General features: G+C 70.2%; 108 protein-coding genes and 1 pseudogene. 45 read left to right on the top strand and 64 right to left on the bottom strand.

The annotated features are described in order from the left end of the window. Positions 1–238: 238 nt before the first annotated feature. Entirely contained in the window at positions 239–721 is a 483-nt protein-coding gene (locus FCG67_RS06720; RefSeq protein WP_136908347.1) for a DUF456 domain-containing protein, read from the bottom strand. 56 nt (positions 722–777) lie between these two features. On the opposite strand from FCG67_RS06720, the gene FCG67_RS06715 reads away from it, so the two are divergent. After that, positions 778–1206: a hypothetical protein gene (locus FCG67_RS06715; protein ID WP_136908345.1), complete on the top strand. Its 429-nt coding sequence runs from the start codon at positions 778–780 to the stop codon at positions 1204–1206. 3 nt (positions 1207–1209) lie between these two features. Here the strand turns inward: FCG67_RS06715 and FCG67_RS06710 are convergent, their stop codons facing one another. After that, positions 1210–1590 carry a VOC family protein gene (locus FCG67_RS06710; protein WP_136908343.1) on the bottom strand — a complete coding sequence of 127 codons (381 nt, stop codon included), beginning with the start codon at positions 1588–1590 and terminating at the stop codon, positions 1210–1212. Positions 1591–1743: 153 nt separating this feature from the next. On the opposite strand from FCG67_RS06710, the gene FCG67_RS06705 reads away from it, so the two are divergent. Then, positions 1744–2841, top strand: coding sequence for a CaiB/BaiF CoA transferase family protein (locus FCG67_RS06705; RefSeq protein WP_136908341.1), 1098 nt, complete (start codon positions 1744–1746; stop codon positions 2839–2841). An 83-nt stretch (positions 2842–2924) separates the two neighbouring features. Here FCG67_RS06705 and FCG67_RS06700 read toward each other — a convergent pair whose 3' ends face one another. Both FCG67_RS06700 and yczR read right to left on the bottom strand, forming a co-directional pair. Next, positions 2925–3803, bottom strand: a complete 879-nt coding sequence (locus tag FCG67_RS06700) for an alpha/beta fold hydrolase (RefSeq protein WP_136908339.1) — start codon at positions 3801–3803, stop codon at positions 2925–2927. A gap of 38 nt (positions 3804–3841) precedes the next feature. Then, complete coding sequence (yczR, locus tag FCG67_RS06695; protein WP_136908337.1) at positions 3842–5347, bottom strand: MocR-like transcription factor YczR; 1506 nt, start codon at positions 5345–5347, stop codon at positions 3842–3844. 61 nt (positions 5348–5408) lie between these two features. Between yczR and FCG67_RS06690 the strand changes: the two genes are divergently transcribed. Together FCG67_RS06690 and FCG67_RS06685 are read left to right on the top strand one after the other, a co-directional pair. Next, positions 5409–5642 carry a hypothetical protein gene (locus FCG67_RS06690; RefSeq protein WP_136908335.1) on the top strand — a complete coding sequence of 78 codons (234 nt, stop codon included), beginning with the start codon at positions 5409–5411 and terminating at the stop codon, positions 5640–5642. A gap of 49 nt (positions 5643–5691) precedes the next feature. Beyond that, the gene (locus tag FCG67_RS06685; protein WP_136908333.1) at positions 5692–6270 is read left to right on the top strand and encodes a methylated-DNA--[protein]-cysteine S-methyltransferase; all 579 of its coding nucleotides are present in this window, start codon (positions 5692–5694) and stop codon (positions 6268–6270) included. 30 nt (positions 6271–6300) lie between these two features. Here FCG67_RS06685 and FCG67_RS06680 read toward each other — a convergent pair whose 3' ends face one another. Beyond that, a complete protein-coding gene (locus tag FCG67_RS06680; protein ID WP_136908331.1) occupies positions 6301–6957 on the bottom strand; it encodes a LysM peptidoglycan-binding domain-containing protein in 657 nt (218 codons plus the stop codon). A gap of 147 nt (positions 6958–7104) precedes the next feature. Here FCG67_RS06680 and FCG67_RS06675 point away from each other — a divergent pair, with 147 nt between their 5' ends. Further along, the gene (locus FCG67_RS06675) at positions 7105–8784 is read left to right on the top strand and encodes a tyrosinase family protein (RefSeq protein WP_136908329.1); all 1680 of its coding nucleotides are present in this window, start codon (positions 7105–7107) and stop codon (positions 8782–8784) included. Between the two features lie 19 nt (positions 8785–8803). Here FCG67_RS06675 and FCG67_RS06670 read toward each other — a convergent pair whose 3' ends face one another. Next, positions 8804–10093, bottom strand: coding sequence for an adenylosuccinate synthase (locus tag FCG67_RS06670; RefSeq protein WP_077040487.1), 1290 nt, complete (start codon positions 10091–10093; stop codon positions 8804–8806). A gap of 204 nt (positions 10094–10297) precedes the next feature. On the opposite strand from FCG67_RS06670, the gene FCG67_RS06665 reads away from it, so the two are divergent. Then, entirely contained in the window at positions 10298–11641 is a 1344-nt protein-coding gene (locus FCG67_RS06665; protein WP_136908327.1) for a TIGR03118 family protein, read from the top strand. An 18-nt stretch (positions 11642–11659) separates the two neighbouring features. Here the strand turns inward: FCG67_RS06665 and FCG67_RS06660 are convergent, their stop codons facing one another. The 8 genes from FCG67_RS06660 to FCG67_RS06625 all read right to left on the bottom strand — a co-directional run bounded on the left by FCG67_RS06660 (position 11660) and on the right by FCG67_RS06625 (position 20901). Continuing rightward, entirely contained in the window at positions 11660–11965 is a 306-nt protein-coding gene (locus FCG67_RS06660; RefSeq protein WP_136908325.1) for a hypothetical protein, read from the bottom strand. A gap of 114 nt (positions 11966–12079) precedes the next feature. Further along, positions 12080–13645 carry a GMC oxidoreductase gene (locus FCG67_RS06655; protein WP_211243137.1) on the bottom strand — a complete coding sequence of 522 codons (1566 nt, stop codon included), beginning with the start codon at positions 13643–13645 and terminating at the stop codon, positions 12080–12082. Then, positions 13642–15528: a metallophosphoesterase family protein gene (locus tag FCG67_RS06650; RefSeq protein WP_136908323.1), complete on the bottom strand. Its 1887-nt coding sequence runs from the start codon at positions 15526–15528 to the stop codon at positions 13642–13644. Before FCG67_RS06650 ends, FCG67_RS06655 begins: the two co-directional genes overlap by 4 nt. Continuing rightward, entirely contained in the window at positions 15525–16139 is a 615-nt protein-coding gene (locus FCG67_RS06645) for a hypothetical protein (protein ID WP_136908321.1), read from the bottom strand. The genes FCG67_RS06650 and FCG67_RS06645 overlap by 4 nt, the downstream gene beginning before the upstream one ends. Continuing rightward, positions 16136–16498 (bottom strand): hypothetical protein, encoded by a 363-nt coding sequence (locus FCG67_RS06640; protein WP_097210077.1) that lies wholly within the window; start codon positions 16496–16498, stop codon positions 16136–16138. Before FCG67_RS06640 ends, FCG67_RS06645 begins: the two co-directional genes overlap by 4 nt. A gap of 2 nt (positions 16499–16500) precedes the next feature. Beyond that, positions 16501–17625: an alpha/beta hydrolase family protein gene (locus FCG67_RS06635; protein ID WP_211243136.1), complete on the bottom strand. Its 1125-nt coding sequence runs from the start codon at positions 17623–17625 to the stop codon at positions 16501–16503. 80 nt (positions 17626–17705) lie between these two features. Then, positions 17706–20306: a helix-turn-helix transcriptional regulator gene (locus FCG67_RS06630; RefSeq protein WP_136908319.1), complete on the bottom strand. Its 2601-nt coding sequence runs from the start codon at positions 20304–20306 to the stop codon at positions 17706–17708. Between the two features lie 55 nt (positions 20307–20361). Then, positions 20362–20901, bottom strand: coding sequence for a hypothetical protein (locus tag FCG67_RS06625; protein WP_136908317.1), 540 nt, complete (start codon positions 20899–20901; stop codon positions 20362–20364). A 184-nt stretch (positions 20902–21085) separates the two neighbouring features. Between FCG67_RS06625 and FCG67_RS06620 the strand changes: the two genes are divergently transcribed. Next, positions 21086–21766, top strand: coding sequence for a hypothetical protein (locus FCG67_RS06620; protein WP_246044909.1), 681 nt, complete (start codon positions 21086–21088; stop codon positions 21764–21766). Here the strand turns inward: FCG67_RS06620 and FCG67_RS06615 are convergent. Further along, entirely contained in the window at positions 21763–22773 is a 1011-nt protein-coding gene (locus tag FCG67_RS06615; RefSeq protein WP_136908316.1) for a glutamate ABC transporter substrate-binding protein, read from the bottom strand. The genes FCG67_RS06620 and FCG67_RS06615 overlap by 4 nt on opposite strands. A gap of 123 nt (positions 22774–22896) precedes the next feature. On the opposite strand from FCG67_RS06615, the gene FCG67_RS06610 reads away from it, so the two are divergent. After that, positions 22897–23676, top strand: a complete 780-nt coding sequence (locus FCG67_RS06610; RefSeq protein ID WP_136908314.1) for a site-2 protease family protein — start codon at positions 22897–22899, stop codon at positions 23674–23676. A 51-nt stretch (positions 23677–23727) separates the two neighbouring features. On the opposite strand, the gene FCG67_RS06605 is transcribed toward FCG67_RS06610, so the two are convergent. Next, entirely contained in the window at positions 23728–24231 is a 504-nt protein-coding gene (locus tag FCG67_RS06605) for a winged helix-turn-helix transcriptional regulator (RefSeq protein ID WP_136908312.1), read from the bottom strand. 57 nt (positions 24232–24288) lie between these two features. Here FCG67_RS06605 and FCG67_RS06600 point away from each other — a divergent pair, with 57 nt between their 5' ends. The 4 genes from FCG67_RS06600 to FCG67_RS06585 are packed head-to-tail and all read left to right on the top strand — an operon-like array spanning position 24289 to position 28569. Then, positions 24289–25719 (top strand): MFS transporter, encoded by a 1431-nt coding sequence (locus tag FCG67_RS06600; protein ID WP_136908310.1) that lies wholly within the window; start codon positions 24289–24291, stop codon positions 25717–25719. Continuing rightward, the gene (locus tag FCG67_RS06595) at positions 25716–26474 is read left to right on the top strand and encodes a thioesterase family protein (protein WP_136908308.1); all 759 of its coding nucleotides are present in this window, start codon (positions 25716–25718) and stop codon (positions 26472–26474) included. Before FCG67_RS06600 ends, FCG67_RS06595 begins: the two co-directional genes overlap by 4 nt. A 2-nt stretch (positions 26475–26476) precedes the next feature. After that, the gene (locus FCG67_RS06590; protein WP_136908306.1) at positions 26477–27646 is read left to right on the top strand and encodes a thiolase family protein; all 1170 of its coding nucleotides are present in this window, start codon (positions 26477–26479) and stop codon (positions 27644–27646) included. Then, entirely contained in the window at positions 27643–28569 is a 927-nt protein-coding gene (locus FCG67_RS06585) for an alpha/beta hydrolase family protein (RefSeq protein WP_211243135.1), read from the top strand. The genes FCG67_RS06590 and FCG67_RS06585 overlap by 4 nt, the downstream gene beginning before the upstream one ends. A 61-nt stretch (positions 28570–28630) precedes the next feature. Here FCG67_RS06585 and acpM read toward each other — a convergent pair whose 3' ends face one another. From acpM to FCG67_RS06560, 5 genes are all read right to left on the bottom strand, one after another. Then, positions 28631–28936 carry a meromycolate extension acyl carrier protein AcpM gene (gene acpM, locus FCG67_RS06580; RefSeq protein ID WP_097210067.1) on the bottom strand — a complete coding sequence of 102 codons (306 nt, stop codon included), beginning with the start codon at positions 28934–28936 and terminating at the stop codon, positions 28631–28633. Between the two features lie 57 nt (positions 28937–28993). After that, positions 28994–29800 (bottom strand): helix-turn-helix domain-containing protein, encoded by an 807-nt coding sequence (locus FCG67_RS06575; RefSeq protein WP_136908304.1) that lies wholly within the window; start codon positions 29798–29800, stop codon positions 28994–28996. Positions 29801–29905: 105 nt separating this feature from the next. Next, positions 29906–30400, bottom strand: coding sequence for an SRPBCC family protein (locus FCG67_RS06570; RefSeq protein ID WP_136908302.1), 495 nt, complete (start codon positions 30398–30400; stop codon positions 29906–29908). Further along, complete coding sequence (locus FCG67_RS06565) at positions 30397–31104, bottom strand: TetR/AcrR family transcriptional regulator (protein WP_136908300.1); 708 nt, start codon at positions 31102–31104, stop codon at positions 30397–30399. The genes FCG67_RS06570 and FCG67_RS06565 overlap by 4 nt, the downstream gene beginning before the upstream one ends. After that, positions 31059–31733, bottom strand: coding sequence for a winged helix-turn-helix transcriptional regulator (locus FCG67_RS06560; protein ID WP_136908298.1), 675 nt, complete (start codon positions 31731–31733; stop codon positions 31059–31061). Before FCG67_RS06560 ends, FCG67_RS06565 begins: the two co-directional genes overlap by 46 nt. Positions 31734–31888: 155 nt before the next feature. On the opposite strand from FCG67_RS06560, the gene FCG67_RS06555 reads away from it, so the two are divergent. Further along, positions 31889–32710: a class I SAM-dependent methyltransferase gene (locus tag FCG67_RS06555; RefSeq protein ID WP_136908296.1), complete on the top strand. Its 822-nt coding sequence runs from the start codon at positions 31889–31891 to the stop codon at positions 32708–32710. Between the two features lie 70 nt (positions 32711–32780). Here the strand turns inward: FCG67_RS06555 and FCG67_RS06550 are convergent, their stop codons facing one another. Next, positions 32781–33692 carry an aminotransferase class IV gene (locus FCG67_RS06550; RefSeq protein WP_136908294.1) on the bottom strand — a complete coding sequence of 304 codons (912 nt, stop codon included), beginning with the start codon at positions 33690–33692 and terminating at the stop codon, positions 32781–32783. Between the two features lie 97 nt (positions 33693–33789). Between FCG67_RS06550 and FCG67_RS06545 the strand changes: the two genes are divergently transcribed. Then, positions 33790–34752 (top strand): DUF389 domain-containing protein, encoded by a 963-nt coding sequence (locus tag FCG67_RS06545; RefSeq protein WP_136908292.1) that lies wholly within the window; start codon positions 33790–33792, stop codon positions 34750–34752. A gap of 4 nt (positions 34753–34756) precedes the next feature. Here FCG67_RS06545 and FCG67_RS06540 read toward each other — a convergent pair whose 3' ends face one another. After that, positions 34757–35713, bottom strand: a complete 957-nt coding sequence (locus FCG67_RS06540) for a helix-turn-helix transcriptional regulator (protein WP_136908290.1) — start codon at positions 35711–35713, stop codon at positions 34757–34759. A gap of 63 nt (positions 35714–35776) precedes the next feature. Here FCG67_RS06540 and FCG67_RS06535 point away from each other — a divergent pair, with 63 nt between their 5' ends. Both FCG67_RS06535 and FCG67_RS06530 read left to right on the top strand, forming a co-directional pair. Beyond that, a complete protein-coding gene (locus FCG67_RS06535) occupies positions 35777–36241 on the top strand; it encodes a pyridoxamine 5'-phosphate oxidase family protein (RefSeq protein WP_136908288.1) in 465 nt (154 codons plus the stop codon). Further along, the gene (locus FCG67_RS06530) at positions 36238–37161 is read left to right on the top strand and encodes an SDR family oxidoreductase (RefSeq protein ID WP_136908286.1); all 924 of its coding nucleotides are present in this window, start codon (positions 36238–36240) and stop codon (positions 37159–37161) included. The genes FCG67_RS06535 and FCG67_RS06530 overlap by 4 nt, the downstream gene beginning before the upstream one ends. Before the next feature lie 7 nt (positions 37162–37168). Here FCG67_RS06530 and FCG67_RS06525 read toward each other — a convergent pair whose 3' ends face one another. The 3 genes from FCG67_RS06525 to FCG67_RS06515 form a co-directional block, all read right to left on the bottom strand. Continuing rightward, positions 37169–38089 carry a cation diffusion facilitator family transporter gene (locus tag FCG67_RS06525; RefSeq protein ID WP_136908284.1) on the bottom strand — a complete coding sequence of 307 codons (921 nt, stop codon included), beginning with the start codon at positions 38087–38089 and terminating at the stop codon, positions 37169–37171. A gap of 69 nt (positions 38090–38158) precedes the next feature. Beyond that, positions 38159–39253 (bottom strand): FUSC family protein, encoded by a 1095-nt coding sequence (locus FCG67_RS06520; protein WP_223263884.1) that lies wholly within the window; start codon positions 39251–39253, stop codon positions 38159–38161. Positions 39254–39290: 37 nt separating this feature from the next. After that, on the bottom strand, positions 39291–39707 hold the full coding sequence (locus FCG67_RS06515) for a DUF3151 domain-containing protein (protein ID WP_077043471.1): 417 nt from the start codon (positions 39705–39707) through the stop codon (positions 39291–39293). Positions 39708–39767: 60 nt separating this feature from the next. On the opposite strand from FCG67_RS06515, the gene FCG67_RS06510 reads away from it, so the two are divergent. After that, entirely contained in the window at positions 39768–41324 is a 1557-nt protein-coding gene (locus FCG67_RS06510) for an Rv0361 family membrane protein (protein ID WP_136908282.1), read from the top strand. Between the two features lie 83 nt (positions 41325–41407). Here FCG67_RS06510 and fbaA read toward each other — a convergent pair whose 3' ends face one another. Next, the gene (fbaA, locus tag FCG67_RS06505; RefSeq protein ID WP_169310461.1) at positions 41408–42445 is read right to left on the bottom strand and encodes a class II fructose-bisphosphate aldolase; all 1038 of its coding nucleotides are present in this window, start codon (positions 42443–42445) and stop codon (positions 41408–41410) included. Between the two features lie 231 nt (positions 42446–42676). Between fbaA and FCG67_RS06500 the strand changes: the two genes are divergently transcribed. From FCG67_RS06500 to FCG67_RS06490, 3 genes are all read left to right on the top strand, one after another. Continuing rightward, positions 42677–43399, top strand: coding sequence for a DedA family protein (locus FCG67_RS06500; protein WP_136908278.1), 723 nt, complete (start codon positions 42677–42679; stop codon positions 43397–43399). Between the two features lie 4 nt (positions 43400–43403). After that, complete coding sequence (locus FCG67_RS06495) at positions 43404–44054, top strand: DedA family protein (protein ID WP_136908276.1); 651 nt, start codon at positions 43404–43406, stop codon at positions 44052–44054. 92 nt (positions 44055–44146) lie between these two features. Continuing rightward, the gene (locus FCG67_RS06490; protein WP_136908274.1) at positions 44147–44866 is read left to right on the top strand and encodes an antibiotic biosynthesis monooxygenase; all 720 of its coding nucleotides are present in this window, start codon (positions 44147–44149) and stop codon (positions 44864–44866) included. Between the two features lie 8 nt (positions 44867–44874). Here the strand turns inward: FCG67_RS06490 and FCG67_RS06485 are convergent, their stop codons facing one another. After that, positions 44875–46020 (bottom strand): GTP-binding protein, encoded by a 1146-nt coding sequence (locus tag FCG67_RS06485; protein ID WP_136908272.1) that lies wholly within the window; start codon positions 46018–46020, stop codon positions 44875–44877. Positions 46021–46166: 146 nt separating this feature from the next. Between FCG67_RS06485 and FCG67_RS06480 the strand changes: the two genes are divergently transcribed. Next, positions 46167–47990, top strand: coding sequence for a glycoside hydrolase family 15 protein (locus FCG67_RS06480; RefSeq protein ID WP_246044907.1), 1824 nt, complete (start codon positions 46167–46169; stop codon positions 47988–47990). A 10-nt stretch (positions 47991–48000) separates the two neighbouring features. Here the strand turns inward: FCG67_RS06480 and FCG67_RS06475 are convergent, their stop codons facing one another. The 4 genes from FCG67_RS06475 to FCG67_RS06460 all read right to left on the bottom strand — a co-directional run bounded on the left by FCG67_RS06475 (position 48001) and on the right by FCG67_RS06460 (position 51332). Beyond that, the gene (locus tag FCG67_RS06475) at positions 48001–49122 is read right to left on the bottom strand and encodes a glycoside hydrolase family 76 protein (RefSeq protein ID WP_136908268.1); all 1122 of its coding nucleotides are present in this window, start codon (positions 49120–49122) and stop codon (positions 48001–48003) included. Positions 49123–49156: 34 nt separating this feature from the next. Further along, positions 49157–49819, bottom strand: a complete 663-nt coding sequence (locus FCG67_RS06470; protein WP_097210051.1) for a TrmH family RNA methyltransferase — start codon at positions 49817–49819, stop codon at positions 49157–49159. Between the two features lie 17 nt (positions 49820–49836). Continuing rightward, entirely contained in the window at positions 49837–50445 is a 609-nt protein-coding gene (locus FCG67_RS06465; protein ID WP_425467801.1) for a hypothetical protein, read from the bottom strand. A gap of 98 nt (positions 50446–50543) precedes the next feature. After that, a complete protein-coding gene (locus FCG67_RS06460; protein ID WP_136908264.1) occupies positions 50544–51332 on the bottom strand; it encodes an SDR family oxidoreductase in 789 nt (262 codons plus the stop codon). Positions 51333–51379: 47 nt separating this feature from the next. Here FCG67_RS06460 and FCG67_RS06455 point away from each other — a divergent pair, with 47 nt between their 5' ends. After that, a complete protein-coding gene (locus FCG67_RS06455; RefSeq protein ID WP_136908262.1) occupies positions 51380–51826 on the top strand; it encodes a DUF4175 domain-containing protein in 447 nt (148 codons plus the stop codon). A gap of 29 nt (positions 51827–51855) precedes the next feature. Here FCG67_RS06455 and FCG67_RS06450 read toward each other — a convergent pair whose 3' ends face one another. Further along, positions 51856–52560 carry a lysoplasmalogenase gene (locus FCG67_RS06450; protein WP_136908260.1) on the bottom strand — a complete coding sequence of 235 codons (705 nt, stop codon included), beginning with the start codon at positions 52558–52560 and terminating at the stop codon, positions 51856–51858. A 223-nt stretch (positions 52561–52783) separates the two neighbouring features. On the opposite strand from FCG67_RS06450, the gene FCG67_RS06445 reads away from it, so the two are divergent. From FCG67_RS06445 to FCG67_RS06430, 4 genes are all read left to right on the top strand, one after another. After that, positions 52784–53698: an esterase/lipase family protein gene (locus FCG67_RS06445; protein ID WP_136908258.1), complete on the top strand. Its 915-nt coding sequence runs from the start codon at positions 52784–52786 to the stop codon at positions 53696–53698. Positions 53699–53774: 76 nt separating this feature from the next. Next, positions 53775–54374, top strand: a complete 600-nt coding sequence (locus FCG67_RS06440; protein WP_136908256.1) for a phosphoribosylanthranilate isomerase — start codon at positions 53775–53777, stop codon at positions 54372–54374. 97 nt (positions 54375–54471) lie between these two features. Further along, positions 54472–55089: an FHA domain-containing protein gene (locus tag FCG67_RS06435; RefSeq protein WP_136908254.1), complete on the top strand. Its 618-nt coding sequence runs from the start codon at positions 54472–54474 to the stop codon at positions 55087–55089. Between the two features lie 159 nt (positions 55090–55248). Next, on the top strand, positions 55249–55767 hold the full coding sequence (locus FCG67_RS06430; RefSeq protein ID WP_136908252.1) for a hypothetical protein: 519 nt from the start codon (positions 55249–55251) through the stop codon (positions 55765–55767). A 79-nt stretch (positions 55768–55846) separates the two neighbouring features. Here the strand turns inward: FCG67_RS06430 and galK are convergent, their stop codons facing one another. Beyond that, entirely contained in the window at positions 55847–57031 is a 1185-nt protein-coding gene (galK, locus tag FCG67_RS06425) for a galactokinase (RefSeq protein ID WP_136908250.1), read from the bottom strand. After that, a complete protein-coding gene (gene galT, locus FCG67_RS06420) occupies positions 57028–58146 on the bottom strand; it encodes a galactose-1-phosphate uridylyltransferase (RefSeq protein WP_136908248.1) in 1119 nt (372 codons plus the stop codon). Before galT ends, galK begins: the two co-directional genes overlap by 4 nt. 122 nt (positions 58147–58268) lie before the next feature. Here galT and FCG67_RS06415 point away from each other — a divergent pair, with 122 nt between their 5' ends. The 3 genes from FCG67_RS06415 (at position 58269) to FCG67_RS06405 (ending at position 60927) form a co-directional block, all read left to right on the top strand. Continuing rightward, complete coding sequence (locus FCG67_RS06415; protein ID WP_136908246.1) at positions 58269–58721, top strand: MarR family winged helix-turn-helix transcriptional regulator; 453 nt, start codon at positions 58269–58271, stop codon at positions 58719–58721. A gap of 28 nt (positions 58722–58749) precedes the next feature. Next, on the top strand, positions 58750–60003 hold the full coding sequence (locus tag FCG67_RS06410; RefSeq protein WP_136908244.1) for an MFS transporter: 1254 nt from the start codon (positions 58750–58752) through the stop codon (positions 60001–60003). Between the two features lie 84 nt (positions 60004–60087). Continuing rightward, positions 60088–60927, top strand: coding sequence for a DUF5602 domain-containing protein (locus FCG67_RS06405; RefSeq protein ID WP_136908242.1), 840 nt, complete (start codon positions 60088–60090; stop codon positions 60925–60927). A gap of 9 nt (positions 60928–60936) precedes the next feature. Here the strand turns inward: FCG67_RS06405 and pyrE are convergent, their stop codons facing one another. The 5 genes from pyrE to FCG67_RS06380 form a co-directional block, all read right to left on the bottom strand. Further along, entirely contained in the window at positions 60937–61467 is a 531-nt protein-coding gene (pyrE, locus tag FCG67_RS06400) for an orotate phosphoribosyltransferase (protein ID WP_072752564.1), read from the bottom strand. Positions 61468–61514: 47 nt separating this feature from the next. Then, positions 61515–62147: a LemA family protein gene (locus tag FCG67_RS06395; RefSeq protein WP_169310460.1), complete on the bottom strand. Its 633-nt coding sequence runs from the start codon at positions 62145–62147 to the stop codon at positions 61515–61517. A gap of 136 nt (positions 62148–62283) precedes the next feature. Then, positions 62284–63090, bottom strand: coding sequence for a type III secretion system chaperone family protein (locus FCG67_RS06390; protein WP_246044906.1), 807 nt, complete (start codon positions 63088–63090; stop codon positions 62284–62286). Positions 63091–63171: 81 nt separating this feature from the next. After that, positions 63172–64128: a DUF5666 domain-containing protein gene (locus tag FCG67_RS06385; protein WP_136908238.1), complete on the bottom strand. Its 957-nt coding sequence runs from the start codon at positions 64126–64128 to the stop codon at positions 63172–63174. Between the two features lie 110 nt (positions 64129–64238). Beyond that, entirely contained in the window at positions 64239–64976 is a 738-nt protein-coding gene (locus FCG67_RS06380) for a FadR/GntR family transcriptional regulator (protein ID WP_169310459.1), read from the bottom strand. A 306-nt stretch (positions 64977–65282) separates the two neighbouring features. Between FCG67_RS06380 and FCG67_RS06375 the strand changes: the two genes are divergently transcribed. Next, entirely contained in the window at positions 65283–65954 is a 672-nt protein-coding gene (locus FCG67_RS06375; protein WP_136908236.1) for an MspA family porin, read from the top strand. 97 nt (positions 65955–66051) lie between these two features. Continuing rightward, complete coding sequence (locus FCG67_RS06370; RefSeq protein WP_136908234.1) at positions 66052–66729, top strand: MspA family porin; 678 nt, start codon at positions 66052–66054, stop codon at positions 66727–66729. Positions 66730–66921: 192 nt separating this feature from the next. Here the strand turns inward: FCG67_RS06370 and clpB are convergent, their stop codons facing one another. The 3 genes from clpB to FCG67_RS06355 all read right to left on the bottom strand — a co-directional run bounded on the left by clpB (position 66922) and on the right by FCG67_RS06355 (position 71943). Further along, complete coding sequence (gene clpB, locus FCG67_RS06365) at positions 66922–69474, bottom strand: ATP-dependent chaperone ClpB (RefSeq protein ID WP_136908232.1); 2553 nt, start codon at positions 69472–69474, stop codon at positions 66922–66924. A gap of 168 nt (positions 69475–69642) precedes the next feature. Next, entirely contained in the window at positions 69643–70338 is a 696-nt protein-coding gene (locus tag FCG67_RS06360) for an alpha/beta fold hydrolase (protein WP_136908231.1), read from the bottom strand. A 27-nt stretch (positions 70339–70365) separates the two neighbouring features. Further along, on the bottom strand, positions 70366–71943 hold the full coding sequence (locus FCG67_RS06355; RefSeq protein WP_136908229.1) for an AMP-binding protein: 1578 nt from the start codon (positions 71941–71943) through the stop codon (positions 70366–70368). A gap of 144 nt (positions 71944–72087) precedes the next feature. Here FCG67_RS06355 and FCG67_RS06350 point away from each other — a divergent pair, with 144 nt between their 5' ends. Then, a complete protein-coding gene (locus tag FCG67_RS06350) occupies positions 72088–72843 on the top strand; it encodes an FAD-binding oxidoreductase (RefSeq protein WP_136908227.1) in 756 nt (251 codons plus the stop codon). Between the two features lie 68 nt (positions 72844–72911). On the opposite strand, the gene FCG67_RS06345 is transcribed toward FCG67_RS06350, so the two are convergent. Continuing rightward, complete coding sequence (locus FCG67_RS06345; RefSeq protein WP_136908225.1) at positions 72912–73766, bottom strand: mycofactocin-coupled SDR family oxidoreductase; 855 nt, start codon at positions 73764–73766, stop codon at positions 72912–72914. A gap of 2 nt (positions 73767–73768) precedes the next feature. Continuing rightward, positions 73769–74569, bottom strand: a complete 801-nt coding sequence (locus tag FCG67_RS06340) for a mycofactocin-coupled SDR family oxidoreductase (protein ID WP_136908223.1) — start codon at positions 74567–74569, stop codon at positions 73769–73771. 151 nt (positions 74570–74720) lie between these two features. On the opposite strand from FCG67_RS06340, the pseudogene FCG67_RS06335 reads away from it, so the two are divergent. Continuing rightward, positions 74721–75111: pseudogene (locus tag FCG67_RS06335) on the top strand (nuclear transport factor 2 family protein); the annotation flags it as partial. An 85-nt stretch (positions 75112–75196) separates the two neighbouring features. Here the strand turns inward: FCG67_RS06335 and FCG67_RS06330 are convergent. From FCG67_RS06330 to FCG67_RS06305, 6 genes are all read right to left on the bottom strand, one after another. Continuing rightward, the gene (locus FCG67_RS06330; protein ID WP_136908221.1) at positions 75197–75937 is read right to left on the bottom strand and encodes an ABC transporter ATP-binding protein; all 741 of its coding nucleotides are present in this window, start codon (positions 75935–75937) and stop codon (positions 75197–75199) included. Then, positions 75934–77793: a branched-chain amino acid ABC transporter ATP-binding protein/permease gene (locus tag FCG67_RS06325; RefSeq protein WP_136908219.1), complete on the bottom strand. Its 1860-nt coding sequence runs from the start codon at positions 77791–77793 to the stop codon at positions 75934–75936. The genes FCG67_RS06330 and FCG67_RS06325 overlap by 4 nt, the downstream gene beginning before the upstream one ends. A 1-nt stretch (position 77794) precedes the next feature. Next, a complete protein-coding gene (locus FCG67_RS06320; protein ID WP_136908217.1) occupies positions 77795–78652 on the bottom strand; it encodes a branched-chain amino acid ABC transporter permease in 858 nt (285 codons plus the stop codon). A gap of 68 nt (positions 78653–78720) precedes the next feature. Then, on the bottom strand, positions 78721–79938 hold the full coding sequence (locus tag FCG67_RS06315) for an ABC transporter substrate-binding protein (RefSeq protein ID WP_136908215.1): 1218 nt from the start codon (positions 79936–79938) through the stop codon (positions 78721–78723). 246 nt (positions 79939–80184) lie between these two features. Beyond that, entirely contained in the window at positions 80185–81771 is a 1587-nt protein-coding gene (locus FCG67_RS06310) for a flavin-containing monooxygenase (RefSeq protein WP_246044905.1), read from the bottom strand. Between the two features lie 178 nt (positions 81772–81949). Next, positions 81950–83113 carry a globin domain-containing protein gene (locus FCG67_RS06305; RefSeq protein WP_169310458.1) on the bottom strand — a complete coding sequence of 388 codons (1164 nt, stop codon included), beginning with the start codon at positions 83111–83113 and terminating at the stop codon, positions 81950–81952. A gap of 263 nt (positions 83114–83376) precedes the next feature. Between FCG67_RS06305 and FCG67_RS06300 the strand changes: the two genes are divergently transcribed. After that, positions 83377–84501, top strand: a complete 1125-nt coding sequence (locus FCG67_RS06300) for a nitric oxide synthase oxygenase (protein ID WP_211243150.1) — start codon at positions 83377–83379, stop codon at positions 84499–84501. Positions 84502–84505: 4 nt separating this feature from the next. Here the strand turns inward: FCG67_RS06300 and FCG67_RS06295 are convergent, their stop codons facing one another. From FCG67_RS06295 to dnaK, 6 genes are all read right to left on the bottom strand, one after another. Then, entirely contained in the window at positions 84506–85690 is a 1185-nt protein-coding gene (locus FCG67_RS06295; protein WP_136908207.1) for a sensor histidine kinase, read from the bottom strand. 1 nt (position 85691) lies between these two features. Then, positions 85692–86330, bottom strand: a complete 639-nt coding sequence (locus tag FCG67_RS06290; RefSeq protein ID WP_077040433.1) for a response regulator — start codon at positions 86328–86330, stop codon at positions 85692–85694. A 141-nt stretch (positions 86331–86471) separates the two neighbouring features. Then, positions 86472–86888: a heat shock protein transcriptional repressor HspR gene (locus FCG67_RS06285; protein ID WP_136908205.1), complete on the bottom strand. Its 417-nt coding sequence runs from the start codon at positions 86886–86888 to the stop codon at positions 86472–86474. Continuing rightward, on the bottom strand, positions 86888–88090 hold the full coding sequence (dnaJ, locus tag FCG67_RS06280) for a molecular chaperone DnaJ (RefSeq protein ID WP_136908203.1): 1203 nt from the start codon (positions 88088–88090) through the stop codon (positions 86888–86890). Before dnaJ ends, FCG67_RS06285 begins: the two co-directional genes overlap by 1 nt. Before the next feature lie 34 nt (positions 88091–88124). After that, positions 88125–88679 (bottom strand): nucleotide exchange factor GrpE, encoded by a 555-nt coding sequence (gene grpE / locus FCG67_RS06275; protein WP_136908201.1) that lies wholly within the window; start codon positions 88677–88679, stop codon positions 88125–88127. Beyond that, entirely contained in the window at positions 88676–90520 is a 1845-nt protein-coding gene (gene dnaK, locus FCG67_RS06270; RefSeq protein ID WP_136908199.1) for a molecular chaperone DnaK, read from the bottom strand. Before dnaK ends, grpE begins: the two co-directional genes overlap by 4 nt. A gap of 329 nt (positions 90521–90849) precedes the next feature. Here dnaK and FCG67_RS06265 point away from each other — a divergent pair, with 329 nt between their 5' ends. Then, the gene (locus FCG67_RS06265) at positions 90850–91227 is read left to right on the top strand and encodes a hypothetical protein (RefSeq protein ID WP_136908197.1); all 378 of its coding nucleotides are present in this window, start codon (positions 90850–90852) and stop codon (positions 91225–91227) included. A 46-nt stretch (positions 91228–91273) separates the two neighbouring features. Then, complete coding sequence (locus FCG67_RS06260) at positions 91274–91858, top strand: hypothetical protein (protein ID WP_136908195.1); 585 nt, start codon at positions 91274–91276, stop codon at positions 91856–91858. A gap of 17 nt (positions 91859–91875) precedes the next feature. Here FCG67_RS06260 and FCG67_RS06255 read toward each other — a convergent pair whose 3' ends face one another. The 3 genes from FCG67_RS06255 to FCG67_RS06245 all read right to left on the bottom strand — a co-directional run bounded on the left by FCG67_RS06255 (position 91876) and on the right by FCG67_RS06245 (position 98091). Continuing rightward, a complete protein-coding gene (locus tag FCG67_RS06255) occupies positions 91876–93348 on the bottom strand; it encodes a dynamin family protein (protein ID WP_136908193.1) in 1473 nt (490 codons plus the stop codon). Then, the gene (locus FCG67_RS06250) at positions 93345–95198 is read right to left on the bottom strand and encodes a dynamin family protein (RefSeq protein WP_136908191.1); all 1854 of its coding nucleotides are present in this window, start codon (positions 95196–95198) and stop codon (positions 93345–93347) included. Before FCG67_RS06250 ends, FCG67_RS06255 begins: the two co-directional genes overlap by 4 nt. Positions 95199–95331: 133 nt before the next feature. Beyond that, positions 95332–98091, bottom strand: a complete 2760-nt coding sequence (locus FCG67_RS06245) for an IniB N-terminal domain-containing protein (protein ID WP_136908189.1) — start codon at positions 98089–98091, stop codon at positions 95332–95334. 370 nt (positions 98092–98461) lie between these two features. Between FCG67_RS06245 and FCG67_RS06240 the strand changes: the two genes are divergently transcribed. The 4 genes from FCG67_RS06240 to FCG67_RS06225 all read left to right on the top strand — a co-directional run bounded on the left by FCG67_RS06240 (position 98462) and on the right by FCG67_RS06225 (position 104167). Next, a complete protein-coding gene (locus FCG67_RS06240; protein ID WP_136908187.1) occupies positions 98462–100309 on the top strand; it encodes an Hsp70 family protein in 1848 nt (615 codons plus the stop codon). A gap of 59 nt (positions 100310–100368) precedes the next feature. Continuing rightward, on the top strand, positions 100369–102822 hold the full coding sequence (locus FCG67_RS06235) for a LuxR C-terminal-related transcriptional regulator (protein ID WP_136909006.1): 2454 nt from the start codon (positions 100369–100371) through the stop codon (positions 102820–102822). A 107-nt stretch (positions 102823–102929) separates the two neighbouring features. After that, positions 102930–103703 (top strand): hypothetical protein, encoded by a 774-nt coding sequence (locus FCG67_RS06230; RefSeq protein ID WP_246044903.1) that lies wholly within the window; start codon positions 102930–102932, stop codon positions 103701–103703. After that, the gene (locus tag FCG67_RS06225) at positions 103700–104167 is read left to right on the top strand and encodes an RDD family protein (protein WP_136908185.1); all 468 of its coding nucleotides are present in this window, start codon (positions 103700–103702) and stop codon (positions 104165–104167) included. Before FCG67_RS06230 ends, FCG67_RS06225 begins: the two co-directional genes overlap by 4 nt. A 25-nt stretch (positions 104168–104192) precedes the next feature. Here the strand turns inward: FCG67_RS06225 and FCG67_RS06220 are convergent, their stop codons facing one another. Genes FCG67_RS06220 through FCG67_RS06210 form a run of 3 tightly spaced genes read right to left on the bottom strand, consistent with a single transcriptional unit; the run spans position 104193 to position 106552 of the window. Further along, positions 104193–104708, bottom strand: coding sequence for a nitroreductase/quinone reductase family protein (locus FCG67_RS06220; RefSeq protein ID WP_136908183.1), 516 nt, complete (start codon positions 104706–104708; stop codon positions 104193–104195). Positions 104709–104711: 3 nt separating this feature from the next. Further along, entirely contained in the window at positions 104712–105515 is an 804-nt protein-coding gene (locus FCG67_RS06215) for a family 1 encapsulin nanocompartment shell protein (protein WP_136908181.1), read from the bottom strand. Beyond that, complete coding sequence (locus FCG67_RS06210) at positions 105512–106552, bottom strand: Dyp-type peroxidase (protein ID WP_136908179.1); 1041 nt, start codon at positions 106550–106552, stop codon at positions 105512–105514. The genes FCG67_RS06215 and FCG67_RS06210 overlap by 4 nt, the downstream gene beginning before the upstream one ends. 172 nt (positions 106553–106724) lie before the next feature. On the opposite strand from FCG67_RS06210, the gene FCG67_RS25535 reads away from it, so the two are divergent. From FCG67_RS25535 to FCG67_RS06190, 4 genes are all read left to right on the top strand, one after another. After that, entirely contained in the window at positions 106725–108470 is a 1746-nt protein-coding gene (locus FCG67_RS25535; RefSeq protein ID WP_169310457.1) for an Hsp70 family protein, read from the top strand. 32 nt (positions 108471–108502) lie between these two features. Continuing rightward, a complete protein-coding gene (locus FCG67_RS06200) occupies positions 108503–109417 on the top strand; it encodes a DMT family transporter (protein WP_136908175.1) in 915 nt (304 codons plus the stop codon). A gap of 100 nt (positions 109418–109517) precedes the next feature. After that, positions 109518–110867, top strand: coding sequence for a S1 family peptidase (locus tag FCG67_RS06195; RefSeq protein WP_136908173.1), 1350 nt, complete (start codon positions 109518–109520; stop codon positions 110865–110867). 141 nt (positions 110868–111008) lie between these two features. Continuing rightward, a complete protein-coding gene (locus FCG67_RS06190; RefSeq protein WP_136908171.1) occupies positions 111009–112307 on the top strand; it encodes a S1 family peptidase in 1299 nt (432 codons plus the stop codon). A 451-nt stretch (positions 112308–112758) separates the two neighbouring features. Here the strand turns inward: FCG67_RS06190 and FCG67_RS06185 are convergent, their stop codons facing one another. Beyond that, positions 112759–113457, bottom strand: coding sequence for a DUF8020 domain-containing protein (locus tag FCG67_RS06185; protein ID WP_136908169.1), 699 nt, complete (start codon positions 113455–113457; stop codon positions 112759–112761). Between the two features lie 328 nt (positions 113458–113785). Here FCG67_RS06185 and FCG67_RS06180 point away from each other — a divergent pair. Next, positions 113786–115343 (top strand): (Fe-S)-binding protein (locus tag FCG67_RS06180; protein WP_136908167.1); only part of this gene is annotated, 1558 nt, incomplete at its 3' end.

The raw sequence follows: 115343 nt of genomic DNA, 5'->3' as shown, positions 1-115343 counted from the left end.
GGGTGGAGCATGCCTACTTCGACGATCCACCCGTCGGGGCGGACGAGCCGTCGAGGATGCCGAAGACGGTGGACAGCGCGCCGAACAGGTCGGACAGATCAGACGAGGACATGGGTGCTCCTTAGCGGTTGCGGGATTGTCGACGCCATGAGACCTAGCGTCCAGACAGTTGTACCCGACACCGCGGCCGCTGTCAGTGCTCGGTGGGTGAACGCGAGTTGAAGCCCTCCCGGTTCCCCTACGCGAAGATCGCTGCGGCCAGCCAGATCCCGGCCGCCAGCAGCGCGCCGAGCAGTTCCACCAGGATCGACAGCCCGACGGCCTTCGTCGCGTGCACGGTCGAGCGCCAGGCGTCCGAGTGGGTGCGGTGGCGGTGCACCTCCGCCAGGTAGGTGCCGAGCAGGAACCCGATCAGCAGGCCGACGACCGGGATCACGAAGAACCCGACGATGCCCAGCAGCGCGCCCGCGACCAGCGACCGCTTGGGCACACCCGCGTCGCGCATCCGGCGGCCAGGCCAGGTGTACTTGACCACACCCGACACGACCAGCAGCACGGCCGCCGCGGCGAACACCGACCAGCCGGTCCCGGTGCCCTCGAGGATCGCCCAGACCGCGATGGCCCCCAGGATCAGCAGTGCACCGGGCAGGATCGGCAGCACGACCCCCACCAGTCCCACCACGATCGCCAACCCGATCAGGACCTCTACACCGACGCTCACGGGCGACACTGTGCCAGACCGCGGCCCGGCGCAGGCGCGCACGCCACAATGGCCGGATGGAACTGGGGATCGACACCACGCTGACCCTGCTCGCCGCCGGGCTGATCTTCCTGCTCGCGCTCGGCCTCGGCGTGTGGAAGTACCGGCAGATGGCCCTGTCGGAGAACCACCTCGCGCACCCGTACGTGGACATCGCCCACCGGGCGGCACTGCTGTATTCCTTTGCGACCCTGCTGATCGCGGTGTTCGTCGAGCTCAGCGCCTGGCCGACCTGGGTGAACCTGGCGGCCGCGGCGGTGACGGTCTTCTTCTTCGTCGCCGCGATCGCGAGCTATGTCGTGCACGGCGCCAAGCGGGACACCACCAACCAGTTCGAGCATCCGGACCTGGGGCTGCGCCTGGCGATGATCGCGCTCATCATCGGCGAGATGGGCGGTTTCGCGGTGCTGCTGGCCGGGTTCGTCGGCGGGCAGCTGCTCGGCTGACCGCTACGCCGGGACCTGGTGTAGCGACAGCACGTTCGCGTGCGGGTCCCGGAACCACGCGATCCGGGTGCCGTCGGGGCCAGTCCAGGCGTCGTACCCATCCTGATCCAGGCCCGGGTACCGGCTGAACTCCACCCCCTTGGACCGCAGTTCCTCGACCGCCGCGTCCAGGTCGTCCATCTGCCAGCCGAGCACCGTGTACCCGGTGTCCGCCTTCGACTGGACCAGGGTGATCCGGAGTTCGACCCCGTTCCCACCGTCGACCACCAGCGCAAACGGGGTCCGTTCGGTGAGGGTGAGCCCCAGCGTGTCCACGTAGAACATCGCCGAGACGTCGAGGTCCGTGCTGGGCGCGAACGCCACGAGTCGACCGGGGAAGGCCATGGCCTCACTCTGCTCGGCCGGTCGCGAACAGGCAAGACCCCCGCCTCGACGGGTCCCTCTGGAAGAGATCCGTGACCCGCGGCACACACCCCCGCGGCCACGGGTTAACGTCTGTTAATTCACGCCATACCGTGCCCAGAACGAGGAGAATCCGTGTCCGCAGAAGACGTAAGGAAAGGCCCGCTCGCGGGCGTCCGCGTGGTCGAACTGGCAGGAATCGGGCCGGGACCGCACGCCGCGCTGCTGCTCGCCGACCTCGGCGCCGATGTCGTCCGGGTGCAGCGCGCCGGGATGATCCCCGGCCCCGACAAGCGTCACGACCAGACCCAGCGCGGCCGCCGGATCGTCGAGGCCAACCTCAAGGACCCGGCCGACATCGAGAAGGTGCTCGGCCTGCTCGAGCGCGCCGACGTGCTGATCGAGGGCTTCCGGCCCGGTGTCACCGAGCGGATGGGGCTCGGGCCCGACGTGGTCCTCGAGCGCAATCCGCGCCTGGTCTACGGCCGGATGACCGGCTGGGGCCAGGAGGGACCGCTCGCGCAGTCCGCCGGCCACGACATCAACTACATCTCCCTGACCGGCGTGCTGCACGCCATCGGCCGCCAGGGCGAGCGCCCGGTTCCGCCACTGAACATGGTCGGAGACTTCGGCGGCGGCTCGATGTTCCTGGTGTTCGGCATCCTCGCCGCCCTCGTCGAGCGACAGAACTCCGGCAAGGGTCAGGTCGTGGACGCCGCGATGGTCGACGGCACCCTTGCGCTCTCGCACATGATCTGGAGCTTCCGCGGCCAGGGCGTGTGGTCGGACGAGCGCGGCGTGAACATGCTCGACACCGGCGCCCCCTACTACGACACCTACGAGACCGCGGACGGCAAGTACATGGCCGTCGGCGCGATCGAGCCGCAGTTCTACGCGGTGCTACTCCAGGGATTGGAGCTCGATCCCACCGAACTGCCCGGCCAGAACGAGGCGAACGCGTGGCCGGAGCTGCGCAAGGTGTTCACCGAGCGCTTCCTGTCCAAGACCCGCGACGAGTGGACCGCGATCTTCGAGGGCACCGACGCCTGCACCACCCCGGTCCTGACCTTCGCCGAGGCCCCCGACAACGCGCACATCGCGGCCCGCGGTTCGCTCGTCGAGATCGACAAGGTCACCCAGCACCGCCCGGCGCCGCGGTTCTCGCGGACCGAGACCGGCCTCCCGACCCCGCCGCCGAGCGCGGCCGTCGACGCGGCCGACGTCTGGACGTAGCGGGTCGCGATTCGCACGCCACGAGGGCGGGCTGGGTCACCCTGTCGGGAACCCCGCCCGCCCTTTTCGGCACCGGAGCCGGATCACACGGGCGCCGAGAGTGATTCGAAGATCTCCCGGTAGTACCGATGCGCCATGAAGTGGCCGCCCGGACGCGTCCGCAGCCGCGCGCCGGGTATCCGCCGGGCCAGCTCCCTCGGCCATGCGCTCGGGACGAGTTCGTCGTCGTCGCCGTACCAGACGTCGACCGGCACCGCGAGGTCCTCGGGACGGAATCCCCACGGCCGCATCCAGGCTCGGTAGTCCTCCACCATCCCCCGCCCGCCGCGCAGCGCCTCACCCGTCATGGCCGCGAAGTTCGAGGCAGGCTCGCTCAGGACCACCTCGGCGTCCGCCCTGCCGAGTCCCCTGGCCGAGACCCTGGTGAACACCGTCGGCGCGGACCGGGCCGTCACACCCATCGCCTGGAACACGACCCGCGCCACCGGCGCGGCGCGCTGGGACAGCCGGGTGAACACGCGATCCATCGTGGGCAACCGGTCGAACACGCCGTCCTCGGTCAGCGGCAGCGCCCCCGCGACGATCGCCACCCTGTTCAGCCGCGGGGGCGACGCGAACCCGAGGGCGGCGGCATACTGTCCGCCCATCGACCACCCCATCGCCGACATCCGGTCGACCTCGAGGTGATCCGCCAGCTCCTCGACGTCACGTGCCCAGTCCAGCGGCGTCCGGCCCGGCAGCGGATCGGAGAGCCCGATGCCGGGACGGTCTGGCGAGACCAACCGGATCCCGGCGTCGCGGGCGACGGGCGACGCGGCCGCAACGTCGAGCCGTCCCGCCAGCCCGCCGTGCGCGTTCACGACGACGAATCCGGCCGGGTCACCGAAGTCCGCAAAACCCAACAGACGGCCGTCGCGCAGACGAATGACGCGATCCTGTGATCCAACGTGATCTCGGCGCACGGGAGCCTCCGTTGAGGTCAACGCTAGATCCGTCGACCTCAGATCACCAGGGCCGGACGTTCCACCTCCACGCCCCCGGCGAGCGCGCGGTAGGCGGCGGCGATACCGGTGACCGCGGCCCTGAGCTCGTCTTCGCCGCGGGCGTAGGGCAGCCGGATGTACCGCTCGAACGCACCCTCGAGCCCGAACCGTGGGCCGGCCGCGAGCAGCACGCCGTGGTAGGGCGAGGTGGCGGCGAGCGCGGTCGACATCGGCGCCGGCAGCTGCATCCACAGCGCCATGCCGCCGCTGCCAGGGGTGCACCGCCAGTCCGGCAGCTCGGTCGCGACCGCATCGAGCAACGCCGCGCGCTGCCTGCGGAGCTGCTTGCGACGCTCCGGCAGCACCTCGTCCTCGACCTCGACCTCGAACATCGACACGGCGGCCAGCTGCTCGACCACCGCGGTGCCCAGGTCGAGGGCGGACCGCGACGCGGCGAGCGCACTGATCAGCGGGGCCTCCGCCCTGATCCAGCCGATCCGCAGCCCGGACCAGAAGGCCTTGGAGGTAGAGCCGATGGTGACGATGTCCGCCCGTCCCGCGCCGCGCGAGAAGGCGGCGACCGGCGTCGGAGTGGGCGCATCGAGCCCGAGGTCGGCCATGGTCTCGTCGATGATGAGCGTCATCCGGGTGTCCCTGGCGATCGCGGCCAGTTCGGCGCGGCCCTCGTCGTCGAGGCAGAAGCCCGTCGGGTTGTGGAAGTCCGGCACCAGGTACGCGAGCTTGGCCGCGGTCTGCCGTGCGGTGCTGCGGATTCCGTCCAGGTCCCAGCCCCTGGTCTCCTGCCGGACCGCGACCGGTACCGGCCGGGCGCCCATCCTCTTGATCGCCTCGATCGCGTTCGTATAGGTCGGGTGGTCGATGAGCACGCGCTCACCCGGTGCGGCGAGCAGGCCCAGCACCAGGACCAACGCGTGTTGCGCGCCCGCGGTGACCATGATCTGCTCGGGGACGGTCGGCAGGCCGCGCCTGCAATACCGTTCGGCGATCGCCTGGCGCAACACCGGCAGCCCGACCGGTTCGATGCCGTGCCCGCCGAGGTACGCGGGCAATGCGTCGAGACCCTCCGCGTATGCCCTCCGCATCGGCTCGACCGGCGCGGACATCGAGGCACACGTCAGGTCGATGGCGGGGTCCGTGCTCGCGCCACCGAGGGCGGACCCGCCGAACATGGTGCCGCGCAGCAGTTTACCGGCGGCTCCTGACTCGGGAAGGGCGACCGTGCTTCGCGACCCCTGCCTGCTGATGAGGTATCCCTCGTCGCGGAGCACCGCGTACGCGGATGTGATGGTGGTCCTGCTCAGCTCGAGCACGCCCGCGAGGTCGCGCTCGCTGGGCAGCGCCACCCCCAGCGGGATCCGGCCGTCGGCCACCAACATCCGCACGTTGTCCGCCAGCGCGCGGTACGCGGGCCGGGCGGCGCGTCGCCTGCCCCCGGACTCGGCGTCCTGCCACTTCCCGAGATCGCGCGCCAACGTGGTCGCTCCGAGCACCCTGATTGCCATGCAGTCCAGTATTCGCAAAGTGGATGTTTATTGCAATACCAGTTGGGCGCACGATGGGGACATGTTCGCAGCACTGATCCTCACCGTCCTGGTCCTCGGCTCCGCGGGCCTGTTCGTCGCGGCCCGCCGGTCGAACGGCGCGCGAATCTTCCACCTCGACCAGTTCCGTCCCGCCGCACCGCTGGCCGGGCTGCTGCCCGAGGGGCGCGACTCGGAGCGCGCCCACCGCGACCTGCAGGCCGTGCAGTCCCGCCACGAGACCGTCCCGGCAGGCAAGGGTGCGCCCCACCACTGACGATGCGCCGATACAGGTCCAGTTGGCCCCAACTGGACTGGTATCCGGGATGGATGTCGGCGCCCTGACTCATACTGAACCCGTGCCCTCACTCGAATTCGCCCTCTTCGACACCCCGGTCGGCCGGTGCGCGGTGGTGTGGGGCGAGCAGGGGGTCGTGGGCTTCCAGTTGCCCGAGGGCTCGGACGAGCTGACCCGCGAGCGGAACGCGCGGCTCTTCCCCGACGCCACCGAGGGGGATCCGGACACGAGCCCCGCCGCCCGACGCGCGATCGACGGGGTCCTCTCACTGCTGGCGGGTGAACCCGATCCCCTCACCGACGTGCAGCTCGACCTGCGCTCGGTGCCGGACTTCGACAGCCGGGTCTACGCGGTGACCAGAGCGATCGAGCCGGGGGCGACGCTCACCTACGGGGAGGTCGCCGCCCGGATCGGCAGCCCCGATGCCGCCCAGGCCGTCGGTCAGGCGTTGGGGCGCAACCCGATTCCCATCCTGGTCCCCTGCCACCGGGTGCTCGCCGCGGGCGGGAAGACCGGCGGCTTCTCCGCGCCAGGCGGCGCGGTCACCAAGCGCGCGCTGCTGACGATCGAGCGCGCCCCGGGTTTCGACGAGCCGACGCTGTTCTGATCGGGGCCCCGATCCCCGACGCGTCACCGCCTACGGCGCGCCGAACATCATCAGGCCGTCCCTGGTGCACTCGGGGAAGTTGTTCTCGCGCGGGTGGCAGTCCCATCCCCTGATGTTCGCGGCCTGCCCGGGCGCGCCCGGCGTCGCGATGAACTCCTCCATGACGGTGAACGCCTCACCGCAGCCCACCCGGCCCGCGGGGGTGCTCACCGCGACGAGGTTGAACGGGGTCGAGCCGATGGCGAACTGCCCGCATGTGACGTCCTCGACGGGGGGCGGCGGAGGCGGGGTGCCGCCCGCACCCGGGAAGTCCGGACCAACGCCCGGCTTGTCCGGCACGATCAGCACCTGACCCGGATAGATCACCGTGTCCACGCTCGGGAAACCGTTGAGCCGCAGGATCTCCCCGACATCGCCGCCGAACCGCAATGCCACATCCGACAGGCCGCCGCCCGGCTCCACGACATAAGTCTTGGTACCGGGCGGGCGGCCGGGATCAGTCCCGGGCGGCGGGCTGGTCAGCGGCGCGGTCGTGGCGATCGGTGTTTCGGGCAGCGAAGTCGACTCCACCGAGGTCGGCACCGCCGCGGGCGACTCCGCGACGCCGGATTCCGCACTGCCAGAGGAACAGCCCGCCACCAGTGCCATCGCCACCCCGAGGGCACCCAACCAGCCGATTCGATTCATCCCGCGACCCTAAGCCACTGCGGACGGGTACTCGGACAGGATGGCCCGCGGAACAGGTAGTGCACTACCCGCGACTGTGAGGACTATCCACCGAAGAATCAGGATCGAAACAGTTTCGATGTCCGAACCGTCCGGGGGGCCCGCTCAATGATCGTTTCCGCACTGTTCCAGGGGGACGGCGTGCTCGCCGCCATCGCCGCGGGCCTCGACACCATGTCGCGGACCAGGAACGACGCAGGCGACGCGGTGGGGAAGGTCCAGACCGCCCTGCTGTCCTGGGACCCGAACAGCCTGCCGGTGCACGGCATCGACAAGGCCTACGGCAACGAGACCGAGGCGGCGGTGCGCCGGTTCCAGATCAGCGAGTTGGGGACCCCCGCCGCGGCGGCGACCGGTGAACTCGGGCCGCGGGCGGTCCTCGGGCTGGACCAGGTGCAGGCCACCGCCGAGAACCCGCCGGCCCGGTCGACGGAACGGGTCCGGCGCAACGTGTGGCGGCTCAGCACCGGGCGTGGTTGGGACCAGACCCTGCTCGCCTACGCGCAGGCGGTGCGCACCATGCAGGCACGGCCGGCCGACGACCCCACCAGCTGGGAGTTCCAGGCGAACCTGTACCGCGCCTACCGCGCCACCTTCGCCGATGCGCGCGACAGCCACGACGGCAACCGTTTCTTCCTCCCGTGGCACCGGATGTACCTGTACTTCTTCGAGCAGATCCTGCGGGCGGCCGTCATCGACAACGGCGGGCCGGCCGATTTCGCGCTGCCCTACTGGAACTACGGCAACCCGGAGCCGCAGAGCACGCTCCCCTACCCGTTCCGCGATACGGGGCTCGCCCTCCCGGACGGCTCACCCAATCCGCTGGCGCTCGCGGCCCCGCTGCGCAATGCCGACCTCATGGCGGGGGATCCGTTGAGCCCCACCATCACGTCCTCGTTCACCGCCATGTGGCAGCCGTCGTTCTCCGGCGCCATGCGCACCGGGTTCTCCGGGCAGCTGGAGAACATCCCGCACGGCGCGGTGCATGCGGCCATCGGCGGCGATCCGGGCGGGGAGCTCGGTGCACTGATGAGCAACGCCGACTCCGCGCCCCGCGACCCGATCTTCTGGCTGCACCACGCGAATCTCGACCGGCTGTGGGTGCAGTGGCTCGAGCGCCACGCGAATCCGACCGATGGGGACTGGCTCGACGCCGAGTTCCGGTTCTTCGACACCGACGGCCGCCCCGTCGACTGCCCGGTCCGCGACGTGCTCGATCACGTCGATCGACTCGGATACAGCTACGACGACCAGGCCCAGCTCCCCGTCCGGCCGCAGCGGGTGGTCCCGGTCGCGCCGAATCCCACGCTGGTCGCGTCGACTCCCGGACCGACCGAGCTGACCGGACGAACCACCGTCGGGCTCGAGGTCTTCCCGAGCAGCCTCCCGGTGGTCGAGCACGCGCCGGACACCGCCGCCGCGGCCGGCTTCGGCGCGGTGCTGCTGACGGTCGACGGCCTTGCGGCACAACGGAACCCGGGGTGCGTATACCACGTCTACATGAACCTGCCCGACGCCGAGGTCGACGGTAAGCCCGAGCATCACCTCGCCGGGACCTTCTCGCTGTTCGGCGTGGACGCCGACGGGCGGCTGGGCTTCACCTTCGACATCACCGCACTGGTGCAGGCGCTCGCGTCCGCCTACCGGTGGGACCCGGCGGCGTTGACGGTGACGGTTCAGCCGGTGCGGCCCACCACGAGGGCACACTCGGGCGCCGTGGAGTCCGGCCTTCCCACGAAAACCACTCTGCCGCTACGGATCGGGCGCATCGGCCTGTTCGTCGGCTGATGCGCCCGGGCCGTGGGTCCTACCTGAGGACCTCGCGGCGGACGATGGTCTCGTCCCGGCCGGGGCCGACACCGATGCAGGAGATGTAGGCGCCCGAGAGCTCCTCGAGCCGCAGCACGTAGTTCTGCGCGTTCACCGGCAGCTCCTCGAAGGTGCGGGCGTGCGAGATGTCCTCCCACCAGCCCGGCATCTCCTCGTAGATCGGCTTGGCGTGGTGAACCTCGGTCTGCGACATCGGCATTTCCTCGTATCGCACGCCGTCGATCTCGTAGGCGACACAGATCGGCACGGTGTCCAGGCTGCTCAGCACGTCCAGCTTGGTGAGGAAGTAGTCGGTGATGCCGTTGACGCGCGTCGCGTAGCGGGCGATCACGGCATCGAACCAGCCGGTGCGCCGCGCGCGACCGGTGGTGACGCCGACCTCGCCGCCCTGCTTGGCCAGGTACTCGCCGTGGTTGTCGAACAGCTCCGTCGGGAACGGGCCCGAGCCGACGCGGGTGGTGTACGCCTTGAGGATGCCGAGGACCGTGGTGATCTTGGTGGGCCCGATACCCGAACCGACCGCCGCGCCACCGGAAGTGGGGTTGGACGAGGTCACGTACGGGTAGGTGCCGTGGTCGACGTCGAGCAGCGTGCCCTGCGACCCCTCGAGCAGGACGGTCTCGCCCGCCTCGAGCGCCTGGTTCAGCTGCAGCCGGGTGTCGGCGATCCGGTGCTTGAAGCCCTCGGCCTGGCCGAGCACCTCGTCGACGACCTGCTGCGCGTCGAGCGCCTTGCGGTTGTAGATCTTGACCAGGACCTGGTTCTTGTACTCCAGGGCCGCCTCGACCTTCTGGGTGAGGATCTTCTCGTCCAGGACGTCGGCGACACGCACACCGACGCGGGCGATCTTGTCCTGGTAGCAGGGCCCGATTCCGCGGCCGGTGGTGCCGATCTTCTTGGCGCCCAAGAAGCGTTCGGTCACCTTGTCGATGGCCACGTGGTACGGCATGATCAGGTGCGCATCGGCCGAGAGCAGCAGCCGGCTGGTGTCGACGTTGCGCTCCTCGAGGCCCGCGAGCTCGGTCAGCAGCACGCCCGGGTCGACCACGACGCCGTTGCCGATCACGTTGGTCACGCCGGGGGTCAGGATGCCCGACGGGATCAGGTGCAGCGCGAACTTGTCGCCGTTCGGCAGGACAACGGTGTGACCCGCGTTGTTACCGCCCTGGTAGCGCACCACCCACTGCAGGCGTCCGCCCAGTAGATCGGTAGCTTTGCCCTTGCCCTCGTCGCCCCACTGGGCTCCGATCAGGACGATTGCCGGCATGACGTTGACTCCTACGGTTGACGGGCATCTGGGCATGTCGCAGCGCAGAGGCCAGCCGTCCCTGGACAGTGGCCGAAAGGACAGTTTAGTCCAGCCGACCGATACAGCTGCCCACCACGTCACCAGAACCGCGATTTCGTTGACAACCGGCCATGGTGAGGCAAGGCTAATCAACGTTGTCGCCCACGCCTGGAAGGGCACCGGATGACTGTGTATCGGATCGGAACCGGCGCGAGGTGGGGCCTCGCCCTCGGGGCGGCCCTGACGCTGACGGCCGGGTGCGCATCGTCTCCCCCACCTGCGACGGACACCCTCGAGGCGCTGCCGGGCAACCGGTACATCCAGACCAACCTCGCCGCCACCGGCGAGAACTACTCGGCGCCGTTCACCCTGCCCGGCATCGTCAACGCGTGGGGCGTGGCCATCCGCCCCAAGGGCGCGGGCGGCCACTTCTGGGTCGGCGCGGGCGGCACCTCCTACGAGTTCGTCGGCGACGTCACCGCCTCCCCCGACCCCGCCCTACGCCAACTGCACCAGGACGCGCTCGAGGAGGTCACCATTCCCGGCGCCGACTCCGACACCTCCGACACCGGCATCGGCAAGACCACCGGCGTCATCTTCAACCCCGCACCCCTGACCTCCGACAGGTTCGTCGTCACCGACCAACCGGTCCAGGTGGACGGACAGCAGCAGCTGCTCACCGGATCCGCCCGCTTCCTGTTCGCCACCGACTCCGGCCACATCTCCGGATGGACCGAACAGGCCGCCGACGGACAGATCGTCCGCCGCAACGGCCCCGCCAAGGACATGTTCGACGGCACCGCCGAGGGCATGAACTTCTTCGGCATCGCCCTCGAACCCGGCGGCGGCGACACCCTCTGGGCCGCCGACTTCGGCGCCGCACCGCAGATCCGGCAGTTCGACAAGAACTGGCAGCCGGTTCCCACCGAGGGGTTCGCGAACCCGTTCGCGACCGGCGACCTCCTCGACCCCGCACACCCCGGCCGCGGAAACAAAGCCCGCCCCGGCGACCCTGCCCCGTTCAACATCACCACCGTCGGCGACCGCGTGTTCGTCACCTACGCCACCACCAAGGCCCCCGACGGCGGCCCTGCCACCCAATTCGATGCCGGCGAGGAAGACTCCCTCGACGCCGAGCAGGAAGCCGCCGCCCAGGACCGGCCGGACCGCGGGAAGGTCGCCGAATTCGACGCCACGGGCACCGTCGTCCGGGTGCTCGACGACCAGGGCCGCCTCAACGCCCCCTGGGGCGTCGCCCTCGCCCCCGCCGGGTTCGGTGCGCTCGCCGGGAAACTGCTCGTCGGCAACTTCGCGGGCGCCGGACGCATCCTCGCCTTCGACGATTCCAGCGGAGAATTCGTCGACTACCTCCGCGACGGCGAGGGTGAGCCGCTGGCGGTGGAGGGACTGTGGGGCCTGCTGTTCGGGAACGGCGAGAGCCTCGGCGACGCCGACGCGCTGTACTTCACCGCAGGCCCCGAGGACGAGAAGGACGGCCTGTTCGGTTCGCTGCGCGCAGCGAACTGAGCCCGGAGGCGCGGCCGGTCATGCGACGTGCGGCGCGTGCACCCACGGTGCGGGGCTGACCTCGACCTCGAGCGCGGAAGGGCCGGCCGCGGCCCGGATCGAAGAGGTGGGCGGCGCCCAGACGGCACCGTTGAGCTGCACGAAGATCGCCCGGTCCGGATCACCGCCGAGCAGATAACACAGGTCCGTGTCCGTCCGGAACTCGCCGGTCGCGTGCGGACCGATCCGCCGCGGGGGCGGCGGCTGCACAGGGCTCGGCGGCCCGTCGTCGAGCAGCAGTTCCTCGTTGGTCGTGTTGACCACCCTGACGGTCATGCATGTCATCGGAGTCACCTCGGTTCATCCGTCCCACATGTCTATCGTTCGCGCTGACTCCATCGTGACACTGCCCACCGACATCGGCACCAGTAGTCCACTACCCGCCCGTTCGACCTCCGATCAGTCCTCCGCGAGCAGCAGGGCGACCGCGCGTTCCGCGACCGCGGCGATGGTCTTCGACGGGTTCCTCCCGATCGCCCGCGGTATCACCGCGCCGTCCATGACGTAGAGCCCGTCCTGCCCGAACACCCGGCACGCGTGATCGACGACACCGGCCGCGGGCGAGGCCGCCATGTTGCATCCGCCCAGCGGGTGCGGCGTCACCAGGGCCCGGAACCTCTTCCAGGTGAGCAACGGGTTGGGCTTGCCCCCGGTCGCCTCCGTCAGCAGCCCGTGCATCTCGGCCATGGCCCCGATCACCGTCTCGGAGCGGTGCGGATTCCAGTCCAGCTTCACCACCCGGCGCCACGGCCGCACCCGGCCGCGACCGAGGTAGACGGAGCCGTCCGCCGCGTCGACCGACTGACCGAACCACGGCATCACCGAGTCGAACGCGCCTGCCCGCGACAGGCGTAGCCACATGCGACGACGCAACGGCGAGCCGACCCCGTCGCGCAGCCGCTGCTCGAAACAGTTCCGCAGCAGGTTCGGGATCCCGCCGTCCTCCACGAAGTACCGCCCGCCGCGCGAACCGTCGAGGAAGTCGATAGCCGAGGTGATCGTGGGACCGGAGGTCGGTGCCACCGACATGCGGCCGTACCCGGCGGGAGTCAGGAAGTCTCCGTTCGAGCTCCATCCGCGGCCGAGGGCACGCGGCAGGTCCCCCAGCGTCTGGTGCTCGTCTCGCGAGCGCAGCAACAGTTCCGTCGACCCGAGCGACCCGGCGGCGAGGATCACCCGGCGTGCCGTCACCGAGTCGGGCCTGCGGCGACCGCCGTCCAGGTGATCGAAATGCACCCGCCAGCCCCCGTCCTCCCGCGAGAGGTACCGCGCAAGGGACAGCGGCGCGATGACGGCACCGGAGTCCTCCGCCGCCGCGAGGTAGTTCAGGTCCAGGGTGTTCTTCGCCCGCGTGGGACACCCGACGTCGCAGCTGCCGCAGTGCACGCAGGTGCCCTGCTCGCGGCCCTGGGCGTTGGGCGCCGCGACCGACCTCTCGTACTCGGGTGTCTCCGCGGGCGCGTGCGTGAAACCCGGGTCGAACCGGATCGCCAAGGGCACCTTCTGAAAACGCTCGGGCTCCCCGATGGCGTCCGCGGCCCGCCGCATCAGCTCGAGCCGAGCAGTGTGCTGACCCGCGGGGATCTCCATCGGGGTCAGCATCTCGGCGACGTCGCGATAGTAGGGCGCCATCTCCCGCGCCGTGATCGCGGACGGCCAACCGGAGTCGAACGCCTCCGGCCGGGCGTCGATGCACACGTTCGCGTAGATCAACGATCCCCCGCCGACCCCCGCGCCCTGCGCGACGACCATCTGATCCAGGAACCGCAGCTCCAGCCAGCCGTTGCGCCGATGCGGGGCACGGGGATCGAACAGCCACGCGTCGCCGGGCCTGCGCGGATAGTCCTCCGGTTCCCATCGCCTGCCCCGTTCGAGCACCAGCACGCTGCGCCCCGCCGCGGCGAGCCGGCACGCGGCGACCGCACCGCCGAACCCGCTGCCCACGACCACCACGTCGTACCTCACGGCGAACCGCCCGGCGCCCGCACGGTGGGCGGCGCGGAATCCGACACGGCGCCGTTGGGGATCAGGAACGGCGCCTCGATCAGGTGCGGGCGCAGCGGTTCGACGGGGTCGATGACCCGCTGACAGCCGTCCGGTAGGTCGAGGCTCACCGATCCGGTCCGGCGGAACCGACCCCGAGGTGCCGGGTCGTCGCGGGACTCCACGCCTGGCGCCGCCACCCAGCTGGTCGACGGTGCGCGCAGGCCGATCGGATAGACATGCAGCCCCTGCGCGGAGATGTGAATCCGGAGGAAGGACTTGTAGCCCTCGAGGCCCTGCGCGGAATAGACCTCCAGGTTGTGCATGCCAAGCAACTTGTGGCTCAGGAACAGGTACAGACCGAAGAGCATGCCGCAGTACAGGTAGAGCGCCGCCAACGAGATCGGGACGCTGAGCCACCAGGCGCGGCCGGCCTGCAGCACCGCCCACACGAGCAGGAACCCGCCCGTCAGCAGGAGCAGCGCGTGCACCACGCCGACCGCACCCGCCGCGGCTGGACGCATCCCGGGTGCGCGACCGCTGACCGCGAACGCCACGAACGCGGCGACGATGGCGAGGCACACCGCGGCCGGTCCGAACCCCTGCAGCGTGCCGAGAACGCCACCCAGGATCCCCTCGTTGCCGCCGCCCGCTCCCAGCAGCATCGCAGCGAACCCGGACAGCACTGTGAGCACGGCGGTGAAGAAGACGTTCGAGGCCGGGAAGCCCAGCACCCCGCGTCGCAGCCGAACGGACTGTCGCTCTGTCGGGAAGGCCGCCTGCAATCGGGCCGAGCCGACGTAGGAGGGCCCGTCCGACATCGACACGTCCATCGGGGTGTCGATCGTGCCCTGGGTGAAGGCGCCGCCCCCGCCGCACACGATGTAGTGGCGTTCCTGCTCCCCTACGGTGCCGTGGTGGCGCACGTAGTGGTGGTGGTCGCCGCTGAGGACCAGCGGCACCTCGATGTCGCGGTCGGGTCTGCGGGCCAGGTCCATGATGATGTCGAGCTTCGTGGCGGTCGCGGAATCCACTCGGCCGCCGGGGGTTCCGGCCGCGGCGTCCTCTATCCAGGTCGGGTTCGGTACGCAGAGGATCACCCGGTCGCCGGGCTCCAGTTGCTGCGCGCGGGCCCGGAAGTAGTCGTACTGCGGCGGGTCCAGGTCGTCCTCCAGGGCGGTGTCCACACCCCAGACCCACCACCGGTGCGGCAGCCGCAGCGCGTAGTAGCTGCGTCGCTGCTGTGCCTCCCAGGCGCCGAACCAGGTTCTGCCGTCGGGTGATTGACAGAACTGCCGGATGAAGCTGGTCAGGCCGTCGTACCAGTCGTGGTTCCCGGGGATGACGAAGAGCCTGCGCCCCCGCGGATGCGCGATCCGGGCGCTGCGCATCGGGTCGACCAGCCGGTGCTGGTACTCCTGACTCGATCCCGCGGGGTAGACCTGGTCGCCGCCCAGCAACAGCACCTCGCCCGCGGGCAGCACCGTCTGCCCGGGACCCGCGGTCGGCAGACCCTCGGTCCGACAGTCGTGCGGCACCCGCTGCGGTACCGGCTCGCCCGGTTCCGCGACGACCAGTCCGTCCCGGCCGAGCAGCCAGGTGACGGAGGCGGTGGCATTCCAACCGTCGCCGGTGTCCGCCATGTAGTCCAGCCAGATCTCTTCCGCGCCCGAGCAATCCGCGCAGAACGCCGGTTCGGCCTCGAGCGCGGCCATGATCTCGCGACGCCCGCTCATCGAACCGATCACGGACGCGGCGACGGCCCGTGCGCCGAGGGCGACGAGTTGCCGGGCCTCGAACCAGCCCACCTTGCGCTGCGGGCTGATCGTGAGCCGCCCGGCGTCCCTCCGATACGGCAGGGTCATGCCCGCCGCCGCAGCAGGTAGGTGGAGATCAGTCCGCCTGCGAAGAACGCGGCGAACCGCCCCGAGGCCGCCCACCTGCGCCGCATCGACACGCCACCGGTCACCGTCAGCGAGCCGAGCAGCGCCGTGAAGGCCGTCATGCGCAACCGCAGCATGCCCGCCGCCACCACCGGGCCCTCGCGGTCCCCCTCGTGCAGGGTCACCAACAGCGTGGTGGTGGCGGGCCACAGCCGCCACGGACCCGCGACCCGGATCTCCTTGTGGCCCCGGAACCAGTGCCCGACCCCGCCCATGTCCACACCGAACTCGTAGACCATGTGGGTCATCCGGGCCTGCTCCGTCGGAGTGAACAGACCGAAGCGCCCCGAGTCGGACTCGAATCGGCCACCTAGCGACGGGATGTCGACCTCGCCGGACAGCCGCGCCTCGTGGCGCGGGTCGTCGAGGAACGCGCCCAGGTCCTCGATGTGGATGGTCCCGCGCACCACGACACCGAATGCGCCCGGATTGCGATACCCCGACCTCGGGTCGGTCTCACCGAGCGTGATCTGCCCGGTCATCGTCTCCCCGAAGCGGATCCCGGCGACGGACCGCCCGGACGGCCCGCTCACCGGTCCGCCCTGGCGTCGAAGGCGAGCCGGTAGAACCAGTACGCCACCGCCGCCCACTGGACGAACCACAGGACGACCGCGACGGAGCTGAGCGAGTCGGTCTTGTACGCGATGGCCGTCGCGGCCACCCCGGCTACCACCGCGACCCGCGACGGCCAGCCGAGGCCGCTGAGCCATTCGGTGCCCATCATCAGCAAACCGGTCAGCAACGCGATCAGCCAGAGCGCGAGGAACCAGCCGTCGGGCAGCGGCCGCGGACCGGTGGCCTCGTCGGAGAGTTCGGCGGCCAGTCCGGCGCCCATGAGCAGCGAGGCGCAGAGCAACAGCAGCAGGTGGCTCCACAGCAGCGAACGCGGCATCGTCAGCCCCTGTTCAGTTCGTCGAGGATGAAGGGGAAGACGTCCCGCGCGGCGTGCCTGCCGAGGAACACGTCGAGGTGCCCGTACCCGTGCATCTGCTGGAACACGTGGCGCCCCGGCGCGATCCGCTCGAAGTAGTCGAAGGTCTTCGCCATTCCCGAGGGCAGGAAGGTGTTGTTCTGGTCGCCGGTCATGAAGGCGAACCGGGCGTCGGTCTGCGGATCCTGCGCGAACAGGTCGCTCGGCAGCACATCCGGGTAGTTGCCCATCGTCACCAGATGGCCTGCGGCGGCGCACTCGGCCATCTGCGCGAAGAAGGTGACCGGGACGAACCCGAACTCGCCCTTGATCCACTCGTGGGTCGCCTCGTCCAGGTTCTCGTGCGACCACAGCGTCGGGAAGGCGCTGCCGTAGGTGAAGCTGCTGTGCTTGCACACCGCGTTGTTGCATTCGTGATGCGTCGCCCGCACCGCCCAGTCGAACACCTTGGGCCAGAACCCGGGCGCGTGCAGACCCCACTGCGGATTGAAGTAGGGCATCACCTTGCCGAAGGTGGCGACGGCGAGTGGCAGCTTCAGGAACGACAGGGAGGTCAGTTGCGGGTGCAGTGCCACCGAATTGCTCACCACCGTGGTCACTTCCGGCAGCAGGCCGGAGACGATGGACATCATGAAGCTCGTCGAGCCCTGGCAGTGCACCACCGCCTTGAGGGTCTCGGCTCCGGTCCGCTCCAGCACCGTCCGCACCGCGGCGGGGTGGTCGTACACCGCCGCGTCGTCGAGGTGGTACTCGCTGGGGGCGAAGTCGATGCTGGCCCGCCAGTTGAGGATCCAGACGTCGTAGCCGGCGCGGGCGAGGAACTCCGGCAGCGTGTCCTCCGTCGGCGGAGAGAAGATGTCGGCGCGGACGCTGGTGCCGCCGATCAACAGCACCGGCCCCTCGCCAGGGGCGGTCGACCCCGGCAGCAGGTGCTTGAGGTTGAGCTCGCGCGGCTCCTCCTCCGTGGTGTGGAAGGGGACGGTCTCGAACCGGGCCTGTCGCGAGACGGACTGCCCGGGGGCGGGCGTCGCGAAGGCGGCACCGTCGAGACGCGCAGGATCGAGCCTTCTGCGCTGGGATCGCCGCATCGCGGCTCCGTTCATCGGAAGGGGCGGTTGTTGTCCCTTCCATTGTGTCGCCTACGCCAGGGAACGGCGCGCGTAGTGGGCTACCTGCTTCCCACCCGGACCGCGTCCGCCAGCGCGGCCCGGTCCGCCACGTTCAGCTTGGTACACGAACGGTAGATGTGACCCTCGACCGTGCGGACGGAGACCACGAGGCGATCCGCGATCTCCTTGTTGGACAGGCCGAGCGCCACCATCGACGCGACCTCCCGCTCCCGCTCGGTCAGCGGCAGCGGCTTGGCGACCACCGCGAGTGCGGGCGTCGTGGCCCCGCACAGATCGGCGAGCCGCTTGGCGTTGGCGGTCGAGGCGAGTTCGGCGCGGCGGTTCCCTGCGCTCGCGTGCGCCGCCGCCGCCTGCGCAGCCGCGTCCGCGGCCGAGAGCAGGGCGCCCGCCTCCTCCACCTTCCCTGCGATGGTGTCCAGCGCCGCCCCGTCGCCGTCCGCCAACGCCCTCGCGTGGGCGGCGGCGGCCCTGATCAGGGCGCTGGGGACCCGTTCCGCGAGCTCCGCAAGGCGCGGCGCGGTGGTGGCGTCCCCGAACCGGGTGGCCAGGTACAGGCATACCGCCTCCTGCGCGAGCAGTTCCGACCCGGCCGCGGCGTCGGCGCCCGCCCGGGCATGGGCGATCGCGCGCCTGGTGTCCGACTCGCTTGCCGCGACCCACGCCCTGGTCAGCTCCAGGTCGGACCGGAACACCTCGGTGTTCGCGCCGAACAGGCGCTCGGCGCGCACCAACTCCTCGCGGGCATCCGCGGCCCGGCCGAGCGCGGCGAGGGACTGGCACAGGAATGCCGCGGACAGGAAGGCCCACGAATAGCCGGTGCCCTCGAGAACCGCTGCCGCCTGGCGGAATTCGGTCTCCGCCGCGGCCAATGCGCCCTTGACGAAGAGCACCCGGCCCAGCAGCACGCCACCGAGCGAGCGGCCCGGCTGCTGCATCTCGGCGAAGTCGACGTAGTGCCGCGCGAGCTCCTCCGCCGCGGTCAGCTCGCCCGACATCGTCTGCGTGTACACCTGGCCGAGCCCGATGGTGAAGCGCAGCAACCCGGTCTCGGACTCCGCCGCCGCCGCCAGCCCGCGCTCGGCGAACGAGGGGACCTCGTCGAACCGGCCGAGGTATGCGGTGGCCAGGGCCCCGCTCGCGCCCGCCCAGGCCTTCGCGAGCGGCAGCGCGACGGGCGAGTCGATCACCTCGTAGATGCTCGCCGTCGCCGCCGCGGGTTGCGCGGCGTACACGGCGAACATCGCCTCGAGCGCATCCAGCAGGTTCACCGCCGCCGGATGGGTGAGCCTGGCGCGCACCGAGGCCATCACCGATGCGGCCTCGTCTGGCCTACCGAGCATCCAGAACAGGTTCGCCGAGCGGGGCAGGCACCACAGCAGCAGGTCGAACTCGCCCAGCGAGCTGGTGTCGATCGGGCCGAGCACGGCCTCGGCCTCGGTGCCACGGCCCTGCCAGGCGAGCGAGTGGGCCAGTGGAAGGGCCGCCGCGAACCCGGCGCCCATCGCCATCGCCCCGCGGGCGAGCCGCTCGCCGAGGACCAGTTCGCCGAGCGTGAGCGCGTCCCGGGCCGCGGAGATCAGCAGCTCGGCCTCCGGGGGCGAGTCGCTGTCCAGCGCGAGGGCGGCCAACCGGATCCGGTCGCTCACGTGTGCAGGCGGATGATCCGCGATCTGACGCGCCATCTCGCCGCGCAGCCGGCGCGCGGCGAGGATGCCGGTGCCTGCGCGCACCACCTCGCCGTACAGCGGGTGCGCGAGCTTCACCGTCAGCCCGGAGTCGTCGCGGCGGCGCACCCGCACCAGGCCCGCGTTCTCCGCCGCCTCGACCGTCTCGGGGGCGCTGAGCTTCGAGAGCACCTCGAGCGAGAGGGGCTCCTGAAACGCGAGCAGTTCCAGCACGTGCCGCAGCTCGGGGTCCAGGTGATCGATCCGCGACTCGATCAGCGTGCTCAGGTGTGGGTTGATCACGGTCTCGCCGCGGAGCTGCCACACCCCGGCGACCTCCCGCAGCGTGCCTGCCTCCAGCGCGCCCTCCACGACGTGCCGCAGGAACAGCGGATTGCCCTCCGACATCACGAAGATCCGGTTGGCGCTCGACTCCTCGAGGGGCCCGCCGAGCACCGTCTCGACCAGCGAGACCGCCTCCGCCCGCGTGAACGGGGGCAGCTCCACCCGGGTGAGCAGGTTGTCCTTCCACAGGGCGGTGATCGCGTCCGGCACCGGCTCCCCCGTCCGGACGGTGACCACGAGGGGTGCGATCCGGTTGACGGCGAGCTGATGCACGAACGTGGCGGACAGCCGGTCGAGCAGGTGTGCGTCGTCGACACCGATCACGATGTCGGCGCTGTCGGCGACGAGATGCTCACGGGCCGCGCGCAACACCGAGGCCGCGTCCATCGGGCTCGACACGCCGACGAGGTGGGCAAACGCCCCCAGCGGAACCGCGCGCGCCGACTCCGTGCCCGCGGCCCAACGGCGTTCACCAGCGAAGGCCCCGACGGCCGCCCTGGCAAGAGTGGTCTTGCCGACCCCTGCGTCCCCGGTCAGCACGGCACCCCACGGACCCCGCCGACTGCGCAACGTGGACACCACGGTGCGGAGCTCGTCGTCCCGATTCACCGTGGGCCACGCGAAGACCATTGCGAAATTCTAAGCTCTGGCGCTGTAATGCCGTTACTCAGCGATGAGAGTGCTGTTACTCCGCAATGAGAACGAACCCGGGCCGATGCGAAGGGCCCCCGTCGTCATCCGCGCCGTCGATAGCGGCGACGATCACCCCGACCCCGGTCCGCACCAGCGCCGAGCGGCCTGCCGGCTCCGGTGGGTTCTCGGCCGTGAAGTGATCGAGCGGGTGCGTTCCGCCCTCGAGGGTGGCCATGTTGAACCAGGTCACGGTGAGCGTCTCGTCCCACGATTCCGGGCCGGAACCCGGCGGGAGGTCCACCGTGAACCGCAGGGTGTCGGCCCGCGCGACGAGCCGGTCGGTCCTGGCCTTGCCGATCCGCAGGCCGAGCGGCTGGACCTGGAAGCGCCGGGAGTTCAGTCCGGACGGCGTGCACATCTGCCCGATCCCGAGGTCGAGCAGGTGCCGGGCGGCCTCCAGATCCGCGGCGCGTCCGGCATCGCCCTCACCGCGCAGCTCGGCCGCCGCGGCGACGAGGCCTGACCTGCAGAACCGGATGGTTCGGGCAAGGGTGTCGGGGTGGTCGCGGGTCGTCGGCATCGTGATCTGCATGGGGATCTCCGGTCGGTTGGTCGGCTGACTTCGACGTTATTGCCGTGATGCCCCGATGACACGAGTAGTGGGGTACTCGTTATGTCCGCGTGCCCGGTTTGGTCGACCGAATGACACCTTCGTATCGTCTGGTTGTACGAATGTGACCTCCGGTCGACCGCCGACCCGAACCGGGAGCAGAACCTTGACCTGTCTCGTGCTCGCCTGCGGTGACGCGCCCATTCCACCCCGGCTGGCTGAGCTCGCCACGGTCACCGCGCCCGCCGTCCCCACCAAGCCGGACTTCGACGAGCTGCTCCCCCGGCTGGACGAGCTGGGCGAGCGCACCACGTCCGTGCCCCGACTGATCGTCGTCGGCGAGGACGCCGCACTGGCCGCGGCGCTGACCCGGCTGATGCGGAGCGAGCGGCTGTCCGTCGAGCTGGCCTATGTCGCCGCGACGAGAACCGCGGCCACCCGGCTGTACCGGCTCCCGACCGGCTCGCCCGCCGCCGACCTGGCCGTGCTGGGGCGGGCCGCGCCGCTGCCACTGGTCCGGGACGACTCGGGCACCGCGCTGGTCGGGCTCGCCTCCATCACCGGACCGGAGGGCGGCGAGCTCGTCGGCGAGACCTACGCGGACTCGACCCGACTGTTCTCCGGGACCGTCCGGTCGGTGCGGGTCGCACCGACCCTGGAGGCTCCTGGCGTCCGGGCCACCGTCGGCCGCGGCTGGGGATTCCTCGGCCCGAGGTGGACAAGCGCGCGCGCCGTACAGACGGGCTCGACGGCCGCGGTCGTCACCCGAGACGGCGTCACGACGCCGCGCTCGCTGAAGCGGTGCAGCTTCTATCGGCATCCGCAGGACTGGTTGCTCGTCCGCTAGTCGCGGTAGTGCGGTTCGGGCGGCGCTGGTGCGGGCCCGAGCACGGACAGCCATTGGTCGTACAGCTTCGTCCAGGTCCCGTCCGAACGCATCCGCTCGAGCGTCCCGTTGACGAAGCGGACCAGCTCCTCGTCCGCGATGTTGATCCCGACGCCGTACGGCTCGGGTTCCAGGCTGCCCCCGACGATCTCGAGGTACGGGTCCTGTGCCGCGAGACCGGCCAGCTGGGTGTCGTCCGCGGTGGCCGCGTCCACCTGCCGTTGTTGCAGTGCGACAAGACAATCCGCCCAGGTTTCGGTGGCGAGGACGGTGGCGGCGGGCTGGATCCGCCGCAGGTTGGCCAGTGAGGTGGTGTTGGGGACGGTGCACACCCGCTTACCCGCGAGGTCCGCGACGCCGCCGATTCCCGACCCCTCGGTCACCAGGATCCGTTGCGCGGCGTTCAGGTAGACGGTCGAGAAGGCGATCCGCTCCGCGCGGTCACAGGTGATCGTCATGGCGTTCACGATGAGGTCCACCGAACCGTCCTGCAGCGCGGGCTCGCGATCGACGGTGTCGCGGATCTGGAACTCGACCTTCGACGGGTCCCCGAAGATGTCGCGGGCGATCTCACGCGCGACATCGACGTCGAAGCCGGCAATCTGACCCGAATCGGGATCGCGGAAGCTGAACAGATTCGTGGACTGGTCGACCGCGACGATCAGCCTGCCGCGTTCGACGATGCGGGCCAGCGGGCCGCCCGGCGGCATCGCCCCCGGCGTCGTCGGCGGGCCGGGCCGCAGGCTGGCGGTGGCGTCGCAGCTCGTCGGCGCAGGCGCGCTGGAGGGCTCGCCGCTGACCGGTTCGAGGACCTGCGCGCCCCCCGGCAGCGGCGGGCCGAAGGTGGGGGTTGTCATCGACGGCCCGTCGGGGGAACCGAAAGAGCAGCCCGTTGCCGCCAGCATCACACCCACAGCGAGCACCAGGGCGACGAGGTGCGGCGAGTGTCCCGTTCCTCGTCCCGACATCACACCCCCAGCTGGGCAATGGTCGACGTTCGTACCCGCCATCTTTCCGCTCGGGGGCCTCGAGCGGAAGGAATCCGGCCGCACCTCGCCGGCCGCGACGCGAATGCGGGTGATACTGGGCGCATGACCTTTCCCGGCGCCCCCACTCGGAGGGTCGCGATCCGCCCGAGCCCGGTCTTCTACGGCGTGCTCGCGCTGGCCGTGCTCGGCGGCGTGCTCTCCTGGAACGCCGCGCCCCGCTCGACACTCGCGCACTTCGGCGTCTTCCTGCTGGTCATCGCGGGTTGGGTGGTGACGGTGTGCCTGCACGAGTTCGGCCACGCCTACACCGCGTGGCGGCACGGCGACGACGAGGTGGAGGCCCGCGGGTACCTCACGCTGAACCCGCTCAAGTACAGCCACCCGCTGCTCTCGATCGGGCTGCCGGTGCTGTTCATCGCGCTCGGCGGCATCGGGCTGCCGGGCGGTGCCGTCTATCTGCGCACCGCGGGCCTGCCTGCCCGGGTGCAGCGGCAGATCTCACTGGCCGGTCCGGCGGTCAACGCCGCCGCGGCGGTGGTGCTGCTTCTCTTCATCCGGGTTTTCGGCCTCGGCAGCGAACACAAGGTCTTCTGGTACGGCCTGAGCTTCCTGGCGTTTCTGCAGGTGATGGCGACGGTGTTGAACCTGCTCCCGATCCCGGGGCTGGACGGATACGGGGCGCTGGAGCCGTCACTGTCCCCGCAGACCCGCCGCGCCCTTGACCAGTACAAGGGCCTCGGCATCCTGTTCCTGGTGGCGTTCCTGTTCGTGCCGTCGGTCAACCGGGTGTTCTTCGACGCCATCTACGGGCTGTTCGGCCTGTCCGGGGTGCCGGAGGCCTGGGCGCAGGCAGGCAACTACCTGATGCGCTTCTGGCTGTAGGCGGCTCCGCCGCCCGTGCGCGCTTGACGAGTGCAGGGACTCGTCAGGCGCTCACGGGCGCCGCAGGCGCTCTCGGTATTGCTCGCCCGGGCGGACCCGCAGCCCCTCGAGCGGCATCGCGCGTCCCGACTCGCCGCGCACCTCCACCCGCACCGGCTCGCCGGTGTCGTTCTCGACCAGGTCCAGCGGCGCACCCCTGCCGTCCTGCAGGTACTTGTCGCCCCACTGCATCAGCGCCAGTACAGCGGGCAGCAGATCGCGCCCCATCTCGGTGAGCAGGTACTCGTGCCGAGTGCGCTGCCCCGGCTCGCGGTAGGGGCTGCGCTCGAGCAGCCCGGCCTCGGCGAGCTCGCGCAGCCGCGCCGACGCGACCGCCTCGGTGATCCCGACGCGGGCCGCGAAGTCGTCGAATCGCGTTGTGCCGTAGTAGGCCTCTCGCATGATGAGCACCGCCGACCGGGTGCCGATGACCTCCATCGCCTTGCCTATCGAGCACCGCGTGGCCCGCCAGGCGTCCCTGTCGGCCAGCACACCCTCCAGGTGAATCGCTCCCATGTGCCCCATCGTACCCCTGGCTTGTGTAATCCATAGTCAGCTCGTAGCGTGCTGACTATGGAACTCCATAGTCAGCTATCGCGACCGGTCCGCCCGGGCCCGGTCCTCCTCGCACTCTGCGGCGCGAGCTTCCTGGCAGGCCTCGACCTGTTCGTCGTCAACGTGGCGTTCGACGAGATCGGCGCCGACTTCTCGGGCCACTCCCTCGCGGACCTGAGCTGGATCCTCAACGGCTACGCGATTCTCTACGCCGCGCTGCTGATCCCGCTCGGACGCTGGGCGGACAAGGTGGGCCGCAAGCGCGGCTTCCTGCTCGGGCTGGGGCTGTTCGTCGCGGCGAGCGCGGCCTGCGCGCTGGCCCCGAACCTGTGGTCGCTCATCGGTTTCCGCGCCGCACAGGCCATCGGTGCCGCGCTGCTCACCCCGGCCAGCCTCGCCCTGATCCTCACCGTCCTGCCCGCCGAGCGCCGCTCCGCGTCGGTCCGCATCTGGGCCACCGCAGGCGCCCTCGCCGCCGCCGCAGGCCCGGTGATCGGCGGCATCCTGGTCGCCGCATCCTGGCGCTGGGTGTTCCTGATCAACGTCCCGATCGGGATCGCGTTCCTGGTGCTTGCGGCCCGCTCGATCCCCGAATCCCGCGACCGCGACGCCGACCATCCCGACGTCCTCGCCGCCGCCCTGCTCACCACGGCAGTCGGGGCGCTCGCTCTCGCGCTGGTCGAGGGGCCCGCCTGGGGCTGGTCCAGCGCTGGGGTACTCGGCGCGTTCGCGGTCGCCCTCGTGTCGGGTGCCGGGTTCTGGATCCGCAACGGTCGCGGCAGCGCCCCGATCCTCGACCCGGCGATGCTCCGGGTGCGCACCTTCGCGTGGTCCAACGCCGCGATGCTGCTCTTCAACGCCGGGTTCGCCGCCGCGCTGCTGGCGAACATCCTCTGGATGCAGACGGTCTGGGACTACTCGGCGACGCGCACCGGCATGGCGATCGCACCGGGCCCGCTGATGGTGCCGGTGTTCGCGATCGTCGCGCAGCGGCTCGCATCCCGGGTCGACGCGGGCCGGATCGCCGCCCTCGGCTGCCTGCTCTGGGGCGGCGGCGCGGTGCTCATCGCGGCGTCCGTCGGGCCGGAACCGGCCTACGCGACGCAGATCCTGCCCGGCTGGCTGATCGCGGGCGTCGGGGTCGGCCTGGCAATGCCGACCATCCTTGCCACCGCCACCGCGGGCCTGCCGCAGGATCGCGCGGCCACCGGCAGCGCCGTGGTCTCCATGCACCGGCAGATCGGCGCCGTCATCGGCATCAGCGCCCTCGTCGCCATCCTGGGCACCCCCATCGGATTCGATTCCACTCGAACGGCTTTCATGCATTCTTGGTGGTCCGTCGGGGTGGTCTCGGTGCTCGCGGCCGCCGCCGCGCTCGGCATCACAGCCCGCACCTCGCCCCCGGAGCGCTCCGCCCCCACCACCGAGCCCGCAGAGGCACTGCGATGACCACCACCACGACCACCGCGTTCCCGACGACCTTCGACGACTCGTGGCGGGGGTTCGGCGGCATCCACGGCGGCCTGGTCGTCGCCGCGCTACTCCGCGGCGCCGCCCGCACCCTCGACGCCACCCCCGTCGCGGTCACCGCCCATCTTTACGCCCCGGTCGCCGCGGGACCGTTCACCGTCGACGCGGAGGTGGTCAGGGGCGGACGCTCGGCGGGCGTCCGGACGCGCCTCGGCGACGCCGCGACAGCGGTCGTCCGACTCGCCCGGTCTCCCGGCACCACGGTGACCTGGCCACCCGGACCGGTGTCCCTGCCCGACGTGGACCCGGAAACCCTTCCCCCGCTGGAGATCCCGGTCGACTTCGTGCCGTTCTCGCAATACCTCGACATCCGGCCGATCAACTCGGCGCGGCCGTTCGCGGGCGGCGAAACACCGGAGTTCGACGTCTGGATCCGCCTGACCGCCGACATCGACCTCACCCCACAGGAGAGCGCGGCGGTGCTGCTCGACGCCCTGCCGCCCGGCCTGTACGCCACCCGCACCGCGCCCGTCCCGATCCCGACCATCGAGTTCAGCGCCCACTTCCCGCCAGGAACGCCCCCGTCGCGCTGGTACCGGCTGCGGCACCGCACCGCGTGGGCGACCGACGACCTGTGCGTAGACGAGGCCGAACTACACACCGCGACAGGAGAACTCGCCGGACAGGCCCGCCAGCTCCGCCGAATCCTCGGCGGCACCACCACCAAGGAGTAGTCATGAGAGACGCCGTCATCGCCGCCGCCGTCCGCACCCCGATCGGCAAGGGCAAGCCGGGCGGCGCCCTGCACGGGATCCACCCGGTGGACCTGCTCGCGCACAGCCTGACCGCGCTCGTCGACCGCACCGGGATCGACCCGGCGCTCGTCGACGACGTGATCGGCGGCTGCGTCACCCAGGTCGACCAGCAGGCCGCCAACATCACCCGCACCGCACTGCTGGCCGCGGGTTTCCCCGAAACGGTGCCCGGCACCACGATCGACCGGCAGTGCGGCAGCAGCCAGCAGGCCGTGCACTTCGCCGCGCAGGGCGTCATCTCCGGCGCCTACGACGTGGTGATCGCCTGCGGCGTGGAGTCGATGAGCCGCATCCCCATGGGGTCGAATATCGGCGCGGGCGTCGATCGGCGTGGCACCCGGTTCGCCGAGCGCTACCCGGACGGGCTTGTGCCCCAGGGCATCAGCGCCGAACTGATCGCCGCACGGTGGGGCATCGGGCGCGCCGAGATGGACGAGTTCGCGCTGCACAGCCACGCGAAGGCGCACCGCGCCACCGTCGGCGGCGCCTTCGCCAAGGAGCTCGCCACGCTGCCCGAACTCGGCACCGACGAGGCCATCCGGCCCGGCGGCACGCCGGAGTCGATGGCAGCGCTGCGTCCGGCGTTCGCGGACGAGGCGATGGCGACGCGGTTCCCGCAGATCGACTGGGGAGTCACGGCGGGCAACTCGAGCCCGCTCAGCGACGGCAGCGCCGCGGTGCTCATCACCACCGGCGAGACCGCGGCCCGGCTCGGGCTCACCCCGCTGGCGCTGCACAGCTTCGCGGTCGCAGGCGACGACCCGCTGTTCATGCTCACCGCGATCATCCCGGCCACCGAGAAGGTGCTGCGGCGGGCCGGACTCACGCTGGCGGACATCGACCTGTTCGAGGTGAACGAGGCCTTCGCCTCGGTGGTGCTGGCCTGGGCGAAGGAGACCGGCGCCGACCTCGATCGGGTCAACGTGCACGGCGGCGCGCTCGCCCTCGGCCACCCGCTCGGCGCCAGCGGGGCGCGGCTGCTCACCACCCTCGTCGGTGCGCTGGAACAACGTGGCGCCCGCTACGGCCTGCAGACCATGTGCGAGGCTGGCGGCATGGCGAATGCGACGGTGATCGAGCGGCTGGCGTGACATCAACCGAGGTCACGACCCGTCCCGTCACCTTCGGGTGTCGGGACGGCGTCGTGCTGGGCGGAAACCTGTTCGAACCGACCGTCGCGGGCACGGACGCGCCGATGGTGATCGTCAACTGCGCCACCGGGGTGCTGGCCCGCTACTACCACCGGTACGCGCGGTTCCTGGCCGAGCTCGGCTCGCCGGTGCTCACCTACGACTACCGCGGCATCGGCGAGTCCCGACCGCCCGGCACGCTGCGCGGCGCCGCTATCCCATGGCGAGCATGGGGCGAGCAGGACTTCGACGCGGCGGTCGAGTTCGCGCGGACGCAGGAACCGGACCGGCCGCTGGCCGTGGTCGGGCACAGCATCGGCGGGTTCCTGCCCGGGTTCGCGGCCGCTGCGGTGCACGTGGACCGGATGCTCACCGTAGGCGCCCAGTATGCGTACTGGCGCGACTACGCGCGCCGGAGCCGGGTGGGCCTGCTCGCGAAGTGGCACCTGGCGATGCCGGTGCTCACCGCCGCGTACGGGTACTTCCCCGGCCGCCGGCTCGGCTGGCTCGAGGATCTGCCCGCGGGCGTGGCCCACGAGTGGGCCTTCCGCCGGGCCGCGATGGAATCCAGCTATCCGCGCGGCGAGCGGTCCGAGGTGCGGCGCCGGTTCGCGGCCGTGCGGGCACCGATCCTGGCGGTGGCCACCAGCGACGACGAGTTCGGCACCCCCGCCGCGCTCGACCGTACCCTCGGCTACTACCGCGGCAGCGACCGTTCCCGGGTGGAACTGGACCCGAAACTGTTGGGCCACGAGGAGATCGGCCACTTCGGGCTGTTCCACGACCGGCACCGGGACGGATTCTGGCGTGGCACCGCCGAGTGGCTGCACCGCGGGGTGAACCCGTGGCCCGCGGCCACGGAGCGCCGGGCCGAGATCATCTGAGCACACACCGGCGGGAAGTATCTGCCCCGGTTTCCGGGGCAGATACCTCCCGCGTCGCCGATCAGGGGCGGTCGGTCTCGGATTCGATCTTCGCCCGGATCGCTTCCGCGGCTTCCGAATCCTGGGCCGCCAGCTTCTGGATGTAGTCGACCGCATCGCCGACGGTCCGCAGGCCGGCAAGATCCTCGTCGGGGATCTTCACGCCGTACTTGTCCTCGGTCTGGACCGCGATCTCCACCATGGAGAGCGAGTCGATGTCGAGATCATCGACAAAGGACTTCTCGATCGTCACCTCGGATGGCTCGATTCCGGTGACCTCCTCGATGATCTCGGCGATTCCCGAAACGAGTTCTTCCTGTGTTGCCACTTGCTGGCTCCCTTTCTCACGTGGACCGCTTCGATCGAGCGGTTGATTTCGGGTGGATCAGCGTCGACGGGAATCGGTCACGGGCACACCGTTTCCGGGCCGCGCCTGGTAACGCGGTGTCGTTCCCGGCCGTCGCCGACGCTCGAGTTCCGGATAGGAGGGATCAAAGATCTCGTAGGTCTCTTCGATTGCCGCGGTGAGCAGCTTCCACACCTGATGTGCGGTCGGGCGCCGACCGGGCCAGCCGTTTCCGAAGAGGTCATCGCCATCCCTGAGCCCGATCTCACCGAGCGGGAGCGGCGTGTGGCTGCCCGCGCATCGCCCGTCCGCCAGCCCCGGGCAGCGTTCGATGAGGTAGCGGCCTCGCCGATCCCAACCGTCCTCGGTCGTCTCGTCGGGCCTGCCCTTCCAGCGTTCCTGTGAGTACACAAGGATCCGCGCGCCGGTTGTCACCTGCAGATACTCCCGAGCGGCGGTGTCGGCGAGACCGGCCGAGCGGAGGAGTTCGACGTCGATGCCGTGGCGGGCCATCCGTTCGTGGCTGACGAGCTGGTCGTCCTCGATGATGAAGTGCTGCCCGGACATGCCCGCGACATCGACCCACACCCCGAACCTGAGTACCTCGATCTGACCGGCCGCGGATTCGTCGTCGACCTCGGGACCGATCGCCATCGCCCGGATCGACGATTTGCTGACGTCCAGTTCCGCCGCGATCCTGCGGTCGCTCAATCCCTCCGCACGCATGACGGCGATCGCCTCGGCGATCACACTCCGGTACGTCGCATCGGCGATCTCCGCCCGTTCCCGAGCGAGCCGGGCGGCCTCGGCGGAGACGCCCACCCGGAACGAATGATGATCTTGCACCGCCGCAGCATGGCACGCCCGCGGCCAAGTGTCCATCCGATTGGACACTTGGACCATTGATTGGACAGTGTTGCCGACGCGTGCTCTCCGCCTGCAGATTCCTGACTAGATGCCCGCGGCCGCCATTCGACGCCCCAGCCACCTCATGGGTGCACTCGTTGGCTGCTGCCGACGAGCGGTACCAGTGGAAGTGCGCTCGAGATGATCGAAGATGTCCTCGATGACGCCGCTGTGCAACGGCAGCACGAGCTGCTTCCAGAGCAGCCGCATGGAACCTGAAGCCTCGGCATCCAGCTCGTGGCGCACGCTCACCTGATCGCCGTCCTGCGCGACGGCGAAACGATGGGTACCGACGAGCCCGATCGCCGGGTCGAACCCGAAGACCACGCTCGCTCCCGGCGAGTGCTCGAGCACGCTGTAGCGGACGCTGCCGTGCCCGCCGCACGAGCCCGGCTGCAGTCCCCGATCGAGGATCATGGGGGGAGCGAGATCGGTCACCCAGAAGTCCTCCTGCGCGCTCGCGAGCGTCTCCAACTGCCTGCCGATGGTGCCGGCATCCCCCGCGAACTTGCGGACGTGAACATCGGTGACTCGCGTCATGACTGCCCTCTCGTGTTCGTTCCGGCAACGCGGCTGTTCAGGATGGCGGCGCTCGCAGCGAGCGCCGCGTCCACAAGCCAGTCGTCGATCGGAACTCCGGTGATGATGCTGTGACGCACGGCGGTATACGGCACATCGATGAGGGCAAGGCGCGCCCTGCCCACCGTTTCGGGGGTGATCGCGCCGAACCTCGCCATGACATGCAGGCCGACGGCGGCCTCGACGCCGTCGTTCAGCGTCGCGAGGTCCTCGCCCAGCTCGTCGGGCCAGGCCGCGATGAGATCATCCCGGTTGTACATCAGCAGGATGCGAGCGTCGTCCGGGTGGTCCGCTGACCAGCGAAGGACGTGCTGCACGGCGCCCGCACAGGCCGTTTCCAGGTCAGGGTCGCCGAGGGCCTCCAGGTAGCCGGCCTGAAACCGGCGGATCGTGCGGACCCACAGGGTGGCGAGGATGAGATCCCGCGAGGGAAAGCGATGGTAGATCGACCCCGAAGGGGCACCGAGCTCCGCCGCGATCGCGACCGCCGTCGCCGCTGCCGGTCCACCGTGCGAGAGCACCGTGGATGCGGCATCCAGAATCTGGTCGTTCGAGTACTTCGGCGGGCGCCCCATGAACTGATAATAGAGACAAGTCTCTATTACGCAAATCTCGCACCTCACCCCGGCCGGACGGTCGCGGCCAGGTTCATCTGCCCCAGCCACGCGGGCACCTCCCTCGCCACCGAGCTCGGCCCGGAGATGGTGACCCGCCCCGACGTCAGCGCCTGCTCCCAGGACCGATCGCCGCGCCAGACCTCGATGAGGGTGCGCAGGCCGGTGGCGACGGTGGCGGTCACCCCGAAGCCCGGGTCGTAGTCGCAGACGTCGGCCTCGTCGCCCGTCACGCAGAGCCACCACCGGCCGGCGCGGGCGGCGACGTCGTCGAACTCGAAGGCCACCACGGTGCGACCGCGCGGCCACTGGTCGATCGGCACCGTCCGGCGCATGTCCCACATCAGCAGGTGCGGGTCCAGGTCCTCCTCGCCGAGCTCGCCGATCCAGCGCACGCCCCACGCCCCGAGCGCCTCGACCACACCGCCGAGCTCCTCGCCGCAGGCGGTGAGGGTGTAACTGCTCCGGCCGTCCTCGACGGTCCGGCGGACCACGCCTGCCCGCTCCAGGGTCCGCAGCCGCTTGGACAACAGCGCGGGCGACATCTTCGGATTGCCCCGCCGCAGGTCGTTGAAGTGGGTGCTGCCTGCCAGCAGCTCACGAACCACGAGCATGGTCCAGCGCTCGTCGAGCAGCTCCATGGCCTTCGCCACCGGGCAGAACTGGCCGTATTCCGACACGGCTTCCTCCTCGGTTTGCCTCCTGACCAGTACACGCCTGGCCCGGCCCTGGCGCCAGTACAGATCGTGAACCGCGGGTGGTTCACATCTGGGACTAGAGCTCGCGCCGCGATGGGCCGACGCTGGAATCACCACAACAACCGAGGAGGACTTCCATGAGCACACACACCACCGCCGCCCCCGACATCAAGGCCAAGCACCGGGCCATGTGGGCGCTGGGCGATTACCCGTCGGTCGCCGCCGACGTCATCGCGGCCCTCGGCCCGCGCCTGGTCGAGGCCTGCGGCATCAAGGCGGGCGATCGCGTCCTCGACGTCGCGGCAGGCTCCGGCAACGCCTCGATCCCCGCCGCTCGCATCGGCGCCGCCGTCGTTGCCTCGGACCTGACCCCCGAGCTGCTCGAGTCGGGCCGTCGGCAAGCCGAGTCGCTTGGCCTGACGCTGGACTGGCGCGAGGCCGACGCGGAGGCGCTGCCGTTCACGAACGACGAGTTCGACGCCGTGATCTCGTGCGTCGGCGTGATGTTCGCGCCCCATCACCAGCCGAGCGCCGACGAGCTCGTCCGCGTCCTGCGCCAGGGCGGTACGCTCGGCCTGATCAACTGGACGCCCGAGGGCTTCATCGGCCAGATGTTCGCGACCATGAAGCCCTACGCTCCCCCGCCGCCGGCCGGCGCGCAGCCGCCGCCGCTGTGGGGCAACGAGGAGCACGTGCGCGCCCTCCTCGGCGACCGCGTGACCGAGGTCGTGGCGCGCCGCGAGCGGCTGACCGTCGACTGCTTCGACACCGCCGAGCAGTTCCGCGACTTCTTCAAGACCTGCTACGGCCCGACGATCGCGGTGTACCGGGCGATCGCCGACGAACCCGAGCGCGTCGAGGCCCTAGACCGCGAGCTGGCCGAGCTGGGCCGACGCTTCGACCGCGGCGACGGCACCATGGAGTGGGAGTACCTGCTGCTCACCGCCGTCAAGAAGTGAGCGGCTCCGCCGCCCGTGCGCGGTTGACGAGTCCACACACTCGTCAACCGCGCACGGGCGCCGCAGGCGTCTAGAGCTCGGTGATCCAGCCGTGCAACTCGTCGGTGCGCAGGGCCGCCGCGTGCCGCTTGCGCAGGGCCTGACCGATCGGTCCCGCGGTGCCGTCGCCGACCACCCGGCCGTCCACCTCGAACACAGGGGCCACGCCCGCGGAGGTGCCGGTGGCGAACACCTCGTCCGCGATGTACAGCTCGGTGAGGTCGACGGTGCGCTCGACGACGGGGATGCCGTCCTCGGCCGCGAGGGTGAGCAGGGTCCGGCGGTTGATGCCGTCGAGGATGTCGCAGGACACGTCCGGCGTGATCAGGGTGCCGCCGCGGACCAGGAAGATGTTGGCGGCGCTGAGCTCGCAGACGTGGCCGTTCCCGTCGAGGAAGATCGCGTCGTCGTAGCCGGCGTCGATGGCGTCCTGCTTGGCCAGCACCGAGTTCACGTACGCCCCGTTGACCTTGGCGCGGGACGGGATGGCGTCGTCCGGGATCCGGCGCCAGGTGCTGGTCTTGAGCCGCATGCCGTCCTGCGGGACGATCGGCACCGCGTCGTAGACGAACATGCTGACGGTGGTGTGGCAGCCGCGCACCCGGGTGCCGGCGATCGACTCGTCGACGTGCACCGTGGCCCGGACGAACACGTCCTCGGTCGGCGCGTTCGCGGCGACGAGTTCGGTTGCCACCGAGACGAATCGGTCGTAGTCCCACTCGTCGGCGAACCGATCCATCCCGATGATCTTGCAGGACTCGACCATCCGCTGGAAGTGGTCACGCAGCCGGAAGGCGCTGCGCCGGGACCCGTCGACCTGAACCGGGAACACCGTGTACACGCTCAGCCCGTACAGCACGGCCGAGGTGGCGACGCCGAGCGTCGCCTCCGCGACGTCGACGATCCGGTCACCGAAGTACACGCGGGGATGTGGGGTAGCCATGGCACGCCATGCTATCGACCAGGTCGGCGCCCCGGAAACCGAATTTCGTGCCTGCCGCCTCCCGCGACTTCCGCCCGACTCCCGGCACACTGTCGGGATGCTCCATTTGCGGATCCTGGCGCCGAGCGACCTTACCGACGAGGCCCTCCGGATCCTCGACGCGGAACCGGCCGTCAGCGGCCTCGCGGTGATGCGCGGCGCCTCGCTGCGTCCGGAGGGCGACGTGGTGTACGCCGACATCGCCAGGGAGGCGGCCAACGACGTGATCGACGAGTTGCGGGCCACCGGGTTGCACCACCGCGGCAGCATCGAGATCGAACCGGTCAACGCGTGGCTCTCCCGCAGCGGATTCGACGCCGAACTGCGCACCCCGGGCAGCAGCGCGGACTCCGTGGTGTGGGCGGAGGTCGCGCAGCGCTCCTACGAGGAGACCGAGCTCAACTGGACCTACCTGAGCTTCATGTCCCTGGCGACCCTGCTGGCGGCGATCGCGATCATCACCGACTCACAGATCCTGGTGATCGGGGCGATGGTGCTGGGGCCGGAGTTCGGGGCGATCGCCGCGCTCGGGGTCGCGCTGGTACGGCGCAGGTGGGTGCTGCTCGCGCTCGCGGTCCGCACCCTCGTCGTCGGGTTCGTGGTCGCGATCGCGGTCACCGCGATCCTCGCGGTGGTCGGCAGGGGGCTGGGCTGGATAACGATCGACGACGTCACCGGGCCGCGCCCCGACACCGCGTTCATCTACAGCCCGGACAAGTGGTCGTTCATCGTGGCGGTGATCGCGGCGGCCGCGGGCGTGCTGTCGCTGACCTCGGCGAAGTCGGCCGGGCTGGCCGGGGTGTTCATCTCCGTGACGACGGTGCCCGCGGCGGGAAACGTGGGACTGGCCCTGGCATTCGGCGCCGGTCACGAGATCTGGGGCAGCAGCCTGCAGCTGCTGCTGAACCTGTCCGGCATGGCGATGGCCGGCTGGGCGACGCTGACGATTCAACAGGCGCTGTGGACACGGGTGTCGGTGCGCCGGGCCCGCGCGCTCGACCGGGTCCGTCGGATGCTCTGAGAGCTCAGCCGTTCCGACGGGCCATCTCCGCACCGATCGCGCGCAGTCCCGCGCGCAACGAGGCCGGCTCCAGCACCTCCACGCCCGCGCCGAGCGCCGTCAGCTGATGCACCGCAACCTCTTCCGACTCGAGCAGTAGTCCCGCCTCGACCCAACCCTCCGCGTCCGCGGGGCCCGGGTTCACCCGCGCGGCCTCCGGCCCGATCACCACGGGCAGCGACCGCCACGCCGCGGGTGCGAGCCGCACCCGGCACGGGTACCGCAGCAGAGACCGGTCGAACTCGGCGGTCGACCGCGCCCACCAAGCCGCCAGGTCGAAGTCGTCCGGCCGCCGGGCGTCCTCGTCGAGGACCGCCGCGGCACCGATCCGCGAGACCCGGAAGGACAGCGTCGCGCCGCGGTGCCCGGCGACGAGGTACCAGACGCCTGCCTTCGCCACCAGCCCGAAGGGGTCGAGGGTGCGGGTCACCTCCCGGCCGCCCCGGCGATAGCCGATCCGCAGCCGTCGGCCGTCGAGCACGGCCCGCGCCACCGTCGCCAGGTGTGGGGCGTTCGCCGCCCGCCCGAACCAACCGGGGGCGTCCACGTGCAGGCGGCTGCGCCAGAGCTCGGCACCCGCACGCAGCGGAAGCGGCATCGCACCAAGGAGTTTGGCCTCCGCGGCGGCCGTCTGCTCCCCCAGACCCAGGTCCGCCGCCAGCCCGGGGACGCCGAGCAGCATGAGCGCGGAGGTCTCGACACCGGTCATCCCGCTGAGCTTGGACTGCCAGCCGTCGAGGAGCCGGATGCCGCCGCCAGGCCCGCTCTCCGTCCACAGCGGGACGCCCGCGGCCTGCAGCGCCGCGACGTCGCGGTACACGGTGCGCACGGACACCTCCAGCTGCTCGGCCAGCCGCTCGGCGGTGCTACCCGGGCCGCCCTGCAACCGCAGCATGAGGTCGAGCAACCGACTGGAGCGCACCGGCGAAGCCTATCCGGAATCACTGACAGAAGATGTCAGGGATTCGGGCGCACACTGGTCCGCATGACAACCTGGCAGCAGTTCTCCGACGAAGCACCGGCCTTGTCCGAACCCATCGCCGCGCGGCTGCGCGCACACAAGCATCACGTCCTCGCGACGCTGCGGGCCGACGGATCCCCGCGGGTCAGCGGCACCGAGGTGGAGATCTTCCGCGGACTGCTGGTCCTCGGGTCGATGCCTGGCGCGATGAAGGTGCGGGATCTGCACCGCGACCCGCGCTACTCGCTGCACACCAATCCGGGCCACCACACCATGGAGGGCGGCGACGCGAAGATCTCCGGCCGGGCCCGCGAGCTGTTCGGAGACGAGAAGAGGGCCATTCTCGAGAGCTACGACCAGAACCCCGGCGACGAGGCGCAGATCTTCGAGCTCGGCGTCGAGGAGGCGGTCCTGACGACGGTCTCGGAGGACCGGCTGCACGTCGACCTGTGGCGGCCCGGCGCGGGCGTCACGAGGCGCAGCCGGTGAGCGCGCCGGACCTGACCGGGAAGGTGGCGCTGGTCGCGGGTGCCACCCGCGGCGCGGGCCGAGCCATCGCGGTCGAGCTGGCCCGCGCCGGAGCGACCGTCTACGCGACCGGACGCAGCAGCCGCGAGACCGGCCGGTCGGAGATCGACCGGCCCGAGACCATCGAGGAGACAGGCGATCTCATCGCGGCCACCGGCGGTGCCGGCATCGCGCTGCGGGTCGACCACCTCGACCCGGACCAGGTGCGCGCCCTGGTCGCCCGCATCGACACCGAGCACGGGCGGCTCGACATCCTGGTGAACGACATCTTCGGCGGGGACAGGTACGCGCAGTTCGGCACCAAGCTCTGGGAGCACGACCTGGAGGGCGGACTGCGCATGCTGCGGATGGGCATCGACACCCACGCGATCACGAGCCATGTCGCGTTGCCCCTGCTGATCCGCCGACCCGGCGGCCTGGTCGTCGAGATGACCGACGGCACAGCGGAATACAACGTCGCCTACCGGCACCAGGTTGGCTTCTACTACGACCTGGTCAAGGCCGCGGTGCAGCGGATGACCACCGCGCAGGCCCACGAACTGGCCCCGCTGGACTCGACGGCGGTCGCCGTCACCCCTGGCTGGCTTCGGTCGGAGACGATGCTGGAGATCTTCGGCGTGGCCGAGGACAACTGGCGCGACGCGCTCGACCGGGAACCGCATTTCGCGATCTCCGAGTCGCCGACCTTCGTCGGCCGGGCGGTCGCCGCGCTGGCCGCCGACCCGGATGTCATGCAGTTCAGCGGCACCGTGGTCTCGAGCGGGCAGCTGGCCGAGCGCTACGGCTTCACCGACGTGGACGGCTCGAGGCCGGACTGCTGGCGCTATCTCGTCGAGGTGGCTGACAAGGACCTGCCCGCGAACACCGACGGCTACCGCTGAGCGGGCCTCACCAGGTGAGGTTCTCCTGGCAGTGGCTGCCCTCGGCTCCCGACTCGACCTGAACGGTCGCGTGGCCGAGCCCGTGCGCGTCGAGCACGACCTTCGCCGCGCCGAGCACCTGCCGCGAATCCGCCTCGGTGGTCAGGTGCACGGTCGCGACGTCCATGCCGGTGGTCAGCGTCCACACGTGCAGGTCGTGCACGTCCGAAACCCCGGGCAGGGCGCGCAGATCCGCCTCAACGGTGTCGACGTCGACGTGCGCGGGCGAGGCCTGGGTGAGGATGCGCAGCGCGGCGCCCGCGAGCTTGATCGCACGGGGCACCACCCACAGCGAGATCAGCACGCCCACCACGATGTCGGCGTACGGCCAGTTGAACACCAGCACCACCGCACCGGCGATGAGGACGCCGACGCTGCCGACGGCGTCCGCGAGCACCTCGAGGTAGGCACCGCGGACCGCGAGGGAGCCCTTGGCGTCGGCGCGCAGCATCAGCATCACGACGATATTGGCCGCGAGCCCGGCGGCGGCCGTCAGCATCAGCGGCAGGCCGGGCACCTCGGGGGCGTCGCCGATCCGTCCGATCGCCTCGTACATCACCCACGCCGCGACGGCCAGCAGCAGCACCGCGTTGGCCATCGCGGTGAGCACCTCGGCTCGATGCCAGCCGAAGGTGCGTGCGGCGGCCTTGGACCCCTGCCTGGCGAGCAGCAACGCCACCAGGCCCATCGACATGCCGACGACGTCGGTGAGCATGTGCCCGGCGTCCGCGAGGAGCGCGAGCGAGTTGATGGTCAGGCCGACCGCGACCTCGAGCGCGAGGAACCCGAGCAGGATGACCAACGCGATGACCATCCGGCGGATCCGGCCCGCCGACGGCCCCGCGGCGGTCGGCTCACCCCCGTGACTGTGCCCGTGCCCAACTCCCATGACGCTCCCCTTCGTGCGGTTCGCGTACATCATATGCATACATTCGCATATGTGGCTACATCGTCGCCGCTACTGCTCCGGCGGATAGTAGGGGTGCGCGACCGTCGGCGGCAAGGTCGCGATGGCCGAAATCCGCTTCAGGCCCGCGACCTGCAGCAGGTCCACCGTCAGCGAGCGGATCTGCGCGAACACCACGGTCGCGGACACGCCCGCGTTCTCCACTAGTTCGGCCTTCGCCCCGGACGCCACCGAGCGCAGCACCCGGGCCGCGTCGGCCTGGTCGGGCTTTTCGCCGGGATCGGCCAGCATCATCCGGCGCAGCACCTCCAGCGCCTGCGCGAGCTTCTCCACCTCGTCGACCAACCGCGGATCGAGGATTTCGTCGTCGCGGACCAGCGTCAGCGACCGCCGCGCGAGCACCCGGATGTTGCGCATCGCGTTGTCGATCGGATCGGCGGTGGCGCTCAGCCGCGCGAGACGTTCGCGCGAGTTCCAGTACAGCGGCGACACCCGGCTGATCTCCCGGCCACCGATCAGGTTGGACCGGAGCCCGTCGATCGCCGACTGGGTGTCGCGGGCCTTCTGCAGCGCCTTGACGATCGGTTCGGGGTCGTTCTCGACCAGCCCGTCCGCCACCAGCTGCAGCACCTCCCCCGCGGTGCCGAGGATCGCGGCGGCATGCTGCCGCGCCCGCAGCACCGGATGGGTCGGCACGAATGCCACGACGAGGATCCCGACCAGGCCACCGATGAGGGCGTCGATCATCCGGTCGGGCCCGCCGCCACGTTCGGGCGGGATGAGCGTCGCGACCAGCACCGCGGAGGTGCCGGCCTGCATCGAGATGATCGGCCCGCCGTCGAGGAAGATCGCCGTCGACATGGCCAGCATCACCACGAGCACGATCTGCCAGGCGCCGGTGCCGATCTGGGAGATCAGCAGGTCACCGATCCCGATGCCGACGGTGACGCCCGCGAGCAGCTCCACCGACCGCCGCAGCCGCGCCCCGAGGGACAGGCCCAGCGAGACGACGGCCGCGATCGGCGCGAAGAACGGATTCGGGTGGTGGATCAGGTCATTGGCGATCCACCAGGCGAGTCCGGCGGCGAGCGCGCACTGCAGGACGGGAAACGCCGATCCGCGCAGGCGTTTGACCGAGGCCCTCAGTCGAGCGCGGCCCCGGTCGGCGGTGAAGAATTGAGGGCTAGCCGAGGCCAAGTGCTTCGGCGGCCCTGGGGTCGCAGTCCTCGAGCAGGTCCAGGCAGCGGGCGTGCTCGTCGGATTCGCCGATCGCGTTGGCGGCCTTGGCCAGTACCGCGACGCAGCGCAGGAACCCGCGGTTCGGCTCGTGGCTGTACGGCACCGGACCGAAACCCTTCCAGCCGTTGCGTCGCAGCTGGTCGAGCCCGCGGTGGTAGCCGGTGCGCGCGTACGCGTAGGCGGTGATCGTCTGGTCGTCGGCCAGTGCGGCCTCGGCCAGGTAGGCCCACGCGATGGACGCCGTCGGATGGTCGGCCGCAACCTGCTTGGGGTCCGCCTTGTTCAGGAGTTCGGACTCCGCGTCGTCGTCTCCTGGCAGCAGGGTGGGCTGGGGGCCGAGCAGGTCACCGAAAGAGGTCATGCCGACCATTGTGCCCCGACCACCGGTCGCTCGATAGGCTGCCCACAGTCACGAACAGGAATGGCGAACGAGAGGGCGGACGTGTCGGACCCCAAGAACCCGGAACCCAAGGACTCTGCCGCCCAGAGCGCGGAACCCGGCAGCGACCGGGCAGCGACCGGCGCGGACGCACAGGACACCGGAAACGCCTCGGTGACAACGCCGGAGACGACGGACGCCGAGGCACCGGAGACCCCCGAGGCCGAGACCCCGGACACCGAACCCGACGTCGCCGGCGATGCCGCTGGCGCTGGCAAGGCGGAGGCGGAGGCGGACGGGCATGCGGCCGACGACACGCCGGACACCGACGCGACGGACGAGGTCGCACCGGAATCGGCGGAACACACCGAGAAGGACGAGGACCCCGCGCCGGTCGAGACCGTGACCGAAGCGAAGTCCGAACCCGGAACAGAGCCAGAGGCCGAGGCCGAGACGGACCTCGAGTCCAAGGCGGAGGCCGAGACGGAGGCCCAGCCCGAGCCCGGCGCAGAGGCCGAGGCTGAGGCCGCGACGGACGCAGAGGCCGAGGCGGAGGCCGAGCCCGAGGCGGAGGCGGAGGCGGAGGCCGAGCCCGAGGCGGAGGCCGAGCCCGAGCCCGAGGCGGAGGCCGAGTCCAAGGTGGAGCCCGAGCCCGAGGCGGACGCCGCGGCCCAGGCCGAAGACGTCCACGCACCGGCCGAGCCCGAGCCGACGGTCACCGACACCGACACCGATGAGGACGGATTCGCCGCGGTCACCGTCCCGGTGGAGAGGTCGGGCGCGGCGTGGAAGCCGCAGGCTCCGACGGCCGCACCGCGAAAGGTCGTGCCCGCAGGCGCCCCGCCCGCGCCCACCAACGCCCCGCAGTCCGCACCCGCGGCCGCCGCCGGGACCCCCGACGACGCCACCGTCGCCCTCCCGAGGGCCACGCCGCCGCCTGCCACCCCCGACGACGCCACCGTCGCCCTCCCGAGGGTCACACCGCCGCCCGCGCGGCCCAACGCCGTGGTGCCCCCGACCCAGGTCTCGCGCCCCAAGGCCGCACCCACCAAGGTCGGTCCCGGCCGGCCCGCACCGGCGGTCCGGCCGCCCGCGGGCGCCTCTCCCGTCGCCGCGCCGCCGCGCCCGGCACCTCCGGTCGCGGGGCCCGCGAAGATCCCCGCCCCTGAGCCCGCGTCGAGCGGCAAGAAGCGATGGCCGATCGTCGTCACCGTCGGCGTCGTGCTGGCCGCCGCGGCGGGTGGGGCCTACCTGCTCACCTCGACGGTCAGCAGCAACTCGGCGGAGGACCAGGTCAAGACCGCGATCAACACCTTCGTCGACGCGATCGAGGGCGGAGATCTCGCGACCCTGCGGACGATCTCCTGCGGCGACCTGGCGTCGTACTACGCCCAGATCCCCGATGCCGAGTTCGCCGACGTGTACCGGGTGGCGGTCGACCAGCGGTCGATCCCCGTCGTCGAGAGCATCGACACGGTCTCCATCACCGACGACACCGCGATCGCCCAGGCCACCGTCCACACCGGCGCGGCCCCGAACGAGAGCTCGGCGCGCTCGTTCAACCTGCAGCGCGACGGCGACGCGTGGAAGGTCTGCTGACCTAGCCCGGAAACGACGAAAGTGCAGCTACCGGGGCATCGGCCGAGAGGCCGAGCCGGTAGCTGCACTTTCGTGCGAGCGAACTAGCTGCCGGAGACGGAGCGCCCGGCGGACTTGAGGTCGTTGCAGGCCTCGATGACGCGAGCGGTCATGCCGGCCTCGGCCTTCTTGAGGTAGCTGCGCGGGTCGTAGACCTTCTTGTTGCCGACCTCGCCGTCGATCTTGAGTACGCCGTCGTAGTTGGCGAACAGGTGTCCGGCGATCGGGCGGGTGAACGCGTACTGGGTGTCGGTGTCGACGTTCATCTTCACGACGCCGAAGTTCAGCGAGTCCTCGATCTCCGACTTCAGCGAGCCCGAGCCGCCGTGGAAGACGAAGTCGAACGGCTGCGTGCCCGCGGCCAGGCCGAGCTTCGCGGCCGCGACCTTCTGACCCTCCTCGAGCACGGCGGGCTTCAGCTTGACGTTGCCCGGCTTGTAGACGCCGTGCACGTTGCCGAAGGTGGCGGCCAGCAGGTACTTGCCGTTCTCGCCGACGCCGAGCGCGTCGACGGTCTTCTCGAAGTCCTCGCTGGAGGTGTAGAGCTTGTCGTTGATCTCGGCCTCGACGCCGTCCTCTTCGCCGCCGACGACGCCGATCTCCACCTCGAGGATGATCCTCGCGGCCGCCGAGAGCTTGAGCAGCTCCTTGGCGATCTCCAGGTTCTCGTCGATCGGGATGGCCGAGCCGTCCCACATGTGCGACTGGAACAGCGGGTTCTGGCCCGCGTTGACGCGCTCCTGCGAGATCGCGAGCAGCGGGCGCACGAAGCCGTCGAGCTTGTCCTTGGGGCAGTGGTCGGTGTGCAGCGCGATGGTCACGTCGTACTTCGCGGCGATGACGTGCGCGAACTCGGCCAGCGCAACGGCGCCGGTGACCATGTCCTTGACGCCGAGGCCGGAACCGAACTCCGCGCCGCCGGTCGAGAACTGGATGATGCCGTCACTGCCCGCGTCCGCGAAGCCCTTGATGGCGGCGTTGATGGTCTCGGAAGAGGTGCAGTTGATGGCGGGGAAGGCAAAGGAGTGCTCCTTGGCCCGACCGAGCATCTCGGCGTAGACCTCGGGAGTTGCGATCGGCACGGAACTGACCTCCATTTAAAGAGTCGAGGGGGCGCATCCCTTGATGTCAGGGGCGCCGGGGGTACATGCAGTATTGCAAACGTCGCCGCGCGTGCCCGACGACTCCTGACCGTCGCCGCCCACCGGCGACCTCACGATTACCGCCGGCGCCGCGTGCGGTAACCGCGCTCGCCGACCGGCTGCGGGGCGCGGGCGGGCGAGCCCGCGCCGATCGCCGGTACTCTGGGCCGCGTGATTGTGCAGGCAGCCTCGGAGTCCGTGACCAACCTAGCCCTGATGCCCCAGTGGATGGACCCGATGTATCTGCTGACGGAGTCGTGGCTCAAGAACTTGGTGCTACCGGCGATCCTCGCCATCGTGTTCATCGAGACGGGCCTGCTGTTCCCGCTTCTGCCTGGCGATTCACTGCTCTTCACCGGTGGTCTGCTCGCCGCGCAGCCGAACCCGCCGGTCAACATCTGGGTTCTGATGATCGCGGTGCCTGTCGTGGCGATCCTGGGCGACCAGACCGCGTACTGGATCGGCCGCAAGATCGGCCCCTCGCTGTTCAAGAAGGAGGACTCGCGCTTCTTCAAGAAGGAGTACGTGACCGAGTCGCACGCGTTCTTCGAGAAGCACGGGCCGAAGACCATCATCCTGGCCCGCTTCGTGCCGATCGTGCGCACGTTCACCCCGGTGATCGCGGGCGTCTCGAAGATGAACTACCGCACCTTCCTCGGCTACGACATCGTCGGCGGCATCCTGTGGGGCGGCGGCGTCACGATCCTGGGCTACTTCCTCGGCAATGTCGCCTTCATCCGCGACCACGTCGAGGCCATCTTCCTGCTCATCGTCTTCATCTCGATCCTGCCGGGCATAGCCGCGGTGGCCAAGAAGGTCATGGCCTCGCGCCGCGAACCGGTCGCGGTGACAGCGCCCGAGGCCCCCGTGGCCCAAGACGACCCGACGCCGTAGGTCGATGACGCTCGCCGCCGGCAGTTTTGCGCCACTTGAAACCGCCGGTCCGGCGGTGGTGTGGCTGATCGTTCTCACCTTCGTCTTCCTCGAGTGCGCCGTCATCATCGGCCTGTTCCTGCCCGGTGACTCCCTGCTGATCACGGCGGGCATCGTGCTGGCAGGCCACTCCTCGGGTTCGGCCCACGTGTGGGCGCTGTCCGCGGGTGCCGCCGTCGCCGCCATCGCGGGCAACCAGGTCGGCTACCGGATCGGCCTGCGCACCGGGCACCACCTGGTGGCGCGCCGCGGGGGCCGCTACGTGACGGCCGAGAACCTGCACAAGGTCAACGTCCTGTTGGACCGGCACGGCTTCCTGTCGGTTCTGGTGGCGCGCTGGATTCCGTTCGTCCGGACCCTGTGCCCGCTGGTCGCGGGCGCGGCGGGGATGAACCACCGCATGTACACGGTGGCCAGCAGCCTGGGGGCGCTCGCGTGGGCCCCGGTGCTGCTGCTGATCGGCTTCTACGCGGGCGAGTTCCTCCAGCGCGTCCCGTGGCTGATGCCTGCCGTGCTCGCGGTCATGGTGGTGTGCCTGATCGTCGGCACGGTGCTCGGCATCCGGCACTACCGGCAGGAGATGGCGAAGCCGCCCGTCGACTACACGGTCGATTGACCGCACCCGCCGCTTGACCTCAATCGAACTTCAGGTTTGAGGATGGCTCTCAGGACACAGGCCCCAGCGCCCTGAGAGACCGGAGATCAACCATGAGCGTCGTCAGGAATCCCCATTCGCTGCCGAGGATCACCCAATCCGGTGTCGGCATCGTCAAGGCCAGCACCTGGGACGTCGGCACGCCCGAGCGACAGCGGGCCGCCGTAGCGGCGATCGCCGCGGCCTGGGAGAAGCGCGACTGGCCCGACGAGAACCTGCTCTCCTACAGCGTCTACACCGGCAACGACGGCCGGACGCTGTTCCACTACTCGCAGTGGGCCGACGAGGAGAGCTACCGGTTCTGGCTGTCGGGAGGGCGGAGCGACACTGTCGCGGAGATCGACGCCGCGGTGCCCGACATCGAGCGACTCTGGCTGCACACGTACGAGCTGTATCGGAGCAGCGGCTCCGCCGGGGACGCGGGGCGGGTACCGGGCGCGATCATCGTCATCGACATCGGGTTCGACGGCCCCGACCCGGCGCGGCAGCGCGCCTGGGTGGACGGCGTCTTCGAGGCGCTGGAGAGCGACCCGGCCCCGGCCCCGGGCGGGATCTCCGGACACTTCCACGTCAGCGTCGACGGGACCCGGGTGCTCAACTACGCCGAGTGGGAGAGCGCGCAGGCGCACAGCGATGCCCTCGCCGGGGGCGAGGGCATCGGCTCGGCGACGCCCGAGTGGTACCGGGTGCAGAGCTTTCCCGGCGTGACCGGTGTCGGCATGAGGCGGTACACGCCCGCGCTCAGCCTCAGCGGCGGCGCCGCGGGGGCGTGAGCCGGGGCTCAGTGCTCGTGATCGTCGAGTTCCCACGCGGGCAACGGATCCTGGTAGCCGACCCACGCCCTCGGGCCCGCGGCCAGCTCACCGTCGGTCAGCAGGGCGGTGTCGAGGATCCGCTTCGGCGCGTGCACGTCCAAACGGACACCGATGAACACGAGCTCCTGCCCCGGTGGCACCTCGGCGCTCGACCACAGCTGCGCGGGCTCGATCGTCAGGTTCGGTCCCGCCTGCGACCAGATCGCCGCGACCTCGGGCCTGCTGGCGATCCAGCAGAACCCCTTGCTACGCAGCAGCCCCTTCAGCTCGGCGAGCGCGACCTCCAGGCGCGCGGGGTGGAACGGCCGGTCGGCCCGGTAGGTGACGCTGCGGATGCCGTACTCCTCGGTCTCCGGGGTGTGCCCACCGGCGAGCTCGTCGTCCCAGCCGGGGGCCCGAGCGGCGAGCTCGGGGTCGTAGAGGCCGGTCTCGAGGACCTCGTCGAGGTCGACGACGCCTGCCACCGTGCGCAGCAGTCGCGCGGACGGGTTCAGCCTGCGCAGTGTTGCCTCCACCGTCCCGGCGCCCTTTTCGCTGACGAGGTCGGTCTTGGTGAGCAGCAGGACATCGGCGAACTCGACCTGGTCGACGAGCAGGTCGGAGATGGTGCGTTCGTCGCCGTCCCCGGCGACCTCGCCGCGGTCGGCGAGGCGCTGACCACGGGTGAGCTCACCGAGGAAGGTCGACGCGTCGACGACGGTGACCATCGTGTCGAGCTGCGCGACCTGACCGAGGCTGAACCCGTCCTCGAACTCCCAATCGAAGGTCGCGGCGACCGGCATCGGCTCGGAGATGCCGGTCGACTCGATGATCAGCTGGTCGAACCGACCGTCGCGAGCCAGCGCCCCGACTGCCTCGATGAGGTCCTCGCGCAGTGTGCAGCAGATGCAGCCGTTGGTCAGCTCGACCAGCTTCTCCTCGGTTCGGTCGAGGTGACCCTGGCCGGCGACCAGGGCGGCGTCGATGTTGATCTCGCTCATGTCGTTGACGATCACCGCGACGCGGCGCCCGTCACGATTGGCGAGCACATGGTTGAGGAGGGTGGTCTTGCCCGCGCCGAGGAATCCGGACAGGACCGTGACGGGCAGTTTCTTTGTCGGGGCTGAAGTCATCCCTTAATGATAATGGTTCCCATTTGCGGCATCACCACCCGTGCACGAGTGGCATCCCGATGGGGGTACAAATCACGCACAGTCGCCGGGCCCCGGCGTACCTTCACAGGGCACAGGCACCCCGCAGGACCAGACGAAGGGCGGCGATGATGTCCGAGTTCCCTCCGATCGCCGACTTCGCATTCCTGTCCGACTGCCAGACGTCGGCCCTGGTTGCCCCCGACGGCTCGGTGGAATGGCTGTGCATCCCACGACCCGACTCCCCCAGCGTGTTCGGCGCGCTCCTCGACCGGTCCGCGGGGTCCTTCCGATTCGGCCCGTCGCACGTCCTGACGCCCTCGCAGCGTCGCTACCTACCGGGATCGATGGTCCTCGAGACGACCTGGTGCCTGCCCACGGGAACCCTGGTGGTGCGCGACGCTCTGGTGATGGGCCCATGGAATGGCACCACCCGGTCGGACGAGTACCGGCGGCCACCGGCGGACCATGTCGCTCAGGACATGTTGCTGCGCACCGCGGAATGCATCGAGGGCAGCGTCGAGATCACCGTCAATTGCATGCCGCTCTTCGAGTACGGCAGGTCGACCGGCACGTGGACCTACTCGGGCGAGGGCTACGAGAGCGCGACCTGCTCCGCAGGCGAACTCACGCTGACGCTGACGAGCAACCTCCGGCTCACCTTTGGCTCGGCGCGGGCGGGCACCAGGACCGAGTTGTCCGCAGGGGACACCGCTTTCGTCGCGCTCTCCTGGAACGGACTTTCCGTCACCAACGTCGAAGACGCCACCGGGCTGCTCGACAACACCGACCGGGCGTGGCGCGACTGGATCAGGAAGGGCGACTTCCCCGACCATCGGTGGCGTCCGTACCTCGAGCGCAGCGCCCTCACACTCAAGGGCCTGACGTACGCCCCCTCCGGCGCCCTGATGGCGGCTGCGACCACATCGCTTCCGGAAACCCCTGGCGGCGAACGAAACTGGGACTACCGGTACACGTGGGTGCGGGACTCGGCCTTCATGCTGCACGCCCTGTTCGAACTCGGCTACGACTGGGTGGCCTTCGAGTACTTCGCGTTCCTGATCGACGCGGCGGCGAGCGGCCCGATGCAGATCATGTACGGACTCGGTGGCGAACGGGACCTGACCGAGCACACCCTCGACCACCTGACCGGCTATGACGGCGCCAGCCCGGTCCGGATCGGCAACGGCGCCTGGAACCAGCGCCAGCACGACATGTGGGGGATGCTGATCGAGTCGGTCGCCACCCACGTCAGGCACGCCAGTCAGCTCGGCCCTCCCGCATGGGCCCTGGTCACCCAGCTGGTCGACAGCGCGATCGACGTCTACCGCAAGCCCGACCGGGGCATCTGGGAGGTCAGAGGCGAACCCAGGCACTTCACCGCATCGAAGGTCATGTGCTGGGTGGCGGCCGACCGCGGCGCATCCATGGCCGCCGATCGCGGGGCGGGCGAGCTCGCGGAGAGATGGCGGCAGGCGGCCGACGAGATCCATGCCGACGTCTGCGCCAACGGGGTCGACGCCCGGGGGGTGTTCGTGCAGCACTACGACACCACCGCCCTCGACGCCTCCGCCCTGCTGATCCCGATCATGGGTTTCCTTCCCCCGGAAGATGATCGGGTCCGCGCCACGGTGCTGGCGATCGCCGACGAATTGACCACCGACGGGCTCGTACTGCGCTACCGGACGGAGGAGACGGACGATGGCCTCTCGGGGGAGGAGGGCACGTTCACGATCTGCTCGTTCTGGCTGGTGTCCGCCCTCGCGATGATCGGCGAGGTCGACCGGGCCCGGATGCTGTGCGAGAAGCTGCTCTCCTTCGCCAGCCCCCTGCACCTCTACGCCGAGGAGATCGAGTCCTCCAGCGGAAGGCATCTGGGTAACTTCCCGCAGGCCTTCACCCACCTCGCGCTCATCGACGCCGTCACCAGCGTGATCAAGGCCGGGGGCTGACGACGGGGACCTAGATCGCGCCCGATGCCACGTACGCGGCCTCCATCAGCATCCATCCGCCGAGCTGCACCGAGAAATCCCGCTCGGCGATGTCGGACGACCGTACGGTGCCGCCGGTGAAGGTGGCGATCCCGTCGCCGAGACCGGGCAGGTGAGCCGGAGCCGTCCAGTCACGCCCGAAGAGCGGCAGTCCCTCGACCTGGAGTCGGTTCTCCCATGCGACCTCGGCGGAGTCCAGCACGATCTGCGCCGCGGTCCGGCGGGCTCGCACATCGGCCGCGCGATCGCCGGGCAGCTCGGCGGCGACCAGCGCCAGGTAGCGCGCGAGGATCCCGTTGAACAGGCCGCCGTCCCCTCCCCCGCCGCCGACGATCAGGCCGTCCTCGGTGAGCCGCTTGTCGATGGCCTCGACCAGCGCGTGCACCCGGTGCCGGTGCCGGGGCGCCCCGAGCCGCACCGCGAGCTCGACCTCGGTGCCCAGCGCCACGCCCTGGCAGTAGCTGTAGATCTCGCGGTCGAGCTCCCCAGGGGACTCCGCGTCGTCGGTCCGGATGCCGTCGAACATCAGGCCCGTGAACGGGTCCCGGAGTTTCTCGTCCATCCAGTCCGCGATGGCCTGCGCCCGCCAGAGCCGTCCGGTCCGGGCCAGCATGATCGCCGCGGGACCGTTCGCCGGGGTGTTGTAGAAGTTGGACCTCTTGCACCACGGGATGCCGCCGCCCTGGTCAGGGGCCCACGCATCGAAGAGCTGGGTTTCCAGGTCCTGGATGGCGTTCCGATAGTCGAGGTGATGCAGTCGCTGCGCACGCTCGAGTGCGATCCCGAGCCAGGCCATGTCGTCGTAATAGTTGTTCGTCCATCCGCCGATATTTCGGACGCGATGCGCCCGAGCAATTTTCGTGATGCGACGGCGACGCTTGGGGGTCGGATCGCGCAGCGCCGCATCCACGACGCAGTCGAGGAGGTGCGCCTGCCACCAGTAGTGCCAGCTGAAGAAGAGCCGTTCGCGACGCACCGGCGGCCAGGCCACCACGCCGAGGGCGGTGCCGGGCAGAGCCCACAACCGGCGCACGTGCCGGGAGACCATCGCTTCCTCGGCGGCGTCGGCGCGCTCGGCCCACTGATGCTGCATAACAAACGATCTTGCCTATATATGTGACGAATCGCTACCAGGCACGCCCCAGGTCGGCGTGCTGGCGAATCCACGCGTGCATCGCGATACCCGCGGCGACCCCCGCGTTGATGCTCCGGGTGGATCCGAACTGGGCGATCGAGACGGTCATCTCCGCCGACCGTTTCGCGTGGTCGGTGACGCCGGGGCCCTCCTGTCCGAACAGCAGGATGCACTCGCGCGGCAGGCTCGCGGTCTCCAGTGGCACCGAGCCCGGCGTGTTGTCCACCGCCACCACGGCCAGGTCGCTGCGGGCCGCGTACTCGAACAGCGTCTCCACGTCGGGGTGGTGGACGATGTGCTGGTACCGGTCGGTCACCATGGCCCCCCGGCGATTCCAGCGACGCCTGCCGACGATGTGCACCGAGGCCGCGGCGAAGGCGTTGGCCGTGCGGACCACGGTGCCGATGTTCGAGTCGTGGCCGAAGTTCTCGATCGCGACGTGGAACGGATGCCGCCTGCTGTCGATGTCCGCGACGATCGCCTCGCGGGTCCAGTACCGGTACGCGTCCACCACATTGCGCCGGTCACCGAGCGCGAGCAGCTCCGGGTCGTATCGGGGATCGGTCGGCAGCGGGCCGTCCCGCTCGGTGTCCCATGGCCCCACCCCGTTGGGATGCTCTCCCCACTCGGTCGGGCCGGATTCGTCGTCGGTCATCGCCGTGTCCGCATCTGTCAGAACGTGTCGTTGGAGTCGGTCGCGATTCGGAACCCGTGCCCGGTGTCCTCCTTGACGCAGGTCACGCCCTTCGCCTCGGATTTGCAGGTGAACCCGAACGAGCTCACCTTGTCCCCGACCGGGAGCACGGAGTCCGCCGCGGAGACGCCGGAGGTGTAGACGGGACCGCCGGAGCACAGGAACTCCCCCGGGCCGTTGCCCGTCACCCTTATTCCGTTACCCCAGTTCACCATGCAGTTCTCCGGCCTGGCCGGGATCGGGGTGGTGGCCCCCTGGCAGCCGGCCTCGGTCCGGGTGGGCAGCGAGATGATGCCGCACTCGAAGCCACCCGTCGGCGAGCTGAAGTAGACCGCCTCGTTGCGCGCGTACTCGACCGCGGTGGTCGAGGGCGGTGCGCTGGTGGCGGTGGTGGTCGTCGTCGTGGGAGGCACGGTGGTGGTGGTCGTCGGCGCGAGGGTGGTGGTCGGCGCGGAGGCCGTGGTCGTGGGCACCGCGAGACTGGTCGGCGGTGCCTGACCGGCCTCGGAGGCGCCGCAGGCGGCCGCTCCGAACACCGCCGCGACACCGAATACTGCTGCTACAACCCGACCTGAACGCACACGCACACCCTTCCTCGACAGTCGCCACAGAACTCTAGTGGCCGATGGTCCGAGGCCGCCGCGGGCAAGGGATCGGGTGCCGGGGTCCCGGGGCGTGCGACCCGCTAGCTGTGGCTGATCCGCCGGTTGATCTCCCTGGTCAGCCAGGCCGGGGAGAACCGCGACGCCATCATCATCGCGCCCGCCTGTCGACCCACCGGGTAGTGCACCTTCGCCAGCATCCGGTGCGAGCGCCTGGTCGCCTTGACGACGACCTTCGCGACGTCGATCGCGGTCAGCTTGATGCCGAGGGAGTCTGCGGTGCGCATGTCCAGGTTCCCGGTCATCGCGGTGTTCACGAACAGCGGCCAGACGGCGAGCACCCGAATGCGGTGCCGCCGCCACTCCAGTTCCAGCGCCTCGGTGAGGCCGCGGATGGCGAACTTGGTGGCGCTGTAGGTCGCGAGCTCGGGCTGGCCGTAGATCGCCGAGGCCGAACACAGGTTGACCAGCTGCGAACCGGGCGTCGCCTGCAGGTAGGGGAAGGCGGCCCGGCTGCCGAGCACGACGCCGCCGACGTTGATGTCGACCATCCGCCGATGCTCGGCGGGCGACATCTCCTCGAACCGGCCCGAGGAGAGCACCCCAGCGTTGTTCACCAGGATGTCGAGGCGGTGCGAGGCCACCTCCGCGAACTCGGCGAGCCGCGCATCCCACTGCTCGGGGTCGGTGACGTCCAGCAGCCCGGTCGAGACCTCGCCGCCGCCCGCGCGGATCTCCCGCGCGAGGGCCGCGAGACCGGTCTCGTCGATGTCGAAGGCACCGACGAGATATCCGGCCCTCGCGAACTCCAATGCGGTCGCCCTGCCGATCCCGGCCGCCGCACCGGTGATGACCACTGTCTGCTTCGCCATGTCGGCCAGGGTAGGCGGTGCGCCTACCCTGGGGAGTGGAGGATCCGATGTTTCACGAGCGCATCGTTCGCACGGTGCTGACCATCACCGTCGGCTACCTGATCGTCATGGCGATCTGGCTGGGCTGGCTCGTCCAGCACACGCCGCCGGGCACCGTGCCGTACCAGATCGGCGGGCTGCTGGCCGCGTACGGATCGGCGCTCGGGCTGGGGATGATGTGGGCCGACCGGCCGACCAGGGCGGACCGGAAGCTGGAGCGGCGGGGGCTGGAGGGCTGGGCCAAGATCGAGAGCACGCAGCGGCTCGCCGAGACCGCCGATCACGGACAACTCACCGAGCTGCGGCTCGCACTCACCGTCCCGGGCGAAGAGTCGTATTCGGGCCGGGTGGTCTACGAGGTGCCCGCGTCGATGCGCGAGCGATTCGTGCCAGGCAGGACGGTGCCCATCCGGGTCGACCCCCACAATCGGGACCGGATCGTGCTCTGCCCCTGATCGGTCCGGTGGTTCGGCGGCCCTTGGCCCTAGTTGGTGCGGTTCTTCCGCCCGAGCGCGAGCATGCCCTCGACCAGGAGGAACTGCGCGGCCGCGTAGCTCGCCAGCACCACGCCCTCCGCGGCCCGGCGGCCCGACTCCGAGCGCACGAACAGTCGCCGCACCACGATCAGGCCATCCGAGCCGGTGAACAGCAGCCCGCCGAGCCCGAGCCAGCTCCGCCGGTCCGCGTTCGGCAGCGCCATACCCGCGGTCGTGGTGGCACCGGGGGCGAGTGCCGGGTCGGCCGAGAGCGTGGACGTCGTGGCCAGCGCCGCACCGTAGGCGGTGAGCGGGGTGGAGACCGTGCGAGCCCTGGCCCGCAGCAGCCCGGCCGCACCGAGCCAGCCCAGCTTCCGCGGGACCGCGGCGGGCAGGGTGGGGCGTGCCCCGCGGCGCAGCAACAGCGTCGTGTAGCTGGCCTGCATGACGGCGAATGACGACGCCCCGCGCACCAGCCGGGCATCGTTGTCCGGGTCGATCATGAAGACGTCGCCGACGGTCGCGGCGGCGAGACCGCCGACGAGCAGCGCGGTGTCGGCGGCGTCGGTGTCGGAGCGCTTGCGCAGGACCCGGACCGCGAGGGACGGCGCGATCAGCGGCTTGGCGATCTGCTGCAGCCGTTCGTTCCCGATGACCGCGCCGAGCACGGTGGCTCCGGTCGCGCCGAGGAACACCGCATGCTCGAGCCGCATCTCTACCTCTTTCGGTGACGGTTGACGTGTCGCTCGAGCGTATCGGGTGCTCGATCGGGATCGGAGCGGCGGCGGCACCCGGGCGACATCGGGCCGGCGAATGAGCCCGCCCGGCACCGGCGGTTCGCCTTGACGGCGATCGCGGGGTCTGTTGCCATGTGATCGAAGGCCTTGATCACGATCGGGTTTCGCCGGTCGGCTCGGCTCACAGGGGGGTTCACAGATGGCGATCACGCATGGTGCCCGATCGATGTCGGCGCGGCTGGGGGTCCTCGGCCTAGCGCTCGCGGGGGTGCTCGCGATAGCGGCGTCGCCGGCCACCGCAGCGCCCGACACCGGCTCGGCGGCTCCGGCTCCCCCGGCGGGAACAGTGGTCGAGCCCGCGATCGATTGCCGACCCAGCAGCGCCAGGCCCCGTCCCGTGCTTGTTCTGCCCGGAGCGGACGGCACCACCTCGGAGACGGCGTCCCAGTGGGAGGTGGTCGTCTCGGCGCTGCGGCAACAGGGCGCCTGCACCCTGGTGTTCCAGGGCGGGGTCGTCGACGGCCGACGTTGGGCGGGAGACATGGCCGCCGCGGCCCGCCAGCTGGCGCAGTTCGTCGAGAAGGTCAAGGACACCACCGGGGCACCCCAGGTCGATATCGTCGCCCACTCGGCGGGCTCCGTCGTCGCGAACTACTTCGTCAAGGTGCTCGGCGGCGCGCCGGATGTGCACGACATGGTGCTGCTCGCGCCGGAGGCCCGCGGCTGCGACGGCGCGGGCTTCCTGGCCCAGTACGGAATCAAGGACTTGCCGGTCACCCCGGTGCAGGTGCTGGAGGCGCTGCCCTTCCTCGCACCGGCGCTGGCAACGCTGATTCCCGGGATGGCGTCGGCGCTCCAACTGACGCCGGTATCCGAGATCTATCGGACTCTCATGGACGGGCCCATCGCCCAACCCGGCGTCAGCTATGCCGTGATGGCGACGAAGAACGATCAGGTCGCGACGCCGCCCGGCACGTGTTCCTTCATCACCGAGCCCGGCGTCACCAACGTCTTCTTCGAAGACGCCTTCCCTGGCGGCCCCGCTGTGGACCACTCGAGCCTTCGATCGAACCCGAGCACGGCGAGCTGGATCGTGGATCAGCTCTATCGGTGACACCTGAGCGATGACCGAGCTCCCTCGGCCGGCCCCTATCCTCGTGGGACGAGCACATGGAGGATCGGCGATCTCAATGACATTCATCAAGATGTGTGGCCTGCGTGACGAGGCCACGGTGGACCGCGCCGTGCAGCTCGGCGTCGACGCGGTGGGGTTCGTCTTCGCGCGGAGCCCACGCCAGGTGACCCCGGAGGCGGCCGCACAGCTCAGGAAGCGTGTTCCGGAGGACGTCCTCGCCATCGGGGTGTTCACCGGGATCGGGATCGCCGATATCGTCTCCGCAGCGAGGACCGCCGGAATCGACGTCGTGCAGGTGCACGATCTGCGCTCGGCCGACGAGGTCGCGGCCCTGCACGACGCCGGACTCCGGGTCGTGCGGGCGCTGAACACCGGGAGCTCGGGCGATCCGGCGACCGGTTTCGGCGAGGACCTCCTGCTCGTCGACGGTGCCGTCGCCGGGGCGGGCGTCACCTGGGACTGGCAGGACCGGTCCCTGCTGCCGAGCGGTCGGTGGATCCTCGCCGGCGGGCTCGACCCCGACAATGTCGCGCAAGCGCTTGACGCCAGCGGCGCCTGGGGCGTCGACGTCTCCAGCGGCATCGAGTCGAGTCGCGGTGTCAAGGATCCGGAACTGATGGCGGCCTTCGTGACCGTGGTGCGCGGCCGCGGTTAGCGCCCACTTCTCCGGCCGACCCGAGGGCGATCGGAACTAGACTGGACGGTCAGGGGCATTTGTGTCAGTGCCCACCGAGGCGCGCATTGGGGTGGCCGTGAGCCGACTGGATGGGCCCCGTCTCAGCTACACCGACGACGACGGGATTCATCGCGAACTCGCATTGGTCGAGGAATCGCCCCGGGTGACCGTGGGGCGAGCTCGGGACGCCGATATCGGGTTTGCCTCGGACCACGACGTCGCCCTCCTCCATGCGGCGATCGAGTGGACGGGCACCCACTGGACCATCGTCGACGACGGGCTCTCCCGCACCGGCACATTCGTCAACGGCGAGCGGCTGAGCGGGCGCAGGCGCCTACAGGCGGGCGACAGCATCGGGATCGGATCCTCGGTGCTGACCTTCCTCGACACAGCCCCGAGTGGTGACTCGGCCGGAATCGCCGACGCCATGCCCACCCGCACCGCGTTGACGCCCGCCCAGCAGGCGATCGTGATCGAGCTCTGCCGGCCCTTCAAGGGCAGGGCCGCGGCCTGTAAGCCGGCCTCCAACCAGCAGATCGCGGAACAACTGTTCGTCAGCGTCGAGACGGTGAAGACCCATCTGCGGACGCTGTTCGCGAAGTTCGGCGTGGAGGATCTGCCACAGAATCGGAAGCGGGCGAAGCTCGCCGAACGCGCTCTGCAGAGCGGCGTCGTCACCGACCGGGATCTCTGAGAACCCGCCCCGCGACGTGGCCGCCCGACCGTCGCGCACAGACTGTGCGGTTGGTTTCAGTGCCGTGGTCTGTGAGAACATGTCCTCGGCCGACCCGCTGGCGCTTCGACGCCGGGGCCACGGCCGGGGGAATGACACATCACACAACGGGGGATTCACATGAGTATTCGTAACTTTGCCGTGCGCGCGATCGGGGCGGGCACCGTCGCCGCGGCCGCCGTGGTCGGCCTTGCCGGTCCGGCCTCGGCCGCGCCCGCACCGGCACCGGCACCCATCCTGCACACGTTCTTCACCGGACCGCTGCTTCCCGTGCTCGGGCAGAACGCGTTCTGCAACGGCGTCATCGACACCCTCGTCGAGACCGATCCGGCCCGACCGGGGCTCGCCACGGTGGTGCTCACCTCGCGCGGCATGCACGGGGTCGGCCCGGAGTGGGCCGCCAACCCGGTCTGCCACATCAAGGCCGACATCGCGTGGAACTTAGGCGTGTGGGCGGGCCAGGTCAAGACCGTCGACCTCAACTTCGGCGAGCGCCCCGGCGAGTCGGTCCGGACCGAGATCAACCCCGGTCCCGGCGTTGCCGCACTCTCCATCCAGGCGGCCTACGTCAACCCCTATTTCAACGAGCTCCGGCCGCAGTGGTCGGTGCCGGTTTCGGCGTACGCGATCATCCCCTGATCCGCGGGCACCCACTGAACACTCACTGAGCGGGGGTTCGGCGGTCAGGTTTCACGCGAACCGACCTCCGAGCCCCCGTTCAGCTTGTGAGCGACACGTGACGGGCCGGACCAGCGCAGGCCAGCAGCTCCAGGAAGCGCGGTTCGGTGAGCCCTCGGGACCGCGCGGCAGCCATCACCTCGGCCGCCACGCGCTCCGCCGCACCGGCATCGATCAGCGCGATGGCCGATCCGCCGAAGCCCCCGCCGGTCATCCGGGATCCGAACGCACCCGCCGCGAGAGACGAGTCCACCGCGCAGTCCAGCTCCGGGCAGGACACCTCGTAGTCGTCGCGCAACGAAACATGCGACGCCGTCAGCAACGGGCCGAGCTCGCGGTAGCGACCGGAACCCATGAGGGACAACACCTCCCGCACCCGGCCGATCTCCGAGACGACGTGCCGGGCACGGCCCCGCAACACCGGGTCGCTCAGGGCGGACACGTCGGCCACCTCACGCAGGGAGGCGCCGAGCGTGGCGGCCGCCTCCTCCACCGATGCCCGGCGCTGCGCGTACTGGCCGTCGACCAACCGGTGCGGGGCGCGGGTGTCGATCACCAGCAGCGCCAGCCCCTCCCCCGCCAGCTCGAACGGCACCGGGGTGACGCCGCCGTCGCGCGAATCGACGAGCAGCGCGTGTCCGTCCTTGGCGCGCAATGAGACCGCCTGATCCATGCCGCCGGTGGGGGCCAGTGCGATGTCGTTCTCCGCCCGCACGCAGCACGCCGCCAGCGCGGCGCGGCCTGCGTCGTCGGTCGGCGCCCCGGACAGGTCTGCCAGGGCGAGCGCCAGCGCGCATTCGAGTGCGGCCGAACTGGAGAGGCCCGCACCGATCGGCACCGAGGACTCGACCGCCACGTCCGCGCCGCCGAAATCACTGTCCAGCAGTCCGTCTCGCCGCATCGCCCACACCACCCCCGCGAGGTATGCCGCCCAGTCCGGCGGGTTACCCGGTGCGATCTCGTCGACCCGTCCGGTCCAGGCACCCAGGCCGGACCCACACCGCAGCATCCCGTCGCGCCGGCGCCCGACCGCGACGACCGTGCTGTGCGGCAACGCGATCGGCAGCGACAGGCCCTGCGCATAGTCGACGTGCTCGCCGATGAGGTTCACCCGCCCCGGCGCCGCCCACACGCCCTCCGGGTCCGTGCCGAACTGGTCCCGGAACCGATCGATGACGGAAGCGGCCAACGCGGAATCCGACGCGGACTCCACCCATTCGCTCACGGCGCGATCTCCCGAAAGCGCGCCGCGATCCGCTCCGGCGTGGTGTCGCTGACCCAGGCCCCCATCCCCGACTCCGAACCCGCGAGGAACTTCATCCGGTGCGGGGACCGCATCAACGAGAACAGCTGCAAATGCAGCCTGCCCAGCGCGCGTTGCTCCCCGACCGGCGCCTGATGCCACCCCGCGATGTACGGAAGCCGTTCCACCCCTTCGAAGAACCGATCCAGGCGACCCAGGATGTCGAGGTAGACGTGTGCCAGCTCGTCCAGCTCGGCCGCCTCCAACGCGGCCAGATCGGGGACGTCCCGGTGCGGCGCGAGGTGCAGCTCCACCGGCCACCGCGCGGCGGCGGGCACGTAGGCCGTCCAGTGCTCGCCCTCGAGCACTACCCGGCTGCCCGCACGCCGCTCCGCGTCAAGCACGTCGCGCAGCAGCGATCGCCCGGTCCGCGCCAGGTGCCGCTCGGACTGCCGCAGCAGCGCGCCGGTGTTCGCGGGCAGCATCGGGTACGCGTAGATCTGGCCGTGCGGGTGCGCCAACGTCACGCCGATCTCCTCGCCCCGGTTCTCGAAGCAAAAGACCTGCTCGATGCCAGGCAACGCCGACAGCTCCCTGGTCCGGTCGGCCAGCGCGCCGAGCACCGTGCGCACCCGGCCCACCGGCAGCTCCGCAAAGCTGCGGCCGTGGTCGCTGGTGAAGCAGACGACCTCGCAACGGCCGGCCGCGGCCCGTTGCGGCCACAGTGGCTCGTCGTCGACGTGGTCGGTCGGCGGCGCCACCGCGGCGGTCGCCAGGGACGGAAATCTGTTCTCGAAGACGGCGACGTCGTAGTCGTCGGCGGGGATCTCCGTCGACGCACGGCCGGGGCCGCTCGGACACAGCGGGCACGCATCGGCCGCGGGCAGGAAGGTCCGATCCATCCGGTGCGCGGCCATCGTCACCCACTCGCCGGAGAGCACGTCGTAGCGCATTGTCGACTCCACCCGGATCGGCGACAGGTCCCTGGTGTCGTGTAGTTGCCGGGTCACCGTCCCGCTCACGTATGGCTCCGAGTCGTCGAAGTAGATCAGCTCTCGGCCGTCGGCGAGCGCCGTCGCCGTCCTCCGGATCGTCATCGGATCTCGTCCCCGCCCTTCACCCGTGTTGGCCGCCGCACAGATTGTGCCCCACGCGCCTCACCGGCCTGTCGGACCACAAGGTTCACATATATAGTTTGCCTATGCAATAATATCTATCCATGGCATCCGAACACCCGGCTGAGCGCCGGCTCCGCGAGGTCCTCGCGGAGCTGGTGACCAACACGTCGCGATTCACCCGACTCGCCTCCTCCATCGCGACCGACGACCGGCCACGAGCCTGGATGCGGGCGCTCTCGCACCTCGACGAGTACGGCGAGCTCCGCATCAGCGAGTTCGCCCGGATCGATCGCTGCTCACAGCCGACGGCCACCGCCCTGCTCAAGCAGATCACCGATGCCGGGCTGGCCCGCAGGCACCGCGACCCCGCGGACTCGCGGGCAGTGGTGGTCGAGATGACCGAGGCCGGGCGCCGATGGCTCGGCGAAGCCCGCGCCGAGATCGGCACTGCACTCGCCGCCCACCTCGGCGACCTCGAACCCGAACAGATCGAACGACTTTCGCAGAGCCTGGCCGACCTTCGGGCCGCCATCAAGGCGTCAACACAGCGATAGAAGAACCAGCGACACAGAGGAAGAGCCCGTGACAGTCACCGACACGGCCACCAGCGCCGGCACCGAGAGCAAGAGCATCCTGCAGCAACCGAAGGCGGTCTGGGCGGTCGCGTTCGCGAGCGTCATCGCCTTTATGGGCATCGGCCTTGTGGACCCGATCCTCAAACCGATCGGTGAGCAACTCGACGCGACCCCCTCGCAGGTGTCGCTGCTGTTCACCTCATACATGCTCGTGACCGGTGTCGCCATGCTGATCACCGGCGTGGTGTCGAGCCGGATCGGCCCGAAGAAGACGCTGCTCTGGGGCCTGGCGATCATCGTGGTGTTCGCCGCGCTGGCCGGAATGTCGGGCACGGTCGGACAGATCGTCGGATTCCGCGCCGGCTGGGGCCTGGGCAACGCGCTGTTCATCGCGACCGCGCTGGCGACGATCGTCGGCGCGGCCAGCGGCGGCGTCGCGAAAGCGATCATCCTGTACGAGGCTGCGCTCGGCATCGGTATCGCGGTGGGGCCGTTGGTCGGCGGCGTTCTCGGCAGCGTCAGCTGGCGCGCCCCCTTCTTCGGCGTCGCCGCATTGATGGCCGTCGCCTTCATCCTGATCGTGGTGATGCTGCCCGCCACGCCCGCACCGAAGTCGGGCCGGACCTCATTGTCCGCCCCGTTCCTCGCGCTGCGGCACCGGGGCCTGCTCACCGTCGCGATCACCTCGCTGCTGTACAACTACGGCTTCTTCACCCTGCTCGCGTACACCCCGTTCCCGCTCGACATGGGCACCTACGCAATCGGTTTCATATTCTTCGGCTGGGGCCTGATGCTCGCGATCTCGTCGGTGTTCCTGGCGCCGCGGTTGCAGCGGGCGTTCGGCACGCTGCCGATGATGATGCTCGCTCTCGCCCTGTTCGCGGTCGACCTCGCGGTGATGGCGTTGTTCACCGAGAACAAGACCGTCCTGATCGTCTGCGTGGTCCTGGCAGGCCTGTTCCTCGGGGTGAACAACACCCTGATCACCGAGACCGTGATGATCTCCGCGCCGGTCGAGCGCTCCACCGCGTCCGCCGCGTACAGCTTCGTCAGGTTCGTCGGCGGCGCCGCCGCGCCGTGGGTGGCGGGCAAGCTCGGCGAGAGCAACGTGCACCTGCCCTTCTGGGTCGGTGCGCTCTGCACGGCCGCCGCCATCGCGGTGCTGTCCACCGGGCGCAGGGTGCTCGCGCACGTCGACGACCACGACCCGGCCCCGCACAGCCTCGACGAGGCCGCGGCCATCACCGCCGGTTCGGACTAGGCGACACCGAAACGGGCCGCCACCCCGGGGCATCGGCACTAGCATCGACGGGTACGCGAATCACCACGGAAGCCGAGGTGCACGATGCGTCCACGCCACCGGTTCCTGTCCGCCGGACTGATCGTCGCGTGTGCGACGCTGACCATGGCCGGGGGTACCCACGCGCCGGTGGACCAGCCCGCCGCCGTTGGAGCAGGCGCGCCCGACGGCCCTGGCGTGTTCGACGGCCCGACGGTTCGGGTCGGCGATGGGACCGCCCACAGCTTCGTCACCCTCGACGCCGCGGGCAATCCCACCGAAGTGGGCATGCGGCTGTCCGAGGGCGCGATGGACGGCCTGCCCGCGACCCACGACGACGTGGCGACCTTCGAACTCGACCTGCCCGACGAGGCCGCGGCTACGGTCTTCGATCACACCACCCTCGACTGGAACGACCACGGCCACGGCCCGAGCGGCATGTTCGACAAGCCGCATTTCGACACGCATTTCTACATGGCCGACAAGGCCGCGGTCGCCGAGATCGATCCGGCGAGTCCGGATTTCGAGGCGAAGGGCTTGCGCCTACCGGACCCGCGCTATCTCCCGCCGGACTACTTCCCGATGCTCGGGCCGAAGCTCGTGCCGCAGGCGTCGCCCGCGATGGGGGTGCACTGGTTCGATGTCGCCGACGGGGTGATCCCGGGCCCCTACCAGTTCACGCTGGCATTCCTCAATGGAACCTGGGACGGCGACTACACCTTCATGGAACCGATGGTGACCCGCGAGTGGATGTTGACCAAGCCGAACACCGTGCGGAGCATCAAGCAGCCACAGGCCTATCAGCGCAGCGGCTACTACCCCACCACCGTCGCCGTCACGTTCGACGACACCGCGGACGAGTACGTCATCACGATGGGCGGCATGGTGCTGTGCCAGGCGTCATGAGGAAGCGCGCTAGAGGCCCAGGTCCTCGAGGCCGAGTAGCGATCGGTATTCCACGCCCTCCGCGGCGATGACGGCGTCGGCGCCGGTCGCGCGGTCCACCACGGTCGCCACGCCGACGACGATCGCGCCTGCCTCGCGCAGCGCGCGCACGGCGGTGAGCGGCGAGTTACCGGTAGTGGTGGTGTCCTCGACGACCAGCACCCGCTTCCCCACCACGTCGGGGCCCTCGATCTGGCGCTGCATGCCGTGCGCCTTGGCCGCCTTGCGCACCACAAAGGCGTCGATCGGCCGGCCCTCGGCGTGCATGACGGCCATGGCGACCGGGTCCGCGCCCATGGTCAGGCCTCCGACGGAATCGAAGTCCCAGTCCGCGACGAGCTCGCGCAGCAGCTTCCCGATCAGCGGTGCGGCACGGTGGTGCAGCGTCGCGCGACGCAGGTCCACGTAGTAGTCGGCTTCCTTGCCCGAGGACAGGGTCACCTTTCCGTGCACCACAGCCAGCTCGCGTACGAGCCCTGCGAGCTCCGCCTTCTCCGTCATTCGACCGCTCCTCTTCGCGTCCAGTTTTCGACGCCCAGCGTAGTCGGCTAGAGCAGTGCGCCGGGAACTCCCGCATCCCGGCCCGAGGGGGCGACCGTGTCGTCATGGAGGGGCGCAGGCGAAACAACCTCGTCATGGAGGGGAGCCAGCGGAGCGACGTCGTGCAGGGCATGCGCCTCCGCGGCCACGTCGGGACCGATCGGCAACTCGACGACCGTCGCCTCGAACAGCGGTACCTGCTGCCCGCCCACCAGCCGGGCGACGACCCCTGCGGGAACCGAACGCACCAGCCGGTTCACCGCGGTGGCACTGTCGTTGTAGACCCGGGCCGCTCCGATGATCCGCTGCTCGGTCACCTTGAGCTCGAGCGCGGGGCGCTGAATCGCCCAGTCGTGCTTGACATTCGGATTGCACTCCACCTCGAACATCAGCCGGTGCAACGCGACCGACAGCGCGTTCTCGGAGCCTGCCTGCTCGCCGAGGCTCATGCCCTGCTCGCGCAGCGCGACGGCCAGCGACCGAGCACCGACCAGCGGGGCCAGGATCTCGGACGGCATCGCCGCCGCCCGGGCAGCGGCGATCAGCTCAGGTGCCTGATCGCACCGTCGTTTGAGTTCCACATCGAGTAGGCCCCGGCTCGCGGTGAGGTTTCCCTCGAATCGACGCAAGCGTCGAATCACGGACACCGCCCACGTCACAAGAAGAACAACAGCAACGACCGCCACAACCGTCACAAGAGTCACAGGCGTGCAATCTACTCACACCCCGGGGCGCTCGCACACCGGGTCCACCCACCGGACGTACGCCGGGCCTTATTCAGCCGCGCGGGTCCTGGTCGACGTCACCCTCGTGCGGGTACGGACGTCCCGGATCGTGATTTACATTGCGCGCCAGCGGGACAACGTTCGGCGCCGCGTAGTCGTCCGCACCCGGCGCCGAGTACGGCGAGCGCTCCCAGTCCGGCAGCTCGCGGGGGGCGGGGGCGGCGACCGGCGGAGCCTCCGGCTCCGAGTCGAGAACGGGGGGCAGCACGTGCAGGATGCCGGAGAGCCGGGCCACCGCGTCGATCGCGGCGTCCCACTCCCGGCCGTTGCTGGTGACCGGCAGCGAACCGAGCGTCCACTCCCCCTCGCTCCACAGCATCTGCACATGCGGCGGAACCGACTCGGTGAAGTGCACCATGCGCTGATCACAGACCCGTCGGGCGATCTCCAGGTCGGTGGCGAACACCACCCGCGGCCCGATCGAGCCGAGCAGGTTCATGTCCGCATCCTTCGGCGGCGGCGTCGACCGGAGCCGGAGATCGATGTCGACGTCGGACCCGACGGTGCGCTGGACCGCGACGATCGTCGTCGTCTCCTCGACGTCGAACAGCACGAAGTTCTCGCCACGCCGGATGCCGTGCACCACGTCGACGGCCCCGAGGTACTCCTGCTTGGCCAGCGCGGCCCGGTGCCAACGCGACGGCAGGTGCTCATCCGACTCGTTGTAGGTGTAGCCCTGCGCCTTCGCCCAGATCTGCCGGACGCGACCGAACTGGTCGCGCCTGCTGCGATCGATGGACAGGAGCACGATCGCGCCCACGAGCGCGATCGCTGAGAGTCCGAACCAGATAAGCGTCATCGCCAGTCACAATATCGACTGAACGGTCCCCGCGCGGCACTCGGCTCGCACGGGGACCGAAATCATCTGCCGGATCCGCCGTCAGTTCCCGAAGTTCCCGAGATCCGGGAGCGTGGTGTTCACGATCACCTTGGCGAGGACGGACCCGTCATCGCCCTTCTCGCCCTGGACCACGACGGTGTCACCGGGCTTGAGGTCGCCGACCTTCGCGCCGCTGAGCGAGATGATCTTGGTGGACCCGTTGGTGACGACCGTGACCGCGGAACCGCCGATTCCGTCGAGGATCAGCGTGGATCCGTCGTTGGAGGTGATGGTCCCGACGGCCGCACCGGCCGCGCCGATCGCCTCGCCGACACCGCCCGGGATCTGCGACAGGTCCGGGGCGCTGGTGGCCGGCGGTTCGGAGGTCCGCGGCGGCGCGGTGGTGGCCCGGGGCAGGGTGCTCGTCGCCGGGGCCGAGGCGCTGCTCGGGGAGTCCGCGCCGCCGCCGCCGATCAACATCACGCCGAGACCGACGACCGCCAGGAGCAGCAGCCCCGCCACGACCAGCGCGACCGCCAGCACGCCCTTGCTGGGCCCCTTCTTCTGATCACCCTCGAGGTAGGGGGACGCGCCGGTCGGCGGTGGCGTCGGTGGCTGATTCGGATCGTACCCCTGGTACGTCGGGTACGCCTGCGTCGCGCTCGGCGGCTGATTCGGGTCATACCCCTGATACGTCGGGTACGCCTGCGTCGCATTCGGCGGCTGATTCGGGTCATACCCCTGATACGTCGGATACGCCTGCGTCGCATTCGGCGGGACCTGACCGTAGGCCTGGTGCGGGTCCGTGGTGTATTGCGGCGTCACCGGCCCGGCCGATCGGTCGAACTGCTGCGTCGGCTGATCGGCGCCGCGGGCCCAGACCTCGGTCGGTTGGTCCGGAGCCGCGCCCTCGGCCGCCGGAGCCCACTCCGCGGTGGGGTCGGGGCCGGCGTCGAACGGCTCGGTACCGTCACCGGTTCGCTCCTGCGGTGTGCGCGGATCGTCCGTGTTGTTCATGTCTCGGGCCTGCTCTCTGCGCGGGCGATCGTGGGTCCCGCCGCTGGTCAATTCAGTCCGACCCGTCAGGATAGAGGCGGAACCTGAGACCGCGCTGAAGACGCCGGTGGCTACCGCATCACATTCCAGGCGATCGGCCGCGACAGCTCGCCGGGGAAGTTGTCCCGCAGGTAGGCCGTCCACTGCGCGACATGCGCCCGCATCGCCCCCTCGGCCGCGTCCGGGTCGCCCTCTGCGATCGCCGTCAGAATCGCGACGTCGTCCGCGAGCACCCTTGACCGCAGCTGCTCCGAATACGCAACCCCGACCCCAGCCCCGACGAAGACTCCGTCCATGGCGTCGACCAGATAGCCGAACAGCGCGTTCCCCGACGCCCACGCGATGGTGTTGTGGAATCGGCGGTTCGCCGCGAGGAACACATCGAGATCGTCGAGATGCTCCTCCATCGCACGAACCGACTCGGCGAGGACACGACGATGCTCCTCGGTTCGGTGCTCGGCCGCCATCCGCGCCATCAACGGCTCGAGGCCGACGCGCGCCTCGACGATCGTGCCGAAGGGCGACTCCTCGAACTGCAGCAACAGACCGAGGCCGGTCATCAGATGGGAGCCGTCGGGCTTCTGCACCGTCGGACCCCCGCCAGGACCGGGCTTGATCGAGAGCGCACCGGAGAGCTCGAGATATCGCAGCGACTCGCGCAGCGTGCCCCTGCCGACCTGATACTGCTCGAGCATCACCCGCTCCGGCGGCAACCGGTCACCGGGCCGCAGGCCCTCTCGCTCGATGTCCGCAATGATCCGCCTGGCGATGATCATCGCCGTTTTCTGCGGACGATCCGCCCTGTCCATCACTATCACTCCGCCCCCTGCACAACCGGCACTTCCGTACGACCCCCAGGCGCCGAATCCTACAGATGATTCGCAGGATATGGGGGTCAATCTGGACACCTGTCCTGCACAGTACGAGCCTCGCCCGGCTCGACCGCGCAGTGTGAGATGAGTCTCATTTCTGTCTCGGTGTGGTCCATTGCATTCAATCGAATGATGCGGATAGTTTCTTGGGCGCAGCGTTCGGAAGCATGGCTCACGATCTGACCAGCCCTCCGGTCCGTGCACCGCTTCCGACCACCACTGACCACCTCTAGAGGGGAACGAATGAGCGAGATCCGCAAGTCCGGCCTGCGCCGTGGCGCCCGTATGGCAGGCGCAGGCGCCGCCGCGGCCCTGGCGATCGGCCTGATGTCGACGGGTGCGGCACACGCCGACACCTTCGTGCCGCTGCCCGACGGGCAGAAGGCCGGACCGGGAGCGGTCGTCTCCCGCACCGGCGAGAGTGCCCTGATCTCCCCGTCGCTGGCCGCCAACGGCGCAGGCCGCACCGCCTGGGTCTCGGGCACCGTCACCGCGGACGTCACCGGCATCACCAAGGAAGGCGAGGTGGGGCCGTTCAACGGTGCCACCAACGACAAGGGCACCAACAACTCGTCCACGCACGGTGTTTCGCGGATCAGCACCGGCTACATCGTGGGCTGCCAGGTCGACATCACCGGCCTCGGCGGCTCCATCGGCGCAGGCATCGACCTCTCCGGCCCCTCGATCTCGGGTTCGCTGACCGTCCCGGTCTCCGCCGGTCAGGTCAAGTTCGTCGGTGTCGCGGGCAAGGACATCAAGAAGAACGGCAAGTACGCCGTGCAGTACCAGGACACCCAGCTCGAGATCCAGAACTGCGGCGGGTTCGCCCAGGCCCGTTCCTACACGGTGGTCGAGATCGTCGGCGACAACTACTCCAAGACCACCCTGTACGGCCAGCCCTTCAGCATCGGATAGCGGCTACGCCGCCCGTGCGCGATGGGTCCCCCGCCCGGGGGCCGATCGCGCACAGTCCACGCCTGAACTCGATACCTGAACCCTCAGAGGGGAATTCATGAACGTCAACACCATCGGCCTGCGTCGCGGGCTCAAGATCGCGAGTGCCGGCAGCGTCGCCGCCATCGCCCTCGGCTTCTTCTCCGCGGGCGCGGCGAACGCCGACACCTTCGTCCCGCTGCCCGACGGCTCGATCACCGAGACCCTCGTCGACGGCACCGTCGTCACCGTCAGCCGAACCGGCGAGACCGCCAACATCTCCCCGTCGATGGGCTCGACCCCCCTGCACCGCAACGTGTGGGTCTCCGGTTCCACCAAGGTCGAACTGTCCGGCGCAGGCGCCGAGGGCGGGCGGATCGAGCCCGGCTACGTCGTCGCCTGCCAGCTCACCCTCGGCGGCAAGGGCGGCGCCGACACCGGAATGTCCTCGGGCTGGGACGGTGAGAGCGTCAAGCAGACCGCCAAGAGCGCGGGCAACCTGTCCATCGCTCCCGGCCAGGCGAAGAACGTCAAGCTCCTCGATCTGGAGAAGGCCGACGACTTCGGTGGCGAGTTGCACACCGGAGCCAACAGCTTCAAGGGCAAGAGCGGCAGCGTCACCTGGGCCGACTCCACCATCGGTGTCGAGGGCTGCGCCGGCTATGCGCAGGCCCGCTCCTACGTGAAGGTCACCGTCAGCACCGCCAGCGTGACCAGCAACGTCACCCTGTGGGGACAGCCCTTCAGCATCGGCTGACCCACCCACGAACGCACCCGGTCCACTCGGCAGCGCCCCTCACGCGACCGAGCCCGGGTGGCGCCGAGCTCGACGGCGCCGCGGCTCCTGGTCTGCCCCCCGGCCCATGAATCGCGGCTCCACGACCCGGCCACAACGCGACTGTGCGCGAGGTTCCTCTTCGAACCTCGCGCACAGTCGTGTGTCACACACCTACCCCAGGACCAGCGAATCACCGTCGATCGAGACGTTCACCGGCACCGTGTCGCCATCGTGAATCTCCCCGGCCAGCAACAGCTTCGCGAGCTGGTCGCCGATCGCCTGCTGGATCAACCGGCGTAGCGGCCGCGCCCCGTACAGCGGGTCGTATCCGCGGTGCGCCAGCCATTCCTTCGCTGGCCCCGACACCTCCAGGCTCAACCTGCGCGCCGCGAGCCGCTTCGCCAGCTGCCCGAGCTGGATGTCGACGATCGACTCCAGCTGCTGCTCCGAGAGCGGATCGAAGATCACCACGTCGTCGAGCCGGTTGATGAATTCCGGCTTGAACGCGTGCCGCACCGCGTCCATCACCTGCTCCCTGGTGCCACCGGCGCCCAGGTTCGAGGTGAGGATCAGGATGGTGTTGCGGAAGTCGACCGTCCGGCCCTGACCGTCCGTCAGGCGCCCCTCGTCGAGCACCGCCAGCAGGATGTCGAACACGTCCGGGTGCGCCTTCTCGACCTCGTCGAACAGCACCACCGTGTACGGCCGCCTGCGGACCGCCTCGGTGAGCTGACCGCCCTGGTCGTAGCCGACGTACCCCGGAGGCGCACCGACCAGCCGCGCCACCGAGTGCTTCTCGCTGTACTCGGACATGTCGATCCGGACCATCGCACGCTCGTCGTCGAACAGGAAGTCCGCCAACGCCTTCGCCAGCTCGGTCTTGCCGACGCCGGTCGGGCCGAGGAACAGGAACGAGCCGGTCGGCCGGTTCGGGTCGGCGACCCCGGCCCGTGCACGACGGACGGCATCGGAGACCGCGATCACCGCTTCGTCCTGTCCGACAACCCGCTTGCCCAGCTCCGACTCCATCCGGAGCAGCTTGGCGGTCTCGCCCTCCATCATCCGGCCCGCCGGGATACCGGTCCACGCGGACACGACATCGGCGACGTCGTCGGGCCCGACCTCCTCCTTGAGCATCACGTCGCCGTCGCTGGCGCCGCCGGACGCCTCGACCGCGGCCTCGAGCTTGCGCTCCAGCTCCGGGATCCGGCCGTACCGCAGCTCGGCCGCCTTGCCCAGGTCGCCGTCCCGCTCGGCCCGATCCGACTCGCCGCGAAGCGCTTCGAGCTGTTCCTTGATCTCGCGGACGGAATCGATGGCCTGCTTCTCGTTCTGCCACCTGGTGCTCAGCTGGCCCAGCTTCTCGCGGTCGTCGGCGAGTTCCTGGCGCAGCTTGACCAGCCGGGCCTTGGACGCCTCGTCGGTCTCCTTCTCGAGCGCCATCTCCTCGATCTCGAGCCGCCGCACCGTGCGCTCGACCTCGTCGATCTCGACGGGCCGGGAGTCGATCTCCATGCGCAGCCGCGACGCCGCCTCGTCGACCAGGTCGATCGCCTTGTCCGGCAGGAACCGGGAGGTGATGTAGCGGTCCGAGAGTGTCGCGGCCGCAACGAGAGCCGAGTCGGTGATGCGCACGCCGTGGTGCACCTCGTAGCGCTCCTTCAGGCCGCGCAGGATGCCGACGGTGTCCTCCACCGACGGCTCCCCGACCAGCACCTGCTGGAAGCGGCGCTCCAGGGCGGCGTCCTTCTCGATGTACTTGCGGTACTCCTCGAGGGTGGTGGCGCCGACCATCCGCAGCTCGCCGCGGGCGAGCATCGGCTTGATCATGTTGCCTGCGTCCATGGCGGACTCGCCGGTCGCGCCCGCGCCGACGATCGTGTGCAGCTCGTCGATGAAGGTGATCACCTGACCGGCCGAGTTCTTGATGTCGTCGAGGACGGCCTTGAGCCGCTCCTCGAACTCGCCGCGGAACTTGGCGCCCGCGACCATCGAACCGAGGTCGAGGGAGACGACGGTCTTGCCGCGCAACGACTCCGGGACGTCGCCCGCCACGATGCGCTGGGCGAGACCCTCGACGATCGCCGTCTTGCCGACGCCGGGCTCGCCGATGAGCACCGGGTTGTTCTTGGTGCGACGGCTGAGAACCTGTACGACGCGCCGGATCTCGGTATCCCGGCCGATCACCGGGTCGAGCTTGCCTGCGCGCGCGGCCTCGGTGAGGTCGGTGCTGTACTTCTCCAGCGCCTGGTAGGTGCCCTCGGGGTCGGGGCTGGTCACGCGCGCGCTACCGCGCACGGCGGTGAAGGCCTCGCGCAGCGCCTGCGGGGTGGCCCCGTGCCCGACAAGGAGTTTCGCGACGTCGGAGTCCCCGGAGGCCAACCCGACCAGAACGTGCTCGGTGGAGACGTACTCGTCGTCGAGCTCGGTGGCCAGGTGCTGGGCGGCGGTGAGCGCGGCGAGCGCCTCGCGGCCGAGCTGAGGCGTGGTGGTCGCGCCGGTCGTCTGTGGCAACCGGTCCACCATCGCCTGGGCCTCGCGGTGCACGCCGGTCGGGTCGACGCCCACCGCCTTGAGCAGCGGGGCGGCGATGCCGTCGGTCTGGTCGAGCAGCGCGGCGAGCAGGTGCGCCGGACGGATGTCCGGGTTGCCCGCGGCGGAAGCAGACTGCAAAGCGGCGGTCAGTGCCGCCTGAGTCTTGGTGGTCGGAGAAAACGAGTCCACTGGTCACCCCTTCGGAAGACATAGGTCGTCACCTGCAAGCGCAGCGACGGGGACGTCACTGTCGAGCCTATGCAGGGCCAATCGGCGTTGTCACATGTTCCAACGCCCGGAAGGTTGAGTCTGTTCCGCTCAAGTTTGAGAATCTTGGGGCTGATGCGGTGGCGCTGGTCACAGCCCGAGGCCGACGCGGTACCGCTCGAGCCGCTCCACCAGCTCCGCCGGGTGCGCGAGCGCGGGCAGGTGACCGCTGTCCATCTCGTCGGGCGTGACCCCCAGCCGGTCCCGCACCACCCGGCGCTGGAACTCCGCGGGGAACATGCGGTCCTGGCGGCACAGCAGGAACCGCGTCGGCACGTCCGGCCACACCGGCAGCGGCCAGGGCGCGTGGAACGGCGTCTCGGACTGTTTCCGCGCCCCGTCCGCCATCACGGCCGGGATCAGCTCCGGCGGCACGTCATGCAGAAAGACCGCGACCGGATCGAACTCGGCGTCGGGGTCACGGCCGTCCGCCACGTCCTGCGCGCGGCGGGCGGCCCTCTGCCCGGTGTTCGCCCACCAGTCGCCAGGCGCCTCCCCCGGAACCGGGACCATCGCCGCGACCAGCACCATCAGCGACACCGGCACCCGCTCGCAGACCAGCGGCGCGGTAAACCCGGCCATCGACTGCGCCACCAGGATCAGCCCGGTGCGGTCGCCGATCGCGTCGACCACCACATCGGTGTACTCCGCGAGCCCTGCCGAATCGTCGTCGCACGGCAGGTCCGGCGTCACCACGTCGTGCCCGGCAGCGCGCAGCAACGGCGCCACGAACTGCCAGTACGACGAGTCGGATCCGGCTCCGGGAATCAGGACGTAGGTGGCCATGGGCCGACGCTACGCCCGCGATCGCCGCTACACCGCGCGCGCCGCGCCCTCCCAGTAGCGCGCCCGCAGCGCCTTCTTGTCCAGCTTGCCCAGCGGGGTCAGGGGAAGCGCGTCGACGAAATCGATCGTCTTGGGCGCGTGCACCGCACCCTTCGCGGCCTTCACCCGCTCGACCAGCTCGGCGACCTCCACCGTCGCGCCCTCACGCAGCACCACGCAGGCCTTGACGGCCTCGCCCCACTTCTCGTCCGGCACACCGACAACGGCGACCGAGGCGACCGCGGGATGGCCGGAGATGACGTCCTCGATCTCCCGCGGGAAGACGTTGAAGCCGCCGGTGATGATCATGTCCTTCTTGCGGTCCACGATGTACAGGAAGCCGTCCTTGTCCGCGCGGGCGACGTCACCGGTGTGCAGCCAGCCGCCGCGCAGCGCCTCGGCGGTCTCCGCCGGCTTCTTCCAGTAGCCCTGCATCACCAGCGGGCCGCGCACGCAGATCTCGCCGAGCTCGCCGCGGGGCACCTCGTTCAGGTCGTCGTCGAGCAGGCGCACGTCCAGCCACGGCACCGGACGCCCACAGGAGGCCAGCCGCTCGAGGTTGGCGGGGTCGTGCTCCTCCTTGCGCATCACGGTGATGGTCATGCCGCACTCGGACTGACCGAAGTACTGGAAGAAGATCGGGCCCAGCTTCTCGATGCCCTCGACCAGGCGCGTGGGCGACATGGCCGCCGCGCCGTAGTACAGCGTCTGCAGGCTGGAGAGGTCCCGCTTGGCCAGATCCGGGTGGTCGAGCAGCATGTAGATCATCGTCGGCACGAGCATCGTCACGGTGATCTTGTGCTTCTCGATCGCCTCGAGGACGGCGCCCGGCTCGAAGGCGGGCAGCACCACCAGCGCGCCACCGCGCATGAGCGTCGGCACGAAGAACGCCATGCCCGCGTGCGAGAGCGGGGTGCAGGCGAGGAATCGCATCTCGTCCGGCCACTGCCACTCGGCCATCTGGATCTGCGGCAGCGTCACGCCCGACTGGAACGTGTTGATCACGCCCTTCGGCTTGCCGGTGGTGCCGCCGGTGTAGACGATGCTGCTCGGGTCGGTACCGGCCACCTTCGCGGCGACCAACCGCTCGGGCACGAAATCACCCACGAGGGCCAGCAGGTCGACCCCCACCTCGGACGGACCGAGCGAGAAGAAGTTCTTCAGCGACGGCACCGAGGCCTTGAGCTCCGCCGCCCGCGCCTCGAACGCGGTGGGATCGAAGATCAGCGTCTCGATCTCGGAATCCTCGAGGATGTAGCGGTGATCGTCGAGCGATCCCATCGGCGCCAGCGCGGTGTTGCGGCAGCCGAGGATCATCGTGGACCCGACGCTGATCAGTACCTCGGGACGGTTCTTCGAGAGCATCGCGACCGTGGAGCCCGTGCCGATGCCGAGGGACTGCAGAGCCTGCACGAAGCAGCTGATCTGGTCGCGCATCTGACCACCGGTGAGCACCACATCCCCGAGATAGAGGGCGGGGCGGTCCGCGTTGCGCTCCAGGGCAGTGATCAGCAGGTCCGCGGTGTACTGCGGGCGGTGCAGGTCGGCGAGCTCGTCGGTGGTCATTTCTTCTCCGCTCTGACTGGGGGTCACGGCTGGCGGGCCGCGGCCGTGCACGTGGCACGCCTCACATTAGAACGCAAACTGACACATGTTCTAGTGGCAATTGCATTTGTGCAGGTGCCAACCCCGTCGCGATACGCTCTGGGCATGCAGAACACGGGTGTCGAACAGCAGGTGTGGACCGCGACAGTGGTGGAGCACCACCGGTTGCGAACCGATCTCGCGGTCGTCCGACTGGAGGGCGAGTTCGTCCCGTTCACCGCGGGGCAGTCGGTCTCGGTGACCGTGCCGCAGAACCCGCGGGTCTCGCGGCGGTACTCCCCCGCCCTGCCGCCCTCGCTCGACGGCAAGCTCGAGTTCCACGTCCGGACGGTGCCCGCCGGCTGGATCAGCGGCGCGATCGTCGGCGACACCGCCCCCGGCGACCAGTGGCAGATCAGCGAACCCAGCGGACGCCTGTCAGTCGACGACTCCGGCCGGGACATCGTGATGGTCGCGGGCGGCACCGGGCTCGCCCCCTTCCGCTCGATCATCCTGGAGCTCGCGCGGCGCCCGAGGCCGCCACGGGTGTACCTGTTCATCGGCGGCCGTCATCCCCGCGACCTCTACGGCTCGGACATGCTGTGGATCCTGGCCCAGCAGCTGGACTGGCTGACCGTGGTCCCCGTTGTCGAGAACGTGCAGGACCCCGAGTGGGCCGACGAATGGTACGAGGCCACCCGGGTCGACATCGGCTTCGGCCCCGACGACATCATCGAGGGCACGCTCGCCGAGGTGGTCAGCTCGTACGGCGCCTACACCGACCACCAGGTGCTGGTCTGCGGCTCCCCCGCCATGGTGCGCTTCACCCTGCGCTCGCTCATCGACAGCGGAACCCCCGCGGGCGCGATCCAGTTCGAGTAGGCGCTCCGCGCCCGTGCGCGGTTGACGAGTCCACACACTCGTCAACCGCGCACGGGCGGCGGAGCCGCCTAGCGCCTGGTGCTGCCCGCGTCGACCGGGAGGGACACCGAGGTGATGTAGCGCGCCTCGTCGGACGCCAGGAACAGCGCGGCATTGGCGACGTCCACCGGTTCGATCCACGGGATCGCGAGCATGTTCATCGTCGCGGCGGACTCGGCGAACTCCTCGCGCGTCGGCGGCCGGTCGAGATCGGGGCGGAACTTCGCGCGCACCGCGTCGTTCTGGATCATCGGGGTGTCCACGTTGGTGGGGTGCACGGTATTGACCCGAACCTGGTGCGGCGCCAATTCCTTTGCCATCGAACGCATCAGCCCGACGACGCCGTGCTTGGCCGCGGTGTAGTGAGCGACGCCGACCAGGCCGCGCAGCCCTGCGATCGAGCTGGTGAGGATCATCGACCCGCCGCCCCGCTCGATCAGGTGCGGCGCCGCCACCGCGCACGTCTGCCACACCCCGGTCAGGTTGACGTCGAGCATGGTGTTCCAGGTCTGCTCGTCGAGATCGAGCGCCGGGGCCGAGGAGGTGATCCCCGCGGTGGCGCAGACGATGTCGAGGCCGCCGAACGCCGCGACTCCGGCGTCCACCGCCGACGACAGCGCCGCCCGATCGCGCACGTCCACCTCGAAAGTCTCTATCCGACCGCCCGTTTCGCGCACAAGCGCCGCGGTCTCGGCGAGGTCCGCCGCGCTCGACGGCGGCGTGACCACCGTGTCGATCGGCCCGCACAGGTCGACGGCGATCACGTCGGCGCCCTCCTGCGCGAACCGCAGTGCCTGCGCCCGGCCGATGCCGCGGGCCGCACCGGTCACCAGCGCGACCTTGCCCGCCACCCGTCCGCTCGGAGTAGTCCCCGCTCGCGTCATCGTCACACCTTCTGCGTCAGGCCGGCGTCGACCACCAGCTCGGTTCCGGTGATGTACCGGGCTTCGTCGGATACCAGGAAGAGCAGGGCGTTGCTGACGTCGGCGGATTCCACCCACGGCACCGGCAGCAGATGGTTGCGGGCCAGCACCTCCATCACGTCCTCCGCGGTGGGGTCCGCCAGGTCGGGCCGCAGCCGGGCGAAGGTCGCGGGGTTCAGCGTCATCGCGGTACCGACCGCGCCCGGAAGCAGGGCGTTGACGCGAATCGACCTCGGCCCCAGCTCGTTTGCGAGGGTCCGCATCAGCCCGATCACCGCGTGCTTGCTCGCCGAGTAGTGGGCGGCGCCCGCGACGGCCTTCATGCCCGCGGTCGAGCTGACGATGACGACCGACCCGCCGTCCGCGCCGATCGACGGGGCCGCGGCCTTCACCGTGTGCCAGACGCCGGTCAGGTTGATGTCCAGGGAGCGCTGCCACACCGGGGCGTCGATGGTCCACGCCGGGCCCGGGTTGTCACAGACGCCCGCATTGGCGACGACGACATCGAGCCGGCCCAGCTCGGCCACGCCCGCGTCCACGCCGGCCTGCACCGCGGCGAGGTCGCGGACGTCCGCCGCCCCGACCGCCGCACGCCGGCCCGCCTCGCCCACCAGCCGGGCGGTCTCGGCCAGGTCGGCCGCCGCGCCGGGGAGGTCGAGCGCGATGATGTCCGCGCCCTCCTCTGCGAGACGGACCGCATGGCTGCGCCCCATTCCGTTACCGGCGCCGGTGATGAGCGCGACCTTGCCCGCCATACGAGACATCGGGTCTCCTTCCACGTCTGCAGCCGACGCTAAGGGGCGCTCCGCAGGGCGGACACAAGCTCTCCCGCGCAGCGGGAGGTCCGCACGAACTCCGCCTGTCGCGGCGGGTGTCCGGGGCAGGATTCGATCGACCCGACGATGGGAGACCCGCATGGCGATCATCGATCCGACCCGCACCTGGGAGATGCTGCAGAGCCGACTGGCCGACACGACAGACCCGCGATCGCGTGGTGCTCGGCGCCGTCCTGGAGCACATGCAGGCCGAGGAGCAGCCCGACCTCGACCGGTTGATGGGCACCCTCGCCCCTGACCCCGCCTATCACTTCTGGAACGGCGGAAAGGACGTCGGCCCCAAGGGAACGGACGCCGTTCGGACGTACTACAGCTGGTTCATCGGGACCCAGACGAACGTGCTCGAGTTCGCGATGGATCGGCTCGTCGTGGACGACCACTGCGTGGTCACCGAGGGCTTCCTCAAGCAGATCTACCCCGGCGCGTATGCCGCATCGGTCGGCATCGAGGTCGACGACGAGAGTGCCGAGCTCTGGGAGTCCAACCACGCGTCCGCGTTGGCCTGATCCCGCGCCGACCGCGTCCCCACCCGCAGGGGCGCGGTCGGCGTGAGTACTAGCCGCCGACCCGCCCGAAGTACGCGTCCCGCAGGACCGCGAGGTCGTCGATGTCACCGGCATCGGCATCCATCACCACCCGTCCGATATCGAGCACGGTGACGTGGTCGGCCACGCTCATCGCCGCCTCCACGGCCTGCTCGACGAGCAGCACCGCCAGCCCGGCCTCCTTGAGCACGCTCACCCGCTCCATCACCTCGTTGACGATCACCGGCGCCAGGCCTCCGGACGGCTCGTCGAGGAGCAGCAAGGTCGGCTCGGCCATCAGCGCCTGCCCGATGGCCAGCATCTGTTGCTGGCCACCCGACATCGAGCCCGCGAGCAGGCCGCGCTTCTCGCCGAGGATCGGGAAAAGGTCATAGATCCGCGCGACCTCCTGTTTGAGCGCGGACCGCCGCATCTTGCGGACGTAGCCGCCGAGGATCAGGTTCTGCTCGACGGTCTGGCGGTGGAAGACGCGCTTGCCCTCCTGGACGTAGGCGATCCCTCGTCGGACCCGCTGGTGGGCCGGGACCTTGGAGATGTCCTGCCCGTCGAACTCGACGGAGCCAGCCGAGACCTTGTTCAGCCCGGAGATGGCGCGCAGGGTGCTGGTCTTGCCCGCCCCGTTGCGACCGAGCAGCGCCGTCACCTTGCCCGGCCAGACGTCGAGCGAGACGTCCCAGACCACCCGCAGGTCGCCGTACCCGGACTCCAGGTTCCGCACGCTCAGTAGCGGTGTCGTGGCGCCTACGGTCATGACTTCACCTCCGTGGACAATGCGGCCTCTTCGTCGGCGATGGTGCGGGCACCGGTCTCCTCGACGCTGACGCCGAGGTACTCGCTGAGCACCCGCGGGTTCTGCTCGATCTCGGCAGGGCTGCCGTCCGCGATGACGGCTCCCTGGGCGAGCACCACGATGCGGTTGGCGAGCTCGAGGACGAGCCGGAAGTTGTGCTCCACCAACACCACCGTGGCGCCCGCGTCGCGCAGGTCGCGGATCAGGTCCGCGAGCCGCTCGACCTCGTTCTCGTCCAGGCCGGAGGCCACCTCGTCGAGCAACAGCACCCGGGGCTCGGCGACCACGCAGCGCGCGACCTCGAGCAGCCTGCGCATGCCAAGGGGCAGCGCGGTAGCCGTCTCGTCGCGCAGGTGCGACATCCCGACCATCTCGAGCGCTCGCTCGGCCTCGGCGAGGTCGGCGGCACGCACCCTGCGGTACCTCGGCAGCCGCAGCACGGTCGCGAACATCGACACCCGATCGGTGCTGTACCGCCCCGAGGCCACCGCCTCCAGCACGGTGACGTGCTCCGGGATGTTCGGGGTCTGGAAGGTCCGGGCGACCCCGACCCTGGCCACCCGGTCGGGGGCCTTCCCCTGGACCTCGTTGTCGCCGACCAGGATCCGGCCGCTATCCGGCTTGTAGAACCCGCAGATCATGTTCAGCATGGTGGTCTTGCCCGACCCGTTCGGACCGATCAGCGCGGTCACCTGCCCCGGCTCGGCGGCCAGTGAGGCGTTGTTCAGCGCCTGATTGCCGCCGAACGCCTTGGCGATGCCGTCCACGACCAGGCGCTCACCCACGATCGGGTCGACAGCCGGTCGCGGTCCACCGGTCGTGGGTTCGGCCGCGTGGGCACCGGTCAGTCCCGCAGCACGGTCCAGCCGCGCCATCGCCGCCTTCCCGAGCTTCGCCAGGCCGCCACTGAGCAGCACGCCACCGACGATGAGGAACCCGCCGTAGAAGACCAGCGCGTATTCCTGGAAGTCCGCGGCTTGGTTGGGGCCGAACTGGATGATCACCGCGCCGATCACCGCTCCGTAGACGCTCGCCGCGCCGCCGAGGATGCAGGCCGCGAGAACCGCTGTGGCGAAGGTGAACCCGAACGCCTCGGGCGAGACGAACATGTCGATGTTCGCGAACAGTGCGCCCGCGAGCCCGGCCGGGAGAGCGCCGATGGCATAGCCGAGCAGCTTCATCCGGAACACCGAGACGCCGACCGAGGAGGCCAGCACCGGGCTCTGCTTGAGGGTGCGGAAGGCGATGCCGTGGCGGGACACCACGAGGTTCCGCATCACCGCGAACCACCCGATCGTCACCACGACGACCACCAGGTAGAACTCGTTGTTCGCAGGGTCGAGCACGTGTCCGAACAGGGTGGCCGGCTCGATGCCGGTGAGCCCGCCCCGTCCCCCGGTGGTCTCGCCGAACACCGCGATGATGTCGGGCACGAGCAGCACCAGGAAGAAGGAGGTCATGGCCAGCGACCAGCTGCCCAGCCGCAGACCGGGGATGCCGGTCACGATACCGACCGCGAGCGCGACCAGCCCCGACACGACGAGTTGCACGACGATGTCGGTGTGGCCCGCGATAGACATCAGACCCGCGGTATAGGCACCGGCCGCATACATAGCGGCCTGGCCGAGCGCGAGTTCACCGGCATAGCCGAGGCTCAGGCTCAGCCCGCTGACCACCAGGGCGAGGATGCAGGCGAGCTGCACCTGCCTGGTCATCGCGAAGTCGATCCCGAGCGCGGGCAGGAACAGCACGAGGACGGCGAGAGCGAGCGGATAGATCCAGCTCGGTACCGCACGGAGGGAACGCCAGATCTGCATCTCACACCACCCGTTCCCGGACCCGACCGAACAGACCCGCCGGCCGGACCATGAGGATCGCGATCAGCACCACGAACACCGCTATGTTGCTGTACTCACTGCCCAGTTCCAGGGCGGCGTAGGACTCGACAAGGCCGACGGTGAGACCGCCGATCAGCGCGCCCGGCAGGGATCCGAAACCACCGATGGCCAGCGCCACGAAGCCCTTGATCGCCAGTGCGGAACCGAGCGTGGCCACCGCGAAGGTCTTGGGCCCCACGAAGAGTCCGAGAAAGCCGGCGAGCGCGCCCGATGCGGCGAAGGCGCCGAGCGCGAGCGCGCGGACGTTGACGCCGCGCAGCATGGCGGCCTCGCGATCCTCGGAGATGCCGAGTAGCGCAAGCCCGGTGACGGTCCGCTTGCTGAACTGACCGAGCAGCACCACGAGCGCGATCGCAAGGACCAGCAGCGCGATCTCCACGGGGTACGTGCGGCCACCGAGCAGGGTGATCGGTTCGTTGGAGCCGAAGAACGGCACCGTCAACGGCTCGCTCCCCCAGATCAGCTGTGTCGCACCGCTGATCAGCGTCGCGACCCCCAGTGTGGTGACGAGTTGGTTCTGGTGGTCCTTCACGGGCCGGACCGCGATCACCTCCTCGAGTCCGGCAAGGATCATCACCGTCACGGTCGCCATCACGGCGACGACGAGGATCGGGAGTTTCAGGGTCACCAGGCCGGTGTACGCGACGAAGGTGCCGACCATCATCAGCTGCGCCTGCGCGAAGTTGAAGGTGTTGGACGAGACGAACACGATGTTGTAACCGATCGCAACCAGCGTGTAGACGGCGCCGAGTGCGAGGCCCGACCAGAGAATGGTCATCTGCTCCACTCCTCACGAAGGTGCGGCCGCCGCCAGGGCGACCGCACCGTCAGCAATCAGGGGATCGATCAGGCGGCAGGGTTGCTGTACTGACCGTTGAGCAACTTGCTCGGCGGAACGAACTTGTAGGCCGCGTCGCCGGGCTTCGACGCGTGCGATTCCGCCGTGTAGTGGTAAGCAGGCGCGAAGGCGGTCTTCGCGGTGTCGAGAACCTCCTGGTTCTCCAGTGCGTCGGCCAATGCCTCCGGGTCGGTTGACGATCCGACCTTGTTCGCGGCCGCCACCACGAGCGGAAGCGCGTCATAGTTGTCCGCGAGAATCAACGTCGAGGGGATGTCGCCGAGCGCCTTCATGTTCTCGACCATGGTGTTGACGGCCGCATCGTCCGGGTTGTAGACGGTGCTCGACAGCACGTGCATCACCAGGTTCGCGGTGGCCGGAGTGCCCAGCACACCCTCCGGCGCGGGCTTGGACACGAGCGAGGTGCCCGAGACCGAGGTGTTGCCGATCAGAGGGATGTTCCATTCGAGCCGCTGCAGGCTGTTCAGCAGATAGCCGAGCGGTGCGCCGTAGGCGTCGATGACCAGTGCCTGAGTTCCCTTGTTCTTGAGCGCCTGGAGCTGTGCCGTCATGTCGAGCGCGGCAACGTCGTACTCCTCGGATCCCGTGCTGCTCACCCCTTCAGCGCCGAGCGCGTCCTCCATCGCCTCGCCGAAGACCTCCCCGTAAGCGCTGCTGCCATGGATGGTTCCCACCGACTGGTAGCCCTTGCCCTTGATGTATCGCGCCATCGTGGCGGCGTTCTCGTCTGGGCCCGAAGCCAGGTCGAAATTGAGCGGGAACTCCTTCGGGTCCGACGATTCCGCGGTCGGCCCGATGTTGAAGGACAGGATCTTGTTCTGCTTGAGGATCGGCAGGGTCGCGGCGGACACCGTCGATGGCCCCGAATTCAGGTACAGGTCAGGCTTCTTGCCGGAGGCGACGGCCTCGCGCAGGTTCGAGACCGCCCTGGTGGCGTCGCCACCGTCGTCGACCACGGTGAGTTCGACCTGGCGACCACCGATGCCACCGGCCTTGTTCACGGCCTCGGCACCCGCCTTCGCGGAGAGGATCGAGGTCTGGGAGTTCGCGGCCAGTGCACCCTGACCACTGATGGCGCCGGTGACGAGCACCCGGTACGGACCGTCCGATCCGCTCTCGGCGCCAGAGCTCGATCCGGAGCAGCCCGCGAGCGCGAGCGCGGACACAGCGAGCGCCGCTACGAGGGCAGAATGCCGATTTTTCATGCAGGTCTCCTCGTTCGGATAAGCAAGCAGTTGCTTGGGGCGAGCGTAAGGGTGTGATCTAGGTAACGTCAAGCGTGACACTGTGATCGGGATAACGAAACGAATTGAATTGCAACACGTTTCAGACAAGTCCTGCGGATGCGACTGGACGCTGGACGCCACCACCTGGCGCCCAGCGTCCTTCAGAGTCGTCAAACTGGTCGTCGCCGAACTGGACCTGTCCCGATCAGTTCGGGGACGGAGTGGTCACTCGCTCGCCACGATGAGCTCGAATCCCTTGTACCCGGCGGCCGCGACCTCGGCGATGATCTCGCCGTAGGCACCGAAGCCGCCGACGAACGGCATGAACACCCGCGGCTTGCCGGGGATGTTGGCGCCGAGGTACCACGAGTTCGCCGTGGTCATGAGTGTGGATGCGGCCCGCTCGGTGCACTCGCGTCCCCACGAGGTGACCGCATCGGCGGTCGCCTCGATGGCGACGGCGCCGTGGGTGTCGAGGTGCTCGATGAGGTCGGCGACCCAGTTCACGTGCAGCTCCGAGTGCAGCACCATGTTCGCGAGCACCGACGGGCTGCCCGGCCCGGTCAGGTTGAACAGGTTGGGGAACCCGTCCGTGCCGAGGCCGAGGTAGGTCCGCGGGCCCTCCGCCCACGCCTGGTTCAGCGTCCGGCCGTCGCGGCCGACGATGTTCACCTTCTCGAGCGAACCGGTCATCGCGTCGAACCCGGTGGCCAGCACGAGGGCGTCCAGCTCGTAGCGCTCGCCGGTCGTGTCGACGCCCGTCTCGTCGATGCGGGCGATCGGGGTGGCCTTGAGGTTCACCAGGTTGACGTTGGCGCGGTTGTAGGTCTGGTAGTAGTTGGCGTCGGTGCAGATCCGCTTGGTGCCGATCGCGTGATCCTTCGGGATCAGCAGCTCCGCGACCTCGGGGTCATCGATGACCGCGCGCACCTTGCCCTCCCAGAACTCCCTGGCGGTGGCGTTGGCGTCGGCGTCGAGCACCTGATCCGGGAACGTCTTGCTGAACAGCACCCCGCCGAGCTGCCAGCGCTTCTCGTAGGCCTCGCGCCGCTCCTCCTCCGAGACCTCGAGGGCGTTGCTGGGGTGCGCCTGGTGCGGGGAACCGCCGCCGCTGAGGAACGAGAGCCTGCGCCGCTCGGCGTAGCCCGCCTTCTGCGCGCGCCTGGTCTCCTCGTCGAGCGGCACGTTGCCTGCGGGCACGCTGTAGTTCGCGCTGCGCTGGAACACGTGCAGCTGCTCCGCCTGCTCCGCGATGAACGGGATCGTCTGGATGCCGGAGGATCCCGTCCCGATCACGCCGACCCGCTTGCCCGTGAAATCGACGCCCTCGTGCGGCCAGTGCGCGGTGTGATAGACCCCGCCCTGGAACTCGTCGAGGCCCTCGATGGCGGGGATGTTCGCGTTCGACAGCGGGCCGACCGCGAAGATGACGAAGCGGGCGGAGATCGTCTCGCCCGCGTCGGTGCTGACCTGCCAGCGCAGCGTCTGCTCGTCGAGCACCGTGTCGGTCACCCTGGTGCCGAAGGTGATGTCGCGGCGCAGGTCGAAGCGATCCGCGACGTGGTTGACGTAGCGCAGGATCTCCGGCTGGGTGGCGTACTTCTCGCTCCAGTCCCAATCCTGCTGCAGCTCTTCGGAGAACGAGTACGAGTAGTCGACGCTCTCGACGTCGCAGCGCGCGCCGGGGTACCTGTTCCAGTACCAGACGCCGCCGACCCCGTCGCCCGCCTCGAACACCCGCACCGCCAGCCCTGCTCCGCGGAGCCGATGGAGCGCGTAGAGCCCGGCAAAGCCGGCGCCGACGACGACCACGTCGACGTCGGCTCCTGTGTCGGCCTGAGGGGAAGGGGTCCCTGCGGACGAAGCTGACTGGGCGTTCACGGTGACTGCCTTTCGCTGGAGACTCTCTCTCCAGCGACGCTATTGCGGCGGCGTCACCGTGGCCTACCGCCCCTCCCGCTGACCGGGCGGTGCGATGCCCTGACCCGGATCAGTACAGCGGGTCGTGCCGCATGTTCTCGACCGGGACGCCCTTGGCCTGCAGCCGGAACTTCGCGGTCTGGATCGTCGAGGCGGACCCGACGATCTGGATGTCGTGGTTCGACCAGTCACCGAAATCGGCGGCGACGGCGCTGACCTTGCCGGTGATCCGCTTGTACATCCCGGCGGGCGGCGTCGGGATCGGGTCGAGGTGGAACCAGGGGTTGTCGTCCTCCTCGGACACCGGGATGACGGTCAGCCATGGGTTCGTCAGCGACAGCTGCCACAGGGTCTCGATGTCGTACAGGTCGCACGGGTAGTTGCCGCCAACGAACACGTGCACGTTCGGGTTGTTCGCGCGCATCGCCATCTCCATCAGCTGCGCGCGCAGCGGGGCGATGCCCGTTCCCGACCCGATCATCAGCATGTCCCGGTTCTGGGTGCGGTCCACGCCGAGCGCGCCGAGCGGGGAACCCATCACCCAGGTGTCGCCGAGGTTGGTCTGGCCGACCATCGCCGGGCTCACCCAGCCGCCGGAGACACGCCGGACATGGAACTCGATCTGCCCCTCGGGGTTCGCCGGGATGGCGGGCGAGAGGTAGCGCCACATGCGGGGACGGCCGGGGACGGTCACGCTCACGTACTGGCCCGCGCCGTACTCCATCGGCCGGTCCAGCTGCAGCCGGACCACCGCGACGTCCTGGAGCACCTGCTTGTGCTCGACGACGGTGCCGGTCCAGGTCGCCGGGCCGGTCTCGGCGTTGGCGGCCTCCATCATCACCGAGGCGATCAGGGCGATGGCCTCGCGCCAGGCGTTGTCGACCTCGTCGGTCCACATCTCGTTGCCCGCGAAGTTCTTGAGCGCGAAGATCAGCGCGTTACCGACCGCGGTGTAGTGCGCGTCGACCACGCCGTACTTGCGGTGATCGCGGCCGAGCTGGGCGAGGAACAGGAGAACCGGCTCCGGATCGTCGAGCTGGTCGATGACGTAGGCGATCGCGTGGACCAGCCGCTCTCGCTGGGCCTCCATCGCGGCGGGGAAGAACTCGCGGACGTCGGGGTTGTTCGCGAACAACACGGAGTAGAACGACTGCGTCAGTCGAGCCGGTCCGTCGTCGATTGCCGCCACGGCCTTGAAGGTCGTTCGGACAAGCGAAATAGCCGTTGAATCCACTGCAGAGTCCCCGTTCCGCATACAAACGCGGCCTGCGGTGTCCTCTGCAGGTCGCGTGGCCCCTCCGGCTGGTTGCCGTTGGGTTTGGGGAAGTCTAGCGAGGAATCGCCGCATCCGAAACACGTACTAGTAGAACGTCCGTTCAACTCGCAGACTGCCGGTTCTCACACTAGGGTCTTCGTCGATGTGAGGCCGCCGCGGGGGCGGCAGAATGGAGTTCCGTCACCGTGGTCATAGCCTCCGGAGAGGAAGGGCTCCGCGACATTTCGGCCGCGAGCGCCCGGACATCGACAACCGAGGACCTGGATCGGCGGTTGCGGGAGTGCACCGAGTTCTTCTCGCAACCGGAGCTGGCGCACCTGCCCGCGGAACGGCACACGGCGGCACTCGACGAGTTCGCGCTCACCGGACGCTACGAGCACACCACCGAGGAACTCCTGATCGGGGCGAAGCTTGCCTGGCGGAACCACGCGCGCTGCGTTGGGCGCAATCACTGGCGAACCCTCAAGCTGATCGATGCCCGCCACGCGGTGACCGCGGCGGCGCTGGCCGAGGCGTGCTGGGAACACCTGCGGGTCGCCACCAACGGCGGCGCGCTGCAGTCGGTGATCACCATCGGCCCGCGGCCGCTCCCGGACGGCCGGGAGTTCCGCATCCTCAGCCCCCAGCTGATCCGCTACGCGGGATATCGCAACGAGGACGGCAGCATCACCGGCGACCCGTGGCACGTCGCCCTCACCGAACAGGTGACGAAGATGGGCTGGAAGGGCGAGGGCACCCGGTTCGACGTCCTGCCGCTGCTGATCTCGGTCCCCGATGAGCCGCTGCAGTGGTTCGAGGTGCCCGAGGACCTGGTTCTCGAGGTCCCGCTCGAGCACCCGAACTACAAGTGGTTCGCCAAGCTGGGCCTCAAGTGGCACGCGGTGCCCGCGGTGTCGAACATGGACCTGGAGATCGGCGGGCTCACCTATCCCTGCGCACCGTTCAACGGCTGGTACGTGAGCACCGAGGTCGGTGCCCGCAACTTCAGCGACGAGGACCGGTACGACATGCTGCCGACCATCGCCAAGAAGCTGCGGCTCGACATGAGCTCGGACCGCACGCTCTGGAAGGACCGGGCGCTGGTCGAGCTGAACCGGGCCGTCATCCACAGCTACCGGGAGGCGGGGGTGATCATGGTCGACCACCACACGGTGGCCAAGCAGTTCCTCGACTTCGTCGGCCGCGAGGAGAAGGCCGGGCGCACCTGCCCGACGGACTGGTCGTGGATCAACCCGCCGATGTCCGCGGCATTGACGCCGACCTTCCACCGGCTCTACGACGACCCCGATCTCGATGTCCGGCCGAACTTCGTCAGCAGGACACCGGCTTCCGGCTGCCCGATCTGATCCATCAGGACGAGGGGACCGTCGCCACCACCCGGGTGCCCTCCCCCGGCGCCGACGTCAGCTCCAGGGTCCCGCCCAGGTTCTCGATCCGGAGGAACTGCGAGGCCAGCCCGATGTGCCCCTCGGCGACGCGCGCGGGCAGGTCGTCCGGATCGAACCCGACACCGTCGTCGGCCACCTCCAGGGTGATGGCCGTGGACGTGCGGGCCAGCAGCACATCGACCCGGCGCGCGTGCGCATGCTTGTCGATGTTGCCGAGCGCCTCCCTGGCCACCCGGTAGAGCAGCGACTGGCAGTCCGGCCTGCCCACCTCCGCCAGCCGCACCCGCATCTCGTAGCCGCCGCGGCGGCCGTGCCCGTCGGCCAGCTCACGCAGCGCCGCCGTCAGGCCCAGCTGCTCGAGCACCTGCGGGTGCAGTGTGGTGACCGTCGAACGGAGCTGTGCGGCGGTCTCCCGCAGCGTGGCCTCCGCCGCCACCAGCGCGGGGTCCCGGTCGCGCTCGATCGCCTCCTCGAGGTCCATCCGGGCGGCGAGGACGTTCTGCAGCGGGCCGTCGTGCAGGTGCTCGGCCAGTCGCCTGCGCTCGCGCTCCTCCGCCCCCATCGACTCGGCGACCAGACGCCGGCGCACGTCCAGCAGCGAGATCACGGTTCCCGAGCGGCGCACAAGGACGAAGGACAGCGCGGTGGTCGCGGCGGTGAGCCACAGCAGGAAACCGAAGTACAGGAACACAACTCCCGGCAGGTCGACGAGGTCGTCGCGGACCGCGTAGAAGATCCACACCAGCAGGTAGCCGACGGCCGTGCAGATGCCGAGGGACGCGGTCAGCGCGGGCCGGTACTGGAACGCCACCGCCACCGGCAGCAGGAAGAACACCGGCAGCAGCGAGGAGGTCGCACCGCCGGACGCCAGGCAGAGCGCGAGCAGCGCCGCGATGTCGACGCCGGTCGATGCCCAGCCCGCCCACGGCCGCACCTGCCTGCGCAGCACCACCGCGAGCCACACCGCGGCCGCGACGGCGTACCCGAGCAGGACCAGACGGAACAGGGTCGGCATCCAGTGCTCGATGCGGACGACCGGACCCAGCAGCGCGATCAGCGCGATCAGCGGGAGCCGCAGGACGGCGGTGACCCGCACGGCCTCCGTCGCGTACCGCTCGACGACGCGGTCCCGATCGCGGCCCGCCACGTCACTCCAGCAATCCCCGGCGCATGGCCTCGGCCACCGCCGCCGCGCGATCGCTCACCCCCAACTTCTCGTACAGCCGCTGCACGTGGGTCTTCACCGTGGACGGCGCCAGGAACAGCTCGCCCGCGATGGCAGGGATCGTCAACCCGCGGGCGATGGCCGCCAGCACCTCCCGCTCGCGGGCGCTCAGCGCCGGACCGGTGGGCTCGGCGTGCCGCCGGACCTCGCCGAGCAGGCCCGCGGCCAGGCCGGCGGGGAGCACGTCGCGGCCCTTCGCGCAGTCGAGGACCGCGGCCACGATCTCGGCCCGCGTCGACTCCTTGGGCAGGAACCCGGCCGCGCCCTCCTGCACTGCGTGGTACACGATCGCGGACTCGTCGTGCGCGGAGAGCAGCAACACCCGGGTTCCCAGTTCGTCGCGGCGCACGGCGGCCGCGACCTGACTCCCGTCGAGCTGCGGCATCCGGTAGTCGACCAGCGCGACCTGCGGTCGGTGCTCCCGGATCAGCGCCAGCGCGGCGGCCCCGTCGTCGGCCTCCCCCACCACCTCGACGGCGCCGCTCCCGACGAGCGCCCGGACGACGCCGTCACGAAAGAGCGGATGATCGTCGGCGACCACGACGCGTACCTTCTCGACCATCGGTCACCACGACCCGAGACCGGTCATGGCTCACTGTCTCACGGGACTCCGACCGCGACCAGGCAATTCGCCGGATACGGACATCCGGAAACACGACTGCCCCCGACCGATCGGTCGGGGGCAGTCGTTGGCGATGAGGGATCAGCGCTCGTGCCTGGGCTTCCAGACGACCAGCGCGTTGTTACGCGGGATCGGCACCAGATCCCGCCGATAGCTCGCGTGCACCTGGGCGATCTCGGCAGCCATCTCGGTGACCCGCCGTTGCAGCGCCTCCACCTGATTGGTCAGCTCGATGATCCGCTTGATGCCCGCCAGGTTGACGCCCTCGTCCTGGGACAGCCGCTGCACCTCGCGCAGCAGTGCCACGTCCCGGGGCGAGTAGCGGCGACCCCCACCGGTGGTGCGGTGCGGGGTCACCAGGCCGAGCCGGTCGTAGGTCCGCAGCGTCTGGGCGTGCATGCCCGCCAGTTCCGCGGCCACCGAGATCACGAAGACCTGGGCGTCCGGGTCCGTGGGTATGTCAGACCGGCTGTGGCCTGGCCCCCGGGGCGCGGTCATCACGCACCCGCCCAGCCCGCACGCGGATCGAATCCGCTGGCCTTCTCGGCCGACAGATAGGTCTGCAGTGCCTCGGTGGCGGTCTCGTCGAGATCCTGCGGCACCGCGACCTTGACGGTCACGAGCAGATCGCCAGCACCGCCGCTGCGCTTGGGCACCCCGCGACCGCGTACCCGGAGGATCCGGCCGTCCACGGTGCCTGCCGGGATCTTGACGCCGACCCGGCCCTCGAGCGTGGGCACGGAAACCGTGGTGCCGAGCACCAGTTCGCCGTAGCTGACCGGCACGGTGACGGTCAGGTCGTCGCCGTTGCGGCCGAACACCTTGTCCGCCTTGACGTGCACGGTGACGTACAGGTCGCCCGACGGCGCGCCGCGCAGGCCCGCCTCGCCCTGCCCGGCCAGCCTGATCCGCTGCCCGTCGCTCACGCCCTTCGGGATCCGGACGGTGAGGTTGCGGGTGCGGTTCTGCACGCCGGTGCCGTGGCAGTCGGTGCACGGGTCGTCGATGATCGAGCCGGTGCCGCGGCAGTCGTCGCACGGCTCGCTGAACCCGAACGCGCCCTGGTTCCGGCTGACGATTCCGGAACCGTTGCAGCGCGGGCACACCCGCGGGCTGGTGCCCGGCTTCGCACCGCTGCCGTGGCAGGTGATGCAGGAGGCCGGGCTGGTCAGCCGCAGCGGAACCGTCACGCCCGTCGCGGCCTCGCGGAACGGCAGGGTGGTCTCGGCCTCGACGTCGCTGCCCCGCTGGGGGCGGGTGCTCGTTCCTGCCCGCGTGCCGCCACCGCGACCGCCGCCGAACAGGCCGCCGAAGATGTCGCCGATGCCGCCGTCACCGGTGGAGGTGTAGCTGGTGCCACCGCCGAACAGGTCGCCGATGTTGAACTCGCCGCCCCCGAATCCGCCGCCGCCCGTGCTGTACTCGGCGCCCGGACGGTAACCACCGCGGCCGAAGCCGCCGCTGGCGAACAGCCGGCGGGCCTCGTCGTATTCCTTGCGCTTGGCGGCATCCGAGAGCACGGCGTTCGCCTCACTCACGGCCTTGAACCGCTCCTCGGCCGCCGTGTCACCGGGGTTGGCGTCGGGATGCAGATCCCGCGCCAGCTTCCGGTAGGCCTTCTTGATCTCGTCTGCCGAAGCATCAGAGGAGACGCCCAGCTCCTTGTAGAAGTCCTTCTCGATCCACTCCCGCTCACTCACCGGGCGTCTCCTCCTCTCGTTGCTTCCTGTGTAACTACTCCGAGGCCCCGTCCGGCGCAGGCGCGCCGTCCGTGACCGTCACCATCGCCGTCCGCAGGATCCGGTCGCCGAGGCGGTAGCCCTTGCGAAGGACCGTCCCGAGCACCGGATGGTCACCGTCTCCCTCGACCTGCACGGCCTCGTGCAGCTCCGGGGAGAAGGCGTCGCCCTCGTCGCCGAACGCCGCCAGACCGAGACCCTCCAGCACCCCTGCGAGCTTGCCGGACAGCGCCTTCAGCGGGCCGGACTCCAGGTCACCGTGCGCGCGGGCCCGGTCGAGGTCGTCCACCACATCGAGGAACTTGCCGACCACCGAGGCCCGTTCCGCCGCGACCGCCTGGTCGATGCGGACGAGCGAATTCCGGCGGATGTTCGCGATCTCCGCCTTCGCGTAGCCCAGTTCGGTGCTGGCCTTCTCGAGCTCCGAGGTAAGCGTGAGCAGCTCGTCCACGGTCTCCTCGGTGTCGGCCGCGGCCCCGGCCGCCGCATCAGCGGCGGCCGGGGTCTCGGTGTCGACTACTGGTTCGCGGTCGGCGTCCCGTTCGGTCACTTCTTGTCCTGATCGGAAGGCTCGTCCACGACCTCGGCGTCGACGACATCGTCACCCTGGCTCGGGGCGGCGCCATCGGTGCCGGCCGCAGCCTCATCGGCCTGCGCCTTGTAGATCGCCTCGCCCAGGGCCTGGGATTCGGTGGCGAGCTTCTCCACGGCGGACTTCACCGCGGAGATGTCGCTGCCGGCAAGGGCGGTGTTGGCCTCCGTGATGGCGGCCTCGACCTTCTCCTTGACATCCGCAGGCACCTTGTCCTCGTTGTCCTTGATGAACTTCTCGGTCTGGTGCACCAGCGACTCGGCCTGGTTGCGGACCTCGGCCTCCTCGCGGCGGGCCTTGTCCTCCTCGGCGTGCGCCTCGGCGTCCTTGACCATCCGCTCGATCTCCTCCTTGGACAGGCCGGAGCCGTCCTGGATCTTGATCGTGTTCTCCTTGCCGGTGCCCTTGTCCTTCGCGGTCACGTGCACGATGCCGTTGGCATCGATGTCGAAGGTGACCTCGATCTGCGGCACGCCGCGCGGGGCCGGCGGGATGCCCGCGAGCTCGAAGGATCCCAGGAGCTTGTTGTGCGAAGCGATCTCGCGCTCACCCTGGAACACCTGGATCTGCACCGACGGCTGGTTGTCGTCCGCCGTGGTGAAGGTCTCCGAACGCTTGGTCGGGATGGTGGTGTTGCGCTCGATGAGCTTGGTCATCACGCCACCCTTGGTCTCGATGCCGAGGGAGAGCGGGGTGACGTCGAGGAGCAGCACGTCCTTGACCTCGCCCTTGAGGACGCCGGCCTGCAGGGCGGCGCCGATGGCGACGACCTCGTCCGGGTTCACGCCCTTGTTGGGCTCACGGCCACCGGTCAGCTCGCGGACCAGGTCCGAGACTGCGGGCATACGGGTGGAACCACCGACGAGCACGACGTTGTCGATGTCCTTGACCGAGATACCGCTGTCCTTGATCACGGCCTGGAACGGCGCACGGGTGCGGTCGAGCAGGTCGGAGGTGATCTTCTGGAACTCGGCGCGGGTCAGCTGCTCGTCGAGGAACAGCGGGTTCTTGTCCGCGTCCACGGTGATGTACGGCAGGTTGATCGAGGTGCTCTGCGAGGAGGACAGCTCGATCTTCGCCTTCTCGGCGGCCTCGCGCAGACGCTGCAGGGCCATCTTGTCCTTGGTCAGGTCGATGCCGCTGGACGCCTTGAACTTGTCGACGAGCCAGGAGACGATGCGCTCGTCCCAGTCGTCGCCACCGAGGTGGTTGTCACCGGAGGTCGCGCGGACCTCGACGACGCCGTCGCCGATCTCGAGCAGGGACACGTCGAAGGTGCCGCCGCCGAGGTCGAAGACCAGGATGGTCTGTTCCTTCTCGCCCTTGTCCAGGCCGTACGCCAGCGCGGCCGCGGTGGGCTCGTTGACGATGCGGAGCACGTTGAGGCCGGCGATCTGGCCGGCTTCCTTGGTGGCCTGACGCTGCGCGTCCTCGAAGTACGCGGGCACGGTGATGACGGCGTCGGTGATCTCCTCACCGAGGTACGCCTCGGCGTCGCGCTTCAGCTTCATGAGCGTGCGCGCGCTGATCTCCTGCGACGTGTACTTCTTGCCGTCGATCTCGACGTTCCAGTCGGTGCCGACGTGGCGCTTGACCGAGCGGATGGTGCGGTCGACGTTCGTGACCGCCTGGTTCTTTGCGGGCTGGCCGACCAGCACCTCACCGTTCTTGGCGAAGGCGACGATCGACGGGGTGGTGCGCGAGCCCTCGGAGTTGGCGACCACTACGGGCTCGCCGCCTTCGAGCACAGACACGACCGAGTTGGTGGTCCCGAGGTCGATTCCGACCGCACGAGCCATAGTGTTCCTCCTACTTGTCGCAGCACCCCCGGCGACGTGAGCCGCCGGGGCTGGTTGTGCTGGCATTTCTTGGCCATCTCACCCTAAGTGAGTGCTACACGCTCAAGTTTGCAACCCATCGGCGTGGGAGTCAAGCTCGAACTTGAGTCTGGTTCACTCAAGGTTGTCGAAGTGGTCAACGGGGCCGGTTCGCGTTTTGTTCCCGGGCGCCCGAACTTTCTCCGGCGAGTTCCCGTCCCCTGTGGTGATGGTGCGTCGAGGGGTCCGGTCATAGCGTTGGAGGTGTCCGGCGAGCTCCGGCCGCACCACCACACGAACGGTCTGTCGTCATGTCCACCAACCGCATCACCGCGGCCATCCGCACCGCCGCCGTCGCCGCACTGATCGGCCTGCCCGCGCTCGGGCTCGCGGGCGCCGCGGTCGCACACCCCGGCCCGCACCCGCCCGCCGCCGATCCGATCGTCGGATCGGAGGGCGGGGGATGCTCGGAGAATCGGGTCGGCGTCGACGGGGACACCGGCGAACAGCTCTCCTGCCGGCGGGGCCCCGACGGCGCGGGCGCCTGGTCGGGTACCGACGGGAGGATCGTCGGCGTCCACGAGTTCGGATCGCCGTGCGACCCCGCGCTCGACGAGAGGTCGCAGACGCCGGAGGGCCGGGAGATCATGTGCACGCCCACCGATCACCAGTGGCAGTACGACGCCTAGTCCGGGATCCGCGGGGAACCCCGAGCGCGACGCCTACGATCCAGGCATGGACAACGCAGGCGAGCAGGAGTTCGGAGTCCCGCCCCAGGCCGCACCGCCGCAGCCGCCGCACCGCCCGCAGCCACCGCGCCCGGAGTTCGCCGCCACCCCGCTGCGCCCCGCGCCCACCGACGCCCCGCCACGCGCGCTCACCGTCGTCCGATCCGCCTGGATCGGCTCGTTCGCCGTCCTGATCGGCATCGGTGCCGCCACCGCGCTCGAGCTCACCGCTGTCCGCGACGCGCTGGAGTCCGCGCTGTCCGCCGAAAGACCGGGCACCGCCCACCGCGACATCGCCGACACCGTCTCGGTCACCCTGCTGGGCTGCGCATCGGCAGCCGCCCTGTTGCTGGTCGCCGGACTGATCTGTCTGCACCTGCTCAGCGGGCGTCGCAGCGCCGCCCGACTCGCCCTCGCCGTGGTCGGCCTCGTCTCCGTCGCCGCGGCCATCGTGTTCTGGTCGCTGATGGTCGACGCGGGCGAGGCCTCCGGCGGCGTGCTGGAGTGGGCCCCGCTCGTCTACGCCGGACTCGTGATCATCGGCGTCGCGGCGCTTTTCGCGCCCGGGATGAGCCGCTGGCTGCGGCACTGACCGCCGCGGCCGGACGCCTAGCCCGAGAGCTCGGCGAGCACGCCCTCCGCGCTGCGCGCGCCGATCCCGCAGGCGCGCGCGGTGAACTGGTCCAGCAGTGGATGTTCGGCCCAGGTCCGCCACTTGCGCACCGCCGCAAGGGCCGCGGCCCGCTCCGCGGCGACGCCGTCGTCGGGGTGGAGCCCGAGCCGCTCGCTGCGCCCGATGCCGAACCCGCCGACCAGCCGCTGCAGCTGCGCGACGTCATCGTCGGACAGGTTCGGCCGGGTCGAGCGCAATCGCCCGAGCAGCCGCAACTCCTGGAAGCCGTGCACATCGGCGAGCAGTCGTTGCGCCGCGGCGAGGATCGGCGCGGACTCGGCGCGGGGGTGGGCCGAGAGCACGCGGGTGAGCGCGAGCAGGGCCGAGTGTGTCTTGAGCTGATCCGCCCGCTGACCGAACTGCACGTCGATCACCTGCCGAAGCTCGTGGAGGCCGCTGCGCTCGACGAGCTGCGTTGCGAGACTGGGCGAATCGGGCGTGCCCAGCTTGATCAGCGTGACCGCCAGCCGGATTCCGAACAACCCGAAACGGTGCGCCAACTGGGCGCGGGTGTGCGCGTCCACCGGCAGCGGGCTGTCCGGGCGGGCGAACCGGTCCGCGGACAGCATCGCCAGCTGCAGGTCCTCGGGCGGCACCTCGGCCAGCGCACGGAAGGCCTCGTACTCGCGCTGCCGCAGCGTGCGCGCGCCCAGCGCCAGCAGCCCGGCGACCGGGACCACCGCCTGACACAGCCCCGTCAGCTCCAACTCGGTGGCGAAGCGGGACGCGACCTCCTTGGCCGACATCATCGCGTCGAGGCGACCTGCCCCCACCTCGTCCGCGCGCGAGACCACTCCGACGACCCCGAGGGGTCCGGACTCACCGCCGACGTGGGAGCCGATCTGACCGAGGAATGCGACGTCGGTGGCGGCGAGGGTGCGCAAGAGGTACACCACGGCATCCGCGCCGGAGGCCGAATCCTCCGGGGTCAGCATCTCCAGCGTGCGGGCCGAGACGTCGCGCGAGAGCGAGGACGTGCCGGGGGTGTCGATGATGGTGGTGTTGGTGAGCGCCCGCGCAGGCCACTCCACGTCCAGCCGGTCCACCTCCGCGGCCGTCATCGCGCCGAGGTCGAAGGTGAGGCTGCTGCCCTCGCGCCGCTGGACGGGCACGTTGAAGGACTGGTCGCCGTGATGCCACGCGGTGACCGTCGGCGTCGGACCCTGCCGGTACCAGGTGACGACGCGGGTGCACTCCGTGGCGTCGGTCGGCGCGATGTCCTGCCCCACAAGCGCATTGAGCAAGGTCGACTTACCGGCCTTCAACGACCCCGCGAGCGCGACCCGGAGCGGCTGATCGATCCGCTCGGCGCACTCGTCGAGTTGCCTGCGCACCGCGGGATCGCCCACATACACCTCACGCGCCGCACCGATCAGTGCCCGCGCCTGCGCCAGCGCGCCAGCGCTCACCGTTCGATCTCCACCGGGAGCATCTGTGCCGCAAGCTCCTTGAGCTCGCTCAGCGCGCGCATGTCCCGCTCGATCTGGGCGGCGCGCTGGGTTCGTTCGGTGGTGGCCAGGTTCGCGGCCTCCTGCGCGGCGCGCAGCGAGTCGTTGAGTGAGCGCAGGGTCTGCTCGGCGATGGCGGTGAAGTGGTCGCGCAGCAGTCGCTGGATCAGCCGCAGCCGATCCTTAGACTCCTTGTTCACCTGGAAGCTGACGTCGTCGACGAACCGCCGGATCGCGACCTTCGCCTCGCTGCGGCGCTTGAGGATCCGCTGCTCGCGATCCTCCCGATAGGCCTTGGTGCCCAGCACCAGCCCGGCGCCAACCGAGATCGGGTTCACCAGGGCCATCCCCATCAGCGTGGTGATCAGCCCGAACATCAGCACGCCGCCATACGAGCCGCGCATGCCGACGAGCATCTTCTGGGTGATGCCGATGCTCCCCGATTCGAGGTCGGCGAGGGAGCTGACGGGCTCGAGGACCCCGCCCAGGTCGGCGACGTCCAGGTGCGGCAGGTCCACCGACCCGGACTCGGCGAAGTGCCCGGCCACCACCTCGGCAAGCCAGATCGCGCGGTCGTGCGCCCAGACGAAGTTGTCGCCGATCGAGGTCGCGACCTGTTGCTCGAGCCACTCGCCGAGCTCCGCCCAGTCCTTGCCGGGGTCGCCCTCGTCCACGGACTCCTCGGCCTGACGGGTGACGCGGCGCAGCCGGTCCCGCAGGTCGTGGTCGATGTCGGCGGCCAGGTCGGTGACGCCGTCGGACAGGGTCTGCTGCCACAGCGAGGTGCGCTTGTGCAGCTCCTCGGCCGCGACCTTGGCCTTCTGCAGCTCCGCAACGGCCGCGGCGCCCTTTGCCGGGTCACGAAGTGCGGCAAGCTCGCTGCCGAGCGCGAGGGTCAGGTGTTCGGTGACCGAGTGCACGTCCAGCGCCACCGCGCGGCGGGTGGTGAGGTCTCCCCTTGCCACCACCTGCTCCCGCAGGAACGCGTAGAGGTCGGCGAACCCCGACTCGACGTTCAGCTCCTCGTCCTGCAGTCGCACCGCGTGCGAGCGCAGCGCCGACGACACCGGGATCAACGGCACGCTGAGCCCGGCGCGGGCGAGGTGCCCGCGGTCCGCCTCGACGATCTCCCGCCAGTGCGGATACAGATCGGTCTTGCTGATCAGGCAGGCCACGGCCGGGCACAGGCCGAGGACCTGCCGAAGGAACGCGACCTCCGGTTCGGTGAACTCCTGGCTGGCATCCGAGAGCACCAGGACCGCGTCGGCAGCGGGAAGCAGGCCGAGAGTGCTTGCCGCGTGTGGGTTTCCGTGCCCGCCGACGCCGGGGGTGTCCACCAGCACCAGCCCGTCGGCGAGCAGTGGGCTCGGCACGTTCACCTCGACCCGCAGCACCTCGCGTCCGCCTGCCAGCGGCGTCGACGGCGTGACGGCGCTCAGTTCATCGAGCGGCACCGCCACCCTGACGGCATCGGCTCCCGGCTCGGCGAGGACCAACTCCGCGCTCGCCGTCTGCGCGTTCTGCACGACCGTCGGCACCGCGGTGGTCTCGGCGTCGCCGACCGTGCACACGGTCAGGCCGAGCAGCGAGTTCACCAACTGGCTCTTGCCCTGCTTGAGCGGGCCGACCACGACGATCCGCATCCGCGGGTCCAGCACCCTGGTCTTGGCCAGCTCCAGGCGGTCCACCAGATCGGCTCGCCCGGCGGTCCGGGCGATGCCCCCGGTCCGCTCGAGCAGTGCCACCATGTCCGCGGCCGTTGCCTGTCCCGCGGCGGTGCGTTCGACTGCCGAAGCAGCTGCGTTGTCCATGAACCCGACCCACAATCCAATCTGCGCCGCGGGCGCCCGAACGGGCGCTCGTGGCGAGCGATTTCACTGTATCCAGCACGGAGCCGGCCCCACACGCAATAACGCGTACGGGGCCGGCTCCGTTACAGATCGATCAGGGCAGCAGCGGGTCCGCGTGCGCGGCCGCCTCGCCGCCGATCTCGGCGGCGCCGGTCGCATCCGCGTCTCCGAAGAGTCCGCCGCCGATGCCGCCGAGCCCATCGCCGAACAAGCCGCCGTCTGCCTCGTGGGTCGTGGTGACCTCGCTGCCGAAGGCGTTCGAGGCGTCCAGCGACGACCACGCGTTCCCGGTGGCCGCGGTGGCACCGCTGAGGCCGGAGCTGATCCCGCCGACCAGGTCGGAGGTGCCGCCGAGCTCGCCGCCTGCCGACGTCGCGCCGCCAACGCCCGCCCCGATGCCTGCGTCGACCGCACCGGTGACCGCGCCGCCGAGGTCCGCGACGGCGTCAAGGCCGGTCGTCAGGTCCGTGGCCGCGCCCGCGGCACCCGAGAGTGCGCCGCCGAGCTCAGCACCGGTGTTCGCGACCCCCGACAGTGCGCCGCCCAGGTCTGCGCCGGCGCTCGCCGCACCCGACAGGGCGCCACCCAGCTCCGCGCCCGCGTTGGCCGCACCGTCGAGGGCACCGGTCAGGCCGCCGCCGAGCTCCGCGCCCGCGTTGGCCGCACCATCCAGGGCACCGGTCAGGCCGCCACCGAGCTCCGCGCCCGCGTTCGCCGCGCCATCCAGCGCGCCGGTCAGGCCGCCGCCGAGCTCCGCACCCGCATTCGCCGCACCCGACAGCGCGCCGCCGAGGTCCGCACCCGCGTTCGCGGCACCGTCCAGCGCGCCGGTCAGGCTGCCGCCGAGGCCGGCACCGGCACCGAACAGGCCGCCGAGACCGCCGGCCAGGCCGCTGGTCAGGCCGGCACCGAGGCCCGCGACCGCGTCCACTCCGCCGCCGAGGCCCGCCGCCGCGTCGACACCCGCGTCGAGGTCCGCGCCGACATCGAGGCCGAGCCCACCGCCCGCGCCGAGGAGTCCGTCGAGCGTGCCGCCCAGATCGAGGGCGCCGCCGGCACCGAGAAGTCCGTCGACCGCGCCGCCCAGGTCGAGGCCGCCACCGAGGGCACCGCCGAGAGCACCGCCGAGGTCGAGGTCTCCGCCGAGTGCGCCGCCCGCCCCGAGCGCACCCTCGAGGGCCGTGCCCAGCCCGCCTGCGAGGCCGCCGTCGAGATCGAGGGCGGTGCCGAGCACCGTGCCGAGCGCACCACCGAGATCGATCTCGCCGGTGCCACCCGCCGCGCCGCCCAGCGCCGCCTCGAGTTCCCCACCGAGGTCACCGCCAGCACCGAGCGCAGCGCCCAGCACCCCGCCGAGCGAAGCCCCCAGGTCCGTGCCGATCTCCCCGCCCGCGCCGAGCACGCCCTCGAGCGCGGTGCTGAGCGATCCGCCGAGGCCACCCTCCGCACCGAGGTCGAGGCCGCCCGCGGCGCCCAACGCCGCGTCCAGCGCCGCACCGAGTCCGGCCGTGAGGCCGCCGTCCACCCCGAGCGCGCCACCGAGCGCACCGGCCAGCGTGGCGCCGAGGTCCCCACCGATCTCCCCACCCGCGCCGAGGACGCCGCCCAGATCCAGGCCCGCACCCGCATCGACCAGGGCGCCGAGCGTGCCACCCAGCGCGCCACCGAGGTCGGCGGCGACATCGCCGCCCGCTCCGAGCGCTCCGCCGAGCGCCGCGCTCAGCGTGGCGCCGAGGTCGCCGCCCAGGTCCAGTCCGCCGCCGAGGCCACCGCCCGCACCGAGCACCGCATCGAGCGCACCTGTCAGGCCGGAGGTCAGGCCGCCACCGAGACCGAGCGCACCGCCGAGGTCAAGGCCGCCGCCCGCACCGAGCACCGCATCGAGCGCGCCCGTCAGGCCCGAGGTCAGGCCGCCACCGAGACCGAGCACGCCGTCGAGGTCAAGGCCGCCGCCCGCACCGAGTGCCGCGTCGAGCGCACCGGTCAGACCGGAGGTCAGCTCGCCGCCGAGGCCGAGTGCGCCGCCGAGGGTGCCGCCCAGCGCGGTGCCGAGATCGAGGCCGCCCTCGAGCGCGGTGGACAACGCGCCACCGAGTCCGCCCTCCGCACCGAACGCGGCACCGAGCACCCCGCCGAGCGCGACACCGAGGTCGGCGCCGATGTCGCCGCCGACCTCGAGTGCGCTGCCCAGCACCGCGCCGAGGTCGAGCGCCCCGCCCAGATCCAGATCGGTCACCCCGCTCAGCGCGGCGTTCAGCGCGCCACCGAGCTCGGCCACCAGCTCACCGCCGACTCCGAGCGCGCCACCCAGCGCACCGCTGAGCGCCCCGCCGAGGCCCAGGTCCGCGTTCACGTCCACGGCGCCACCCAGGCCGAGCGAGGCCTCGAGGGCCGCGCCGATGGCCGCACCGAGATCGGCGCCGATCTGGCCGCCGATCTGCAGGGCAGCCCCCAGCGCCGCGCTCAGGGCCGCGCCCAGATCGGCTCCCAGGTCGATGCCACCGCCGAGACCGAGGCCGCCACCGAGCCCCAGACCCGCGCCCGCACCTGCCGCGAGGCCGCCACCCAGACCGAGGCCACCTCCCAGCCCGAGGCCGCCACCGAGACCACCGCCGAGTGCACCGCCGACGGCCGTGTCGAGCCCCGCGTTCACGATGCTCGTCAACTCACCTGCGCCGCCGGCGAACAGACCCGACTCGGCGACCAGCGGGGCCACTGCGGAGATGTCCGCGGCGCACACGCCGCCCAGCCCGGCGGCGGCCAGCGCCGCGTCCGGGTTCTGGCAGTACAGCGCCCTCGCCTCGTCATCACGCAGGAGGCTGAGGATGAAGTCGAGAAGAGCGTTGGTGGTCATGTCGATCTCCTGAGGTCTGGTCGAACGGATCGCGATAGACGACGCGAAACGATTGCCCTCAACGCTAGGTACGCGGACACCCCGTCCCAACGGGGTGAACTCCCCTGCCTCGCGGAGCGCGTGGGGGGTGGGGCCGATAGGGGATCGCCGCCCGATAGGGGATACCTCCCCCATCTGCGGGTTTGTCGCCGAATCGGTAACGCTTCACGCGCGTGACCCGACACAGTGGGCAACAGCGGGGGCCAGGTTCGGCCCCCACCCCCGGCGCAGAAACCGGGAAATCGTCACCCGCCCCTGGCTCCGGCCAACGGGAGAATTGTCAGCCACTCCGGCGGCGGAAGCCGCGGGGCGAGCACGGGAGAACACTTCGATGACTGTTGGACTCGGACTCACCGTCGGCGCCGTGAACTCGGTGGCGGTCACCGCCCTCGAGCACGACGCGGACGCGCAGGGACCGTCGATCACGGCGAGTTCGACCCTGGAGCTCGGAGGGGACGCCCCTGCGGTTCTCGGCGTGCCCAGCCGGCACGAGGGGGACGTTCCACGTGGAACCGTCATCTCCGGTTTCGCCACCCGCGTCGGCGACCCCGTCGCGCTCGTCGCGGACGACGGCTCGACGCACACAGGCGAGGACCTCGTCGTGACCGCGATGCTGTGCCTGATCGAGGCGTCCTCGGCCGGGCTCGACGAGTTCCCCGCCGTGGCCGCGGCGTATCCGGCGGTCTGGCCGAGCCACACGGTCGAGTCGCTGCGTTCCGCCCTCGACCGCGCAGGCCTGGGCGGGGTCACGCTCATCCCCGAACCCGAGGCGGCGGTCGCATGGCTGCAGCGCAACGGATCCCGCGCCGGTGCAGGCGCCTCCGATGACCTCGTGCTCGTCTACGACCTGGGCGGCACCAGCCTCGACGTGACGCTGGTCCACGCAGGCGACACACCTCGGATCATCGGGAAGCCGATGCGGTCCGAGGATTTCGGCGGATCCGAGTTCGACCACCTGACGCTGCGATACGTGCTCGACGGCGTCGTGGGCGAGGCCGGCGAACTCGACCCCTTCGACCCCGACACGATGAACGCCCTCGCCCAGCTGCGGGCCCGCTGCTGCGCCGCGAAGGAGGCACTGTCCTCGGACACCGAGACGGTCATCGGGATCGACCTGCCCGGCGTGCACAGCGACGTCCGACTGGTGCGCGCGGAGCTGGAGGACCTGATCCGGGAGCCGCTGGCTGACTCCGTCGAACTGGTCCGGGAAACGCTGCGCAACGCGGGCGTCGACCTGTCCGACGTGGGTCAGGTCCTGCTCATCGGTGGCAGCTCGGCGATGCCGCTGGTCGCCGAGTTGCTCTCCGCCGAACTGCGGCTGCCCGTCGTCGCGGACGCCCATCCCGAGCGAACCGCGGCACAGGGCGCCGCGCTCCTCGCCGCGGCGGAGGGCGCCCACACGGTGCCGCTCTCGGTGGTTCCGGCCGCCGCGTCCGCCGCGACCACCGTCGTGGAGGTCGCGCCGGTGTTGCCCGTGTCCGCCGGTCCGCGTCCCGGCGTCCGGCCTGCGTCCCGGGGTGCATCGCTCTCCACCCCCAAGAAGGCCGCGATCGTCGCCGCCGCGGCCGCCGCGATCGCCATCCTGGCCGCGGGCGGACTCTCGCTCGGTACCGGCGCGCTGACGCCCTCCAACGCGGACACCAGCCGGGGGGCCACGACCAGCGGCCACAGCGTCACCACCACGGTCGCACCGGACGGCACCGTGCTGCCCGTCGTCGACGGCGTGGTCAGCCCGACCACCGGGGACTCCCCCGTCCGCCTCGACCCCACCGGCGCGCCCATCCGATCCGACGCCGGTTCGACCGCGCGGCAGGTCTCCGCCAATTCGGGCGGCGCCGCGGCACCCGCCCCTGCACCCGGCTCCCCCGCCGCCGCGCCCGCACCCGCACCCGCTCCGGCACCGGGACCCGTCGGCGGCGGGACGCCCCCGCCCCCACCAGCACCGCCTGCAGGCGGCGGGTACACGCCCCCGCCCGCGCCCCCGCAGGGTGACGGCGGCGGCCAGATCGCGAACGACTTCGTCGACGGCGTCGGTGGGGCAGCGACCGGTGTCGGCAACGGGGTCGGCGGCGTGGTGGAGGGTGTCGGTAACGGCGTCGGCGGCGTGCTCGGCGGCCTTGGCGGGGTCGTCGGCGGCGTCGGCCAGGGCGTCGGCGGGTTGCTCGGCGGCGGGCAGTAGGAACCGTGACCGTGCTGACCTCCGAACCCACCGGCACCGCAGCGGCCACGCTCGCCGGAATGCCCGGCGCGCAGGCGTTCCTCGCCGCCGCGCGAACGGGCAACCCGCACATGCTGATCCGCGGCACTGCGGGAAGTGGCAAATCGATTCTGCTCGCCGCGATCCGAGACGAGCTGCGGGCCAACGGGACCCCCGTCGCCGCGACGGCCAGCGCGGAGCTCGAACCCGGCGGCGCGCTGGTCGTCGACGACGCCCATCGGCTGCCCGACGCCGCTGTCGATGCGCTGACCCTGTCCGCGCACCGCCCGGACATCACCGTGATCGTCGCCACCGAGCCGCGGCCGCACAGCCGCACCCTGCGCTCGCTCGGCGATGCGCTCGGCTCACTGACCCTCGACCCGATGACTGCGCGGGATATCGTCGCGCGCGCGGAATCAACACTGGGCGTGCGACTTCCAATCGGCTTGGCCGCCGCTGTCCTGCGGATCACCGGGGGTGGCGTGCACACCGTCGACGCGGCGCTCGGCACCCTGTCCCGCCTCGACCCCACCGAGCCCCGCACCCAGCCCGCATTGGAACGGGCCCTCGACGCCGCGACGGCCGCACACCTGCGCGCCCGTCTCGGGGAACTCGATTCGGACCTGTTGTGCACCCTGTCGATCGCCGCGATCGGCTCGGGGCCCGACCCCGCCGAACTCGTCCGGGTGCTGTCCGTCGACCCGGCCCTGGCCCAGGATCTGATCGACCGGGCGCGCGGCACCGGACTGGTCACCCACACCCTCCTGCCCGTCGCCCGCGAACCGCTGGCCGCCGTGCTCGGAGCGCAGCGGCTGGCCCGGCTGCACGCCGACTCGCTGCGCGCGAAGCTGGCGGACGGCACCCTCGACCTCCCCGCGGCCCGCGCCTACGGCGAGGCGGGCGTGACCGATCCCGACCTGGCCGAGTTCCTCTGCGGCGCCGCCGAACACGCCGAGCCGGCGCTGGCCGCGAGCCTGTACGCGGAGGCCGTCCGCGCGGGCGCCGATCGGAACACCCTCGCCCTGCGCTGGTCCGAGGCGGCGGCACTGAGCGCGGACCTGGACACCGCGGTCGGGCTCACCGACGGCCTGCTCGAACGGGCGGCAGACCTGACCGACACCGAACTCGCTGCGGCCGTTCGGATCGCGGCGAGCGTCGCGGCGCAGCAGGGCATGCTCGGCCGCAGCGCCGATCTCTACGAGTGGCTCGGCCCGGCCCGCGTCGGCTCCGACGCCCCCATCGCGGCCACGGTGCTGCTCGCTGCGGGACGGCCGGAGCAGGCGGAGGCGATGACGGACCGCCAGGCGGGCGCGCCCCCGACGTCGACGTCCGCGGGCGCCGCGCTGCTCGCGCAGGGCCTGCGACAGTCGATCGACGGCCACGTCGCCATCGCGGTCAACTCGCTGACCCGTGGGCTGTCCCTGTCCGCCAACGGTTCCCGGCCCCGACTGCTGCCCGACAGCGGCGCCGCCATCACCGCGCTTGCGGGCATCGCGTGCGGCGAACTCGCGGGCGCCCAGGCAGTGCTGCAGCGGGCACTGGACACCGAGCCTCGCGAGAGCATCACCCGCCACCGGCACGAGTTGCTGCTGACCTGGATCGCCATGGTCCGCGGCGACCTGGATGCCGCGACGGCCCGGCTCGATGCGATGCCGACGGACGCCGAGCCCACCCCACGCGACGCGCTGTTCATCGCCGCGCTGCGGGTCGGGCTGGCCCGACGCGTCGGGGACATCGGAGCCCTCACCCACTCATGGGAGCGGGCGCACGGCGTCATCGCGGAGCACTCGGCCGATCTCTTCAGCCTGCTCCCGCTCGGCGAACTGTGGCTGGGCGCGGCCAGGCTGCGGGACACCGACCGGCTCGCGCACCTCATCGAGCAGGCCAACGAGCTGCTCACCCGGCTGGGCGAACCGACGCTGTGGGGCTCGCCCCTGCACTGGTACGGCGTGCAGGCCGCGATCCTGGCCGAGAGCCCGGCGGAACTGCTGCCACACGCCAACGCCCTCGGTGTCGCGGCCGAGACCAGCCCGTACGCGGCGGGCCTCGCGGCCGCGGGCCGTGCCTGGCTTCGGGTGCTGCAGGGCGAGATCGACGCGGCCGTGGTGGAACAGTCCGCACGCACCCTGGACCGTATCGGGTTGCCATGGGACGGTGCCCGTCTCGCCAGCGAGGCCGCGCTCCGCGCCTCCGACACCAGGACCGCCACCACGCTGCTACAGGTCGCGCGCTCCCTGCGACCCGCCGCGTCGTCGACGCCCGGCACCGTCGCGGGGACCGAACGCGAACTCAGCGCGGGCCTGACCGACCGCGAGGCCGAGGTGGCGAACCTGTTGGTGATGGGCCTGACCTACCGGGACATCGGCGCCCGGCTGTTCATCTCGGCGAAGACCGTCGAGCACCACGTCGCCCGGATCCGCCGTCGCCTCGACGCCACCTCGCGCGCGGACATGCTGTCGATGCTGCGCGCGATGGGCCACGGCACGGAGAGCTGAGCACCGAGCCCGGGTCACGACCCCGACACAACCGGTGTCGTACCCACCTGTGACACCTATGATCACGACCTGACCTCTTCGCGTCAGACCCCGATCTGGGAGGGACCATGTCACCGGACCAGCACGTCACGCCCGCGCCGAGCCGGCCGCCGGCGAGCCTTCCCGGCGCAGACGTGGTTTTCGTGGCGATCGGCGCCGCGGTCACGGCGGCCGAGGTGGTGGGCGCGACGGCCCGTTTCGCCCTCGGCACCCTGCGCCGGGTGCCCGGATTGGCCCGGCGCCTCGACGCCACGACGGACGCGCTGCGGGCGCGCGGCGAGGAGGTCGCGCGGACCGCCGCCCCGACCGTCCAGGACCTGATTCGCCTCGTGATCAGGGAGGTCGTCGCGGCGGCCCTGCTCGAGGTCGATCTCACCCGCCTCGTGCGCGAGAACGTCGACTTGAACCTGATCGCCGAGTCCCTCGATCTCGACCAGATCGCCGCCACCATCGACGTCGACAGCATCGCGGCCCGACTCGACGTGGACGCCGTGATCGGCAGGCTCGACCTGGACGGCATCGTCGACTCCGTCGACCTCGACAGGCAGATCGCGCGGGTGGACCTCGACGAGGTGGCGCGCCGGATCGACGTCGACGCGATCATCGCCCGGATGGACCTCGTCGGCCTCGCCAACGACATCATCGAGGGCGTCGACCTGCCGGAGATCATCCGGGAGTCGACGGGTTCGCTGTCCTCCGAGGCGGTTCGCGGGGTCCGGAGCCAGGGCATGCAGGCCGACGACGCAGTCGCCGGCTTCGTGGGCAAGCTGTTCGGCCGCGGCCCAGGCCCGGACGACGAGGTGCCCATCGGCAGCGGCCGCCCCGGGGACCCGGCGCCGTGACCGAGCACCTCGATCAACCTCCGCACCGGCCTGCCGGGATCATCACCCGCGCGATCGCCGCCGTGATCGACCTCGGGGTGGTCCTCACGATCATCGGCGTGACCTACCTGGGCCTGGCCCTGGTTCGATTGCTGTACTCCCCGCAGAACTTCCGGTTCCCCGAGCCGGCTTTTCTGGCCTCGGCGACCGTCACCCTCACCGTGTCGGTCGTGTACCTGACCGGCTGCTGGGTCACGACCGGACGCACCGTCGGCGCGGTGGCGATGGGGCTACGGGTCGTCACCGCCAAGGGCCGGCTGCTCCGGTTGCCCCGCGCCGCCGTGCGGGCCGTGCTCTGCGTCCTGTTCGCCGTCGGCCTGCTGTGGGCGGCCGTCGACCCCAGGCGCCGGTCGTTGCAGGACATCGTCCTGCGGACCCGGGTCGTCTACGACTGGCGGAAGGAATCGAGCGAGCTCATCGGCTGAGTGGTGAGCCCTCGCGTCGTCGGGCTCAGCCGCCTGCCCCGGGTTCGAGCACCATCACCGGGATCCGCCGGTCGGTGGCGCGTTCTTTGTAGGCGGCACGGCTGGGATAGACCTCCAGGTCCATGCGCCACAGTCGCTCCCGCTCCTCCCCCTCCGCCTCGTAGGCGACTACCTGCCGGGGCTCACCGCCCGCGACGGTGACCGTGGCCTCGGGATGCTTGCGCAGATTGAAGTACCAGGCCGGGTTCGAATGCTGTCCGTAGTTCGAGGCGATCACCACGATCCGGTCCCCGTCCGGCATCCCCACCAGGGGGACGGTGCGGCTCGCCCCGCTCTTCGCCCCCGTGGTGGTGAGCATGACCAGCGGCAGTCCGGTGAGGAGGGTCGTCAAGGTGTTGCGCCCCTTGGTCAACCGGTAGACGGGGCCGTCGACGTGGTGAAGCGTGCGGGCGAAGAACCACGCCATCGGTTTGGTCCCGGCGAGGTCGCGCATCGCCCGGTACAGCGGGTTGACGTCGCGGTACCTCGACGACCCCGACATCGGTCAGCGTCCCAGCACGACGGCGGCCTCTGCCGTCAACGACGAAAAGGTCAGCGTCTCTTCCAGGTACAGCGTCACCGACTCAGCGGTGTGGCTGTCGTACCCGATCGACAGGTCCGTCCCCAGGGTGAGCTGGTTGTCGCCGCCGCGGGTGGACAGCACGTAGCCGCCCGCCACCGCCGGGGCCCAGATGATGTCGCCGACGAGATCCTTGAGGTGATGGAACACCGGGTGGCCCTCGTCCCTGGTCTCGCTCACCGCGGTATAGGTGTCCGCGTCGAGCACCAGGGAATACGGTCCCTCCACGCCTGCCAGTCGCAGGGCCGACAACGCGGAGGCGACGGCGTCGGGAACCAGCAGCGGTTCCTCGGGCAGCGACAGCGGCGGGTTGCTGCTGGACGGTCCCAGGCCGACGATGCCTGCCGCCTCGAAGCCGGCGAACACCGTGCGGTCCTCGGCGAACGCGATCGCCTTGGCCGCGTCCTTGACCGGCTGCCAGTCGGAGTCCAGCGACCCGCGGGCCACGTCGTCGATCTCCGCACGGCTGAGCGTGAACGGGAAGCGCAGCTCGACGAGGGGGTGCACCTCGCGGAGCTGTGCCCGAATCCTGCTGTCCGATGCGGTGATCGAGCGCACCCGGCCGAGATTGTGTGCGGAATAGGAGTAGCCGAACGGCCCGGCCACGTCGACCACCCGACGCCCGGCGACGTGGCGTTTGAAGGTGCGCGCGGCCTCTTCGCCGATCTGCTCCCACGCGGCCTCGGTCACCGGCGCGAGGTTCCGGTGCAGATTGCTCGAATCAGTCATTGCGACACTCCTTTGAGATCACCGATTTTCAGGGACAGGTCACGCGGCGCAACCTCTTCCGGCTCCGCTTCCTCGACGTCCGGCACGGGGATGTCGGCCAGCGCCTCCAACAGGTCCTGGCTCGGCACGAAGAACAGGGTGCCCGTCGCCGCCTGGGAGAAGTCCAGGATCCGGTCGTGGTTGCCGGGGGGGTCACCGAGGAACATGTGCCGCAGCATCAGCTCCGTGACGGCGGGGTCCTTCGCGTAACCGATGAAGTAGGTACCGAACTCGCCCGCGGAGAGGGAGCCGAACGGCATGTTGTCGCGCAGGATCTCGTGCTCGGTCCCGTCGTCGTCGACGATGGTGTTGAGCGCGACGTGCGAGTTGCTCGGCAGGGCCGCGTCGTCGAGTTCGACGTTCTCGAGCTTCGTCCGCCCGATCACCCGCTCCTGCTCCTCGGTGCTCAGCTCGGCCCATGCGGTCATGTCGTGCAGGTACTTCTGGACGATCACGTAGCTGCCGCCCGTGAACGCGGGGTCCTCCGCCCCGATCAGGGCCGCCGCGCCCGCGCCCGCCCCGGTCGGGTTCTCGGTCCCGTCGACGAAGCCGAGCAGGTCGCGGGCATCGAAGTAGCGGAACCCGTGCACCTCGTCCGCGACAGTCGCCGCGTCGCCGAGCGCCGTCAGGATCAGGCGCCCCAGCTCGAAACACAGGTCCGCTCGCGAGGCCTTGATGTGGAACAGCACGTCCCCCGGGGTGGCAGGCGCGCTGTGCACCTCCCCGCGCAGCGGGACGAAGGGATGCAGCCCTGACGGTGTGTCACTCGGGCCCACCCGATCCCAGAACTCCGAACCGAAACCCACCACGCAGGACAGTGACCCGGCGAGTTCCCGGAATCCCACCGCCCGGACCAACGACCCGACGTCCGAGGCCACGTCGCGGAGCGTGACCGCGTCCTCGGTGGCCGGACCTGCCGTCATCACCAGGAAGAGGGCCGCCGCGCTGAGCGGCTCGAGGACCGGCTGTGGCACAGGTGGCGATTCGGGATCGGTCATATTTCTCCCAGTACCTCGCGCAGGGCCGACGATCACCACCCCGCTTGCGTCCATGCTCTCCGGATCGAGCGTAGGCGAATAGATAGGCTATCGCCCGAGATCGCGCGTCGGTCCGGCAGCGCGACGCGCGAACCCCCGGGCGAGCGCGGCAGCAATGAGATGGGGGAGAGACATGGCCGCGGGGCTTGGGCTGGGCGTCGGCAATACCGATGCCGTTGCGGTCCTCCACACCACGAGTGGTCCTCGTGTCGAGGCAGAGCCGGCCACGATCACTCGCCGCGCCACGCTGCAGCTGACAGCTGCGGGCGAAGCGGTGCTCGGTCCTCCCCTCGATGCGCCCGACGTCATCTCCGGGTTCGCCGCGCACGCAGGCGATCCGGCCGGACTCGTGATCGGCGACGGCTCCGCGTACCTGGCCGAGGACCTGGTCGCCACCGCCATGCACAGCCTGGTGCACGAGGCGGCCGAGGCGTTCCCCGGCCTGTCCGAACAGCCCGAGATCATCGCCACCCACCCCGCACGCTGGTCCGACGCGACCGCACAGTCGATGCGGGACGCCCTCGCACACGTCGGGCTGGCCGGGGTGACGCTGGTCCCCGAGCCGGTGGCCGCGGTGGCCTGGCTCGAGGCGGCGCACGGCACGCTGGGCGACGCGATCGTCGCGGTCTACGACCTCGGCGGCGCCGGGCTCGACATCTCGCTGGTGCGCACGGGTACGGATGCCGGGCTGCTCCTGCCGTCGACCTTCACCACCCGCTTCGGTGGCGACATCTTCGACCAGGCGATCCTCGAGCACGTGCTGGGCTCGGCCGCCGGCGACCTCGGGCCGGTGGACCTGAGCGATCCGGCCACCCGGGCCGAGCTGTCGGTGCTGCGGCGCCGATGCGCCGAGGCCAAGGAAGCACTGTCCACGGCGACCGAGATGCAGATCGCCGTCGAGCTCGCGGGCGCCACCGCCACCGTCACCCTGCTGCGCAGCGAGCTCGAGGAGCTGCTGGAGTCGTCGATCACCGGATCGCTCGACCTCGTGGAGCAGACCATCAGCGCCCATGACCTGGCGCTGTCGGACGTGTGCGCGCTGCTGCTGACCGGCGGCGGCTCCGCGATGCCGCTGGTGTCGCGACTGGCCGAGGCGACCGTCGGCCTGCCGACGGTGCTGCCGCCCCGGCCGGGATACACGGGCGCGCACGGCGCCGCGATCATCGCGGCCGGCGGCGTGGCGAGCGCAGCGGACGATGCCGTCGCCACCGCGATCGTCGGGACCACCGTCGCCGCGGTCCGCCCCGATATCGATGACAACGCCGACACCGTGATCATGCCCGCGGTCTCGGTCGCGGGCCCGCCGACCGCGTTCACCGAGGCCGGCCCCGGCCGGCCGGTGCTGCCCGTCCTGCTGGACCCGGTGCCACCGCAGTCCCCCGCCGCGGCGACGCCGATCGTCGCGGCGCCCCGCTTCCGATTCCAACGCACCACGGCGATCACGGCGGCTGCCGGTGTGCTCCTGGCCGTCGCGCTGGTCGGTCTGGTGGTGAGCCTGCGCTCCACCGATGCCCCCGCGACCGCGGTCCCCGTCATCGCCCCGTCCGCGACGCCCAAGGTCACCGTCTCGCTTCGGCCGACCACCACAACGACCAAGGCCCCCGCGTCCACAACGGCCAGGAGCAGCAAGACATCGAGCCCCGCCTCGACCGCGCCCACCACCACCGTCGCCCCGACGACCCAGGCCCCGCCGCCCGTAGTCACGACGCCGCCCGCCCAGCCGAGCCCGTCTCACCGGCCGACCACGACCACCCCGAAGACGACGACCGCGACAACCAAGCCCACCACGACGACCGAGGCGACCACCACAACGACCACGACCACCCCGAAGGCGACGACCACCACGACCACCCCCGCTGACGGAGCGGCCGTCGCCTGACGCACCGGGCGCGAATTGCCTACGGTCACCCCATGACCAACACCCGTGCCACCACGCGTCTGGCGCTCGCCGCCGCCGGTGTCACCATCGTCCTGTGGGCCTCCGCCTTCGTCTCGATCCGCAGCGCCGGGGCCGCCTACTCCCCCGGCGCGCTCGCCCTCGGTCGGCTGCTCTCCGGGGCTCTCGTCCTCGGCGCGGTCCTGCTGATCCGGCGGGAGGGGTTGCCGTCGCGGGCGGCCTGGAGGGGGATCGTGGTGTCCGGCCTCCTGTGGTTCGGCGTCTACATGGTGGCGCTCAACTGGGGTGAGCGGGAGGTCGACGCGGGTACGGCCGCGATGATCGTGAACATCGGGCCCATCCTGATCGCCCTGCTCGGCGCCCGGTTCCTCGGCGAGACGCTGCCGCCCCGGCTGATCGCGGGCATGACGGTGTCCTTCGCAGGCGCGATCGCCGTCGGGCTGTCGATGTCCGGCGATGGGCACTCCTCGGTCCTCGGCGTCCTGCTCTGCCTGCTGGCGGCCGTCGCGTATGCGGGCGGCGTCGTCGCGCAGAAGCCCGCCCTGTCGCACGGCAGCGCGCTGCAGATCACGACCTTCGGGTGCCTCGTCGGCGCGGTGGCGTGTCTGCCGTTTGCCGGTCAGCTCGTCCACGAGGCGAGCCGGGCGCCCCTCTCCGCGACGCTGAACATGGTGTACCTCGGGGTGTTCCCGACCGCCCTGGCCTTCACGACCTGGGCCTACGCCCTGGCCCGTACGACGGCGGGCCGAATGGGCGCGACGACATACGCCGTGCCCGCTCTTGTCGTCGTCATGGCCTGGCTGTTCCTCGGCGAGCTGCCGGGCCTGCTCACGCTCGCGGGCGGGGCGCTGTGCCTGGCCGGCGTGGCCGTCTCGCGCTCCCGGCCGATGCCCTCGAAGGCTCCGACCGAGAGCGTCGAGACGGCATAGAAGGGGTTCGCCAACGGGTCTATCAGGCATACGGGCGGCCGAGCCGCACTTGCCCTAAGGTGGAGCGCTGATACATCCGCGCTCTCGACGAAGGGTCTTCATGCGTCTCCCGCTGGCGTTCCGCGCCGCAATCCTCGCCTCGGCCACCCTGCTCCCGCTCTCCGCGATCGCACAGGCCGAACCGCATGAACCCCAGTCGAATTCGCCAGCCGAGGTCGCGCAGCAGCTGCCCGCAGAACTCGTCGACGCGATCGCCCGCGACCTGAAGCTGACCCCGCAGCAGTACATCGAGCGTGCCGAGGCCGCTCAGCGACTGGCCGGCTACGCGCAGACCCTGCGCGAGGGCAGCCCCGCCACCTACGCCGGTTCCTGGATGGGCGTCGACGGCGTTCCCGTCGTCGCGGTCACCACCACCGCCGAAGCGCAGCGGGTGGCCCGCGACGGCTATGCCACCCACCTCGCCGCGGTGTCCGCGAAGGATCTCGAGGGTTCGCTGGCAGAGGTCAACAAGTGGATCCTCGGACTGCCGAAGGACGTCTCCTCGCAGATCAACTCCACCTCCATCGACGTGCTGGAGAACCGGGTCGTCATCGATGTGGTGAACAGCCCCATCGGCCGGGCACTGAACCTGCCGACGCTGCTGGCCGGACTGAAGGTCGTGCTGAGCCCCGGCGGCCAGCCGCCCGTCGACCCGCACGCGCAGGGCGGCGACACCTACATCGCCACTCCGCGCCCGATCACCCGCGACATCGACCCGGGCGAGATCGGGGTCTGCTCGTTCGGCTTCAACGCCGTCGACTCCGCCGGTGCCCCCTACAACCTCAGCGCGGGCCACTGCGATCCCTCGCAGGAGAACGCGAAGGTGCCCGCAGGCGCCCCGGTCTACCTGCCCGATTTCGCGGATGTCTCCCGAAGCACGCAGATCGGCGCCTTCCGGCACTCCTCGATGGGTGAGGCCGCGGGCGGCCTGGACTACTCGGTGATCAAGCTCAACGAGGCGGGCACCGCCGCCGGGCTGGACAAGCCGACCGTCCGCGGGGCCAACGGCACCACCGTCACCGTGACCGGCACGGCGCGTCCGGTCATCGGCGCACCGATCTGCAAGTCCGGCCAGACCTCCACGTTCACCTGCGGCATGGTCCTCGCCGACAGCGTCGATGCCCCGCTGCACATGGCGGACGGCAGCACCCGCCTGGTCCGCGGGTTCGCGGGCTCCACCTGCACCCTCGGCGGCGACAGCGGCGGCGCCATCCTGACCGGGACCAGGGCACTCGGCATCACCAGCGGTTCCAACTCCGGCGGCGCCCCGAACTGCACGGAGGCCAACCTCGTGCTGGCGCCCGAGGGCGGCACCGCGAGCATCGGCATCCCGATCGAGAAGATCGTGAACCACGCGAACGCGACTCTCGGCCTCGACCTGCAGGTCCGGGCCGGAAACGCGCGCCCCTGATACATCAGCGGCGCCCCCGCGGCGCCGAATCATCCGATGGTTTCCGGTAGGCAACGGCGGGCGTAACCCATATAGTCGCTACAACTGACCCGGCCTAAACGGATGGGTCATGCCCGCATGCCCTCAATCCGAAAGGTCCCCATGCGTAGCGTTCGCGCCCGCCGTGCCGCGATGATCGGCTCTGCGGCCCTCCTCCTGATCGCGCCCGGCGCGGCCCTCGCACACGCGGAGCCCTCCGCTCCGGCGCCCGCGACCGCGCTGCCCGCCGACCTGGTTGCCGCGATCCAGCGCGATCTCGGACTCAGCCCCGCCCAGTACCTCGACAAGGCCGAGGCCGGGCAGAAGCTGGTGGAGTTCGCCAACACGATGCGCGGGAAGTTCCCCGAGTCCTTCGCGGGCGCGTGGCTCGACCCGGCCGGCTCGCCGCTGATCGGTCTGGCGGACGGCCCGGACAAGGCAGCCGCCCGCGCGGCCGTCGAGGCCGCCGGTTACAAGGTGAAGGACCTGCCGCGCAGCGAGCGTGCCCTGCGCGACCAGCTCGGCCACATGAACAGCTGGATCGAGAAGCTCCCCGCACCGCTGTCCGGTCTCATCAGCGGCGCCGCGATCGACACGGTCAACAACGACGTCGTGTTGCGCGTCCAGAACACCGCCGAGGGCCAGGGTCTGCAGCTGCCCGACTTCCTGGAGTCCGCTCGCGTCGTGCTGGCCCCGGCGCTCGGCTCGTCCGCGCCGCCGGTCGCCGAGAGCCCCGTTGCCGCCGATGCCCGCCTCGGTGGTGACGCCTACGCCGCCGAGAACGCGGACGGTGCGTTCCGTTGCTCGCTCGGCTTCAACGGCACGGACGGTTCCGGGCGCGCGGTGAACATCTCCGCCGGCCACTGCGACCCGAACCGCGACGCCGCGGGCACCGGTACCGCCTCGATCGCGTTCGAGACGCACGGCGCCGCGTTCGGCGATCGCTTCGGCACCTTCGCCAAGTCGACCGTCGAGGGCCTCGACTACTCGGTGATCAAGATCGACGACGCCGCCGCCAAGCGTTTCGAGAACAACTTCGTCCGCGCCCCCGGCGCGAACCCGGTGCCGATCACCGGCACCGCCGATCCCGTGGTCGGGGCGCCGGTGTGCAAGTCCGGCCTCACCACCGGCTTCAGCTGCGGCACCATCAACTCCGTCAACCAGATCGTGGACGTCGGAACCCGCACCCTGAAGAACGGCTTCACCGCGAACATCTGTGCGCTGCAGGGTGACAGCGGCGGCGCCATCGTGACCGGCACCAGGGCGCTTGGCATCTCGAGCGCTTCCAACGTGGGCGACATGATGTACTGCGAGCTGGCCTCCGTGGTCACCACGCTGGTCGGTGACAGCCCCCAGCTGTACGGGACGCCGATCAACGCGATCCTCGCGGCCAACCCGGGCCTGAAGGTCCGCACGGGCTAGATCGAGGATTCACGGCCTCATGAAAAGGGGCCTCGGACGCGAACTTTCGCGTTCGAGGCCCCTTTTCGCATTCCGGGGTAACGCACCACCGAACCGCGGGTTAACGGTAGAATCCCGTTGTTCCTGGGGCGGGGAGGATTGCGCGCCAGCGACACACCTGACTGGGGGGCCCAGTCAGAACGTTGCCGGGCAGTCGCGCCGGCGTACAGAAGGAAGTTCCATGGAGGCATTGCTGCCAGTTTTGATGAGTTCGATCGGCTACATCGTCAAGATCGCCACGAACGCGGGCACCGCGTCCTAAGCGGATGAGGGGGTGCGGACCTGGTCCGCGCCCTCCACGCTCGCGGCCTCGGCGACCCCACTCGGGAGGCGCCATCCACGAGGCCACGACAACGAAAGCGGCCCATCACCTCCGTAGAGGTGATGGGCCGCTTTCGTGGCTCTGCGAGTACTACTTCTGCAGATGCTCGGCGTACATGGTCGTACCCGGCTCGGCGAGCAGGGTCTGGCCCAGGCCGATGCCCGCGGCGATCAGGGTCGGTCCACCGACGGCGATGGTGCCGACAATCGCGCCGATGCCCGCACCGGTGACGCAACCCGGCAGCGCGCCGATGATGCCCGCCGCAAGACCGGGGACGAAGCCGACAACACAGCCGATGATGGTGCCGGTCAGACCGCCGGTCGCGGTGGCCACGGCGAGCTGCGCACTGAAGGTCTGCTGCGCGCTCAGGTTCTCGGCCGGCGAGGCGATGTCCTTGATCGCGATGTTGCCGACGGTGCGGTCGCCGCGATCGGCCGGGGTGACCGACTTGGCCTTACCGAGGTCGAAGACCGGCGTCATGGTGACGGTCTTGCCGTCCTCGCTGATCTTCTGCTCCATCGGGAACTTGAGGCTGTTGAGCTGGAACGCCAGCGGCAGGCTCACGACGGCCTTGCCGGAGTTGTCCTGCAGCTCGATGTTCTTGCCGTCACCCGAGACCTTGAAGCCGCCCGCGTTGATGGTGGTCACGACCGACTGTCCCTCGACCTTCGAGCTCCAGTCGATGGTCTCGGGCGCGGGCGCAGCCGGTGCCGCGTACGAGGTGCCCGCACCCACACCCAGCGCCGCGATCGCCATCAGCGACGTCGCCGCGAACTTCTTCAGCCTCATCTACAAATCCCCTCTGGAAACCAAAATTGACACATGGGTCACAACACAGTCTCGATGGACACTAATCTGTGATTCTTCTGAGAACAAGGCGCAGCAATTGCCCGCCGACCCGTTCGTTCCGCTCACTTCTCCGCAGGTCATCCGGCGAAGTTAGGTTGACCTGCGCTGACCCCCCCACAGGGGCACAATTTACGGTGAGCGTGAGAACTCCTGTGCCTCGCATCGGCCTCCCGCCGATGTGACCATGGACTCGACGTTGGCTCGGGATGCTACCGACGGGTAACTTAACCCGTGTTGGCGTTGCCGTCGTAGAAGGAAAGGCCGTGACATGAACGCCCTGACGATCACGTTGGGCACGATCGGCGCACTGCTCAGCCTCGTGTGTTGGGCCTCATTCTTGAGTGGGGCCTGGACCATGGGGAAGACGGTGCAGCTCGGTCAACCAGCCCCGGACCGCTGGCGCCCGTTCGTCCCCCGCTTCAAGCAGATGATCATCGAGTTCATCGCGCACACCCGGATGCAGAAGTTCCGCACCGTCGGCTGGGCGCACTGGCTCGTGATGATCGGCTTCCTCGGCGGCGCCCTGTTGTGGTTCGAGGCCTACGGCCAGACCTTCAACCCCGAGTTCCACTGGCCGATTTTCGGCGATACCTGGATGTGGCACCTCTGGGACGAGCTCCTCGGCATCGGCACCATCGTCGGCATCACCGTGCTGATCGTGATCCGCCAGCTCAACCACCCGCGGATCCCGGAGCGGCTCTCGCGCTTCGGCGGCTCGAAGTTCGGCCCGGCCTACTTCGTCGAGATCGTCGTCTTCGTCGAGGGCCTCGGCATGGTCATGGTGAAGGCAGGCAAGATCGCCACCTACGGCCACGCCAACCCGTGGACCGACTTCTTCACCATGAACGTCGCCAAGCTGCTGCCCGCCAGCGCGGTCATGGTCTCGATCTTCGCGTTCGTCAAGCTGATGTCCGGCATGATCTGGCTGTACATGGTCGGCCGCAACATCACCTGGGGTGTCGCCTGGCACCGCTTCTCCGCGTTCCCGAACATCTACTTCAAGCGTGAGGACGACGGCGGCGTCGCCCTCGGTGCCGCGAAGCCGATGATGTCCAAGGGCAAGGCCCTGACCATGGACAACGTCGACCCCGACACCGACACCCTCGGCGCAGGCCAGATCGAGGACTTCTCCTGGAAGGGCTGGCTCGACTTCACCACCTGCACCGAGTGCGGCCGCTGCCAGAGCCAGTGCCCCGCCTGGAACACCGGCAAGCCGCTCTCGCCGAAGCTGCTGATCATGTCGCTGCGCGACCACGGCTACGCCAAGGCGCCCTACCTGCTGGCCGGTGGCCGCAAGGACATGGGTGGCGACGAGATCGGCCTGGTCGACGCCGACGGCAACGTCAACGAGGCCGCCCTGGCAAAGATCCCCGAGGCCGCGCTCACCGAGGCCAGCCGCAAGCTGGTCGGCGAAACCGTCGAGGGCGAACTGGCTCCGGTCATCGACCTCGAAACCCTGTGGTCGTGCACCAACTGCGGCGCCTGCGTCGAGCAGTGCCCCGTCGACATCGAACACGTCGACCACATCATCGACATGCGCCGCTACCAGGTGCTCATCGAATCGGAGTTCCCGTCCGAGCTGGCCGGCCTGTTCAAGAACCTCGAGAACAAGGGCAACCCCTGGGGCCAGAACTCCAAGGACCGTCTCAACTGGATCAACGAGATGGACTTCGAGATCCCCGTCTACGGCAAGGACGCGGACACCTTCGAGGACTACGAATACCTGTTCTGGGTCGGCTGCGCCGGCGCCTACGAGGACCGCGCCAAGAAGACCACCAAGGCCGTCGCCGAACTGCTCGCCACCGCGGGCGTGAAGTTCATGGTCC

The sequence above is a fragment of the Rhodococcus oryzae genome (assembly GCF_005049235.1).
Taxonomy (GTDB): domain Bacteria; phylum Actinomycetota; class Actinomycetes; order Mycobacteriales; family Mycobacteriaceae; genus Rhodococcus_G; species Rhodococcus_G oryzae.
Note: the sequence above shows the minus strand (reverse complement) of the source record. Positions and strands in the feature narration are given on the sequence as shown.

Coding starts and splice junctions, on each gene's coding strand:
- FCG67_RS06555 (WP_136908296.1), top strand. CDS start 31,889: ATGAGCACACACACCACCGCCGCCCCCGACATCAAGGCCAAGCACCGG.
- FCG67_RS06385 (WP_136908238.1), bottom strand. CDS start 64,128: ATGAACAACACGGACGATCCGCGCACACCGCAGGAGCGAACCGGTGAC.
- FCG67_RS06665 (WP_136908327.1), top strand. CDS start 10,298: ATGACTGTGTATCGGATCGGAACCGGCGCGAGGTGGGGCCTCGCCCTC.
- FCG67_RS06660 (WP_136908325.1), bottom strand. CDS start 11,965: ATGACATGCATGACCGTCAGGGTGGTCAACACGACCAACGAGGAACTG.
- FCG67_RS06610 (WP_136908314.1), top strand. CDS start 22,897: ATGACCTTTCCCGGCGCCCCCACTCGGAGGGTCGCGATCCGCCCGAGC.
- FCG67_RS06615 (WP_136908316.1), bottom strand. CDS start 22,773: ATGTCGGGACGAGGAACGGGACACTCGCCGCACCTCGTCGCCCTGGTG.
- FCG67_RS06405 (WP_136908242.1), top strand. CDS start 60,088: ATGCGTCCACGCCACCGGTTCCTGTCCGCCGGACTGATCGTCGCGTGT.
- FCG67_RS06675 (WP_136908329.1), top strand. CDS start 7,105: ATGATCGTTTCCGCACTGTTCCAGGGGGACGGCGTGCTCGCCGCCATC.
- FCG67_RS06185 (WP_136908169.1), bottom strand. CDS start 113,457: ATGAGGCTGAAGAAGTTCGCGGCGACGTCGCTGATGGCGATCGCGGCG.
- FCG67_RS06220 (WP_136908183.1), bottom strand. CDS start 104,708: ATGTCGGGGTCGTCGAGGTACCGCGACGTCAACCCGCTGTACCGGGCG.
- FCG67_RS06605 (WP_136908312.1), bottom strand. CDS start 24,231: ATGGGAGCGATTCACCTGGAGGGTGTGCTGGCCGACAGGGACGCCTGG.
- FCG67_RS06440 (WP_136908256.1), top strand. CDS start 53,775: ATGACATTCATCAAGATGTGTGGCCTGCGTGACGAGGCCACGGTGGAC.
- FCG67_RS06235 (WP_136909006.1), top strand. CDS start 100,369: ATGCCCGGCGCGCAGGCGTTCCTCGCCGCCGCGCGAACGGGCAACCCG.
- FCG67_RS06290 (WP_077040433.1), bottom strand. CDS start 86,330: ATGGTCGAGAAGGTACGCGTCGTGGTCGCCGACGATCATCCGCTCTTT.
- FCG67_RS06360 (WP_136908231.1), bottom strand. CDS start 70,338: ATGGCCACCTACGTCCTGATTCCCGGAGCCGGATCCGACTCGTCGTAC.
- FCG67_RS06470 (WP_097210051.1), bottom strand. CDS start 49,819: ATGACCGACGACGAATCCGGCCCGACCGAGTGGGGAGAGCATCCCAAC.
- FCG67_RS06570 (WP_136908302.1), bottom strand. CDS start 30,400: ATGACGCGAGTCACCGATGTTCACGTCCGCAAGTTCGCGGGGGATGCC.
- pyrE (WP_072752564.1), bottom strand. CDS start 61,467: ATGACGGAGAAGGCGGAGCTCGCAGGGCTCGTACGCGAGCTGGCTGTG.
- FCG67_RS06630 (WP_136908319.1), bottom strand. CDS start 20,306: ATGGTCTTCGCGTGGCCCACGGTGAATCGGGACGACGAGCTCCGCACC.
- FCG67_RS06475 (WP_136908268.1), bottom strand. CDS start 49,122: ATGCAGCATCAGTGGGCCGAGCGCGCCGACGCCGCCGAGGAAGCGATG.
- FCG67_RS06670 (WP_077040487.1), bottom strand. CDS start 10,093: ATGCCGGCAATCGTCCTGATCGGAGCCCAGTGGGGCGACGAGGGCAAG.
- FCG67_RS06545 (WP_136908292.1), top strand. CDS start 33,790: ATGCTCCATTTGCGGATCCTGGCGCCGAGCGACCTTACCGACGAGGCC.
- FCG67_RS06455 (WP_136908262.1), top strand. CDS start 51,380: ATGTTTCACGAGCGCATCGTTCGCACGGTGCTGACCATCACCGTCGGC.
- FCG67_RS06195 (WP_136908173.1), top strand. CDS start 109,518: ATGCGTCTCCCGCTGGCGTTCCGCGCCGCAATCCTCGCCTCGGCCACC.
- FCG67_RS06315 (WP_136908215.1), bottom strand. CDS start 79,938: ATGAAAAATCGGCATTCTGCCCTCGTAGCGGCGCTCGCTGTGTCCGCG.
- dnaK (WP_136908199.1), bottom strand. CDS start 90,520: ATGGCTCGTGCGGTCGGAATCGACCTCGGGACCACCAACTCGGTCGTG.
- FCG67_RS06690 (WP_136908335.1), top strand. CDS start 5,409: ATGTTCGCAGCACTGATCCTCACCGTCCTGGTCCTCGGCTCCGCGGGC.
- FCG67_RS06445 (WP_136908258.1), top strand. CDS start 52,784: ATGGCGATCACGCATGGTGCCCGATCGATGTCGGCGCGGCTGGGGGTC.
- FCG67_RS06320 (WP_136908217.1), bottom strand. CDS start 78,652: ATGACCATTCTCTGGTCGGGCCTCGCACTCGGCGCCGTCTACACGCTG.
- FCG67_RS06510 (WP_136908282.1), top strand. CDS start 39,768: ATGGCGAACGAGAGGGCGGACGTGTCGGACCCCAAGAACCCGGAACCC.
- FCG67_RS06685 (WP_136908333.1), top strand. CDS start 5,692: ATGGATGTCGGCGCCCTGACTCATACTGAACCCGTGCCCTCACTCGAA.
- FCG67_RS06330 (WP_136908221.1), bottom strand. CDS start 75,937: ATGACCGTAGGCGCCACGACACCGCTACTGAGCGTGCGGAACCTGGAG.
- FCG67_RS06715 (WP_136908345.1), top strand. CDS start 778: ATGGAACTGGGGATCGACACCACGCTGACCCTGCTCGCCGCCGGGCTG.
- FCG67_RS06595 (WP_136908308.1), top strand. CDS start 25,716: ATGACCACCACCACGACCACCGCGTTCCCGACGACCTTCGACGACTCG.
- FCG67_RS06640 (WP_097210077.1), bottom strand. CDS start 16,498: ATGCCGCGTTCGCTGCTGTGGAGCCACCTGCTGCTGTTGCTCTGCGCC.
- FCG67_RS06525 (WP_136908284.1), bottom strand. CDS start 38,089: ATGGGAGTTGGGCACGGGCACAGTCACGGGGGTGAGCCGACCGCCGCG.
- FCG67_RS06415 (WP_136908246.1), top strand. CDS start 58,269: ATGGCATCCGAACACCCGGCTGAGCGCCGGCTCCGCGAGGTCCTCGCG.
- FCG67_RS06375 (WP_136908236.1), top strand. CDS start 65,283: ATGAGCGAGATCCGCAAGTCCGGCCTGCGCCGTGGCGCCCGTATGGCA.
- FCG67_RS06230 (WP_246044903.1), top strand. CDS start 102,930: ATGTCACCGGACCAGCACGTCACGCCCGCGCCGAGCCGGCCGCCGGCG.
- FCG67_RS06340 (WP_136908223.1), bottom strand. CDS start 74,569: ATGTCTCGTATGGCGGGCAAGGTCGCGCTCATCACCGGCGCCGGTAAC.
- FCG67_RS06325 (WP_136908219.1), bottom strand. CDS start 77,793: ATGCAGATCTGGCGTTCCCTCCGTGCGGTACCGAGCTGGATCTATCCG.
- FCG67_RS06190 (WP_136908171.1), top strand. CDS start 111,009: ATGCGTAGCGTTCGCGCCCGCCGTGCCGCGATGATCGGCTCTGCGGCC.
- FCG67_RS06600 (WP_136908310.1), top strand. CDS start 24,289: ATGGAACTCCATAGTCAGCTATCGCGACCGGTCCGCCCGGGCCCGGTC.
- FCG67_RS06210 (WP_136908179.1), bottom strand. CDS start 106,552: ATGACCGATCCCGAATCGCCACCTGTGCCACAGCCGGTCCTCGAGCCG.
- FCG67_RS06625 (WP_136908317.1), bottom strand. CDS start 20,901: ATGCAGATCACGATGCCGACGACCCGCGACCACCCCGACACCCTTGCC.
- FCG67_RS06535 (WP_136908288.1), top strand. CDS start 35,777: ATGACAACCTGGCAGCAGTTCTCCGACGAAGCACCGGCCTTGTCCGAA.
- FCG67_RS06480 (WP_246044907.1), top strand. CDS start 46,167: ATGATGTCCGAGTTCCCTCCGATCGCCGACTTCGCATTCCTGTCCGAC.
- FCG67_RS06460 (WP_136908264.1), bottom strand. CDS start 51,332: ATGGCGAAGCAGACAGTGGTCATCACCGGTGCGGCGGCCGGGATCGGC.
- FCG67_RS06490 (WP_136908274.1), top strand. CDS start 44,147: ATGAGCGTCGTCAGGAATCCCCATTCGCTGCCGAGGATCACCCAATCC.
- FCG67_RS06680 (WP_136908331.1), bottom strand. CDS start 6,957: ATGAATCGAATCGGCTGGTTGGGTGCCCTCGGGGTGGCGATGGCACTG.
- FCG67_RS06215 (WP_136908181.1), bottom strand. CDS start 105,515: ATGACTGATTCGAGCAATCTGCACCGGAACCTCGCGCCGGTGACCGAG.
- galT (WP_136908248.1), bottom strand. CDS start 58,146: ATGACGATCCGGAGGACGGCGACGGCGCTCGCCGACGGCCGAGAGCTG.
- FCG67_RS06495 (WP_136908276.1), top strand. CDS start 43,404: ATGACGCTCGCCGCCGGCAGTTTTGCGCCACTTGAAACCGCCGGTCCG.
- FCG67_RS06390 (WP_246044906.1), bottom strand. CDS start 63,090: ATGACGCTTATCTGGTTCGGACTCTCAGCGATCGCGCTCGTGGGCGCG.
- FCG67_RS06550 (WP_136908294.1), bottom strand. CDS start 33,692: ATGGCTACCCCACATCCCCGCGTGTACTTCGGTGACCGGATCGTCGAC.
- FCG67_RS06250 (WP_136908191.1), bottom strand. CDS start 95,198: ATGGACAACGCAGCTGCTTCGGCAGTCGAACGCACCGCCGCGGGACAG.
- FCG67_RS06355 (WP_136908229.1), bottom strand. CDS start 71,943: ATGACCACCGACGAGCTCGCCGACCTGCACCGCCCGCAGTACACCGCG.
- FCG67_RS06635 (WP_211243136.1), bottom strand. CDS start 17,625: ATGCGGCGATCCCAGCGCAGAAGGCTCGATCCTGCGCGTCTCGACGGT.
- FCG67_RS06590 (WP_136908306.1), top strand. CDS start 26,477: ATGAGAGACGCCGTCATCGCCGCCGCCGTCCGCACCCCGATCGGCAAG.
- FCG67_RS06245 (WP_136908189.1), bottom strand. CDS start 98,091: ATGACCACCAACGCTCTTCTCGACTTCATCCTCAGCCTCCTGCGTGAT.
- FCG67_RS06710 (WP_136908343.1), bottom strand. CDS start 1,590: ATGGCCTTCCCCGGTCGACTCGTGGCGTTCGCGCCCAGCACGGACCTC.
- FCG67_RS06285 (WP_136908205.1), bottom strand. CDS start 86,888: ATGACCGCGCCCCGGGGGCCAGGCCACAGCCGGTCTGACATACCCACG.
- FCG67_RS06345 (WP_136908225.1), bottom strand. CDS start 73,766: ATGACGCGAGCGGGGACTACTCCGAGCGGACGGGTGGCGGGCAAGGTC.
- FCG67_RS06265 (WP_136908197.1), top strand. CDS start 90,850: ATGTCCACCAACCGCATCACCGCGGCCATCCGCACCGCCGCCGTCGCC.
- FCG67_RS06430 (WP_136908252.1), top strand. CDS start 55,249: ATGAGTATTCGTAACTTTGCCGTGCGCGCGATCGGGGCGGGCACCGTC.
- FCG67_RS06380 (WP_169310459.1), bottom strand. CDS start 64,976: ATGGACAGGGCGGATCGTCCGCAGAAAACGGCGATGATCATCGCCAGG.
- yczR (WP_136908337.1), bottom strand. CDS start 5,347: ATGGCAATCAGGGTGCTCGGAGCGACCACGTTGGCGCGCGATCTCGGG.
- FCG67_RS06450 (WP_136908260.1), bottom strand. CDS start 52,560: ATGCGGCTCGAGCATGCGGTGTTCCTCGGCGCGACCGGAGCCACCGTG.
- FCG67_RS06260 (WP_136908195.1), top strand. CDS start 91,274: ATGGACAACGCAGGCGAGCAGGAGTTCGGAGTCCCGCCCCAGGCCGCA.
- FCG67_RS06515 (WP_077043471.1), bottom strand. CDS start 39,707: ATGACCTCTTTCGGTGACCTGCTCGGCCCCCAGCCCACCCTGCTGCCA.
- FCG67_RS06200 (WP_136908175.1), top strand. CDS start 108,503: ATGACCAACACCCGTGCCACCACGCGTCTGGCGCTCGCCGCCGCCGGT.
- FCG67_RS06485 (WP_136908272.1), bottom strand. CDS start 46,020: ATGACTTCAGCCCCGACAAAGAAACTGCCCGTCACGGTCCTGTCCGGA.
- FCG67_RS25535 (WP_169310457.1), top strand. CDS start 106,725: ATGGCCGCGGGGCTTGGGCTGGGCGTCGGCAATACCGATGCCGTTGCG.
- FCG67_RS06370 (WP_136908234.1), top strand. CDS start 66,052: ATGAACGTCAACACCATCGGCCTGCGTCGCGGGCTCAAGATCGCGAGT.
- FCG67_RS06240 (WP_136908187.1), top strand. CDS start 98,462: ATGACTGTTGGACTCGGACTCACCGTCGGCGCCGTGAACTCGGTGGCG.
- FCG67_RS06650 (WP_136908323.1), bottom strand. CDS start 15,528: ATGACCCTGCCGTATCGGAGGGACGCCGGGCGGCTCACGATCAGCCCG.
- FCG67_RS06350 (WP_136908227.1), top strand. CDS start 72,088: ATGCAGAACACGGGTGTCGAACAGCAGGTGTGGACCGCGACAGTGGTG.